Here is a 115,343-nt window from a genome sequence, read left to right as displayed (position 1 = left end):
GCAAGTTTATTATTCGATAAAGTCATTGTTGGCATCTTTACAAATACGACAAAACAGCCACTGTTTACAGCTGAAGAGAAAAAGGAACTTGCTATTAAAGCAACAGAGCATCTAGATAATGTTGAGATTTTAAGCCAATCTGAAGGATTAACAGTTACGATTGCTAAAGAACTGGGAGCTAACTTTTTAGTTCGTGGTGTTAGAAATAGCCAAGACTATGAATATGAAAAAAATATAGCTTCCATGAATAAACAAATGGATGAAACAATTGATACAGTCTTTTTATTAGCTGATGAAAAATACAGTAATATCAGCTCAAGTATGATTAAAGAAATTGCGAAATTTCAAGGAGATGTCTCACCTTTTGTTCCTGATTGTGTGAATGAAGCTCTAATAAAAAAATTAAGGTAGGATTTTCCTTATGAAAAAAATAAATACAAAAGTCATTCTTTTAACTGTTATTTTTTCATTAATCTTTTTCTGGACACCACTGCCTTATTTTATTGAAATGCCTGGAACTTCTGAAGACTTGAGAGATCATGTGATAGTTAATGGGAAAAAAGACGACTATAAAGGTTCATTTATGTTAACGACTGTTGCAGTTAGACAAGCAACTCCATTTACTTTTCTTACAAGTTTTTTTAACTCTAAACAAGAATTAGTTAGTAAAAAAGAGATGATGGGTAATAGTAACTCTAAAGAGTATGATCAGATGCAAAATTACTACATGAAAAATTCTCAAAATATGGCTAGTAAAGTGGCTCTAGATTTATTAGATAAACCATATGAGATGGAATATAAAGGCGTTTACGTTATGTCTATTAGTGATAATTCTGATTTTAAAAACAAATTAACTATTGGTAGTACTATTTCTCATATCGACGGTAAAAAAATTGAATCCTCTGAAGAATTAATCAATTCAGTTCAATCTAAAAAAGTTGGTGAGTCTGTTACACTAACAGTTGAAGAAGATAATGAAACAAAAGAAGTGACTGGTAAGTTAATTGAGTTAGACAGTACTAAAAAAACAGGTGTTGGTATTTCTTTAATTGATCACACTGAACTTGTTTCTTCTGAAAATATCAAGTTTACGACTCATGATATCGGAGGCCCCTCAGCTGGTCTAATGTTTACCTTAGAGTTATATAGCTTATTAAGTCAAAAAGATATTCGTCATGGTCTTGAAATTGCTGGAACAGGAACCATGAACTCAGCTGGTGAAGTTGGTAGAATTGGTGGTATTGATAAAAAAGTTATTGCAGCAGAATATGCCGGGGCAGATGTCTTCTTTGCTCCAGATGATCCGATATCAGATGAATTAAAAGAAAAATACCCAGATATTAAAACGAATTACGAAGAAGCAGTAGTAGCTGTAAAAGCTAATAAATTAAACATTGAAGTAATACCAATAAAGACAGTAAATGATGCTGTTAAATATTTAGAAAATAAAAAGTAAAAGATGACAAACATCTTTTACTTTTTTTCTTATATTTGAAGTGAGGGGAGGATTTCATGGAAAGTATAAGAAAACATGTTACAAAAGAAAAAATCATAATATCTGTGGTCATTTTAGTAATTAGCATAATTGGTTTAAAATTATTCCTTTCAAAAAATGCAGCAAAAGTTGATCAGTTTGAAGAAGTTGTATTAACTGATACAACTGATTTAATAGCTGAGACTGAAAAAGAGAATAATGACGTGGTTAAAATGTATGTAGACATCAAAGGTGCTGTCAAACTTCCAGGTATGTATGAAGTAACATCTGATATGAGAGTGTTAAATGTAATTGATATGGCTGGTGGTTTAAAGGAGACAGCAGATGATAGCCAAGTTAATTTTTCACAACGAATTGAAGATCAAATGGTTATCTATATTCCTGTGGAAGGAGAAGAACTATCTGAAACAGCGATTGCTGGGACAAATTCCAATACTGCTAACATTAGTAAAGATGAAGATGGGAAAGTTAACTTAAATCAAGCAACAAAAGAAGAATTAATGACTTTAAGTGGTGTAGGCGAGAAAAAGGCAGAAAAAATAATTGAATACCGTGAAGAAAATGGTTCTTTTAAAACAATAGAGGATTTGAAAAATGTGAACGGTTTTGGCGAAAAATCATTTGAAAGTTTGGAAAAGTATATTAGTATATAGATAAGACTAATCAGAAAGTAGTGACGTTATGGAATTTGAAAGAATACCTTGGGACCAATATTTTATGGGTCAAAGTTTATTATTATCTCTTAGAAGTACTTGTACGCGTTTAGCAGTTGGTGCAACAATTGTTAGAGATAAACGAATTATTGCAGGAGGTTATAACGGCTCTGTAAGTGGAGATGTTCATTGTATAGATGAAGGTTGTTATCTTGTAGATGGACACTGTGTGAGAACTATTCATGCTGAGATGAATGCTATTTTACAGTGTGCTAAGTTTGGTGTTGGGACAGATAACGCTGAAATTTATGTTACTCACTTTCCATGCTTACAATGTACTAAAATGATTTTACAAGCAGGCATTAAAAAAATTCATTATTTAAAAGATTATCGTAATGATGAATATGCTATTAAATTAATCGAACAAGCAGGTGCTTCAGTGCATCAAGTCAAACTATCAAAACAATATTTTTCAAGTCTTCAGTTTGGAGAAGATGCTGAATACCTTTCTGAATAATATCAGAGGTTTTTATTTCTTCCCAATTATTATTTTTAGCCTAAGTTTATTAATCTTAAAAGAGTCTAACATATTTTTATTTTTATGCCTCTTTTTTGTTTTGCTTCGTGTTTTGTTTTTAAAAAATAAGGAAATCATTTTTCTTAGTGTTTTAGGTTTATTCTTATCTTTTGCTATCCATATTTATTATAATCAAGAGTCAAACTTACCTTTAATGGAAGATGAGGAACTAAGTTTAGTTTTAATTCCTGATACCATACAAGTAGATGGAGATTTAGCCAAATTTGAAGCATTAGAAAAGAAAACAAAAGAAAAAGTGATTGTTAATTATAAACTACAAAGTAAAGAAGAAAAAGATATTTTTCTTCAATTAACTAAGACCTATCAACTGACTGGAAAAGCAACAACTCAACCAATCGAAGTTGTTAGAAATTTGAATGGATTTGATTACAAAAGATATTTAGATTTAAATGGAGTTAGTCAAAAAATAAAGTTAACAGAAATAACTTCTTTTGAGATAGAAAAAGTAAGTATCTTTCAGCCAATAAAGAAAATAAAAGAAATCAGAAGATGTGCTATTGTTTATACAAATTATAGATTTCCAACAAACATAGGAAGCTATATGAATGCTTTACTCTTTGGATATAAGGAAAACACACCAGAGTCTTTTCAAGGCGTTTGGCAAAAATTAGGTGTGGCTCATTTATTTAGTTTATCAGGTATGCATATCTACTTTTTTATCTTCATTTTTGAATGGCTATTTTTAGTAGCAGGTTTGACTAAAGAAAAACTATATTATCTAAGTATTATTTTTGTTTTCATCTTAGTTGTGATGACAGGTCTTGGAACAGGTATGGTTAGAGCTGGTATCCAGTGGTTAATTAAACAGATGAATGATAAATATAAATGGCATTTAAGTTTACTAGATTGTTGGTCTATAGCTTTATTTATAAATTGTCTAATTGATCCTTATCTACTGTTTACAGCAGGCGGACAACTTACTTATTATCTAACCTTCATGATTATTATGATTAATCCTCTCGTTAATCAAGTAAATAGAGATTATTTAAAACCTTGGCTGTTTAGCTTTATTATCTCTTGGTTATCTTTACCGTTAATTTGGTTTCATTTTTATGAGTGGAACTGGCTTAATTTTATTTTAACTATTGTGTTAGGTCCTGTTTTATTTATGGGGTTACTACCGATATTACTTATTTCATTTATTTTAAGCTTTATTATACCTTCTTTAAGCTTTAACCTTATTGAAAGGTGCTTTATATTATTTCAAGGTAAAGGAGAAGTAGCAGCTAGTTGGAATGCATTTAGACAAGTAACAGGGAAATTGCCAGCTGTAATAATTATGGTAGCAATTATCTGTCAGTGGGTTTGGTTAATTGAGTGGGAAAATAAAAAAAGTTGTTCATCAATGAAAATGAATTTATTAGTACTTTTAACATTCTTAATCCCATTTTGGAAGTTTGTAAATCCAAGAGGGATGATAGCTTTTGTAGATGTCGGACAAGGGGACTCTATTTTTCTACAACTACCTTTTCACCGAGGTAATTATTTATTAGATACAGGTGGTAGATTAAATTACGAAAGAGAAGAATGGCAACAGTTTACAGACAAAAGAGGTGCGGATTACACAGTAATTCCTTTTATGAAAAGTAAAGGTGTCAAAGAATTAGATGCTGTTTATATTTCTCATGCTCATGAAGATCATTTTGGTGATTTAGATAGAATTAGTGACAACATTAAAGTTAAAAAACTTTTGTTTGGTGAAGGTAGCTATGAGCAAAAAAACTTTAAGAAAATGCTAACTTACAAACAGATAAAACAAACTAAAAAAGAAGTTATTTCGTCAAAAAATAATTGGCAAAGAGATGGGATTATAGCTGATTGTTTATATCCTTTAACAAAAGGTGATGGACAAAATAATGATTCTGTTGTTTTGAAATTACAAATTAAAGATCAGTCTATTTTACTGATGGGAGATTTGGAAAAAGAAGGAGAAAATGAGTTATTGAAATACTCTCCAGGCTTACTTCAAGCAGACATTTTAAAAGCAGGGCACCACGGAAGTAATACTTCTAGCCAAGAAAATTTTTTAGATATTGTTAAGCCAACTGAAGCAATTATTTCGTGTGGTCAAAATAATCACTACAATCATCCTTCAAAAGAAACTTTAGAGCATTTTGAGGATAGAAATATTCATGAGTTTCGAACAGATGAACAGGGAATGATTTACTATACTTGGTCTATGTTTTCTAAAAAGTTATCTAAGGGAAAATACATTAAAGACTAAGTATGCTATTATGTAAGAAGGAAAAAGCGAATGAACAGGTGATAAAAAATGACATTACAACGAGTACTAACAAGTATTAGAAAAAAAGAGTACCAACCCGTATATACTTTAATGGGAACAGAAAATTACTTAATTGAAACTTTTAAAAACACATTAAAGACAAGTGCATCATTAGAAGATGTAGATGATTTAAATATCATTAGTTTTGATATGGCTGAAACAGAATTAGGATTAGCTGTTCAAGAAGCAGAAACAATTCCTTTTTTTGGTGATTATAAATTAATTTTTATTGATAATCCCTATTTTTTAACAGCTGAGAAAAAGAAAAACGAGTTAGTTCATGACACAAAAATTCTAGAAGAGTATCTAAAAAATCCTTTAGAAACAAGTATTTTAATTTTTACTACCAATGTTGAAAAACTAGATGAACGTAAAAAAATAGTGAAGTTATTAAAAAAAGAAAGTCAGCTTGTTGATGTGAATCAAATGACTGAGAAAGAATTAATTCCTTATGTGTCTCACTATATTGAAAGTGAAGGTTACCACATTGAAAAAAATGCTTTTAAGCAATTAACTTATTTAACTGATATGAATTTAAGTCGAGTGATGAATGAGTTGAATAAGCTATTTTTATATAAAAGCGATACAAAAGAGATTACGTTAAAAGATGTTGATTTACTAATTCCAAAATCATTAGAACATAATATTTTTGCTTTAAGTCAATATGTTTTAGATAATAAAAGAGATGAGGCTATTGAGTTATATCAAGACTTACTGATTTCTGGGGAAGAGACAATTAAAATTATTTCTATTTTAATTGGCCAAGTCAGACTACTACTTCAAGTTAAATTATTAGTAGATATGAACTATCAGCAAAGTAATATGACAGATACGCTAAAGATTCATCCTTACAGAATTAAGTTAGCTGTTCAGCAAAGTAGAGCTTTTGAGAAGCGGTTACTAGGGGAGATGTTTAGTGAATTAGTTGATCTTGATCACAAAATTAAAACAGGTCAGGTAGATAAAGAATTAGGTTTTGAATTATTTTTATTAAAATCTAGATAAACAAAAAAACTTGCTTGGATGATTATCAAAAGATAGTCACACCAGCAAGTTTTTTATTATGCTAATTTTTTTGCTAAGCGAGATTTTTCGCGGTTAGCTTTATTTTGATGGATTAGTCCTTTTGCAGAGACTACATCAATTTCTCTAGTAGCAGCAACTAATAATTCTTGTTTATTATCAGCGTCAGCTTCTACAGCTTTTTCAAATTTTTTCACAGCAGTACGCATTTTGCTTAATTTAGCTGAGTTAGCTTCATTAGATTTTTCACTTGTGCGAACGCGTTTGATAGCAGATTCGATGTTTGGCATTTAAATTCACCTCCGGCATAGAGTTTATATTTGTAAAACAAATATAATCAACATTCTCATTATACAGAATGGGTACTTGGTTTGCAATAAATATTCTAAAAACTTTCTTAGGAAATCGGAATAATTGCGATTCCGATAATACCAGGACCCGAATGAACACCAAGAACTGGGCTTACATCTCCTGAATAAAGGTAACGATAATTAGGTAGGGCTTCCTTTAGTTTCACCGTTAGTTTTTTTGCTTCCTCAACATCCATTCCATATGAAATAGCCAAATCATAGGACTGTAATCCAGAAGCAACTTTCTCGATTTGTTCTAAAATTTTGTTTAAACTTTTCGTTCTTCCACGAGCTTTGCTAACTGTATAATAAATGCCATCCTCATTACAAGAGATAATCGGATTTAAGTTTAAAGCAGTTCCAATAAAGGAAGAAACTAAGCCAATTCGGCCACCTTTTTTCAAATACTCAAGAGTTGGAATACTAAAGTAAATATCAGTTGTTTGAGCTATTTTTTCAGCAATTGTTTTCAACTCAGTAAAAGAAGTCCCATTGTCAATTTCTTTTTTTAGATAAGCCGCTTGAATACCAGCACCCATACCAATATTTTTAGTGTCTACAATAAAACTTTCAATTTCTGGATGATCTTCTAAAATTAATCTAAGTGCATTATGTGTACCACTTAATCCGCTAGAAATCGTTAAACAAGCAATTTTGTCATATCCTTGAGTTTTAATATCTGAAATTAGATCTTCTACATAAGGAAGCGTTGGTAAAGAAGTCGTTGGGATTTCGATTTCCAAATGATTATAAACTTCCATTGGAGTAATTTCTACTCTGTCTAAAAAGGTTTCATTTTTATAAATGATATTTAAGGGAGCAATAAAAATGCCACCTTTATCAAGTATCTCTTTAGGTGTATCCATTGCTGAATCAACTAATAAGGCAATCTTTTCGGCCAATTATTTTTCCTCCGCTGTGGTTTTAGAAACTAAATCTCTAAGGTTATTTTCTGTAATTAATTTAGCGATAAACGTTGTACACGCCATTTGAACTGGGGCATAGCCATCTTTAATTTTATCAATGTTAATATCTTCTTTGTTTTCATTAATGAAGTATTTAATGGTCATTTCTAAATGATGACAGAAAAAGTCATAAGCATCTTTTGGATCAGTGGAATGAATTTGATAAACGATTCCATTTCTAATATCAGGTATTTCGAATGCTTGCTTTAAAACTGTAATCACAATAATTCTTGCTAAATGATTTTTAGAATATTTCTTTTTATATGGTTTTGGAACTAATTTTAATTTAACGTAATTATTAATCATAGAAGGAGTTAGTTTTTTTGTATGTTCTAGTTGTAAACCATAAGTGTATTTATCAACATACTTAACTAATTGATCCATATAAATATCCATATCAGGTAACTCGTCCCAACGAGGTAAGGTTACTTGAAGAAGATCAGTCTCCCAATTTTTAGTTAGTTTTTCTGTACTCAAAATAAATCTCCTTTTCGTGCAATTAAATCATTATTTGATTGGTAAAACACCAATTCCAATTACTCCAGGACCAGTGTGAGCACCTAAAACAGGGCTAACTTCACCAAAGTAGAAGTGACGATAATTACTAAATTTTTCTTTCATGGCAGCCATTAGTTTTTCAGCTTCTTCTTTATCATCACCGTAAGTTACTGATAAATCATATTCATCGTAACCTGCAATTGTTTTTTCAACACAATCCATTAATTTAGCTAAGCTTTTTTTACGACCACGAGCTTTATTGACAGTGTAGTAAATACCATCTTCATTACAAGAAATAATTGGATTTAAGTTTAATGCTGTCCCAATAATAGATGAAACTAAGCCGATTCGTCCACCTTTTTTTAAGTATTCTAGAGTTGGAATACTAAAGAAAACGCCACCTTTAATTGGTAGTTCACTAGCCACTTTTTTTAATTCATCAAAAGAAATACCATTATCAATTTCTCGTTTAATGAAAGCTGCTTGAATCCCGCCGCCAATACCAATACTCTTAGTATCAACCATAAAGCTTTCGATTTCTTCATGTTCCTCTAAGGTTAAGCGTAGCGCATTGTGTGTTCCGCTTAAACCACTTGAAATCGTAATACAAAGAATTTTGTTATAGCCTTGATTTTTAATATCTTCAATTAATGTTTGAACGTATGAAATAGAAGGTAGGGATGTTTTAGGAACTTCTTCATCTAAACGTGCATAAATTTCAGCAGCTGAGATTTCAATTTTATCCATATAAGTTTTATCTGTATACATAATGTTAAGTGGTGCAACAAAGACACCGCCTTTTTCGATTAATTCAGGTGGCATATCCATTCCAGAATCTACAAGCATTGCAATTTTGTCAGTCAATTTTATTTCCCCCATAAGATGTTGTTTTCATTTGCTCCTTCTTAATAAATTGTTTCTATCTAATTTCATTAAAAAGGGCATCTAGTATTCAAAACTATATCATAAGATGTTCGTAATTACAATTAGGCGTAAAAAAACCTTGGATTAACCAAGGTTTTATAAAACTATTTTTCTATTGGTAGTTTTCTTAACATTCTTAAACCATTAAGGATAACTAAAATCGTGCTTCCTTCGTGGCCGATTACACCCAGAGGTAGATTAATAACTTTGAAAAAGTTTGAAATTATTAGTAATGCGATAACTGAAAGAGAGAAGACGATGTTTTGAGTAATGATTCGTTTTAATTTTAGCGATAGTTGGTGACTAAGAGCTAATTTTTCTAAGTCATCTTTCATTAATACGATATCAGCAACATCAATCGCAATATCAGTTCCTTGTCCCATTGCGACACCAATTGAAGCGTTAGCAAGAGCAGGAGCATCATTCACTCCATCACCAATCATAGCATTAACACCGATTTCTTCTTTTTGTTTTTTTATAAATTCAGTTTTATCTTCTGGTAAACAATCAGCGATTACATGATCAATGCCAATCATTTTGGCTACTGCATCTGCTGTATGTGAATGATCTCCAGTTAACATAGTAGTTGAGATACCTTGTTTATTAAAATATTGAATGGTTTTAATCGCATCTTCCTTGGGCACATCCAAGAGCCCGAAGAAAGCTAGAATCTTATTATTTTTTGAAAGGTAAATAACTGTTTTACCTTCACTTTGAAGTTTTTCAGTTTTAGAAATAATGTCATCAGTTAAAGGAAGAGTAGTTACAAAATCAACGTTACCAACTTTCCATTCATCTGTGTCTGCTAAAGCAAGCATACCAGAACCTGTTACATCTTTTACATCTAAATTTAGTTTTTGAGAGGCTTCTTTTGAAAATTTAGTCGTAATAGCATTTGCTAATGGGTGAGTAGATGCTGTTTCAATAGCGACTAAGGTGTTGATAGCTAATTCTTTTTCATCAGTTAAGAAAAATTCGTCAGTTACAATTGGAAATCCTTTTGTTAATGTTCCTGTTTTATCAAATGTAATAGCTTTTAAATCTGCTAAAGCTTCAAGATAAATACCACCTTTAAAGAGAACTCCATTTTTAGCTCCGTGAGAAATTGCTGCTAATGTTGCCGGTGTTGCTGAGGCAACAAGAGCACAGGGGGAAGCAACAACTAATAAAACCATACCGCGGTAAAAACTTTCATTCCATGTCCATCCAAGAAGGAAGTAAGGAATTAAAATAGCTAGTGGAACAATAATTAAAACCGCTTTTACATAAATATTTTCAAAGTTACTTAAAAAGCTAGCAGTTTTCGATGGCGTATTTTGAGCTTCATCTACTAATTGAATGATTTTACTAAATAGGGTATCTTTTGATTCTTTTGTTACTTCCATTTTTAAAGAGTTACCAATATTAATTGTTCCGGCAAATAAGTTATCTTGATTTGTTTTCTCATTTGGAATAGATTCACCAGTAATCGCTGCCTCATCAATAGAAGCATGATCAGTTAATAAAATACCATCAATTGGGACACTAGTTCCTTTTGGTACCATTAATAAGTCTCCGATTTTTAATATTTTAACAGGAACTTCAGTTGTTTGTCCATTCTCATTTAGTAAAAAAGCATTCTCAGGTTGAATTTCCATTAAACCTTCAATTTCTTTTTTACTTTTATTAGTTGTAAATTCTTCTAGTGAGCCACTTAGTGAGAAAATAAACGTTAACATAATACCTTCGAAGTAATACGAAATCGTACAGGCTCCAATTGCAGCTAGAGCCATCAGTAAATCGACGTTTAAATGCTTTTCTTCAATGGTATCAATAATACCTTCTTTTGTTTGGTTGAAACCTCCGATAATCATCCCAATAATAAAGATATAGGGAAAAAGAGTTCCTCCTGTGTTTTGGTTAATTAAGCCTGTGACCATTAACACACCACAAATAATTGTAGCGATCATACTACTTCTTTCTTTTATAAATGTCATGTTCATTCCTCCTACATTTAAAGCATAACACATAAACTTTCAGATTGGAATGATTATAATCTATATAGTAATGATAGTCATTATCAATGAGAATGACTATAAATTAGAATAAAAAAATCTCTCCTAAAAATAGGAGAGATAAGTTGATTATTTAAAAATTAACCAGTAGGCAATAATAGTTGATCCAAGAATAATTCGGTACCAACCAAAAGCCTTAAAGTCATTTTTCTTAATGTAATTCATTAAGAATTTAATAACAATGATTGAAACAACGAAAGCTACGATACATCCAACTAATAACATAGCTGTTTGTGTTAAATCAAAAGAGTTTCCATTTTTCAAGAATTTTAATATTTTAAGTCCACTAGCACCAAACATAACAGGAATTCCTAAAAAGAAAGTGAATTCTGCTGCTACATAACGAGAACAACCAAAGATAATAGCTCCAATAATTGTAGCTCCAGAACGAGATGTTCCAGGAACCATTGCGAGAACTTGGAATAAACCGATAATGATAGCAGTTTGATAACTTAAACTACCTAATGTTAAAGTTGTTGGTTCTTTGTCCTTGTTTCTATTCTCAATTACAATAAATAGAATCCCGTAGATAATTAACATCAATGCAACTGGTAAAAAGCTATGAAAATGTTCCTCTAAGAAATCATCAATAAAGGGCCCAATTAAAGCGGCAGGTACTGAAGCTGCTGCAACTTTAAACCAAAGTGTCCAAGTTGCCTTTTTTTGACCAGCAGTTTTCGTAGATGAGAATGGGTTTAATTTACTAAAATAAAGAACAACAACGGCTAAAATTGCTCCTAGCTGGATAACGACATTAAACATTTCCATAAAAGCAGGAGATGCGTCTAGTTTGATAAATTCATCTACTAAGATTAAATGTCCAGTACTACTAATCGGAAGCCATTCAGTAATACCTTCTACAATTCCTAAGAAGATTACTTTTAACATATTTAAAAAATCCATTTTGACAATCCCTTCATAAATAATTGTTACCAATGTTTATAGTTTAGTTTAAATGAAGTAATAAAACCAGTAAAATTTTCTAACAGTTTTGTTAGATGATGCTTATAAAGAAAAAAACTATGATAATAAGTTGTGACTTACATCATAGTTCATAGATAGATAATTGCTTTTTTAGTTAAAAAATGGATTAGTTTCTTTTTCTCTTCTAATAGTTGTTTGAGGTCCGTGACCTGGGTAAGCTCGGTAAGTTTCAGGTAAAGTAAATAATTCTTTTTTAATACCATCTAATAATTGAGCGCCATCTCCCATAGGTAAGTCTGAGCGACCAACACTACCTCTAAAAAGAGCATCTCCTGTAACAACAAAGTCATCAAAAATAAAACTAACACTTCCTGGTGAATGACCAGGAGTAGGAACGACTTTAAAAGTCATGTCTCCAAGAGTATAAGAATCATAGTTAGTGAATTCAAATTCTGCTGGGCGACAAACAACATTAGCTATGTCATCATGTCTGCCTAAACCAGATAAATTTAGCATTGGATCTGTTAACCAATCTTGCTCAATTGGACTAATATATACTGGAATATTGTACTCAGAACGAATTTCTTCTAAAGCTCCAATGTGGTCATAGTGGGCGTGAGTAATTAAAACCGCAACAGGGATTACTCCTAAAGTAGCTACATGCTCCTTAATCACATGAGCATCAGCACCAGGATCGACAATTAAAGCATACTGATCATTATATATTAAGTAACAATTCTCCTGTATTGGTCCAGTAATTATTTGTTTAACTTTTAACATAAAAAATACCTCCTTGGTTATAAAAATATTATAACTGATAAGGAGGTATTAAACCAAACATCATGTTTATTTAGCATAGAAATAAACAATGTCTCTTAGTTTTTGAGTTGTACCTGTTTCAACTTTTTCATCATAGTAGGCTGTAAAACGAGGATCAGCAAGATACATATCAACTAAAGAAAGATGAATCTCAGGTGTTAAATCAAGAGAGTATGACAACCATTCTTTATGTAAGTTATAAATAGTAAATGCTTCTTCAGAAGGGCACTCAATATTATTTCTTAATAAAGCAAACATCTTTTCCTCAATCTCTTTCATATTTACCGTTAAATCTTCTTTTGATAAAGCACTGAATTTCTTTTCAGAATCTTTCACAGCTTGCTCACCATATTTACTGATAATCTCTTCACCATATTTTTCTCTGTTATCTTTAATTTGTTTATTTTTAAAGGCTTCAAAACGTTCTGTATCTGTCATAATAAGTTTTCCTTTCTCTTCATCAATTGTTTTTCCAATTAATTTAATGACATTTTCTAAATGATTTTGTTTTTCTAGCAAAGCCTTGTGTTGCTCAGTAAAAAAAGTTAGTCGATTATTGTTTTCACTTAACATAAGTTCTTTAGTTTCTTCTAAAGTAAAGCTTAGTTCTTTTAAAAAAAGAATTTGTTGTAAGTCTTTGACTTCTTTTTGACTATAAAATCTGTGACCAGATTCATTGATACTGTGTGGAATTAATAGACCAATTTGATGATAATATCTTAAGGTACGTGCTGTAACGCCAGCTAAATCGGCTAATTCTTTAATTTGATACATATAAATCACCCCATAAATAGATTATATTAGTTGACGCGCACGTCATGTCAACAAAAAAGATGTTTTTATTTAATTAAAACAAGTATAATGAATTTAAAATGCTAAGGAGGGTACTATGAACGACCAAAGGAAGAAACTGTTACTTTCCCTTCGATTTATTCCTTTTGTATTAACGAATGGAATGAACCTTTTTCCAGTGCTAATTTTGGCACAAGTTTATTTAAAATATCGAGATATAGATAAATATGTTTTACCTTTAATTTTATATTTTAGTTTTAAAACAACCATTTTATTTTTAGTCAGGCTAAAACCGATTACTGTGAATCACTTATTACAATTTTCAATTGTTATTGGAATCATTGCCTCCTTTATGGGAAGTTTTTATGAAACTAATTTATACTTTGGTTTACTTTCAGGAGCTCTGCTTGGGATTTGTTCAGGTCTTTTATATCCCAGTTTTTTAACAGTTCAGTTTCATGAAAAAACCTACAATGATTTTGGCTCAGGTAAAAAAGATCAACTTTATTCCATTTGTTTTGCTTTTGTATTTTCAGTGATTTTATTTTTTTTAATCAAACATTCTATTTCAGCAACTTTTATTTATTTAGGTATTTGGTTAATTATCTTATTATTTATTATTCGTGCCTATCCAGCTTATGAAATTACTGATGATAAAAAAGAGGTTAGTTATCCACTCTTTGAAACTCTGTTCTTATTTGTTACTGGTTTTTTTGTCATCTTTATTATTAAAGCCGATAAAAAATTAGGAATGACTAATTCTTTACCAATTTTCTTTGTTTTTTTAGCAACATTAATTGTGCTTTATTTCTTTTTTGTTAAACGAGTTAAACCTGAGAGAAGACTAGATTCTGAATTAAGGCACATCTTAATTTACAAAGGGATGATAACGAATTTTATTTTAGTTTTTTGTACGTTCTATCAATTAATTTTTGAAGGTGGTATGGCAATTAATAAGATTTATATTACTTATTTAGTAGCTATTACTTTAGCACCGATGATTTATGCGAGGCTTTTGAAGAAGTTTTTAGAAACTAAAATAGTTGATGTTATTATTTTGGGAATTGCTTTAGGGTTTTTCTTGATTTTATGGAGTCCAACCTTTTATATTGGTGTTTTAATACTTAGCTTATTTACCTCACAACTTAATTTGAGATTAAATCAATTGGTTTATAATGAAGCAAATTTACCAAAAGACCATCGATTACTTGCTAAGTACCGATTAACAAATGTGGGAAGTATTTTACATCAATTAATAATGATGTTTATCATGTATTTAGTGACTTTAGGTGTCAAGACCGTGACAATTGATGAATTACTCCAAGCTTACACATATAAACATGTTGATGAGGCGGCTTTTTTAACCTTAAATATCACTAAATGGTTAATTATTTTAGGCTTTTTAATCACTTTATATGTTATTCAAAATAATTACAAAAAAAGCAGGCTAGCTTAGACTAGTCTGCTTTCTTTTTTTAATAAAAATAAGTTAATACAAGATAAAGCAAGGAAACTTGCTAATGTAATAGCAGGTCCGTAAATATCTGTTCTTAAAGTTGCGATATGACAAATAGCTGCAACTGAGATAAATCCATAAAAAATGAAGAATGGATTGTATTTATGACGCTTGCCAAGTTTATTTTTTATGATATAGATCATATAAGGAATAGAATCAATAATCATCCACAGTGCTGTTAGCACTAATAGGAAAGTTTCACTTGTAATAAGGTTTAAAATAAGAATTAAACCAATGACAATATTGATTAAAGCAACTAAAATAAAAGATTTAGGGCTTTTTCTTTTTCCAGATAAATCCAGTGATAAAAAAATATTAAAATTTAGGAATCCTTTTAATATAGCTAGTAAACCAACAATAATCATTAATTCAAAAGAACTAGTTGAATGATTAATAAAAAGACTAATGCTGACTATTGCCATAATTAATATACTAGCTGAATCGATCCATTCATAATTATCTAAAAACACGATAACTGATTTGACTTTATTTGACACTGAATATCTCACTCCTTAACATCAAAGCAACTGTTTCATTCTATCATGAAAGGAGGGCAATTTAAATAACTAATTTTTAATTTAAATGATTAGTATCATTCCATTTAGTAATAGTAAATTCTTGGTTGTTATTAGAGTTTTCCACAATAGTAATACTTGTATTATCTAACAAACGGCCACTTCTAATATCAGCAATTGATGAGCCGTCTAAGTGCTTCAAAATAGATTGTAAAGTTAATCCGTGTGAAACGATTAAAATAGTTTCATCTGGGTGTTTTTCACTAAGTGAGTTAAAAACATTTAAAGTTCTTTCAATTAAATTTTCAAAAGTTTCCCCACCAAAAGAAGAAGGATCATAAAGATGAGGTCTATGAACTAAATTTTGAAATTCTTCATAATGATGAAAGTCAGCTTCTGGTTTTCCGTCCCATGAACCAAACTCCATCTCACGTAGGTCTGTTACTGTTGTAATTTCTTTTGGTTTGTTAAGGCCTAGTAAAATATTTTCCGCTGTATCTTGAGCTCTTTTTTGAGGACTGACATAAATGCCATCAAAAGAGATATCAGCTAAATAGTTACCGACTTTTTTCGCATTTTCAATTCCTTCAGGAAGAAGAGGAGAGTCAGCTAATCCACCTTGAAACGTTTTATTTAAATTAAATTCTGTTTTTCCATGTCTAACACAATAAAAAGTTGTCATTATTTCTTAATCACTCCTTTGTTTAATACTATTAGTATAGTAGAAAGAAGAATCAAAGTAAAAAAATAAAAGAGATGAAAGATTATAGTTGAAATATATTTGTAATTAGGTTATATTAATAAAGGTGCTAAAAGCACTAATCCACATCGACTGTGATTTTAATAGTGGTGCTGAAATTATTTTTTAGTTCTATTAAGAGAGGATACAGTTGAGAGGGAAATACAAAAACCAATTGGAGGAAACACAACATGGCAGTAATCTCAATGAAACAGTTACTTGAAGCTGGTGTACACTTTGGTCACCAAACTCGTCGCTGGAACCCAAAAATGAAGAAATATATCTTCACAGAAAGAAACGGAATCTACATTATCGACTTACAAAAAACAGTTCGTTTAGTAGATGACGCTTATAACTACATGAGAAATGTAGCAGAAGAAGGCGGAATCGCTTTATTCGTAGGTACTAAAAAACAAGCTCAAGAAGCTATTAAAGATGAAGCTATCCGCTCTGGTCAATACTATGTAAACCACAGATGGTTAGGTGGAACTTTAACTAACTGGGATACAATTCAAAAACGTATCGCTCGTTTAAAACAAATCAACAAAATGGAAGAAGAAGGAACATTCGAATTACTTCCTAAAAAAGAAGTTGCTGGTTTAAACAAAGAACGTGAACGCTTAGAAAAATTCTTAGGTGGTATCGCTGATATGCCTAGAATTCCTGATGTAATGTTCATCGTTGACCCTCGTAAAGAACGTATTGCTGTTCAAGAGGCTCATAAATTAAATATTCCAATCGTGGCTATGGTTGATACTAACTGTGACCCAGATGAAATTGATGTAGTTATTCCATCAAACGATGACGCTATCCGCGCCGTTAAATTAATCTCAGCTAAAATGGCTGACGCATTCATCGAAGGCCGTCAAGGTGAAGATGAAGTGAACGAAGAAACTTTCTCAGCTGAAGAAACAACTGAAGCAACTTCAATCGAAGAAATCGTTGAAGCTGTTGAAGGAAACAATGCTGAATAATCATTAATAAATTGGCTGTCTTAGGCTGCGGGGTCAAGGTGAACAAAGTAGCCTAGTGTTACTCACGTCTAAGGCAGTTTTTTAATAAGTAAATTCAAAATTAAAAGAATAAACAATCGGAGGAATAATACATGTCTACTAAAATTACAGCCGCTATGGTAAAAGAATTACGTGACTTAACTGGTGTTGGTATGATGGATGCTAAACGTGCGTTAGTTGAAGTTGAAGGACACTTACAAAATGCTATTGATTTATTAAGAGAAAAAGGTATGGCTAAAGCTGGTAAGAAAAATGACCGTATCGCTGCAGAAGGATTAGCTAACGTTGCTGTTAATGGAAACACTGCTGCAATCGTTGAAATCAACTCTGAAACTGACTTCGTTGCTAAAAACGAATTATTCCAAAACTTAGTTAAAGAAGTTGCAGAATTAATCGCAGCTAACAAACCAGCTACTATGGAAGAAGCAGTTGCTATTAAAACTGAAAAAGGAACAATTGAAACTGACTTAATCGAAGCTCAAACAGTTATCGGTGAAAAAATCAGCTTCCGTCGTTTTGAAGTAGTAGAAAAAGGTGACAACGATGCATTCGGTGGTTACTTACATATGGGCGGTAAAATCGCTGTATTAACAACTTTAGAAGGAACTACTGACGAAGAAGCAGCTAAAGACGTTGCTATGCACGTTGCGGCTATCAACCCTCGTTACGTAACTAAAGACGAAGTTTCTGCAGAAGAGTTAGAACATGAGAAAAAAGTTTTAACTGAACAAGCATTAAACGAAGGTAAACCAGCTAATATCGTTGAAAAAATGGTTATGGGACGTATGAGCAAGTTCTTAGCAGAAGTTTGTTTAGTTGATCAACCATTCGTTAAAGATCCAGATATGACTGTTGAAAAATTTGTTGCTTCTAAAGGTGGAACTGTTAAAGGTTTCGTACGTTTTGAAGTTGGTGAAGGAATCGAGAAACGCGAAGAAGATTTCGCTGCTGAAGTTGCTAGCCAAATGAAATAACAGTAAGTTAATAGGAACGCATTTATTATCAATATGATATTTGCGCTCCTTTTTTTTAGGGAAAAATGATAAATTTATCAGTTAAATATGATAAAATTAGTTATGGATACTAAACGGAGGGAATAATAATGACAGAACCAAAATATCGCAGAGTATTACTTAAAGTTAGTGGAGAAGCACTAGCGGGAGAGAAAGGCTTTGGTATAAACCCACCAATCGTAAATGAATTGATTAAAGAAATTAAAGAAGTTCATAGTTTAGGTGTAGAAGTTGCTATCGTAGTGGGTGGCGGTAATATTTGGCGTGGAAACATTGGTGCTGAAATGGGCATGGAAAGAGCACAAGCTGACTACATGGGAATGCTTGCAACTGTTATGAATGGTTTAGCTCTACAAGATACACTTGAAAATCACGGTGTACCAACTCGTGTTCAAACTTCAATTGAAATGCGTCAAATAGCAGAACCTTATATTAGACGTCGTGCTGTTAGACATTTAGAAAAAGGTCGTGTCGTTATTTTTGCTGGTGGAACTGGTAATCCATATTTTACAACAGATACAACTGCAGCTTTAAGAGCAGTTGAAATTAACGCTGACGTTATCTTGATGGCTAAAAATAATGTTGATGGGGTTTATTCTGCGGATCCAAAATTAGATGCTACAGCAACTAAATTTGAAGAATTAACACATTTAGATGTTATTTCAAAAGGTTTATCAGTAATGGATTCTACAGCAAGTAGTTTAAGTATGGATAATGATATTCCATTAGTTGTGTTTAATATCAATGAACCAGGAAATATCAAACGCGTTTGTTTAGGTGAACAAATCGGAACAACGGTAAGGGGGAAATAATATGCAAAACATCGTATTAAATGAAGCTAAAGAAAAAATGACTAAGTCAGAAGAAAGCTTAACTCGTGAGTTAGGACAAATTAGAGCAGGACGTGCTAACGCAAGTCTTTTAGACCGTATTCAAGTAGAATACTACGGCGTACCAACACCATTAAACCAAATCGCTGGAATCTCTATTCCAGAAGCTCGTGTTTTAATGATTACACCATTTGATAAAAGTGCTTTAGAAAATATTGAAAAAGCAATTTTAGCAAGTGATATTGGTATCAGCCCAACAAATGATGGATCAATTATCCGTCTTGTGATTCCTCAATTAACAGAAGAACGTCGTAAAGAATTAGCGAAAGAAGTAAGTAAATATGGCGAAAATGCTAAAGTTGCTGTTCGTAACATTCGTCGTGATGCGATTGATGAATTAAAAAAATTAGAAAAATCTAAAGACATCTCTGAAGATGAGTTACATACATTAGAAAAAGATGTTCAAGATATTACTGATGCTAGTACAAAAAATATTGATGCGATTGTATCAAGTAAAGAAGAAGAATTACTAGAAGTTTAATACTAAAAGTCGTGGAATTGCTATTTTTAGATTTCCACGACTTTTTATTTTGATTATGTTTTTCTTAAATAACAGGATATTTATCTTTTTATATAGGCTTTTTTAAAAGCATTTGCTACAATAGAAAAGGTAGTTTAAGTAATTTTAGTCTTTTAGGGGGCTTTATAATGTTCAACTTTTTAAAAAATAATAACAATGAAAAAGCATTAGAGGTTTTTGATGCTGATAAAAACATACCCAAGCATATTGCCATTATAATGGATGGTAATGGTAGATGGGCTCAAAAAAGATTCCTACCACGTATTGCTGGACATAAGGAAGGTATGAATAATGTTAAGTTAATTACAAAACACGCTAGCAAATTAGGCGTTAAAGTCTTAACACTTTATGCTTTTTCAACAGAAAATTGGAAACGTCCAACAGAAGAAGTGGATTTCTTAATGAAACTTCCTGTCGACTTTTTTGATGTGTTTGTTCCAGAGTTAATCGCGGAAAATGTTCAAGTTCAAGTGATGGGGTATAAAGAAAGTTTACCAGCTCACACAAAAAAAGCAGTGGAAAATGCAATTGAACAAACAAAGAATAACACAGGAATGATTTTAAATTTCGCTTTGAATTATGGAAGTCGAGCAGAAATGCTAACGGCTGTTAATAGTTTAGTAGAATCAGCTAAAGATGGTGAACTAACAGGCGAAGTGACAGAAGAAATGTTTTCTGAGAAGTTAATGACAGGAGTTCTTGGTAAAGAGTTAAGAGATCCTGATTTACTTATTAGAACAAGTGGTGAAGAGCGAATTAGTAATTTCTTACTATGGCAAATAGCCTATAGTGAGCTATTTTTTACTGATAAATTCTGGCCAGATTTTACAACTGATAATTTAGAAGAAGCAATTGGCTCATTCCAAAGTAGAAATCGTCGTTTTGGCGATGTGAAGGCGAAAAAATAAAGGAGTAGAATCAAATGAAACAACGAATTATTACTGCTGTTGTTGCGCTAATCTTTTTTATTCCATTAGTCGCAATTGGAGGCATGCCATTACAAGTTTTAGCTGCAGCTATGGCTGGTGTTGGCGTTTATGAATTATTTAATATGAAAGGTCTTGAAATTAAAAGCCTAGAAGGAATTCTAAGTATACTAGCAGCTGTTCTACTAGTTTTACCAAAAGCTCAGTGGTTTAATTTCTTACCTGAATCAGTAACTAATTTCACTTTATTTTATTTAATTGTGATGTTTATTTTAATGGTTCCTGTTTTTTCAAAAAACAGTTATACATTTGATGATGTGGCGTTTCCAGTTTTAGTTAGTTTATATGTCGGTTTTGGTTTCCAAAACTTTACATTAGCAAGAGAATCTGGTGTACCTGTTTTAATGTTTGCCTTATTAGTTGTTTGGTCGACAGATATTGGAGCTTATTTTTGCGGAATGAAATTTGGTAAAAATAAGTTAGCACCTCATATTTCTCCTAATAAAACAATTGAAGGAGCAATCGGTGGTATTATCTGTGCTGTTATTGTAGCGGCTATTTACTTACTAGTATGGCCGATGAACTACAGTTTGCTAGTTATGTTACCATTAACAGCTATCTTTTCAGTTGTCGGTCAAATGGGAGATTTGGTACAATCAGCATACAAACGCCATTACGGTGTTAAAGACTCAGGGAATATATTACCTGGTCATGGTGGTATCTTAGACCGCTTTGATAGTTTATTATTTGTATTTCCATTAATGCATTTAGTAGGCGTTTTTTAATAAAATTCCCATAGAAAGGATTTTAACTATATGATAAGTACTATAGTCACATTTATTTTTGTTTTCGGGATTATTGTCCTAGTTCATGAATTTGGACATTTTATCTTCGCAAAACGTGGTGGTATTTTAGTTAGGGAATTTGCCATAGGTATGGGTCCAAAACTTTTTCATCATCGTAAAAATGAAACAACTTATACAATTCGAATGTTGCCAATTGGAGGGTATGTTCGAATGGCTGGTGAAGGGGAGGAAGAAGTAGAACTTGCACCGGGGATGCCTGTTTCTTTAGTGTTAGATGAAAATGGGGTTGTCGTTAAGATTAACCCGAATAAAAAAGTTCAATTACCTAACAGTATTCCTGTTGAAGTAATTAAACATGATTTAGTAGATGACTTGTATATTACGGGGTTTGAAAATGGTGATGATTCATTAGAAAAACGATTCACTGTTGCTCATGATGCGACAATTATTGAAGAGGATGGTCTTGAAACACAGATTGCACCAAGAGATGTTCAGTTCCAATCAGCCTCTTTAGGCCGTAGAATGATGACTAACTTTGCAGGTCCAATGAATAACTTTATTTTGTCATTTATATTATTCACAATCGTTGCTTTTATGCTAGGTGGAAGCTATAAACCTGATAATTCAAGTACCATTGGTGGAGTAGTCCAAGATGGAGTCGCTCAAAAAGCTGGTATTAAGGCTGGCGAAAAAATTATTGAAGCAAATGGTAAAAAAATTGAAACATTTAACGAGCTATCAGAAGTTATCACACCAAATGTTGGTAAAAAAGTAACTTTAGTTGTAGAAGATAGTAACAAGAAGACAAGGAATGTTGATGTAACACCTGTTGAAAGTGCAGAGGGTACTAAACAAGGTATTATCGGTATCCAAAGTGGCACCGTCCTTACTGAGTTATCATTCTTTGAGAAGATTAAATACGGTATTACGGAAACTTTCGCTAATTCATTAATGATTTTTAAAGCTCTAGGTAATTTAGTGACAGATTTTAGCTTAAATAAATTAGGTGGACCAGTCATGATTTTTAAAGCCTCAGAAGCAGTTTCTAATAGTGGCTTTATTGCTATTTTATCGTTCACTGCTATGTTATCTGTCAACTTAGGAATTATGAACTTAATACCTATTCCAGGGTTAGACGGAGGAAAATTAGCTTTAAATATTTTTGAAGGTGTCCGTGGAAAACCTCTAAGTCAAGAAAAAGAAGTAATGATCACAATGATAGGTGTTGGTATCCTATTATTATTAATGATTGCAGTGACTTGGAATGATATTCAAAGGTTCTTTATTCGTTAATTGATAATGAAAGAAAAAGGGGTTTGTTTAAATGAAACAGTCAAAATTTTTTATGCCTACACTTAGGGAAGTTCCAAGTGATGCAGAAGTTATTAGTCATAAGATGTTGTTAAGGGGCGGCTATATTCGTCAAGTATCAAGTGGTTATTATAGTTATTTACCACTTGCTTACCGAGTAATTAGAAAACTTGAAGACATTATGCGCGAAGAGTTTGATAAAATTGGTGCCAATGAAATGCTTCTTCCAGCAGTTGTTCCTGCTGATTTATGGAAAGAGTCAGGTAGATACGCAACTTATGGAGATGCGTTATTAAAATTACAAGATTCAAATGGAAAAGATTTTATTTTAGGCCCAACTCATGAAGAGACTTTTACTGATTTAGTTAGAAATGATATTGCCTCATATAAAAAATTACCAATGTCGCTATATCAAATCCAAGCAAAATACAGAGATGAAAAACGACCTCGTTTTGGTCTTTTAAGAGGCCGTGAGTTTATTATGAAAGATGCCTATTCATTCCATAGTACAAAAGAAAGTTTAGATGAAGGATTCAGAGACTTTGAACAAGCTTACATCAATATTTTTGAGAGATGCGGATTAGATTTTCGGATTATCATTGGTGATGGTGGCGCTATGGGAAGTAATGACTCTAAAGAGTTTATGGGAATTTCTGAAATTGGAGAAGATACAGTTGTTTATTCTGATGGTAGTGACTATTCTGCTAACTTAGAAATGGCTACTAGCCTTTATACAGGTAAAAAATCTCATGAGCCATTACTTGAGCAGGAAAAAATTGAAACACCAAATGTTACTACAATTCTTGAACTGGCTGACTTTTTAGATTGCTCACCAGAAAAAACAATCAAGTCGTTATTTTTTATGGCTGATGAAAAACCTGTGATGGTTCTTATTCGTGGTGATCATGAATTAAATGAAGTAAAACTTAAAAACTATTTAGGTGCTGACTTTTTAGAACCAGCAACAGAAGACGAAGCTAAAAACTATTTAGGAGCTAATTTTGGTTCATTAGGCCCAGTTAACTTATCTGAAGAAATTAAATTAGTAGCTGATACATATATTCAAGAGATGACTAATAGTGCTGTTGGTGCTAATGAAGATGGATATCATTTTGTTAATGTTACTCCAGGTCGTGATTTTGAAGTCGAAGCTTATGAAGATTTTAGATTAGTAGCTGAGGGAGAAACCTCTCCTGATGGTCAAGGAGTTTTAAAATTTGCTAAAGGGATTGAATTAGGTCATATCTTTAAATTAGGTACATTCTATAGTGAAAAAATGGGTGCTACTGTTTTAGATGAAAATGGTCGTTCAATTCCAGTCCAAATGGGATGTTATGGTATTGGTGTTAGTCGTATGTTAGCAGCTATTGCTGAACAAAATGCTGACGAAACTGGTATTAATTGGCCTAAAGGAATTGCACCATTCGATGTTCATATTATTCCAATTAATCCAAATGATGATATTCAGTGGCAACTAGCTTTAGAAATTGAAGAAGAAATGAAATCAAGAGGTATTGATTGTTTACTTGATGATCGTAAAGAGCGTCCTGGTGTTAAATTTAAAGATGCTGATTTAGTTGGAGCACCTTTTAGAATTACAATAGGTAAGAAAGCTGAAGAAGGTATTGTTGAAGTTAAGATTAAAAAGACTGAAGACATGCTTGAAGTTAGACGTGAAGAACTTCATGATACACTAAGTATTTTAAATAATTAAATGAAAAAGGATCTTTGGCAAATAATTAGACTTTTGCTAAGGTCTTTTTTCATGTAGAATAGATGGGAAAGTGAGGCGAGAATGAATGGCAATGAATTCAAAAGAATTATTTTCTCAATTACTGAATCAAATTGGTTTAGAAAAAACAGCTGAGAATACTCAGATCCTTGAATCAGGAGAAATTAAAGAAGTTACAGTACATAAAAAAAGTAAATTATGGGAGTTCCATATCCTATTTTCAGATATATTACCCTTTACACTCTACAAAGAATTCTATAACTGCTTGACAGTTGCCTTCCAGTCAATCGCAAATATTAAGTTAACCATTCAAAGTAACAATCCTAAATTTGATAATCAAATTCTTCAAGATTATTGGTTAGAGGTTTTAAAAGATGAAAGCTGTGGGACACCAGTTGTTAAACAACGACTTTCTAATCAAATGCCTTTTATAGATGACCAACAAGTAGTTCTCTTAGTTGAAAATGAAGGAATGATTGACTATATAAGTCAGCAATACGCACCAATTATTGTAGATAGCTATCAAAAGTTTGGTTTCCCAAAATTTAAATTTCAACCAAGAATGGATGAACAAAAGGCAGCAGAAATTAAAAAAGCTTTTGATGAAAGACAAAGAGAGCAAACGGAACAAATGATGAAACAAGCTGCTCAAGCTATTGAAAAAAATGAGCAACAACAAAAACAAAAGGCTGAAGTCGCACCTTTGTCTGGTCCAATTCAACTTGGTCGCTCCATTCCAGCTGATGAAGTCATTACTTCAATGGGCCATATTACAGAAGAAGAAAGACGTGTTACCATTGAAGGTTATGTCTTTTCAAAAGAAGTAAGGGATTTAAGATCAGGTCGAAAAATTTTAATTATTAAAATGACAGACTATACATCTTCTTTCTCAGTCAAAAAATTCTCAAATAATGATAAAGATGTAGCTGTTTTTGAAGCAATTAAAGAAGGGTCTTGGCTAAAGGTTAGAGGAAGTATTCAAGAAGATACTTTCATGCGTGATTTAGTTATGAATTGTCAAGATTTAATCGAAGTGAAACATGCTGAAAGAAAAGATACAGCCCCAGAAGATCAAAAACGTGTTGAACTTCACGCTCATACTAATATGAGTACTATGGATGCTGTAAGTAGTGCCACAGCTTTAGTTACTCAAGCTGCCAAATGGGGAATGCCAGCTATTGCTATAACAGATCATGCTGGAGCTCAAGCTTTCCCAGATGCTTATCACGCAGGTCAAAAAAACGGTGTGAAAGTATTATTTGGTTTAGAAGCTAACGTAGTTGATGACGGGGTACCAATTGCCTATCAACCTAAACATGTCTTATTAACAGATGCCACTTACATTGTATTTGACGTTGAGACAACTGGTCTGTCTGCTGTTTATGATACAATCATCGAACTTGCAGCTGTTAGAATGCATAAAGGAAATGTGATTGATACCTTTGAACAATTTATTGACCCTGGTCATCCTTTATCTCAAACAACCATTAACTTAACAGGTATTACAGATGAAATGGTAAGAGGTTCTAAATCTGAAAAAGAAGTTTTAACAATGTTTAGAGAGTTTTGTGGCGAAGATATTTTGGTAGCCCATAATGCTAGTTTTGATATGGGATTCTTAAATACAAGTTATGAAAAATATGATATGCCAGAAGCTCCTAACCCAGTTATTGATACGTTAGAGTTATCACGTTTACTTCATCCAGAGATGAAATCCCATCGTTTAAATACCTTATCTAAAAAATATAATATTAATTTAGAACAACACCATAGAGCGGTTTATGACTCTGAGGCAACAGGACACCTGTGCTGGATATTTGTAAAAAAAGCTAAAGAAGATTTTGGTGTTGAATATCATGATGAGTTTAATCAACATATTGGTGAAGGAGATGCTTATAAACGAGCAAGACCTTTCCATGTTACTATTTTAGCTAAAACTCAAGATGGGTTAAAAAACTTATTTAAATTGATTTCAATGTCTAATGTGAATTATTACTACCGAGTACCACGAATTCCGCGCTCTAAGTTAAATGAGTTACGAGAAGGTTTACTGATTGGTTCTGCTTGTAGCAGTGGTGAAATTTTTGAAGCAATGATGCAAAAAGGGGTAGACGAAGCTAAAAAACGAGCTAAGTTTTATGATTACATTGAAATCATGCCAAAACCTGTTTATGCACCTTTAATATCTGCAGAATTAGTAAAAAACAATGAAGACATGGAAGATATTATTCAAAACTTAGTCCAAATTGGAGAAGATTTGAATAAGCCAGTTGTGGCAACAGGTAATGTTCACTATATCAACGAAGAGGAAAGTATTTACCGAAAAATATTAATTAATTCAATGGGTGGAGCTAATCCTTTAAACAGACATCCACTACCAGATGTTAAATTTAGAACAACAAATGAGATGCTAGAAGAATTTGCCTTTTTAGGTAAAGAAGTAGCTCAAAAAGTGGTTGTTGATAACACTCATTTAATTGCTGAGATGTGTGAAGAAGTAGTGCCGGTGAAAAAAGATTTATATACACCAAAAATTGAAGGTTCTGAAGATGAGATTACTAACTTAAGTTACTCAGAAGCTCATAGGCTATACGGTGAGGAGTTACCGGAAATTGTCGTTAAACGTATTGAGAAAGAATTAAAAAGTATTAACGGAAATGGTTTCTCAGTTATTTACTTAATTTCTCAGAAGTTAGTACATAAAAGTCTTCAAGATGGTTATTTAGTAGGTTCTCGTGGTTCCGTTGGTTCTAGTTTTGTTGCAACAATGACTGGGATTACAGAGGTTAATCCTTTACCTCCTCATTATAGATGTCCAGAGTGTAAATACTCAGAATTCTTTGAAGATGGTTCGTATGGTTCTGGTTTTGATTTACCTGAGAAGGAATGTCCAACTTGTGGTGCTCGCTTGTTTAAAGACGGCCACGATATTCCCTTTGAAACGTTCCTAGGTTTCCACGGGGATAAAGTTCCCGATATCGATTTAAACTTCTCTGGTGTGTATCAATCCACTGCCCATAACTACACAAAAGTATTATTTGGAGAAGACTATGTTTATAAAGCAGGAACAATAGGTACTGTGGCTGATAAAACAGCTTATGGTTTTGTTAAAGGTTATGAAAGAGATAATAATTATAACTTTAGAGCAGCAGAAATTGATCGCTTAGCTAAAGGCTCTACTGGGGTGAAACGAACAACTGGTCAGCATCCGGGAGGGATTATTGTTATTCCAGATTATATGGATGTTTATGATTTTACGCCAATTCAGTATCCAGCAGATGATCAAACAGCAGAATGGCGAACAACCCATTTTGATTTCCATTCGATCCATGATAATGTCTTGAAACTTGATATTCTAGGACATGATGATCCGACTGTTATTAGGATGCTTCAAGATTTATCTGGTATTGATCCAAAAACAATTCCTACAGATGATCCTGAAGTGATGAAAATTTTTGCAGGCCCTCAAGTTTTGGGGGTTGAACCAGATCAAATTTTTTCTAAAACTGGTACTCTGGGTATTCCAGAATTTGGTACAAAATTTGTACGTGGGATGCTTGAGCAGACTCATCCAACAACCTTCTCAGAGTTACTTCAAATTTCTGGATTATCTCACGGGACTGACGTTTGGTTAGGAAATGCGGATGAGTTAATTAAACGCGGTGAAGCAACCTTAGCTAAAGTAATTGGTTGTCGTGATGATATCATGGTTTACTTGATGCATGCTGGTCTTGAAGACGGAATCGCTTTTAAAATTATGGAGAGTGTACGTAAAGGTAAAGGAATTCCAGATGATTGGCAAAAAGAGATGCGAGATAATAATGTACCGGAGTGGTATATTGACTCTTGTTTAAAAATCAAATACATGTTCCCGAAAGCCCATGCCGCAGCTTATGTATTAATGGCTCTACGAGTAGCGTATTTTAAAGTTCATTTCCCTATTATTTATTACGCAGCTTACTTTAGTGTTCGTGCGGACGATTTTGATATTGCCGCTATGTCCCAAGGTAAGGAAGCAACTAAAGCTGCGATGAAAGAAATTATGGATAAAGGAATGGATGCTTCAACAAAAGAAAAAAACTTACTAACTGTTCTTGAGTTGGCTAATGAGATGTTAGAACGTGGTTTTAAATTTGGAATGATTGATTTATATAAATCAGATGCTGAAAACTTTATTATTGATGGAGATACTTTAATTGCTCCGTTTCGTTCAGTCCCAAGTTTAGGTGCCAACGTAGCTAAACAAATTGTAATCGCTCGTAATGAAAGTAAGTTTTTATCAAAAGAAGATTTGGCTAATCGTGGTAAAGTATCTAAGACCATCATTGAGTACATGACTGAAAATGGTGTGTTAAAAGATTTACCAGATGAAAACCAATTATCATTATTTGATATGTTATAAAATAAGGGAGTGCGACAACATTAAGTCGCACTCCCTTATTTTTATTTAGTTGAAAAAGTAGCAAAAATTAAATGCGGATAGTTGTTAATTCGACTTGGGAAAGAACTATTTGCTAAACCACGGCTAACAATTAATTGGTTTTTCTCATACTGATAAACCCCATCTGTATATTCAGGAAGAAATCCTTGATTAGGTGACAATACACCCCCAACTAAAGGTAAGACGATTTGACCACCATGAGCATGTCCACTAAATACAGTGAAATTAAAAGGTGCTAATTCTTTACTGTATTCATCTATTTTTTCAGGATGGTGAGCGAGAACAAAAGTTTCTAATTTGGGATTTAACTTATCTTTCTCACTAGTTGAAATGGATGTTGAGCTCTCCTTTAAGCCGATAATATTAACCATTTGATTATTGACTTTGACTTCAAGAGCTTCATTTTCTAAATAAGTAGCGTTACTTTGTTTAACAATAGCTAACCACTTTTTGTAGTCTGGATGGGAGGTTTCATGATTTCCAGAAACCACATACGTCGGTGCAATTTCAGTTAATTTTTTCAAAAATAAAGGGAATTCTGATTTAGTAATATCTTCCGTTCGGTCAATCGTATCACCTGTAAAGAAAATTAAATCAGGTTTTTCATTAGTTAAAGCATTTAAGATTTTATTTTTCTCGACACGTAATCTTGGAAATTGTGTGTCTGAGATATGAGCAATTTTAATATCTTCTTTTTGTTTTGTCGCATTTAATGAGTTGATTTCATAATAAGATTTATCTAGCTGTCTATTTTCACGGTAACCCTCAAGAAAAAGAGCAGAACCAAGAAGTAGACTAGCAACAGTAATAGTTTTAAAAATTTTCATTATTTCACCTCTTTGAACTTAAAAATTACTTTATCAAAAAAAGATTAAGGAATGTTAAAAAATAACAGTCTTAATAAAACTTTAATCACTCTTGGCCTGTCATTTGTTTTTTAATAAAAAACGTGATAGAATGTCTTTGTAAGATATTTGTGAGGAGTGAGCGTGCAGACGCTCACTCTTTTTGATGAATAGCATAAAACTTTAAAGGAGGCGACTATTAATTGGCAAGCGTTGTTGAAATAGTGACAGACTTAGTAACTCCCATTTTAGATGAATTAACATTTGAATTAGTAGATATTGAGTATGTAAAAGAAGGTAAAAATTGGTTTCTGAGAGTGTTTATTGATAAAACAGGGGGCATTGATATCAATGAGTGTGCTCTTGTAAGTGAAAAACTAGGTGAAAAACTTGATACGATTGATCCAGATCCAATCCCACAAGCATATTTCCTTGAAGTTTCCTCTCCAGGAGCAGAGCGTCCTTTAAAGAAAGAAGAAGACTATGAACAAGCTTTAGGTAACTACATTAATGTTTCCTTTTATCAAACTGTTGAAGGTGAAAAACAGTTCCAAGGCTTCTTAGAAAGCTTCGATAAAGACGAGTTAACTCTCCGTGTGAAAATAAAAACACAAGAAAAAATAATGACATTTGAACGTAAAAATATAGCTAAAGCGAGATTAGCTATCCAATTCTAATAATGGAGGTCAAGAAAGAATCATGAACAAGGAAATGTTAGGCGCATTAGACGCTTTAGAAACCGAAAAAGGAATTTCCAAAGCAATTGTTATCGAAGCTCTTGAAGCTGCGATGATTTCTGCTTATAAACGTCACTATGGACAAGCACAAAACGTTGAAGTTGAATTCGACGAAAAGAAAGGTGATGTACATATTTTTTCAGTGAAAGAAGTAACTGAAGAAGTAATGGACTCACAACTTGAAGTTAGTTTAGAAGAAGCGACTAAAATTAACCCAGCATACGAAATTGGAGATACGATTCGTTTTGAAGTAACTCCTAAAGATTTCGGACGTATTGCAGCTCAAACAGCAAAACAAGTTATCTTACAACGTGTGAGAGAAGCAGAACGTTCAATTATTTATAATGAATTTAGTGAATACGAAAATGAAATCATGCAAGGAATCGTAGAAAGACAAGATAGTCGTTACATCTACGTTAACTTAGGTAAAATCGAAGCAGTTTTATCTAAACATGATCAAATTCCAAACGAAATCTATCAACCATTTGATAGAATCAAAGTTTACATTCATAAAGTAGAAAATACATCAAAAGGTCCTCAAGTATATGTAAGTCGTAGTCATCCAGATTTATTAAAACGTCTATTTGAGCAAGAAATTCCAGAAGTTTATGATGGAGAAGTTGAAATCGTAAGCATCGCTCGTGAAGCAGGAGACCGTGCGAAGGTTGCTGTTAAATCAGATAACCCAGATATCGACCCAGTTGGAACTTGTGTTGGACCAAAAGGACAACGTGTTCAAGCGATCGTTAATGAGCTTAAGGGTGAGAATATGGATATCGTTGAATGGAACGAAGACCCAGCAATCTTTATCTCAAACGCATTAAATCCAGCTCAAGTTGTTGATGTTGTATTTGATGAAACTCAAAGAGCTTGTACAGTTGTTGTACCAGACTTCCAATTATCATTAGCAATTGGTAAACGAGGACAAAATGCTCGTTTAGCTGCTAAATTAACTGGATTTAAAATTGATATTAAACCTGAATCAGAATGGGAAGCTTTAAAAGTTGAAGCGCCTGTCACTGAAGCAGAAGAAATTGAAGAAGTAGAAGAAACTGAAGAGTAATTTAAAGGAGGCGAAATAGATGAAACAACGAAAAATTCCAATGAGAAAATGTGTCGTATCTCAAGAAATGAAACCAAAAAAAGATATGATTCGTGTTGTTCGTTCTAAAGAAGGAGAAATATCTATGGATCCAACAGGTAAACTATCTGGAAGAGGGGCGTATCTTTCTATGGAGCCAGATGTTGTTCAACTAGGTTGGGACAATAGAACTTTAGATCGTGTTTTAGAGACAAAATTAACAGATGAATTTTATCAAGAATTACTTGATTATGTGACACACCAAAAAGCAAGAAGAGAGCTGTTTGGTCATGACAAATAAAGACAAATTCTTGAATCTTTTGGGATTAGCTACTAAAGCAGGTAAGCTAATCTCAGGAGATGAGACAACCTTAAAAGGTGTAAGGAGTGGCAAACCAAAACTTGTGATTGTCGCAACTGATGCCAGTGAAGCAACGATAAAAAAATTTAGAGATAAATGTGACTATTATGAAACACCAATTCTTGTGACTTGTACAAAAGCTGAGTTAAGCTATGCTATTGGTAAGAGTCGCGCTATTATTGGCGTTTGTGATAATGGTTTTTCTAGGAAGATGAGTGAACTAATGAAAGAAGAATAGGATGGTGATGAAATGAGTAAACAACGTGTATACGAACTTGCTAAAGAACTAGAGCTATCAAGTAAACATATTGTAGATAAAGCTCATTCGATGGGAATCGATGTGAAAAATCATATGAGTACCTTAGCCGATTCTGAGATTAAATCAATCAAGAATGCTCTAGCTAAGAAAGAAACCAAACTAGATGTGAAAAAAGCGCCTAAACAGGAAGCTAAAAAAGAAGTGAAAAATTCTACACCTGTAGAAAATAAATCAAACAGTAAGGAAATGCGTGTGAATAAACAAGAACAAAATCGCCCAAATAACAATCAAAACAAACCTCAACAAAAATCAGGAACAAACAATACTCAACCACATTCTAACCAAAAGAATGACCAAAACAAAACTCAAGGTAACAGCAACTACAAAGGTAACAATAACAACAATAAAGGTCGTGGAACTGGATTCCAAAACCCAAATAACCGTTATAACAAAAGAGGTAAAAAAGGTAAAAAGAAATATCCAACTTCTAATAAACCAGCTGTACCTGCACGTAAATTTAAAGAGTTACCAGAAGTCTTAATTTATACAGAAGGTATGAATGTGGCTGATATCGCTAAAAAAATCTACCGTGAACCAGCAGAAATTATCAAAAAATTATTTATGCTTGGTGTAATGGTTAACCAAAACCAACCTTTAGATAAAGATACAATTGAAATCTTAGCAGCTGATTACGGCATTAATGCTGAAGAAAAAGTTCAAGAAGACGTGGCAGATATCGATAAATTCTTCGAAGGTGATGCTGTTAATGAAGACAACTTAGTTAACCGTCCACCTGTTGTAACAATTATGGGTCACGTTGACCACGGTAAAACAACTCTTCTAGATACATTAAGAAATACAAAAGTTTCTTTAGGTGAAGCTGGTGGGATTACTCAGCATATTGGTGCTTACCAAATTGAAGCAAGTGGAAAAACAATTACTTTCTTAGATACACCGGGACATGCGGCCTTCACTAGTATGCGTGCTCGTGGAGCAAGTATTACAGATATTACTATCTTGGTAGTAGCAGCAGATGATGGAGTTATGCCTCAAACTGTTGAAGCAATTAACCATGCTAAAGCAGCTGGTTTACCAATTATTGTTGCGGTTAACAAAATTGATAAACCAACAGCTAATCCGGACCGTGTAATGCAAGAATTATCTGAACATGGTTTAATTCCTGAAGCTTGGGGTGGAGATACAATCTTCGTACCAATCTCAGCTAAATTCGGTGATAACATCGATGAATTATTAGAAATGGTTCTTCTTGTTTCTGAGGTTGAAGACTTAAAAGCAGATCCAACTCAAAGAGCAATTGGTACAGTTATTGAAGCACGTTTAGATAAGAGCAAAGGACCTATCGTTACATTACTTGTTCAACAAGGTACTCTTCATGTAGGAGATCCTATTGTTGTAGGTAACACACATGGACGTGTACGTGTCATGACAAATGATATTGGTCGTCGTGATAAAGAAGCAGGTCCTGCAGCACCAGTAGAAATCACTGGTCTAAATGATGTACCTCAAGCTGGAGATCGTTTTGTAACCTTCGAAGACGAAAAAACAGCTCGTGCAGCTGGTGAAGAAAGAGCAAAACGTGCTTTATTAGAGCAACGTTCAGTTTCTCAACGTGTAACTTTAGACAACTTATTTGAAAGTCTAAAAGACGGAGAAATGAAAGAAGTTAATGTAATTATTAAAGCAGACGTTCAAGGTTCTGCAGAAGCATTAGCAGCAAGTTTAAATAAAATTGATGTAGAAGGCGTACGCGTTAAGATTGTTCACTCTGCAGTAGGAGCAATTAACGAAAGTGATATTACTTTAGCTTCAGCAAGTAATGCTATTATTGTTGGATTTAACGTAAGACCTACACCTCAAGCAAGACAACAAGCAGAACAAGAAAGTGTAGATATTCGTTTACATAGAATTATCTATAAAGTAATTGAAGAAATCGAAACAGCAATGCAAGGGATGCTTGATCCTGAGTTTGTTGAAAAAATTACAGGACAAATGGTTATCCGTGAAACTTATAACGTTTCTAAAGTTGGAACAATCGCTGGTTGTTATGTAACTGAAGGATTCATTCGTCGTGAAAGTGGCGTTCGTTTAATTCGTGATGGCATTGTTATTCATGAAGGTGAATTAGCGAGCTTGAAACGTTTCAAAGATGATGCTAAAGAAGTTAAATTAGGCTTTGAATGTGGAGCTATGATTGCAAACTACAACGATGTTAAAGTTGATGATGTAATTGAAGGCTTCATCATGGAAGAAGTTAAAAGAAAATAAGCTAACATATAGGAGGAAGTACGATGGCAAATTATCGTGACCGCCGAGTGGCTCAAGAAATTTTAAGAGAAGTAAATGATATCTTAAAGAAAAAAGTAAGAGATCCTCGTGTTGCTGACATAACTATTACAGAAGTGAGAGTAACTGGAGATTTACAACAAGCTAATATTTACTATAGTTCTTTAGGTGATAAAGCTTCTGAAAGAGAAAAAGTTCAGCAAGGGTTAGAAAAAGCAAGTGGATTAATTCGTCGTGAGTTAGGACACCGCCTAAGTATCTACAAAACACCAGAGCTTATCTTCGAATTAGATAGTTCAGTCCAATATGGAAATCATATTGATGATTTACTTAGAAACTTAAATAAAAGTGAGTACTAGATAAGCAAAGAGGTTGATTTTAAATAATCAACCTCTTGTTTTTTTATTAGGTATTGTATGTTAAAATTAGAAAACAATGAGGAGGTAGATTATGGTACAAGGTATTGGAATTGTAGGAACGGGAGATATTGCAGCTCAGTTTGCTGCACAAATTGATAAAAATAAATATAAAATTATTTCAGTGTATAACCACAGAGAAGCTTCTTTAAAGAAATTTGTTGAAAAACATCATATAGAAAATTCAACAACTAATTATGAAGAATTTTTAGCAACTGATGGATTAGAGGTTGTTTATATTGCAACACCAAATCAAACTCACTATGAATTTGCTAAAGAAGCTTTAATGAAGAAAAAACATGTTCTATGTGAGAAAGTTATGGTGATGGAAGGTAGTGAAGCTAAAGAATTATTTGATTTAGCGAAATCTAACCAAGTCGTATTACTCGAAGGTGTCACCCTTTTTTATATGCCAATGTTTGAAACAGTTAGAGAAGAATTAGTTACTGGTAAAATTGGGAAAGTTAGCAATATGAGTGTTTTATTTGGAAGTTGTAAAGAGTATGATCCAAATAATCGCTTTTTCTCAAAAGAGCTAGGTGGTGGAGCTTTATTTGATATTGGAACATACGCTTTATCTGCTGCCGTTTATTTTTTAGGAACAGATTTAAAATTACTTGGAACAGATGTTGAATTTGCCCCAACTGGTGTAGATGAAAAATCAATGACTCTATTAAAAAATCCTCAAGGCGAGCAGGCTAGTGTGATGATTTCATTTAGAGGGAAAATGCCTAAACAAATCATTATTACGGGAGATAATGGATTTGTAGAAATAGAAGATTTTCCAAGAGCAGAAAAAGCAGTTTTTCATTTTAATGACGGGACGACATCAACTATTGATTTAGGCCATGGTGAGGAAGTTTTCACTTATGAGTTAGATACTTTAAATACTTATATTAATGAAGAAAATCAAAACAATGACTTAAGAGAAACAACCATGCATGTTATAAATTTAATGGATCAAATGAGAGATTCGTGGAATAGAAAATAATTAAAAGAGAAGGTTATTACGTATGAAAAAAAATGAAGCGATTAATAATATAAAAGGTTTATCTAATTTACCAGGTATCTCAGGTTTTGAGGATGAAGTCGTTAATTATGTTAGAAAAAATTGGGATAAAATAGGGAAAACTGATACAGATGGGATTAAAAATCTTTATTTAGAAGACTTTTCGGGAAGTCAATCTGGATTAACTGTTCAATTAGATGCTCACAGTGATGAGGTTGGTTTTATTGTTCAAGCGATAAAACCAAATGGCTTGTTGCAATTTTTAACAGTAGGTGGCTGGGTGCCAAGTAATATTGCTGCTCAAAAAGTTAAAGTTAGAAATACAATGGGGAACTACATTCAAGGAATAGTCACGAGCAAACCACCTCACTTTATGAGTGATGAAGAAAAAGCAAAAGGATTAACGATTTCTTCTCTATCCATTGATATTGGGGCAAAATCTAAGGAAGATGCTGAAAAACGTTTCGGTGTCAGAATTGGTTCACCTGTTGTTCCTGATGTTTTGTGTGATTACAATGAAGACACTAATTTGTTTTTAGGTAAAGGTTTTGATTGTCGTATAGGTGTGGCTTGTATGATGGATGTTTTTGATGAATTAAAAGAAAAAAAACTGCCATTTAATTTAGTAGGAACTTTAACTTCTCAAGAAGAAGTTGGTTTAAGAGGAGCACAAGTTGCTGCTAAAAAGGTACAAGCAGACTTGGCTATTGTTTTTGAAGGATGTCCTGCAGATGACACGTCATCTGAAGAATATATGATTCAATCAGCTTTAGGTAAGGGACCAATGTTACGTTACTTTGATGTTTCAATGATTACTAATCCAGAGTTTCAAGAAAAGATAGTTGAATTAGCTGAAAGTAAAAATATTCCAGTTCAAGTATCTGTTAGAAGTGGTGGAGGGACAAATGGAGCGCCTATTAACCTATACAACGGTGCACCTGCTATTGTTGTTGGAATTCCTGTTCGTTACGCTCATACTCATCACTGTTACGTTGACTTTCATGACTATGAAGCAGCTAAAAATTTAGTTGTTGAATTTCTATCTACATTAACAAAAGAAGAATTATCAGTACTTGCTAAACCATTAGGATAAAAATAAAAGAAGATTTCTCTTTGGAGGGTCTTCTTTTTTGTTAACAATAATTCTATCAAGTCATAAGTATGTTATAATATCAAGGTATATTCGAAGTTAAGGAGTCAGATAATGGAAGGAATTATTCCCGTTTGGAAACCTCGTGGCATGACAAGTCATGATGTTGTCTTTAAATTAAGAAAGATTTTAAAAATAAAAAAAGTTGGACACAGTGGTACTCTAGATCCTGATGTAGATGGAGTATTGCCAATTTGTGTTGGAAAAGCAACGAAAGTAATAGAATACATTCAAGATTCAAATAAAATTTATCAAGGTGAAGTCACTTTAGGCTATTCTACAGAAACAGAAGATATTAGTGGTGAAATAGTGGAAAGAACTCCAGTTTTAGCCCCACTTTCAACAACTGAGATTGATGAAGCAATGAAGAGCCTAGTTGGTGAAATTACTCAAATTCCACCTATGTACTCGGCTGTTAAAGTTAATGGTAGAAGACTCTATGAATACGCCCGAGCTGGTGAAACAGTTGAGCGTCCTAAAAGAAAAGCTATCATTTATAGTTACGAGAGAACAAGTGAGCCAGAGTTTGTTGAAGAACTTCAAAAATGGCGTTTTACAGTTGATTGTGGCAAAGGAACTTATGTAAGAACTTTAGCTGTTGATACTGGTAAAAAATTAGGTTTTGCAGCTCATATGTCTGATTTAACTAGAACTAAAAGTGGAGGTTTCTCAAAAGAGGAATGTTTTACCCTTGAGGAAATAGCTTTATTAATGGATTTAGAAAGAAGTTCAGAATTTTTATATCCTCTTGAAAGAGGGATTGAAGATTTTAATACTCTTGTATTAACAGATGCTGATTATCAAGTTGTTAAAAACGGCTCTGTTTTACCAGAAACTTTTTTTGGAAAAAAAGACTTTAGCGAGCCAATTGCTTTGTTTTATCAAGAAAAAGTTGTTAGTATTTATGGGGAGCATCCTACGAAAAAGGGATTGTTAAAACCGATAAAAGTACTTAGAAATGATTAAAGGGGAAAAATAATGGAAGTAATAAATATTCACCACCCATATAAAAATACTGAAATACCTAAAGATGATGTTGTGTTAGTATTAGGTTTTTTTGACGGCGTTCATTTAGGACATCAAAAAGTAATTGAAACAGCAAGAGAAGAAGCTGACCGTAAAAATGTTAAGTTAGCTGTTATGACATTTAATCATCATCCTTCAGTTGTTTTTCAAAAAATTGATCATAAAAAAATGAAATATATTACAACAGTCGAGCAAAAAGTAAAACGCATGGAAGAAGCTAATGTAGATATTCTTTATATTGTTGAATTCACTTCTGCTTTTGCTGGTTTAAAACCACAAGATTTTGTAGATCAATATATCGTAGGATTACATGCAGTTACTGCTGTTGCAGGTTTTGATTATACGTACGGAAAAGCTGAAATAGCTGGTATGTCACACTTACCTGGTTACGCTAAGGAACGTTTTGATATTATTGAAGTACCAAAACAAACTCAGGGCGAAGATAAAATTAGCTCAACTAATATTAGAAAAATGATGGCAGAAGGTAACATGGAGGGGGCTAATGCTTTCCTTGGCTATACTTATGAATTATCAGGGATGGTAGTTCATGGGGATAAGAGAGGCCGTACATTAGGTTTTCCAACGGCTAATATCAAAATACCACAAAAATCTTTACTACCTTTAGGTGGTGTTTATGCAGTTAAAATTCAAGTAGCAAATAATTGGTACATGGGAATGGCTCAAATTGGTTATAATATTACTTTCGAAAAAGACCGTCCAATGACTATTGAAGTCAATATTTTGGACTTTGATGAAGATATTTATGGTGAACAAGTTTCTGTTCAGTGGTGTCATTTCCTAAGAAAAGAAATGAAATTTGACGGAGTTGAAGGATTAATTACTCAACTTAAAATTGATGAAGAAGATACAAGAAAGTATTTTACTTATAAAGGAGTAATGTAATGACTTCAGCTTATATTCATATCCCATTTTGTGAGCATATTTGTTTTTATTGTGACTTTAATAAAGTGTTTATTGAAGGGCAACCAGTGGATGAATATATTGAAAGTTTGATTAAAGAAATCCGTTTAACAAGAGAAAAGTATCCAAGTGATAAAACTGAAACAATTTACATAGGTGGAGGGACACCAACGTCTCTTTCAGCAAGTCAGTTAGATGCCTTATTAAAGGGTGTCAGAGAAGAGTTACCTTTTACTGACGGAGATGAATTTACAGTGGAAGCAAATCCTGGGGATTTAACCCTTGAAAAATTACAAGTATTGCAAAATTACGGAGTAAATCGTCTTTCCATGGGTGTCCAATCTTTTAATGATCGTCTATTAAAAAAAATAGGTCGAAAACATACAGCACAAGATGTTTATGACACCATGAAAATTTTTGAAGCTGCTGATTTTAGAAATGTGAGTATTGATTTAATCTTTGCTTTGCCCAATCAAACGATTGAAGATTTTGAAGATACTCTTAATCAAGCCTTGTCTTTAGACTTACCACATTATTCAATGTATTCATTAATATTAGAAAATAAAACAATGTTCTATAATTGGGCTAGACAAGGAAGACTTCACTTGCCAGGCATTGATGTTGAAGGTGATATGTTTGAACTAGCTATTGAAAGAATGACTAAAGCTGGTCGTCATCAATATGAGGTTAGTAATTTTTGTATCCCTGGAAAAGAAAGTCAGCATAACTTAGTTTACTGGAATAATGAACATTATTACGGTTTAGGAGCAGGGGCTAGTGGGTATTTAGGAAATGTACGCTATAAAAACCACGGACCAATCCAACATTATTTAAAACCTTTAAAAGAAAATCAGTTACCTACTATTACAGTAGATACATTAACAAAAGAAAACCAAATGGAAGAAGAGATGTTTCTTGGTTTAAGAAAAATCGAAGGAGTTTCGATTAATCATTTCGAAGAAAAGTTTGAAAAGAAATTAGATACTGTTTATGGAAGTACTATTGAACGTTTGATTTCAGAAGATATGCTAAAAGTAACTGGAGATTTATTATCCTTAACTGATAAAGGATTAATTTTAGGTAATGAAGTATTTAAGGAATTCTTATTAAAATAAATAGTAGAAAAGACTGAACAAACCTTATGGTTAAAGGGTTCAGTCTTTTTGTTTAGCACTCGAATAGTTAGAGTGCTAAAAATTAGATGTTTTCTGTTGACAATATTTTAGGAACTTGTTATATTAGTAAATGTAGTTAGCACTTAAGAAATAAGAGTGCTAAAAAAAGAAGGTGATGATAATTTTAAGTGAAAGACAACTGAAAACTTTGCATTTACTCGTAAAGATTTATACTGAAACCGGTGTGCCAGTTGGATCTAAAACCTTGATGAATCAGGGAATAAAAGCAAGTTCTGCGACAATTCGTAATGACTTAGCTAAATTAGAAGAACTTGAACTTATTCAAAAAACTCATTCATCTTCTGGAAGGATACCTTCCATTAAAGGTTATCGTTATTATGTGGATCATCTGATGCAGCCTGCTGAGATTTCTAGTAATGAAATCGTTCATATTCGCCAGTTGCTTAATAAACGTTATCATGCAACAAATGAAATCATTGAGCAATCAGCAAAAATTTTATCAGATTTAACAAGTTACACAGCCTTTTCTTTAGGTCCAGAAGTGAAAGAAAGAAAGCTAACGGGATTTAGAATTGTGCCACTTAATAGGAGCCAGTTAATTGCGATTATCGTAACTGACCAAGGTTATGTTGAGAGCCAAGTTTTTTCTATTCCTGAAAGTATTACTTCTGAGGATATTGAGAAAATGATTCGAATCATTAATGATCGATTAGTAGGTGAGAATTTGTTAACGGTCTATCATAAGTTAAGAACAGAGATACCTTTAGTTCTTCAAAAGTATTTTACAAATTCAGCGAATGTCTTGTATTTATTTGAAGAAGTGTTCAATCAAGCTTTTGATGATCAAGTTTATATTAGTGGTGGTATGAATTTACTTAATTCAGAGAACTTAACTGATATAGCTGAGTTTAAGTCAATTTATTCATTGATTAGTGACTCAGAACAATTAACAGATTTACTTTTACCAGATAAAACAGGGATTGAGATAAAAATCGGACATGAAATAGAAAACGACTTATTATTAAATATGAGTTTGATTACTGCCGGTTATGAAGTTCCTAATCATGGTAAAGGTGTGATAGCTTTACTTGGTCCAACAAACATGTCTTATTCTAAATTACATGGTTTGGTTAAAGTGATGACAACTGAGTTATCAGGTCATTTAGATTCATATTATCGAAGCTTAAATGATTCAATTGGTCAATAAAGAAGTAAAGGAGAGGCATTAATTGAAAAAAGATAAAACAGAAGAAATTGAAAAAGAAGAAGAAGCAGTAGAAACAACAGAAGAGGAAATCGTTGAAGTATCTGCTGAAGACACTTTAAAACAAGAATTAAGTGAGATGGAAGATAAATTCCTAAGAGCTCAAGCTGAAATTGTTAATATGAGAAATCGTCATAACAAAGAACGTGAAGATGCTGCGAAGTATCGTGCTCAAAATTTAGCTAAAGACTTACTAACTGCTTTAGATAATTTAGACCGTGCACTTGAAATTGAAACAAATGATGAGCACGGAGAAGCAATGAAAAAAGGTATCGAGATGGTTCGTGAGGGAATGATTCATGCCTTGAAAGAATCAGGAGTTGAAGAAATTGATTCTTTAGGACAAATCTTTGATCCAAATAAACATCAAGCAGTACAAACTCTACCTTTACAAGAAGGGCAACAACCTGATGAAATTATTCAGGTACTTCAAAAAGGTTATATCTTACATGATCGCGTTTTACGACCAGCAATGGTTATTGTTGCACAATAAAATTAAAATTAATTAATTAAAGGAGAATACAATTATGAGTAAAATTATCGGTATTGACTTAGGAACAACAAACTCTGCAGTTTCAGTTTTAGAAGGCGGAGAAGCAAAAATTATTACTAATCCAGAAGGTAACAGAACAACACCATCTGTTGTATCATTTAAAAATGGAGAAATCCAAGTAGGTGAAGTTGCTAAACGTCAAGCAGTAACTAACCCTAACACAATTGCTTCTATCAAACGTCACGTAGGTGAAGTTGGATACAAAGAAGAAATCGAAGGAAAAACATATACTCCTCAAGAAATCTCAGCAATGATTTTACAATACTTAAAAGGTTTCGCTGAAGATTACTTAGGTGAAAAAGTAGAAAAGGCTGTTATTACAGTACCAGCTTACTTCAACGATGCGCAACGTCAAGCAACAAAAGATGCTGGTAAAATCGCTGGTTTAGAAGTTGAACGTATTGTTAACGAACCAACTGCTGCAGCTTTAGCTTATGGTTTAGATAAAACAGATAAAGAAGAAAAAGTATTAGTATTTGACCTTGGTGGTGGTACATTTGACGTATCAATCCTTGAATTAGGTGACGGTGTATTTGATGTATTATCTACTGCTGGAGATAACAACTTAGGTGGGGATGACTTTGATGAAAAAATCATCGCTTACTTAGTAGAAGAATTCAAAAAAGAAAATGGTATTGATTTATCACAAGATAAAATGGCAGTTCAACGTCTAAAAGATGCTGCTGAAAAAGCTAAAAAAGATTTATCAGGTGTAACAAGCACTCAAATCAGCTTACCATTTATTACTGCTGGAGAAGCTGGACCTCTTCACTTAGAAATGAACTTATCTCGTGCTAAATTTGATGAATTAACATCTGAATTAGTAGAAAGAACTAAAATTCCTGTACGTCAAGCAATTAAAGATGCTGGAATCTCAGTTTCTGAAATTGATGAAGTTATCTTAGTAGGTGGATCAACTCGTATTCCTGCAGTTGTTGAAGCTGTTCGTAAAGAAACTAACAAAGAACCTAACAAATCAGTTAACCCTGATGAAGTAGTAGCAATGGGTGCTGCGATTCAAGGTGGAGTTATTACTGGTGATGTTAAAGATGTTGTTCTTTTAGACGTAACACCTTTATCATTAGGTATTGAAACAATGGGATCAGTGTTTACTAAATTAATTGACCGTAACACAACTATTCCAACAAGTAAATCACAAGTCTTCTCAACAGCAGCAGACAACCAACCAGCTGTAGATATTCACGTATTACAAGGTGAGCGTCCAATGGCAAGTGATAACAAAACTTTAGGAAGATTCCAATTAACAGATATTCCTGCAGCACCACGTGGTATCCCACAAATCGAAGTAACATTTGATATTGATAAAAACGGTATTGTTAACGTAAGTGCTAAAGACTTAGGAACTCAAAAAGAGCAAACTATTACAATTAAATCATCTTCAGGTTTAACAGATGAAGAAATTGAAAAAATGGTGAAAGATGCTGAAGCTAATGCTGAAGCAGATAAAGCTCGTAAAGAAGAAGTTGACTTAAGAAACGACATCGATGCTTTATTATTCTCAGTTGATAAAACATTAGGAGAATTAGAAGGTAAAGTTGACGCAGACGAAGTTAAAAAGGCAGAAGCAGTTCGTGATGAATTAAAAGCAGCTGTTGAAGCAAACAACCTAGAAGACATGAAAGCTAAACGTGATGAATTAAACGAAATCGTTCAAGCTCTAACAGTTAAATTATACGAACAAGCAGCTCAACAAGCGCAAGCAGAAAACCCAGAAGCAGCTGATGCAGCTCAAGGTGGAGCAGATGATATCGTTGATGCTGATTTTGAAGAAATCAACGACGACGAAAAATAATTAAAGACTTAAATTGAAAGAGCCAAAGCGTTGCGCTTTTGGCTTTTTCTCTTCATAATAATAATAATTAAGTATCAGTCGTATTTAATTTGTGTTATGATTTAATGGATTAGCATGTAGAAAATGGAGGATTAGATAGCATGGCGAAAAGAGATTATTATGAAGTCTTAGGTGTTGCTAAAACAGCTACAGATGATGAATTAAAAAAAGCCTATCGAAAATTATCTAAAAAATACCATCCAGATATTAACAAAGAGCCAGATGCAGAAGATAAGTTTAAAGAAATCACAGAAGCTTTTGAAGTCTTAAGTGATTCTCAAAAAAGAGCAGCGTATGATCAATATGGTCATGCAAGCACTGATCCAAACTTTGGTGCTGGTGGTTTTGGTGATTTCGGTGGCGGTGGATTCGGAGGATTTGAAGATATCTTCGAATCATTCTTTGGTGGCGGAGGCAGAACAAGTAATCCTAATGCCCCAAGACAAGGCTCTGATTTACAATATACTTTAGATTTAACGTTTAATGAAGCGATTTTTGGTTTAGAAAAAAATATTCGTTACAATAGAGAAGATGATTGTACGACTTGTGGTGGTTCAGGCGCTAAACCTGGAACTCAACCAGAAACATGTAGTAAATGTTCAGGATCAGGTCGTATTAATGTTGAAAGACAAACACCACTTGGTCGCATGATGAGTCAACAAACCTGTGATGAGTGTCATGGAACAGGAAAAACAATCAAAGATAAATGTACAACATGTAACGGTGCAGGCCGTATGGTTAAATCACATTCAGTTAAAGTTAATGTACCAGCTGGTGTTGAAGATGGCCAACAAATGCGTCTTTCTGGACAAGGTGAAGCTGGATTTAACGGTGGACCTTACGGAGATTTATATGTTGTCTTTAGAGTTGAAGATAGTCCAATTTTTGAACGTGATGGTTCAGAGATTTTCTATGAACAAACAATTTCATTTGCTCAAGCAGCTTTAGGTGATGAAATTGAAGTACCAACTGTTCACGGAAGAGTGAAACTTAAAATTCCAGCAGGAACTCAAACCGGTACATCTTTCCGTCTGAAAGGTAAAGGAGCACCAAAATTACGCGGAAGTGGAAATGGAGACCAACGTGTAACTGTTCTTGTTGAAACGCCAACTGATTTAAACGAAGCTCAAAAGAAAGCTTTAAGAGAGTTCTTAGTAGCTAGTGGAGATAAGGCGGTTATCGAGCAAGAAGAAGGTTTTTTCGATAAAATGAAAGATGCTTTTTCTTCTAGCGGTAAAAAAAAACGTAAATAATCAAAATAAGATTGTGACTTAAGTTAAATAACTTATGTTGCAATCTTTTTTTAGTTAAATGTCTTGCAATTTTCATTTAAAAAAGATAAAATCTAAACAGTAACGATTACGTTTTGAAGGAGAGCATAATGAAAGATATATTAAAAATTGCATCACTTCTTTTACTACTAGTTGGAATTTCTGCTTGTGGTAAACAAGAAGCTGAAAAAGAGGATGGAAAATTAGAAATAGTGACTAGTTTTTATCCAATGTATGATTTTACGAAAAATGTAGCAAAAGATAAAGCCAATGTCTCTATGTTAATTGATGGAGGTGTAGAATCTCACGATTATGAACCAAGTGCAAAAGATATGGCAAAAATTCAAAATGCGGATGTATTTGTTTATAACTCAAACGAGATGGAAACATGGGTAGAGACAGTTTTAGACAATATTGATACATCAAAAGTAAAAGTCATTGAAGCAAGCAAGGGAATTGAGTTACTAAAAGGTAATGAGTCCCATGATGAGGAAGATCATGATGAACATGCTGATGAAGAAGAGCATGAAGGACACGAACTTGACCACGGACACTCACATGCTTTTGATCCACATGTTTGGTTAGATCCATTATTAGTAAAAAAAGAAGTAAGAACTATTTCTGACGCTTTAATTGAGATAGATAGTAAAAATAAAGACTATTATGAAAAAAATACAACAGAGTATTTAAGTAAATTAGATAAACTTAATGATGATTATGTAGCAGCTTTTGAAGGAGCTAAATCAAGAAAATTTATTACACAACATACAGCCTTTTCTTATTTAGCTAATCAATATGGTTTAGAGCAAGTTGCTATTTCTGGTTTATCACCTGACCAAGAACCAACACCAAAAGAATTAAAAGGAATTCAAGATTTAGTTAAAAAAGAAAATATCAATGTGATTTACACTGAAAGTTCAGCTTCTGAAAAAATTGCTAAAACAATTGCTGATGCAACAGGTGCAGAACTTGCTGTTTTAAATCCAATGGAAAGTGTTTCTAAAAAAGACCGTGAAAATGGTGCAGACTATCTGTCTATCATGGCTGAAAATTTAGAAGCGTTAAAATTATCGATTAAATAAGATGAGAAAAGAGGTTCCTAAATTTTAGGAAACCTCTTTTTTTACGAAAATTAGATATATTTTGTGGTATTTTTAGGTACAGCTCTATATAATAAATTCTATTAGTCAGGAGGAGTGAAATGAACAAAGTTGAAAATAAAACAAAAGGGATTACACTAGCCATAGTAGGTGCGATTTTTTGGGGTGGTTCTGGAGTTTGTGCAGAATATTTAATGATACATAAAGGAATTACTAGTGTTTGGTTAGTAAGTGTCAGAATGCTTTTTGCTGGGATTGTTATCTTAAGTTCTCTTTTTTTAAAAGAGAAAAAGAAAACTTTTGATTTACTTAAAAAGCCTAAAAATCAATTAAGTATTTTAATTTTTAGTATTGTTGGTATTATCTTTTTACAATTATCCTTTTTTAAGGCCATCGAATCGAGTAATGCTGCGACAGCAACTATATTACAATATCTATCACCAATTTTTATTGTCTTTTTCTTTATCTTAGAATCAAAAAAAATTCCTAATAAAATGAGTGTTTTTAGTATTATTTTATCCTTATTAGGAACAGCACTCTTAGTAACAAAGGGAGATTTAAGTTCTCTTTCAATTTCTCCAGAAGGTTTATTTTGGGGACTGATGGCAGGTGTTTTAGGAGCAGCTTACATTATTCAACCTAGAAGAATTATGGCAGAATTTGGTACTATGGCTGTTACAGGTTGGGGCATGTTTTTTGGAGGATTGCTATTTCAGTTTTATCATCCCTTTTGGAAAGACTTACCAAAGTTGGATGGGACAACTATTTTACTGATTAGCTATATTATTTTATTTGGTACAGTGTTTTCTTATCTCTGTTTATTAACAAGTACGAGATTTATTCCAGCACAATTTTCAAGTTTATTAACATCTTTTGAACCGTTAAGTTCAGCTCTTTTTTCAGCTTTATTTTTAGGATTTGTTATTAAACCAATTGAACTAATCAGCATGTTGATTATTATTTGTGCCGTTTTTCTTTTATCAAAATACGGAGAAATTGAATAAAGGTAAAATTTATTTTAATTTTTTTTGAAATAGGCTATAATGAAGGGGATTAAAAATTGTCAAAAATTTTGGCAATGTATTATTAGGAGGTATTTTCATGTCAAAACAACAAATTGGTGTTGTCGGAATGGCGGTAATGGGTAAAAACCTAGCATTAAATATTGAAAGTCGAGGATATTCAGTTTCTATTTTCAATAGAACAGCATCTAAAACTGAAGAAGTAGCTAAAGAGCACGCAGATAAAAAATTAGTGCCTACTTATACAATCGAAGAGTTTGTGGAATCATTAGAAAAACCTCGCCGTATTATGTTAATGGTACAAGCAGGTAAAGCAACTGATTTAACAATCCAAAGTTTATTACCTCATTTAGACAAAGGGGATATTTTAATAGATGGCGGAAATACATTCTTCCAAGATACAATTCGTCGTAACGAAGAATTAGCTAACTCAGGAATTAACTTTATCGGTACTGGTGTATCTGGTGGAGAAGAGGGAGCTCTTAAAGGCCCTTCAATGATGCCTGGTGGACAAAAAGAAGCTTATGAATTAGTTAGACCAATCTTTGAACAAATTGCTGCTAAGGCAAAAGATGGTGAACCGTGTGTGACATATATTGGACCAAATGGTGCAGGACACTATGTAAAAATGGTTCATAATGGAATCGAATATGGTGACATGCAGTTAATCGCAGAAAGCTATGACATTTTAACACGTGTTTTAGGACTTTCAGTAGATGAAGTAGCTGAAATTTTTACTGAGTGGAATAAAGGTGAATTAGATAGTTACTTAATGGAAATTACTTCTGATTTATTAACAAGAAAAGATGATTTAGGAACTGGTAAACCAATTGTTGATCTTATTTTAGATGCAGCTGGTAACAAAGGAACTGGTAAATGGACAAGTCAAAATGCTCTTGATTTAGGTACTCCGCTACCATTAATTACTGAATCAGTTTTTGCTAGATATATTTCAGCATTAAAAGAAGAACGTGTAGAAGCAAGTAAAATTATTCCTGCACCTCAAACTGTTGCCTTTACAGGTGACAAAGAAGAAGTTATTGAAAAAATTCGCCAAGCTTTATACTTTAGTAAAATCATGAGTTATGCTCAAGGCTTTGCTCAGTATAGAATGGCTAGTGAAGAATATGGTTGGGATTTACAATATGGCGAGATTGCTAAAATTTTCCGTGAAGGATGTATTATCCGTGCTCGTTTCTTACAAGAAATCACTGATGCCTATGACCGAAATCCAGAACTTAAAAACTTATTATTAGATGAATATTTCTTAGATATTACTGATAAATACCAACAATCAGTTAGAGATATTGTCTCATTAGCAGTTCAATCTGGTGTACCATCACCAACATTCTCATCAGCTATTGCATACTTTGATTCATATCGTACAGCTGATTTACCAGCTAATATTATCCAAGCCCAACGTGACTACTTTGGAGCTCATACTTACTTACGTAAAGACCGTGAAGGAGTATTCCATTACGATTGGTACGGAGAAGAAAATAAATAATCTACTAAAAAGAAGTTGACTTAACTGTCAGCTTCTTTTTTCTCAACTGTTAGTTGATTGTCTATAAAATTTTATCCTGTTATGATAATAAAGTAGAAAGAGATAAGATGTTTTTTATTGAATAACATTTTGTCACTTTTTTTAGGAAAATCGGGCTTTATTTGTTGCAAAAGAACACTTATTCGTATATCATTGAGTTCTGACTTATTTTTAGAAAGAGGGGTAATATATGGCATTATTATTACAAAAAGTTAAAGGTCATGGTCGTCTAGTATTCGTCTCATTTTTGATGACATGTTTGATGGTTATTTCTCAACTATGGCAACCAAAATTATTACAAAAAGTAATGACAGCAATTATGAATGAAGATAACCAAGAACTAAAAAATGTGGGAATTATTCTAATAATAGTAGCAGTCGTTGGTTTAGTAGCAGGTATTTTAAATACTATTTTAGCAGCGAAGGTATCTCAAGAAGTCGCTTCTGAGATTAGAGCAGACGGATTTAAAAAGATCCAAACTTTCTCTTTTGCTGATATTGAAAAATTTTCAACGAGTAATTTAGTGGTTCGTTTAACAAATGATGTTAACCAAATCCAAATGATCGTGATGATGACACTACAAACTATTTTAAGAATCCCAATTTTATTTATTGGAAGTTTTATTTTAGCCATGATGACTTTACCAAAATTATGGTGGGTAATTATTTTACTAGTTGTTTTAGTCTTTGTGACAGTTATGTCTTTATTTGGACTAATGGGTAAACATTTCACCAAAATTCAAGGTTATATTGAAAAAGTAAATACAATTGCTAAAGAAAATTTAACTGGTATTCGTGTTGTAAAATCTTTTGTTCAAGAAGAAAATGAAACGAAAAAATTTACAAAAGTATCTGATAAATTAGCAAAACACACGATTACAGTAGGGAATCTATTTTCTATTATGATTCCAACGTTCATGTTAATCTCAAGTTTAGCTATTGTTGTTTCTATTTATTTTGCAGCAGATTTAGCAAAAACAGATATTGAAGTGATTGGTGCTATTGTGTCATTTATGAACTATTTAATGCAAATCATGATGAGTATAATCATTGGTGGAATGATGATGATGATGGCTTCTCGTGGTATGGTTTCATTAAAACGATTAAACGAAGTGTTAGAAACTGAACCAACATTAGTTTATAAAAAAGAAAGTACACAACCAATTACAACTGGTGAAGTAGTATTTGACCATGTAAGTTTTACTTATAATGGGGATGATCATCCAACTCTAAAAGATATCTCTTTCTCTACAAAAGCTGGAGAATCTGTTGGTGTTGTTGGGGCAACTGGTGCGGGTAAATCAACGTTAGCACAAATGATTGCTAGAATGTATGACCCAACAGAAGGAAATATTTATGTTGGAGAAGCGAATCTTAAAGATGTAGCAAAGACAGATTTACGTGAAAATGTAGCTTTAGTTCTACAAAAAGCGATTCTGTTTTCTGGAACAATTGCTGATAATATTCGCCAAGGTGATAAAAAAGCAAATGAAGAAAAAATGGAAAAAGCTTCTCGTATTGCCCAAGCTAAAGAATTTATTGAGCGTCAAGCAGACGGCTTTATGAGTCCTGTCGAAGAAAGAGGAGCGAACTTCTCTGGTGGACAAAAGCAACGTCTCTCTATTTCACGTGGAGTTATTGGTGATCCTAAAGTCTTAGTTTTAGATGATAGCACAAGTGCTTTAGACGCTAGATCTGAAAAATTAGTTAAGGAAGCATTGGCTAATGAATTAGACGGCACAACAACTTTCATTATTGCTCAAAAGATATCGTCAGTCGTTCAAGCGGATAATATTTTAGTCCTTGATGAAGGTCGTTTAGTAGCTCAAGGAACACATAAAGAGTTACTTAAAACAAGTGATGTTTATAAAGAAATCTATGAAACTCAAAAAGCAAAGGAGGTTGAATAAATAATGGCTAAACAAACTAAAAAGAAAAACAGTGTAACTAGTTTCTTTTGGTACTATTTAAAGGGCTATAAATGGCAGTTAAGTATTATCACTATTGCAATTGTTTTTTCAACTTACCTTCAAGTAAAAGCACCAGAATATACAGGAAAAGCCATAGAAGAATTAGCTAAATATGCAGGAACATATATGGCGATGGGTTCAGCAGATAAGAGTCCTTTTGTTAGTATCATTAAATTACTTGTTGGACTATATCTATTAAACTGGATTGCCATGTTCATTCAAAATATTTTAATGTCACTGGTAACTGGTAAATCAACGAACCATATGCGTATTAATTTATTTAAAAAGTTAGAAAAAATGACGATTTCATATTTTGATACTCATAAAGATGGTGAAATTTTAAGTCGTTTTACAAGTGATTTAGATAATATTTCAAATACGATGAACCAAGCTTTAATTCAAGTATTAACGAATATTTCTATGATGATTGGTGTTTTAATCATGATGTTTAGAGCTAACGTTCAAATGACTTGGGCGACACTTGCAGCAGCGCCTTTTGCGATTATCATTGCAGCTTTTATTATTAAACAAGCTGAAAAAAGTGTGGCTGTTCAACAAGAAAATGTCGGTAAATTAAATGGTTACATTAATGAAAAAATCTCTGGTCAAAAAGTAATCATAACAAATGGTTTAGAAGACGAAACAATTGATGGATTTGAAGTCTTAAACCAAGAAGTTAAACAAGCAACATTTAAAGGACAAGTTTATTCAGGTCTTTTATTTCCAACAATGCAAGGTATTTCTTTATTAAATACAGCAATCGTTATTTTCTTTGGTGGTTGGTTAGTTCTTAATGGTGACATGGATAAAGCAGCAGGACTTGGTTTGATTGTTATGTTTATTCAGTACTCACAACAATTTTACATGCCATTAACTCAAATTTCATCACAATTTAGTATGCTACAACTTGCCTTTACAGGTGCAAGAAGATTAAATGAAATCTTTGATGTAGATGATGAGTTTGAACGTGAAAATACAATTGATATTAATGGCATTCACCAAGAAGTTGCTTTAGAAAATGTTGATTTCTCTTATGAGAAAGAAAAACCAATCTTAAAACAAGTTAACTTAAAAGCTAAAAAAGGTGAGATGGTTGCTTTAGTTGGTCCAACAGGCTCAGGTAAAACAACAGTTATGAACCTTCTAAATCGTTTCTACAATGTAGATAATGGTAGCATTAAAATTGATGGTGTTGATATTCGAGACATTTCTTTATCAAGTCTACGCTCTAATATTGGGATTGTTCTTCAAGAGTCAGTACTATTTTCTGGTACAATTCGTGAGAACATCGTCTTTGGTAACGAACTTGCAACTGAAGAAGAAATGATATCTGCTGCTAAACAAGCTAATATTCATGATTTCATCATGTCCCTTGAAAAAGGATATGACACAGAAATTAACGATGAAAATAGTATCTTTAGTGTAGGACAAAAACAATTAATGAGTATTGCTAGAACAATCTTAACAGAACCTTCATTACTAATTTTAGATGAGGCAACAAGTAACGTAGATACTGTTACTGAAAGTCGTATTCAAAAAGCTATGGAAAATATTATTCAAGGTCGAACAAGTTTTGTGATTGCTCACCGCTTGAAAACTATTTTAAATGCAGACTACATCGTTGTTTTAAATCAAGGTGAAGTTATTGAAGAAGGAACTCATGAAGAATTATTAGAGGCTCGTGGCTTCTATGCAGAACTTTATGAAAATCAATTTGTTTTTGAATAGAAAGATGAAAGATATTCTAATTTTTTAGAATATCTTTTTTTATAAGCTTCATTAAATGAAAAAAAAGGCTTACACAATAGATTTTTTTATTGTTTATAGTTATAATGATTATGATATAAGAAAAAGATTATAGGCAACTTAGAAAGGCATGTGTTAATTATGTCAAATAGAATATTAATTGTTGAGGATGAAAAGAACTTAGCTCGCTTTGTAGAATTAGAATTAAAGCATGAAGGATATGAAACAGAAGTCCATTATAATGGAAGAACAGGCTTAGAAGCTGCTCTTTCAGGAGATTGGGATGCCATTCTTTTAGACTTAATGTTACCAGAATTAAATGGTCTTGAAGTTTGTCGTAGAATTAGACAATCTAAAAACACACCAATAATTATGATGACAGCTAGAGACTCAGTTATTGACCGTGTTTCAGGATTAGACCACGGGGCAGATGATTACATTGTTAAGCCATTTGCAATTGAAGAATTATTAGCTAGATTACGCGCTTTATTACGTCGTATTGATATTGAAGGCGACAAAAACATTACGAAACAAACAACTATTAATTATCGCGATTTAACGATTGAAAAAGAAAACCGTGTTGTTCGTCGTGGAGAAGAAATTATTGAATTAACAAAACGTGAATATGAGCTATTATTAATTTTAATGGAAAATATTAATGTTGTTTTATCTCGCGATGTCCTACTGAATAAAGTCTGGGGCTATGAAATCGAAGTTGAAACAAATGTAGTGGATGTATATATCCGCTACCTAAGAAATAAAATTGATGTATCTGGTGAGGATAGCTACATTCAAACTGTCCGTGGAACTGGATATGTAATGAGATCTTAAAAATGAAATTGTTTAAATGGATAGAGCTGCCAACTAAGTTTTCTTGGCGCTCTATTACTTTTAAGTGGACTATTTTAACTGCCCTAGCAATTTCCACTTTATTTACTATCTTTGCTTTTATGACTTATCAAACAAGTACTCAGATTATGATTGAACAAGAAAGAAGTGAGTTCAATCAAACAATGGATGAAGTTCAGAACCGTCTATCGCGTTCTGAGTATCCCTTAACTCTAAATAGCACCGTTTTTTATTTAAAAGAATCAGCAGGTAATTTTGATCGTAATAAGTATTATGACCGTGAAACTTTAGAAGCAAGTCTGATGCAATTAAATAGCTTTATTTCTGAGTTATCGCAACCAGAATTAAACGCTAAAGTTTATGGGGTAGATCATAGATTACTATTTGAAACGAAAAATGCTTACTTACCATTTGATGAGGAAGTACAACAAGAAACTAACATTCAAACTGTTAATAGTTTATCTGGCTTGATTCTAACAAAACCTGTTTATTCTAATGTTACAGGCGAGTTAGTAGGTTATGCTCAAGGCTTTTTTGAATTAAGTAGTTATATTGATGTTAGTAATAAATTACTTGAAACTTTGATATTCTTAGAAATTATAGGAGTTATCTTAAGTTTAGTACTTGGCTTTTTATTATCTAGTTACTTTACAAGTCCTCTTAGAAAGATGTCTAAAGTATTATACAGTATTGAAGAAGCTCATAAAACTGGAGAGAGAATGCCTGTCCCAAGAAGACAAGATGAAATCTCTGATTTAGCTAATGCTTTTAATGACATGCTTGAGCGGATGCAGAAATTTATTTTACAGCAGCAACAATTTGTAGAAGATGTTTCTCATGAGCTTAGGACGCCAGTAGCTGTGATTGAAGGACATATTAGCCTGTTAAATAGATGGGGGAAAGATGATCCAGAAGTTTTAGCAGAATCTCTTGAGGCTTCACTACAAGAAATCACACGTATGAAAAGTTTAGTTCAAGAAATGCTTGATTTATCAAGGGCTGAACAATCTGAACTCTATTATTCTGATAAAACAACAATGGCTAAAGAAGTTGTTCATACCAATGTGAGTAATTTCCAAATGTTGTATCCAGAATTTACCTTTAATTTAGATGATGACTTAATGAAAGACGTTGAGATTAAGATTTACCGAAATCATCTAGAACAAATTTTAATTATTTTACTAGATAATGCGGTTAAATATTCGACAGATAGAAAAGAAGTTTTGATTTCTCTTTCGAAATCTCATGAGTCAGTTGATATTATGGTTCAAGATTTTGGTGAGGGAATCTCTAAAGACAACTTAGATAAAATCTTTGATAGATTCTATCGTGTAGATAAAGCACGTGCTAGAAACACTGGTGGAAATGGATTAGGACTCTCCATTGCCTATCAATTAGTTGATAACTATCATGGTAAAATCAGTGTGAAAAGTGTTGAAGGGCAAGGCTCAGCATTTACTTTTTCACTACCCTTAGTATTAGAAGAGGTAAAGACTGAAACTGAAAACAAGAAAAATTAAGGAGGATGGCTGATAAGTCACCTCTTTTTTCAATTATTTTAGTAAAATTTAGGATACGATTATGTTATACTATTGAAGTAATTAAAAGGAGGGGAAATAAATGGAAATAGAAAAAACGAATCGAATGAATGCTCTGTTTGAATTTTATTCAACCCTTTTAACAGAAAAGCAAATGAATTATATTGAACTTTATTACGGTGATGACTTATCTCTAGGAGAAATTTCTGAAGAATATGGTGTTAGTAGACAAGCCGTTTACGACAATATTAAAAGAACAGAAAAGTTACTAGAAACTTATGAGAAAAAATTACATCTTTATTCAAATTACATTGTTCGTGAAGAAATCATTGAAGAAATCAAAAATGAAATGATAAACAGTGACTTTAATAATCAAAAAATAAACGAATTATTAGAAAACATTCAAGAAATTGAAGAAGAGTAGGAGAGAATTAATTTGGCATTTGAGAGTTTAACAGATCGCTTACAGGTAGCGATGAGTAAATTAAAGAAAAAAGGTACGGTGAAAGAAGAAGACGTAAAAGAAATGATGCGCGAGATACGTCTTGCTCTTTTAGAAGCCGACGTTAACTTACAAGTTGTTCGTGGTTTTACCAAACGTGTTGGAGAAAGATCTATTGGTGTTGAGATTTTAGAATCTTTAAACCCAACCCAACAAATCGTAAAAATTGTTGATGAAGAGTTAACAAAAGTTTTAGGTTCAGAAGCTGTTGCTTTAAATAAATCACCAAAAATCCCAACAATTGTCATGATGGTTGGTTTACAAGGTGCGGGTAAAACTACTTTTGTAGGAAAATTATCTAACTTTTTAAAGAAAAATGAAAATGCTAGACCTTTATTAATCGCAGGAGACGTGTACCGTCCTGCTGCCATTGACCAGTTAAAAGTAATTGGTCAGCAACTTGATATTCCTATATTTGATATGGGAACAGATACAGACCCAGTTGAAATTGTGCGCCGTGGTTTAGAACAAGCAAAAGAAAATAAAAACGATTATGTATTTATTGATACGGCGGGTCGCTTGCATATTGACGAGCACTTAATGGATGAATTAAAACGCATTAAAGAATTTGCACAGCCTAATGAAATTCTTTTAACAGTTGATGCTATGACTGGGCAAGATGCTGTTACAGTTGCTCAAAGCTTTGATGAGCAATTAGATGTAACAGGGGTTGTTTTAACTAAATTAGATGGTGATACTCGTGGTGGTGCGGCTCTATCAATTCGTGCCATTACAGGAAAACCAATTAAATTTATCGGTACAGGTGAAAAATTAACTGATGTAGAGGTATTCCATCCAGATCGTATGTCTTCTCGTATTTTAGGTATGGGAGATATGTTAACTTTAATCGAAAAAGCTCAACAAGAGTACGATGAAGAAAAAGCAGAAGAATTAGCACAAAAAATGCGCGAAAATTCCTTTGACTTCAATGACTTTATAGAGCAACTTGATCAAGTTATGGGAATGGGACCTTTAGAGGATTTATTAAAAATGATCCCTGGAATGAATAATATGCCAGGTCTTGATCAAATTAATATTGATCCAAAAGATGTGGCTCGTAAAAAAGCGATTGTCTTTTCAATGACACCACAAGAACGTGAAAATCCAGAATTATTAAACCCTAGTCGTCGTCGTCGTATTGCTGCTGGTTCTGGAAATTCAGTTGTAGAAGTGAATCGTATGATTAAACAATTTAACGAATCACGTAAAATGATGCAACAAATGAGTAAAGGAAATATGCCAGCTGGTATGGAAAATCTTATGGGTAATGGCGTTCAAGGAAAACTTGGGAAAATGGCCATGAATAAGATGATTAAGAAAAATAAGAAAAAAATGAATAAGAATAAAAAGAAAAATAAAAAGAAAAAATAAATAAGAAAAGGTTGGCTTATTAAATAGTCAACCTTTTCTTATTTATCGTAGGGTTACTGTAAAAAAGAGTCATATCCCTTGTTATTTATAAAAAAAATTGTTTAGATAGAGGCATAGACATTAGGAGGTTTTTTTATGATTAAGGATGCAACATATATTGCTAATTTAATAAAGAATAAAGAGATGTCTCCAATTGAGGCATTGGAAGAAATGCAAAGAAACGCAAATGAAAATCAAGATTTAAACGCATTTGTCGAACTTGATATTGAAAAAGCAAAAAAAGAGTTAAAAAACAAGAAAAAAAGTGATATAGAGCATCTTCCTTTTTACGGTGTGCCTTTTCCTTTAAAGGATGTTGGCCAAAGTAAAAAAGGTTTCGCTCAAACATTTGGTTCAAAGTTATTTGAAAAAAATAAAGCGAACCAAACGAATGACTATACAAGAAAAATTGAAGAAGCAGGATTTATTCCTTTTGGTGTAACAACCTCACCAGAATTTGCTTTTAAAAATGTAACAGATGCGCAAATTTATGGTCCAACACTTAACCCACTTGATAAAGAAAGATTTTCAGGTGGTAGTAGTGGCGGAGCAGCATCTGTTGTTGCTAGTGGTATTTCGCCAATTGCTGGTGCTAGTGATGGTGGTGGTTCAATTAGAATTCCTGCAAGTTTTACTGGCTTAATTGGTTTAAAACCTAGTCGAGGCATGATTATAACAGGTCCAGATGATTACCGTAGTTGGCAAGGGGCGTCAGTGAATTTTGCTTTAAGTATTTCCATTCGAGATACCCAAAAAATGTTAAATGTTTTAAAACCAGATAACCAGTATTCCCCGTACAATAGACCAAATGCTATGCTACCTGTTGTTAACAGACCTTTAAAGATAGCCGTTTGCTTTACGTCACCTGTTGGTAATCCTGTTAGTGATGAGGCTATTGAAGCGGTTATGGAAGCTGCAAAATTTATTGAAAAATTAGGACATCGAGTAGAGATGATTGATTATCCTGTTAATGGAGATGAGTTGATTAGAAGTTATTACAAAATGAATGGCGGCGAAACGGCAGCTATGTTTGAAGAGATGGAAGAAGCTTTTAATCGTGAAATGACTATTGATGACATGGAGTTAATGACTTGGACGATTTACCAATACGGTAAAAGACTCTCAGCTAGTGAATACTCTAAAACCTTCTCAAGTTGGGATCAGGCCGGTGTTACCATGGAGAAATTATTTGAAACTTATGATTTATTTTTATCACCAACAGCTACAACGATTGCTCCTAAAATTACTGATGATCTTCAAAGTGACGAAATTAGAGAAAAAATGCTTCAAGCAGAACATTTAAATAAAGCTGAACTAGAAGAATTAGTTTATGATATGTTTGAAAAAAGTTTATGGATTACACCATACACACAATTAGCCAATCTTACTGGCCAACCAGCTATTAGTCTACCAACTTATGTGACTAAAAATGAAGGCTTGCCAATAGGTGTTCAATTAATGGCTAACAGAGGAAATGACCGTTTATTATTAGAAGTTGGCCAATGGTTTGAAGATTTAAAAAAATTAATGATTCCAAGTATTTATAAAAGATATTAACATTTTATGAAAAGGAGGAGAACTCATGACACAAAAAGAAAAACAAGTTATTTATTTATTATTAACTGTGTTGCTTTTAGTTGTAGTGAGTGTCTCTTCTTTTTTAGCTGTAAAGATCGTTAAAAATAAAGAGTCAAGTCTTGCAGAGAAAGAAGAAGTGATACTAAAACCGAATGAAACCAATTTAGACCAAGCGAATGAATTAGTTTCTGGTTACTATTACGACAAAGCTTTAGAGTTATTAGAAACGGACAGCTCAGAAAAAGCAACGGAATTAAAAGCGAGAATTAATGAATTGATTAAAACAAGTGTCCACTGGGATGATCCAGGGAAAATCCCCCATTTGTTTTTTCATAGTTTAATCAAAGATTCTAAAAAAGCTTTCGGTTCAGCTCAAAATGGACAAGGTTATAAAGATTACATGGTAACCATTGAAGAGTTTAATCATTCAATTGAAGAATTATATAAAAATGGTTATGTGTTAGTTAGTTTAGAAAAACTCGTTCAAAAGAATAGTAATAATGAGCTAGAATTTGTAGGTGTTAATTTACCTCAAAATAAAAAGCCTTTAGTGCTATCTCAAGATGATGTTAGCTATTATGAATATATGACTGGGGAGGGATTTCCTGATAAGTTAGTTTTAGATACTAATCAAGAGGTTAAAAATCTCTATTCAGATAATGGCAATCAAGAAATTGGAGATTTTGATATGATCCCATTGATTGACAGTTTCGTAAAAGAGCATCCAGATTTTTCTTATCAAGGAGCTAAGGGAATGATAGCTTTAACAGGCTATAATGGTGTACTAGGTTATAGAACCTCACCATCAGTTTATGGTGATAATGAAAAAACTAAGGAAGAAAAAGAAGAAGCTATAAAAGTAGCCGAGAAAATGAAAGCTACAGGTTGGACGTTTGCTTCCCATTCCTGGGGACACATTGATATGGGTAAATCAACTTTAGAAGATATTCAAAGAGACAATCAGTTATGGCAAGAGGAAGTTGCACCGATTGTTGGAAAAACCTCAGTCTTTGTTTATCCTTTTGGAGCAGACATTAATGATTGGTTACCATATGAAGAAGATGAAAATAAAAAATTTGCGTATTTAAAAGAGCAAGGTTTTGATATCTATTGTAATGTTGATGCTACTCAAAGTTCTTGGGGGCAATTTGATAATGAATTTTATCGTAACTCACGAATTAATGTAGATGGTATTCGATTTGAATCTGAATTAACAGGTGAAAACACAGTCTTAAATGCTTTTTTTAATACAAAAGATGTTATAGATGAGAAAGCGAGAGAATAAAAAATCAAGAAGTCTACTAAAATGTAGGCTTCTTTTTTGTCCTATTTTTCTTAACACTATCTTTATACCGATTTTGCTATACTTCATTTACTCATTAAAAGGGAGGAATTATTGTGATTATTATCATTGCTATGATTGCGGTTATAACGTTAGCTTATTTATTTTATGAATTGTTTTTGGGGGATAAAAAATGATGTCCTTTACATGGATTATGCTTTTATTTTTTAGTTTTCTATTATTAACATCAATACCGATACTCGGATTGATACACAGAAGATGGAAGTTAGAAAATCAGAGGAAGTATTAGATGATATTTTATCAGCAGCTGTTTCAAGAATTAAAAAATATTATCCTGAGATTAATCTTAAAGTTGAATTACCGAAGGATTTAGTTCTTGTTCAAGTAGATGCCATTTTAATGGAGCAAGTTATCTTTAACTTACTTGAAAACAGTGTCAGATATGGGGATAAAAATCAGATGATTCAATTAAAAGTTGAAGAAAAAAATCAAATGACACGGATTCATGTGATTAACAAAGGAAGCGGGGAAGATGTTAAATTACTTCACTCCTTATTTGAAAACAAAGAAAAAGACGAAGTAATTGACTCTAAAAAAGGGTTAGGAATCGGTCTTTCAATCGTTAAAACAATTATTACAGCTCACAATGGCTTGATTTATGTTGCAGAAACACATGATGATGAAATTGATGTGGTTATTGAATTAAGAAGAAGGAGAGGATAAACTTGTTAATTTTATTAGTTGAGGATGATGAGCGTATCCTCGAATTTTTAAAGCCACTTCTAAAGAGTGAAAACTATGAATTACTTCATGCAGCAACGGTAGAATCAGCAGAGATGATGCTTAGAACATATCCTGTAGAATTAATTTTACTTGATTTAGGATTACCAGATAAAGACGGGTTAATTTTTTTAGAAACCTTTAGAAAAACTAGTGATGTCCCAATTATTGTTATCTCAGCAAGATCTGATGAAGAGACTAAAATTAAAGCTCTAGATTTAGATGCAGATGATTATCTAACAAAACCCTTTGGTAGTGGTGAGCTTCTAACAAGAATTAGAACAACAACTAGACATTTTAAACGAGGTCAACAAAAAAATGAGAGTACTACACTTATTAATGGAAATTTAAGTCTGGATATAGATAAGAGAGAAGTTAAACTTAATAATGAGTCGATTCATCTAACTAAAAATGAATACCTTTTAATGAAAATTTTAATGGAAAACAAAGGTAAAGTGTTAACCCATGATTTTTTATCAAAAGCAGTGTGGGGAATGGGAAGTATGAATCCACTGACTTTACGAGTGAATATGTCTAACTTACGAAAAAAAATAGAAAAAAATCCCGTAGAACCTGAATATATTCAGACTGAAATTGGTGTTGGCTACCGAATGAGTGAAAAAGACTAAAATAAGTACGTTTTTGTGCTTATTTTTTTTATTTTGTTTAAAGAATTATTAATATTTGATAAGATACAAAGGAGAGAGTTCCAAGAATTGGGGGAGTTATGATGAAAGAGGAGTTTAGAAGAGCTGTCAAAAGACCGCTTAATATTCTTTTTATGCTCTTAGGTTGTTTGCTAATGTCAGTATTATTTACTTATGTTCACACTGATAAGTATCAAACCTTTGAATTGAAAAATAAAAGTGAAGCCTTACAAGTTACAGCTAGTCTGTTGTCTTTCCAAGTTGTTAATAGTGATGAGGGAACACCAGTCTATCAAAATTTATTATTACAAAAATCAATTTTAGCAAGACAATTAAACAGTGTTTTATTTGAACAACCAAAAAAATATATAGAAACAGGTCAAGAATTAAATCAGTTAAGACTGGAAATTAGAAAAGAAAAAGACTTTACAGATTCTATTAAAATTTTACAACCAAATATAACAGAAACACTTAAAGAAGAAGCTTTTTATAATCATTTAATTGATAATGAGCAAGAAGTTATTTTAAAACCAGAAACTTTTGGGAGTTTAACTTTATTATTCCTAACCATTTTAGGTGTTGTTTGGTTTCCAATCTGTGCCTTTTTAACAGCGAATGTCTTAGAGGATGAGTATGAGCATAGCTCCCTTATCAAAGGTCAACCTAAGACTTTTATGAAGCGTATGCTAACTAAAATTAGTGTGTTATATATATTCTTTGTCATTAGTTTTACCTCCACTTTAGGAGTTAGCTTTTTATTGACACAAATTTTAGGTAATCCGATGAATGATTTGAATCAAGTTAATGTGATTCAGCTAGTTAATTTTTCCATTCTAGCTAATTGGAAAATTATAGGACTGTACTTTGTCTATTTATCTATTTTATTTCTATTTGTTTTTATTTTGTCAGTTTTCTTAAATATTATCGTAAAAAATTTCTACTTAACTTTAATTATTGAACTAATCATTTATGCTTTAACAATTTTATTGCCTGGATTTATTAGCCAAGCACCTTGGTATTTAGGCTCGTTTATTATTCCAAGTTACTTATTTAATGGTCATTACTTAACAGATACAACAACCTTATTGAATCCAGTATTTGGAGCAGTTTATTTAGTAGTTGCTAGTGTTATTTTAGGTTTTCTGACTTCCTTAATTAGTAAACGTGGTTTGAAAGGAGTGAGAGGCTAATGACAGCATATTTTAAATGGGAATGCCGAGAATTTTTTACAAATCGTAAAAACTTAGCTATTTATTTGCTATTACTTTTCTTTTCTTTATTTTATTGGATTCAAATAGATAATAATTATCAAGCAATTGAAACAGTGTCTAAAGAAAAATTACAAGCAAGTGTTGATACAAAGGATGACTTTTTAGCAAATGTTAACTTAGAAGGAGAAACTCATCCTGATACTTTAGGGGCAGTAGCCTTGTTCACACCACTTGTAGAAAATGAGCACGCACAATTAAATGCTCTTGAGAAAAAAGATTATCGTGAATTAGCTAAGATTAGAAGTGAGTGGTATTATTTTGGTACAGATTTTAGCCCACTATATTTTAAGGATGGCAACATCTATGCTAGTGAAGAAGGATTTTACGAAAGAATGGCAACCAGCCATAAGTTGTTAGGTTATTCTGAAGGTAAAAGAGAGATTGATTTATCTTTGATCAATGAAAAAACAGCAGCTCATGCTTTAGTTAGAGCCCTTAATTATTTATTACCTGTGATGTTTATTATTTTAGGGTTAGTTTTTTCTATGGATATGATAGCAAAAGATCGAGGGCACAAAAGTTTGTTAAAAGGGATGCCTTTAAGTGATGGCAAAAAAATAATGGTGAAGTTTTTAGTTGCTTCACTTGGTGTTTTTGTCAGTTTAATTCCTCTAAGTGTTGGCTTTATTGGTATTGGTTTAAGTAATGGATTTGGACGTTTAAATATACCAATTCCTGTTAGTTATTATAAAGAGCATATGCCTCTTATTACCGACTTAATGTTTAAAAACATCCATCTTGGGACTTATTTATTACAAGCCTTTATTTTAATTACTTTACTAGTAGCTGTTGCTATTTGTATTAATTTAATTTTAGGAATTTGGATAAAAAATGCTTATTTTTTATTAATTTTAACAGTCAGTTTACCATTTTTAGAGTTACTTTATAATCGTTTTGGTTACGGAGACATTCATACCATAACGTATTTTCCAACTAGTTACGTTAGAGTGGGAGATGTCTTAACAGGTCATAAAGGATTTTTCTGGGCCGATGTTAATTTGAATTTTCAGTCTGGAGTTATGACTGTCAGTGTTTGTCTACTTGTCTTGGTTATTATTTTAGCCTTACATAGCCGATTCAAAAAGTTACTGTAAAAGGAGAAAAAAGATGATTGAATTAAAAAATATCAACGTGAGCTTTGGTAAACATCATGTACTAAGAAATTTGAATGAAACTTTTGAATCAGGAGAAGTTATCGGTTTAGTTGCTCCAAATGGAACAGGAAAAAGCACCTTACTAAATGTGATGATGAATTATTTAAAACCACAATCAGGGGAAGTAGTGATTGAAGGGAGTAAAAAATACAAAGGTCCAAAAGAAAATAGCCGTATTTACCAAGACATATCCATGATGCCAGATCAAAATGATTTATACCCTCATTTATCAGGTTATGATCATTTGAAAATGTATCAAGATATGTATAAACGAAAAAATATATCTGTAGATGATGTGATTAAAGAACTCGAAATGGGTCATTATGTTAAGAAAAAAGTATCTGATTATTCTTTAGGAATGAAACAACGATTATGTTTTGCCATGCAGATGGTGAGTGATACGAAAATTATGCTAATGGATGAAGTGATGAATGGACTCGATCCAAATAATGTAGAATTGATCTCAAAAGTTATTATCAAAAAACGAGATGAGGGGAAAACAATAGTAATTGCTTCCCATCTTTTAGAAAATTTAGAAAAATATTCAAATCGAATCTTTTTTCTTTTTGGTGGTGTACTAGAGTTATTTCTTGATAAAAAGCAAGGCTATGCAGATGAGTCCACATATATCAGATTAAAGGGTATTTCTTTAGAAGAGGCAACAGAGTTATTTCCAGATAAATACCTTGTTTCTTTAAACGAACATGGCTTAGTTGTTAGAGTAGAAGAAAAAGAACAGATAACAAAAGCTTTAGAAAAATTAATAGCAGCTGATATGTTAGAGTTTTCAGTGGGACATTTGAGCTTAACAGATAGCTATCAATTGAAATTTTAATAAAATTTAAGCTGTAAAGAAAAAACACTTTACAACCTCAAAAAAAACTGTTATGATATCTCTTGTGATTAAGAAATATATCTGGAGGTGCCAATAAATGGCAGTTAAAATTCGTTTAAAACGCATGGGTTCTAAAAAGAAACCTTTTTACAGAATGGTAGTAGCAGATTCTCGTTCACCACGTGATGGACGTTACATCGAAGTTGTGGGAACATACAACCCATTAACTAACCCTGCTCAAGTTACAGTAAAAGAAGAAGAAATCTTAAACTGGTTATCACAAGGTGCTCAACCTTCTGACACAGTTCGTAACATTTTATCTCGTGAAGGAATTATGCAAAAACATCACGAAGCTAAATACACTAAAAAGTAAGGTGGGACTCTGAATGACTGATGTTAAAGATTTGGTATTAACCATTGTCCGTCCGTTAGTTAGTCAACCTGAAAATGTCCATTTAGAGATTACTGAAGGTGATCAATTCATGGAATACAACTTAACAGTTGCCCCTGAGGATATAGGACGTATTATCGGTAAGCAAGGTAGAGTAGCAAAAGCAATTCGAACAATTGTCTACAGTGTACGTACAAAAGAACCAAAAAAAGTTCGTTTGAATATTTTAGATGGGAATTAAAACACATAGTTTTTATACTATGTGTTTTTTTATTAAATAACTTTAGTTTTCATTTACGAAAAGAAAAAATTCGTTTAGAATTGAATTATAATAAAAAGAAAATAGGTGAAAGTTATGAAAAAAAGATTATTAGTAACGAGCATAGTACTATTAAGCTTAACTTTAGCTGCATGTGGAAACAAAAAAAAAGATGGAACGAGTGAGTCTACAGCTGAATCATCTAAAACAGTAGAGACTAAAAGTTCAACTAAAGAAGCTCAAGCTGAGGGTGAAACTGCTACATTTAAAGGTAAAATAGGTGAAATTCCTGTTTTAGATGAAGAAACAGTTAGTCTACACTTTGCTACTGTCGAAGCAATCGAAGATCCTGATAAATTAATCGATACATTTAATGCAAGTGGTGTGACGTTAATGGTAGATGTTGAAACATTAAAAGATTTTGATCCTGAAGATTTAGAAGTTGGGGATGAACTTGAATTTGTCATCAACACACCAGCTCAAATGACATTCTCAATTCCACCACAAATTTCTGGTAGTTCAATTAGAAGTATTAAACCGATAAACTAATTTTTTAAGAATCATAAAATTTCGATTTTATGGTTCTTTTTTATGTTAAAAGTAACTAGATTTGTAGTAATTTAAATGACACTTTTTCGGTTCAATGATACAATGAGAAAGACATTTTAGATGAAGAGGAGATTATTTAAGTGACAGAATATTTAAATGTAGGAAAAATTGTAAATACCCAAGGAATTAAAGGTGAAGTTAGAGTTATCTCTAAAACAGACTTTTCAAATGAACGATACAAAAAAGGAAATGAATTATTTTTATTCCAAGAAAATAAAAAGCCAATATCATTAATTATTAAAAGTCATCGTAAGCATAAAAACTTTGATATCGTTAGTTTTGAAGGTCATCCTAATATTAATGATGTTGAAAAATATCGTGATGGTATTTTAAAAATTTCAAAAGAAGAGATTGGCGAGTTAGAAGAAAATGCTTTTTATTATCATGAAATTATTGGTTTAGAAGTTTATGATGAAGAGGGACAATTACTTGGTACGATTAAAGAAATCCTTTCACCAGGAGCAAATGACGTATGGGTAATTGGTCAAAATAAAAAGGGTGCTAAAGACATTTTAATCCCTTATATTGAATCAGTGGTTAAATCTGTAGATGTAGAGAATAATCGTGTTGACGTTGAAATACCTGAAGGGTTGATTGACTAATGAGAATTGATGTATTAACACTATTCCCAAGAATGTTTGAAGGTCCATTAACAGAGTCTATTTTAGGGAAAGCCATTGATAAAGGGTTACTTGAAGTTAAAGTGAGTAATTTTAGAGATTTTTCTACTAATAAACATAAGCAAGTGGATGATTATCCTTACGGTGGAGGGGCTGGGATGTTACTAAAAGTCCAACCAATTCATGATGGGTTAAAAGCGATTCAAGAAGAAGTAGCTCATGCAAATCAACGTGTGATTTTACTTGATCCAGCTGGCAAACCTTTTAATCAAAAAATGGCTGAAGAATTTTCTGAAGAAGAGCATTTGGTCTTTATTTGTGGTCATTATGAAGGCTATGATGAGCGAATTAGAAGTCTAGTTACTGATGAAGTGTCATTAGGAGATTATGTTTTAACTGGTGGTGAATTAGGTGCTATGACAATGATTGATGCCACAGTACGTTTATTACCAGAAGTTTTAGGCAATAATGAATCTGCAATTGGAGATTCTCATTCAACAGGTCTCTTAGAACATCCCCAATATACAAGGCCAGCTGATTATGAAGGCATGGAAGTTCCTCATGTATTAACCAATGGTAATCATAAACTGATTGAAGAGTGGCAACTAAAAGAATCTCTAAGAAGAACCTTACTTAGACGACCAGATATGTTAGAAAAATTAGAGATGACAGATGAGATGACTCGCTTATTAGCAGAAGTTAAAAAAGAAGAAGGAATGTAAAGAAAAAGAGCTTTACACCTGATTTTTTATGTGTTAAACTATTTCAGTGAGTGAATATCACTCAACTATTACGACATTCCGCTATGTGATATTCATATGAGTGTTTTGGAAATAAGGAGAATGTGGAAATGAATCCATTAATCGAATCAATTACAAACGAACAATTACGTTCTGATATCCCAGCTTTCAGACCTGGTGATACTGTACGTGTTCACGCAAAAGTTGTGGAAGGTACTCGCGAGCGTATCCAGTTATTTGAAGGTGTTGTAATCAAGCGCCGTGGAGCTGGAATCAGCGAAACTTACACAGTACGTAAAATCTCTGGTGGAGTTGGAGTTGAACGTACATTCCCAATTCACACACCACGTGTTGCACAAATCGAAGTATTACGCTATGGTAAAGTACGTCGTGCTAAACTTTATTACCTACGCGCACTTCAAGGTAAAAAAGCTAGAATTAAAGAAATCCGTCGTTAATAATTCGTTATTAATAGGTAAAAACCTCTTGAGAAATCAAGAGGTTTTTTGTTTGTTTATTTCAATAAGTTCAAAAAGAAAGGTAACTATTCTTATAATACAAAGGCTAATATCGTATCTGTAAAATTCAAATATTTGAAAATAAAACAACTTTTATATAGAATTGAGTTATAGATAGGAGGAATGGATATGTCAAAAAAGATGTCAATTTCAACTGTAGTTAATAGTGGTGGTCGCGAAGGTGTTAGTAAATCAGTAAATGGTTTTCTTGATTTAAAAACAAGTGGTCAAAAAAAAGAAGGCTACACTAACCCCGAAGAATTGTTCGCAGCAGGAATTTCTGCATGCTTTAATGGTGCATTAGAATTTCCTTTAAAACGTGATGGACTAGCAGATCGTAATCGAGAAATTAGAGCGGAAGTAACTTTATTAGGTAATTTACCAGACGAACATAGTTTACACCTTGAAGTAGCTTTAATTGGCAAAATAGATGGGCTATCAAAAGATGATACAATGAAATATTTGAAGGAAACTGAATCGATCTGTCCTTATACAAAAGCAATCAAAGGAAATGTAAATATTACATTAAACGCTGAGTAAATAATAAGTGAGTTATTAAAATTCTGGATAAGTTCATTAAGTGATTTATAACTCTATTTTATCTGTAAATTTAAACCTTGATTATTTTTATCGAGGTTTTTATTGTAGATTTTCAAAAAAACAAAGTTGCGGAATTTGTTAATAAAAAATTTATGTTAAGTTTTTTGAACTTGATATTAATTTACCAAGGAAATATATAGAAAACATTATTTTTGTTTTATTAAGATAACTAAAAAACTTGCAGGATAAAAAAATATATGTTAGTATTCGCTTACAACTAAATACGCTTTTGGCGTGTTACTGAACAAGACTCAGGCAAGACCAAGACAAATTATATCGACACTTTATTGTGACGTTTGGTTTGCCTTGGTCTTTTTTTGCGTCTTAAAAAGGAGAATGGAAATGGATTATAAGAAATTAGGTCAGGAAATACTTGAGTTAGTAGGAGGAAAAGAGAATGTTAATAGCTTGACTCACTGTGCAACAAGATTACGTTTTGACTTAAAAGATAAGTCAAAAGCAGAAACAACTAAATTAGAAACCACACCAGGTATCATCAGTGTTGTTGATAGTGGTGGACAGTATCAAGTGATTGTAGGGAATGAAGTTCAGACATCATTTAAGGAAATTAAAAAAAGTATTGGAGATGCTCCGTCTAATAAAGAAGGGAAAACAACTACAGATGAATCTTTAGTATCTAGATTTATCAGTGTCATCTCAACAACTTTTACACCGATGATTCCAGCTATTACAGGAGCAGGGATGGTCAAAGCAATCTTAGCTATTCTAACTTTGACAAATGTGTTAGAAGATACATCACAAACCTATTTGATTTTGAATACGATTGCAGATAGTGCGTTTTATTTTATGCCGATTTTATTAGCATATGGTGCATCGATTAAATTTGAAGTTAGCCCGATACTTGCTATCACAACAGCTGGAATTTTATTACATCCAAATATTGGTCAGCTATTTTCTACAGGAGATCCAGTTAGCTTTTTAGGTATTCCTGTTTTAGCAGCAGACTATGCAGGTTCTGTATTACCGATTATTTTTACCGTTTGGATTATGTCTTATGTAGAACCTTTTGCTGATAGAATTTCTCCATCTTTCATTAAATTTTTTACTAAACCAATGTTAGTCTTTTTAATTATTGGTCCACTGGCTTTAATAGTAATTGGTCCTTTTGGTACTTTATTAAATGACTTAGTAGCATACGGTGCAGAGTGGATTAATGGAAAAGCTTCTTGGTTAATTCCTTTCTTAATGGGTGGTTTACAACCTTTATTAGTCGTCACTGGAACAGCATGGGCCATGACACCTATTGCAACTATGCAATTAACTAAAAATGGATCAGAAATGATTAATGGGCCAGGAATGCTTGCTTCTAATATTGCTCAATCAGGAGCTACATTTGCAGTAGCAGCAAAAACTAAAAACAGTGAATTACGTCAATTATCAATTTCAACAGGTATCACAGCTTTAATGGGAATCACCGAACCTTCTCTTTACGGGGTGACATTAAAACTAAAAAGACCTTTAATTGCTTCAATGATTGGTGGTTCTCTAGCAGGGCTTTATGCAGGTCTTAGTGGGCTAGTCAGATATGCTTTTGTATCACCAGGATTAGCAGCTTTACCTGCTTTTATTGGAGAAAATCCATTTAATATTGTTCATGCAATTATCACTTGTCTAATCGCATTTGTAGCGACCTTTATTATTGCTTATATGTTAGGATTTGAAGACGCTGAATCACCAAATGAAAAAACTAATGATAAAAAAGAATCTAATAAAACAGCTTCAAGTGAATTAATAGAAATTATGAGTCCAGCAAAAGGAAACGCTTATTCGATTACTGAAGTAGATGATGCTGTTTTTTCAAAAGAATTACTTGGCAAAGGCGTTGCAGTTAAAGCAGAAGACTCAAAAGTTTTCTCTCCTGTTACAGGTGAAATTGTTACCGTACTAGATAGTAAACACGCTATTGGTATTAGAACTGATGAAGGTGTAGAACTTTTAATTCATGTGGGGATTGATACTGTCACACTAAAAGGAGAACCTTTTGAGGTGTTGGTAGAAGAAGGGCAAAAAGTCTATGCTGGAGACGAGCTAATGACAGTTAATTTTGATTTGATTAAGGAAAAAGAATTAGAAGATGCCATTCTTTTGGTCGTTACTAATAGTGATGATTATGAAAAAATTGAACTTTACACAGGTGAAGTTGATAAGACAGTACCAGTTATATTGATTAAGTAAAAGGAGAACTAAATTATGCAGTATAAATCTAAAAAAAACTTTCCAAAGAACTTTTTATGGGGAGCGTCAATAAGTGCTTACCAAGCTGAAGGCGCTAGTTCGAAAGATGGAAAATTAGCTTCAATTATTGATAAATATCAACATCCAGAAGAGGTTGCTAATTTTGAAGTTGCTTCGGATTTTTATCATCATTATAAGGAGGATATTAAATTATTAGCTGAATTAGGGTTAAAATCATTTCGTTTTTCTATTGCCTGGACAAGAATTGTCAAAGAAGATTTGTTAACACCAAATCAAAAAGGGATAGATTTTTATCATAATGTAATTAATGAATGTATAAAATATAAGATTGAACCAATTGTGACGATGTATCATTTTGACTTACCTTATTCATTAGATAAAAAAGGTGGTTGGAAAAATCGAGAGACTATCACCTTCTTTTTAGAATATGTTAAAATAATATTTAAAGAATACGGGAATAAAGTTAATTATTGGTTGACTATTAACGAACAAAATACCATGATTTTACATCCAGGAGCTATTGGTATTCCAGAAAGTGGTTATCTACCAACTAAAAAAGAACTATATCAGATGAATCACCATCTCTTACTTGCTCAAGCTCAAGTATTTAAGTTATATCAAGATTTAAAATTACCTGGAAAAATCGGACCAGCTGTTAACCTTACAGCTATGTATCAAGGTACAGCTCATCCAGAAGACGCCATAGCTGCTCATAACTGGGAAACTTTAAGAGGTTGGTCATTTTTAGATGTCGCAGTTAGAGGAAAATATAATTATTTATTTGAAACGTATCTTCACGATAGAGACTGGTATCCAGAATGTTTACCAGAAGATGAACTAATTTTAAAAGCTGCTAAACCAGATTTTATAGCAATTAATTATTATTCAACAGCCACTATTACTGCAAGTAAAAATGATGGTACTGATGTTTCCGCAAGAGCTGGGGACCAACAGATTATGGTAGGTGAAGAAGGCGTTTATCGTGCTTACGATAATCCTTATGTAGACAAAACACCTTACGGATGGGTAGTAGATCCAGTAGGTTTACGGTTAACACTAAGAAAACTTTATGACCGTTATCAGTTGCCGATATTAATTACAGAAAATGGATATGGTTCTCCAGATGAATTAGATGAAGAGGGACGTATCAATGATATCGAGAGAATTGACTATTTAAAAAGACATATAGAAGCTATTCAAGATGCGATAACTGATGGTGTTGATGTGTTTGGGTACCAACCTTGGTCAGCAATAGATGTTGTTAGTACACATCAAGGATTTAATAAGAGATACGGCTTTATTTATATAGATCGAACAGATCAAGATTTGAAAGAATTAAAACGAATAAAAAAAGAAAGTTTTTATTGGTATCAAGATGTGATTAAACATAACGGAGTGAACTAGAAAGGAATGGTAAGTCTATTGAAAGTTATAAAATCTCTAAACAATAGTCTACTACTGTGCCTCAATGAAGAAGGGGAAGAAGTCATCCTAATGGGGAAAGGAATTGGATTTCAGTTAAAAAAAGGAGATATCGTTCCCCTAAATCAAGTTCAAAAAATCTTTAGATTAGATACGTTATCTGATACATTAAAAAAAGATTACATGACACTTTTCGAACATGTGTCTGATGAGTTGATTGTAAGTGTTAAAAAGATTGTTGATTATGCCAATGTAAAATATGACAATCAATTAAACAAAAATTTGTTTTTCACTTTAGTAGATCACTTAAATTATGCGGTTGAAAGAAGTAGAAAAGGAATAGAGTTACAAAATAGGCTATTACTTGAAATACAGAGGTACTATCCTAAAGAGTACTCAATTGGTGAGTACGGAGTCGAATTGTTAAATAAAAATTTGCAAGTTAATTTATCTGAGTCAGAGGCTGCTAATATAGCTTTTCACATTGTGAATGCTTCTGAGAGTCAAAGCAATATGGAAGAAACTGTTTTATCAGTAAAAATGTTAAAAGACATATTAGGGATGATAGGCTATCTTTTTCCAGATAAAAAAATAGATAAAGAGTCTTTATTTTATCAACGTTTTGTGACGCATATTCAATTTTTTATTATGAGAATGATTAAAAATGAGAAGTTAGAAAATACAGATGAATTTCTTTTGGAGTCAGTTAAAGAAAAATTCCCAAAAGAATATAAAGTCGCACTGAAAATCAGAAATTATGTTGAGGAAGAATTATCAATAGATGTAGCAGAAGGGGAACTATTATATTTAACCTTACATTTATCTAGAATTTTTAGTTAAACTAAAATTTAAAGCAGCTAAAATCATTTTTTGACTTGATTTTGGCTGCTTTTAAATTTTAAAATCTGATGTTAAACTTTGACAGTCAAAAATAAAGATGATATATTGTTTTTAACAAATTAACTATATTAAGGAAACGAGTGAACTTTTTGAGTGCGAAAGCTATCTAAGACAAAACAATTGAACAATGAATTTAGCAATATACTGTAGAATAGTATGCTTATTTGTTGTACTCATTATTTTAGTTTGAGATATCTGTTAAAATTGCACTTAAAATATGACTTATTTTACTTAAGGTTAATTTTTTTCTAACCTTTATTTAAGGTCGCTAATTTTGAAGTCAATTTAAGAATATTAAACAACAAGTTCTGGGAATATTATTTTCTCAGAGCTTTTTTATTTTTTTAGTTAATTTGTTAAAGATACGGATATCTCTTTTATTTAAGAAAGAGAGAGATAAAAAAATGAAGAAACAAGCAATAGAACAAACACAGTTTAATGAAATTAAAGAACTAATTAGTAACTATGCGATTAGTGACACAGTTAAACAAACAATTATAAATTTAGAGCCAGAAAACAAGTTAGAAATAGTTCTGGAATATCAAAAAGAAACTGGTGAAGCTTTAGCTATTCTAGAAACAAAACAGAGTATTCCATTTATGGCAAGCGAGCAAATAGATCGTCTATTTCAAAAGATAGAGAAAGGGTATATTTTAGAGCCAAAAGAATTACTAGAAGTATCAGAGTTTTTAAGAACCATTCGTAAACTGAAAGACTTTTTCAACAAAAACAATGAACTAGCACCAACCCTAGCAGGTTATGCGAGTAAGCTACAATCATTTAGATCAATTGAAGAAACAATTAATATTTCAATCAAACATAACCAAGTTAGTTCTGAGGCTTCAAGAGACTTGAAAAAAGCTAGACAAAGTATTCAGAAACATAAATCAGATATTAACGACAGAATTCATAAATTCATCAATAATGCTAGTAACAAATCTAAAATTCAAGAGTTTATGCCAGTTGATAGAAATGGAACCTTAACAGTACCAGTTAAAAGTTCGTTCAAACATAGTATTAAAGGACGGATTGTATCAGAATCTGGTAAGGGTTCGACAGTATATATCGAATTAGATAATACAAGAGAATTAAATCAAAAACTACAAATCTCTCAAGCAGAAGAAATGACCATTGTTTACCAAATTTTAGCTAACTTAACCGAAGAAATTGGTAAAGAGCTAGTTGTTATGGAAAAAACAATGACTATTATCTTTTCACTAGAGCTGATTGTCGCAAAAGCTAAATACAGTGAAGAAATAGAAGGAAATAAAGTTAAAATAAATGAAACTGGTTATATTAATTTAATCAATGCGAAACATCCGTTGTTAGGTAAATCAGCTGTACCTCTTTCAATCGAATTAGGAAAAACAGAAAGAGGATTGGTTATTACAGGCTCAAATTCTGGAGGTAAAACAGTTGTCTTGAAAACAGTTGGCTTACTAACCTTAATGACGATGATAGGTCTATATATTCCAGCAGATTCAACAAGCAATATTAGTATTTTCGATCATATTTTAGTAGATATTGGTGACTATCAAGATTTTGATAATGCATTGAGTACATTCTCAGGTCACATTAATAATATGAGAGAAATATTATCTATCGCAGATGAAAAATCATTAATTCTTGTAGACGAAATCGGTAGTGGGACTGAACCAACTGAAGGAGCAGCACTGGCTACAGCGATGCTTGAGAGTTTAGTTAATAGACAAGCAGTTGTACTGGCATCTACACATTACGGAGAAATAAAAGACTTTGCCGTTAAAGATAGAAATTTCATTACAGCAGCAATGGCATTCGATAAAGAAACACTGAATCCCCTATATCAATTACTTATGAACGAAGTGGGCGCAAGTAATGGCTTTTGGTTAGCTAAAAAAATGAATATTGGAGAAGATATTTTAGAAAGAGCAACTTTCCATTTAACTAAAACCTCTTTACAAAAATTTATTAGCTAACAGAAGAAAGGCGGAAAAATGTTTTGAATGTATTAGAAAAAATAAAAAATGACATAGGAATAAACCAATCAATAGAATGTTTAGAAATTGGCTTAGTTTATAGCTATTTATATAAAACAATTGCAACTAAGGAGCTGGCAAAAAAAATGTCAGTTCCAGTTCCAATTGCCACAGCTTTTAAAAAAGAACTGGTAAAAAATGGCTGGATGAAACGAGAAAGTTTTTACTTTCTAACAGAAAAAGGGCAGGCTTTTGTTGACTCACAATTGAATTATAAGCAATTAGATAAAGAAATGTATAAAACTATTTTGAAAGACTTAAATTTTTAGAACAAGTAGCTGACTCATTGAAACAAATTTTTGAAGAAAGACCAGCTGTTAAAAGAGAACTCGATCAAGTCCATGCAACTATGGAAACTGTCATAAAACGAGTAGAGATGATGTTAGTGGATCCATTGATATTTTCTAAAAAAATAGCTTTTGTTGGGGATGATGATTTAGTTTCCTTGTTTTTATCAGTGACGTTAGAAAAAATAGGTTTCAAGAATACAGATTTTTTAACTGTCTATGATATTGATACTGAGCTATTAGCTTTTATTGAAGAAAAGCAGTCAAAAGAAGTACCAATTAGATGTGTAAAAAAAGATTTTAGAAATGAAAAAACAACAGACTTGATTAAAGTTGATGTTGTGTTTACAGATCCACCCTACACACCAGACGGAATATTAACTTTTATAGATTTTGGTGAGAAATTACTAAGTAAGTATGGCAAGATGTATGTCTCTTTTAATCATAAAACACCAGAAATCCAAAGTTTTTTACAAAAGGAAATTAACTTAAAAGGACTTAACTTTATTGAAATTACACCTAATTTTAATACTTATTTAGGTGGTTCAATTATTGGGAATGTTAGCAATTTGTATGTCTTACAAAAAAGTGAAATGACCGAAACCATGAAGTCATCAGAAAATATTTATACCAAAAGCTTAAAGAAAAATAAGACAAGTAAACGTCTAGGATTTCATAGTTTATATGATTTAAAAGAATGTAATAGTGAAGTACTAACAAGTGTTGATAATGTGAGGGATAAAATGAACCACATGTCACAACTATTCAACCTAAATGTTGTAGAAGAAAAATTTCATCAATTTAAACCCTACGGAGTGAGTGGCGTTATGGTATTAAAAGAATCACATTTTACTATTCACACATGGCCAGAACACAATTATGCAGCAGTTGATTTGTTTATTTGTGAGGAAACAGTTGATGAATCAAAATTTATGGAAGAACTACAAAATATTTTTGGTTCGAAACGTTGTGAATTAAAGAAAATATATCGTGTTAGTTAAATTATAGAATAGGAGTAAGATGAATGATTGAGTTTAGAGAAATTACGAGAGAAAATTTTGATGAGTGTTTGTTCTTAGAAGTGGCTGAAGAAAAGGAAGATTTTGTCGCGTCAACAACATTCTCTTTAGCAGAAGCTAAAATTTTTACAGAGAATACTCCCTTAGCTATTTACGACCAAGATACAATGGTAGGTTTCATTATGTATGGTCTTGATCCTGAAGATAATGAATATTGGATTAGTCGTTTACTAATTGATGAAAAATTCCAAAAACGTGGCTATGGTAAACAAGCTATGGAACAAATTTTAATACTAATAAATGAGACATATCAACCTCAAAAACTATTATTAAGCTTTGAACCAGAAAACGTTGTAGCAGAAAAACTATATGTATCACTTGGATTTAAACATACAGGTCGAATGATTGATGATGAGCTTGTTTTAGAATATTATTTTTAAATAATACGGAAAGGAAGAGTGGAATGACTGTTAAAATTGAGGATTATTATCCAACTTAAACCGATATCGAGAAAGAAAAACTCCAAGAAATGAGCAATTTGATAGAAAGAGTAGCAGAAAAACTCTCTGTAGTGATTAAAGCTGAAAGAAAATGGGGGCAATTATCTCTTTCTTCAACTATAGGAACATCTATTAGAATTGCTCGCTTTGATGAGAATCATGTAGCTTTTTTCGTCCATTGCCAAACAACTTTAGTAGAACAATGGAGAGAGATGTTTACAGACTCATTAGAATTTTCAAAAACTAGAGCTATTCTTTTAAAAAACCACGAAGAATTACCAATTAATGAGTTAGAAATCTGTATTCAAATGGCATTAACTTACCGAAAAAAGTAGACATTTTTGTCTACTCTTTTTTTATTTGTTTAAACTATTACCTAAATAGCCGATATAATATATAGAATACAGAATTAGGTGATAGAAATGATTAAAGAAAAAACTAGAATAATACCATATAGCGTTAACAAACAAAAAGTATATTTTTCGACAGTGATGGACGAACATAATTTTTCGAGAGAAATTATTTATTCGTCTGGAGAGAAAGAGTGCGATATAAAAGAATATTTCAAAAAATCAATCATTAGTATTAAGTCTCTACAATTGGCTAAAACTGAGAAGTGCTTATGTTTTGTAAACCCTGATAGACCAACTGAGTTTTGGGAAAATAGTAATAAAATTGATGAGCACTGGATTGATGGGAAAACATATTTAATTGAGTATAAAAAAGATACTGAAAAACATTGTCTAGTAGTTGTATTAGACTATACCTTAGAAAAGGAAGTTATTATAGACTATTTAGAACATAATTTATTAATAAATGAAATATTATTTATGGATGAACTTAGTAATTGTTGGATAAAAAAAATAAATTCAAATGAAAAAGTATCATAATAGTATAGGAAAAAATTACATTGGGTTCATTAATATGTAATAAACAAAAAAGCCTCTTTTTTAGAGGCTTTTTTGTTATAAATAAAACTCCCAGTTTTTAAAGACTGATTTTTTCTGTTCAGTTAGATTTCTGATTTCATTGGCAATAATAGAGATACCTTGGTAGATATCTTTTTGTTTAATTTTAGCAATGCTTAAACGAATTATCTCTGTAGATTTGTCATGGAATAAATACATATTAGAGACATCTTCAACGAGAACATTTTTTAACTTAAGCGTAGTTTTTAAATCACTTGAGGAGATGTAGTCAGGTAATTTAATTGAAAAATAAAAGCCTGTCTCTGGAGTAGTAAATGTAATCCCTTGTGGTAAAAGTTCTTTACAACATTTTAAAGTATAAGTCATTTTTTCGGCATAATAAGGTTTAATTTGTTTTATATGGTTTTCAAACATTCCATTTTCTATATATGTAGCTAAAATTTCTTGAGAAAAGACAGGCGTTGCTATGTCTCTTGCAAATTTAAATGAAATAAAAGTAGCATGTAATGATTTTGGCAAACAGACAGCCCCAATTCTTAAACCAGGTAGAAAAATCTTAGAAAAACTTTTTAAATAAATGACTTTGTCATGTGTATCGTAGGAAAAAAGAGGGTCTGCTTTCGGATTTAAATCTAGTTCGCCTAAATAATCATCCTCTAAAATATAAACATCATACTTATAAGCAAGCTCAACAATTCTTTTTTTTGTTTCTATTGAATAAGAAGACCCAAGAGGATTGTGAAATCTAGGGACTGTATAAAAAAGTTTGATGTTGTTATTTTTAAACATATACTCTAATTGATTCAAATCAATTTCACCGTTTTTTATAGTAATACCTAATACATCTTTTCCAGATAGTTTTGCAGAATTAAGAGCACCTAAGTAAGTTGGTTGTTCTATTAATATATTTTCTTTTTTATTGGAAAAGGGCATATTAAATAAAATATCAATACTTTGTTGCGAACCAGTTGTAATAACAATATTTTCTTTATTAGTAAAGACTTGGTTATTTTGAAAATATGGAACTAACTGTTCTCTTAGTTTGTCTAGTCCGTTTTGAGAACCATAAGGAAGTAGAACATTTTTTAAATCATGACTAATTTTTTCACTACAGCTAAGTAGGTTTTTAGTATTGAGTGTTTCTATATTGGGTTCAGCTGATAAAAAATCAAAAGTAATAGTCTTTTCATTTTCAATGTCTGGACCTTGAGTAACAAAGTAACCTTGTTTTTGTATAGCATAAATCAGTCCAGTTTCCTCTAAATTTTTTAAAGCAGAAATAATGGTGTTTTTACTGCATTCGAAATGATTAGTCAGGTTACGAATCGAAGGGAGTTTATCACCTGGTTTTAAATTTTCGTTTAGGATGTATTTTTTTAGTTGCTCAGCAATTTGTTTGTATAACATAAGAACCTCCATTTTTCTGTATGGGTACAGAGTGCTAAAAAAAGAATTTACAAGTAACCGTATTATAGCTATTATCATCTTATCTGTACAGTATAACTTACCTAAAAAAAGGGTACAGATGATATCTGTATCTATAATGAAAAATGAGAGGAAGTTTTATATGAAATTATCTACATTAGAATTAGAAGTCTTAAATTTATTGGAAACAAATTATGGTATTTCAGTTGAAGCAATTTCGAAAATTACAAATAAATCAGTTGAAACTATAATGGAAATGATGAATGGTTTGATAGAAAAAGAGGTTTTGTTTAAAGGCAGTTTTACAATTGATTGGGATAAAATTGATAATGAAGAACGGGTAATGGCGCGTATTGACTTGAAAGTTACGCCTAAAAATGGGTTTGGATTTGATGAGCTTGCTCAACGAATTAGTGAGTACGAAGAAGTTGATTCAGTCTACTTAATTTCAGGAACTTATGACCTATCTTTAGTTGTTAAAGGCAAATCAATGAATGATATTTCGAAATTTGTGTCAGGTCAATTAGCTAGCTTGGATTCTATTCAAGAAACAGCAACTAATTTTATTATGAAGAAATATAAACATGATCGTAATATTTTAGTTGACGGAAAGAAAGATCAACGTTTAGTGAAGGTGACTTTATGAGAGATCAATTATCTGACATAGGAAAAAATATTGAATCATCAGGTATTAGGCGCTTTTTTTCTTTAGCAAATGAGATGGATGATGTCGTTTCACTAGGTGTAGGAGAACCTGATTTTAAAACAGCTCAAAGTGTTCGTGATGAAGCAATCTCAAAATTAAGGGCAGGAGCTACTTCTTATACACCAAATGCTGGGCTACTTGAGCTAAGAGAATTATTATCAGGTTACTTACTTCAAAAAAATAATGTTTTATATCAACCAGAATCTGAAATAATTGTTACAGCAGGTTCAAGTCACGCTTTAGATATTGCTTTACGAAGTATTGTTAATTTTGAGGACGAAGTTATTATCATTGAACCAACTTATGTGGCGTATAAACCTCTGATCGAGTTAGCTGGTGGAAAAGCAGTGGTTGTTCCAGCTGATAAAGAAACCTTAAGAATTAATTTAGTAGCTCTTGAGAAAGCTATTACAGATAAAACGAAAGCTATTTTAATTTGTACACCTAATAACCCAACAGGAGTGACGTTAAATAAGGAAGAGTTACAGTCATTAGCAAATATAATTGAAACTCATGATTTAGTGGCAATCCTAGATGAAATTTATTCAGAATTAGTTTATGAGGGGGATTTTATTTCTTTAGCAGGCCTGGAAAATATGAAAAACAGGAGCATAGTTATTTCAGGCTTTTCTAAAGGATTCTCAATGACAGGTTGGCGACTAGGTTATGTCTGTGCCCCTAAAGAATTTTTAGAAGTAATGATTAAAATTCAGCAGTATACGATGATGAGTGCTCCAACTATTGCTCAGTATGCAGCTATTGAAGCGCTAAAAAACACTCAACCTTATGTAGAATTTATGAAAGAAAAATACATGCAACGTCGAGATTACTTAGTTAAATCTCTAAATGAATTAGGTCTTATGTGTCAAAAACCAGAAGGGGCTTTTTATGCTTTTCCTTCTATTAAATCAACTGGAAAAACATCAGAAGTTTTTTGTGAGGAATTACTAATGGGAAATAGATTGGCTGTAGTACCTGGAAGTGCTTTTGGAGTTAGTGGAGAAGGGTTCATTCGTTGTTCCTATGCCTACTCTATTAATGATTTGGAAAAAGCATTAGATCGATTAGATAAATTTTTAAATAAGTAGGAGGTTTATAAATGATAAAACCTAATTCTTTGAAAAAAGGCGATAGAATAGCGGCACTATCTCTTTCAAGTGGCATGGCGGGAGATAAAGATATTTTATGGCGTTACGAACAAGGAAAAAAACAATTAGAAGAGATAGGCTTTAAAGTTGTCGAATATCCTTTGACATTGGCTGGTTCAGATATTGTTTATCATAACCCTAAAAAAGCGCTGATGATTTACATCAAGCTTTACTAGACAAAAGGATTAAAGGGATTATTGCGACTATTGGAGGCATTGAGAGTTATCGTTTATTTGAGTTCGTTGATTTAGAAGTGATTAAGAATAACCCGAAAATCTTTATTGGTTATTCAGATGCTACCTCTGTTCACCAGATGTTTCAACAGGCAGGAGTTGTTTCGTTTTATGGACCAGCAATTTTAACTGATTTTGCTGAAAATGGTGGTGTTTTTGATTTTACTCGCGAAGTTTTTGAGGAAGTACTAATAAAAAATAATGCCAATTATACATATCCTCATAGAAAAGAATGGACTAGTGAATTTTTAGCCTGGGATTTTTCGAATAAAGATAAACGCAGAAAATTACAAGTCAATGAGGAACTTATTGTGCTTCAAGGTAGTCAAAAGATTTCAGGAAAACTAATGGGTGGTTGTTTAGAGGTTTTATCAATGCTAAGAGGTACAGAACTATATCCAAAAAAAGAATTATTTCAAGAAGCCATCCTTTTATTAGAAACTTCGGAATTAACACCTGAACCAAGTTTTGTTGAAATAGAACTTAGAACCATGGGTGTTATGGGGAATTTACAATTAATAAATGGGATTGTCTTTGGTAAACCAATGGATAATAAGTACTTTGACGAGTATCAAGAAGTGATTTTAAAAGTATTAAAAGAGTTTAATTTGAAGAATTTACCAGTATTTTATAGTGCTAGTTTTGGTCATACAGAACCTAAATGGACATTACCTTTAGGAGTACTGGCAGAAATGGATTTAGAAAATAAAACACTAAAAATATTAGAAAAAGCAACAAAAAATTAATAGATTAAAATATTGATTTATTAGGTTTTAATAGTTTTATAAAAGACCATTAAATAAAAAATGTTTTTTATAAGGTTGACAATTTTAACTTATGTGGTTAAGATGAATTTATTATTAATAATAGTTTCATGTGACTAGATAATACTAGGCATGGAAGAATTTTGGTGGGATAAGTGCATCCTATTAAGATTGTTCCATGCTTTTTTGTTGTTTAAAGCATGAAACCCTTCTTAAGAAGAGGAGTCGTTATGAAAATTATAAAAGTATTAAATCAAAATGCTGTTCTAGTTCTTGACGAAGAACAAGAAAAAGTAGCTGTTGGAAAAGGTATTGGTTTTAACAAGAAGAAAAATGATTTAATTTTTCAAAAACAAGTTGAGCGTTTATTTGTAATGGAAGCAGAAGGGCAACAAAAATTGCAAACTTTGCTAAGTCAAATAGAAGAAAAATTCTTTTTCGCAGCTGAGGAAATAATTGATTATGCAGAAACAGTCCTAATGGAAAAATTAAGTGATCACCTATTAATAGCTTTATCAGATCATTTATCTTTTTCTGCTGAAAACATTTCAAATGGAATTTTAATAAGAAATAAATTACTTAGAGAAATTGAGGTCTTGTACAATGAGGAATTTGCCATTGCTCAGTGGGCGGTAGAGTATTTGAATAATTCTCTTAATGTACCTTATACCTATGATGAAGCTGGATATATTGCGATTCATATTCATAGTTCGAGAAGTGGTCATTCGAATAATAATAAAAGTATTCGTGAAGTTACAATTGTCTCAGCCATCATTCAATTAATCGAGAATGAACTGGGAGTGAATATTCACTCAAAAGAGATGTTATTAAACTATTCAAGATTAGCTAATCATTTAAGATTATTACTTCATCGTTTTGAGAGTAATCAATATGCAGTACTTGATGAAGAAATTCTTGAAATGGTAAAAGGAAAATATCCTGAGAGTTATAACATTGCTAAAAAAATTAGAGTTTTGCTGATGAAGACTTATCAATTGTCTATTACAGGTGAAGAGCTAGGTTATTTGGCCATTCACATTGAAAGATTAAGATTAGCTTCGGAGCATATGGAAAAGGGAGAATAACACATGAAAGCATATATGCAAAGAATGGGACGCTCTTTAATGTTGCCAGTAGCAACATTACCAGTAGCGGCTTTGTTTATGGGAATTGGTTACTGGATCGACCCAAGTGGATGGGGCGGAAATAGTATTTTTGCAGCCTTCTTAATTAAAGCAGGAGCAACTATTTTAGATAATTTAGGTATTTTATTTGCAGTTGGTTTAGCTTTAGGGATGTCAAAAGACAAAGATGGTTCATCAGCTTTAGCAGGTTTGATTGCCTTTTTAGTACCAATGCAATTATTAGCACCAGCTACAGTAGCGATGTTTACAAAAGTTGATGTTGAAAATGTTAATATTGCTTTCCAAGCAATTAATAACAAAAACGTATTTATCGGTATTTTAGCAGGTTTAATTGCTGCTGAGATGTATAACCGTTTTAACAATGTAAAATTACCAATGGCGTTGTCATTCTTTAGTGGTAAACGTTCAGTTCCGATTGTAACAGCGGCAGTTATGCTTGTTGTATCAGCAGGTTTAATCTTTGTGTGGCCTCCAGTTTATAATGCTTTAGTAGCATTTGGCGAAAGTATTTCTGGTTTAGGTGCACTTGGAGCTGGTCTTTACGGATTCTTTAACCGTTTATTAATTCCTACAGGTTTACACCACGCACTAAATAACGTATTTTGGTTTAATATTGCTGGAATTGATGATATTGGTAAATTCTGGGCAAGTGAGGGTGTTAAAGGTGTAACTGGTATGTATCAAGCTGGTTTCTTCCCAGTAATGATGTTTGGTTTACCAGCAGGAGCTTTAGCAATTTATCAATGTGCTCGTCCTGAAAATAAAAAAGCAACAGCTTCATTAATGATGGCTGCAGCTTTCGCTTCATTTTTTACAGGTGTAACAGAACCTTTAGAATTTTCATTTATGTTTGTGGCTTGGCCATTATATGTTGTTCATGCAGCTTTAACAGGTATTTCAATGTTTGTTGCAGCAACATTCCATTGGACAGCAGGATTTAACTTTAGTGCAGGATTTATTGATTTTATTTTAAGTTTACGTGTGCCAATCGCTAACAAACCATACATGTTATTATTATTTGGTTTAGTAATGGCAGTTGTTTATTATGTAACGTTTATGTTTGTGATTAAGAAATTTAATTTAATGACACCAGGACGTGAAGAAGTTAGTCTTGAAGATGTAGCTGATGTTTCAGGTAGTGGCTCTGATAAATTTGCAGTGTTAGCAGCTAAGTTATATGAAAACTTAGGTGGTGCAGCCAACTTACAAACTGTTGATAATTGTACAACTCGTTTACGTTTAGCAGTTAATGACACAAGTCGTATTGATACAAACAAAATTAAAGCAACGGGAGTTCCAGGCGTTAAAGTAATTGATGGTAAGAATATTCAAATTATTGTTGGAACTGAAGTTCAATTTGTGGCAGATGAATTAAGTAAAATTCATCAAGCTGGTGGATTAACTGCAAGTGATAACAAAGAAAATACAATTTATGCAGTAGCAACTGGGAAAATTATTCCGATTACAGAAGTATCAGATGATGTATTCTCAGCAAAAATGATGGGTGATGGTTTTGCAATAATTCCTGAAACTGGTGATATTTATTCACCAGTTGATGGTGTTGTAACAAGTATCTTCCCAACAAAACATGCTTATGGTATTAAAACTGTTCATGGGCTTGAAGTCTTAGTTCATGTTGGTATTGATACAGTTAACTTAAAAGGTGAACCTTTTGAAGTATTTGTCAATGAAGGGGATAAAGTTTCTAAAGGAACAAAACTTTGTCACGTTGATTTAAAAGCTTTAGAAGGAGCCAATAAACAAAGTGATGTTATTGTTGTCTTCACAAATCAAGATAAAGTAGCTGACATGTCTCTTAATATGCAATCAAATGTGAATGCTAATGATTTGATAGGTCAAGTTAAAACAAAATAGTTAAAAGAAAAGAGGTTGACTAAAAGTCGACCTCTTTTTGATTTGCTGCGACAACCTCTGTTTTCATTATGATAAGTGTGTTCCTTTATCTACATAAATTAAATCACCAGTAATACCAGTTGATAAATCACTCATTAAGAAGGCAACTGTGTTACCAACTTCTTCAATCGTTACTTGTTTACCAGCAGGTGTTCTAGTTGCAGCATCATCTAGAAGTTCACGGAACCCTTTAATCCCAGATGAAGCAAGTGTTTTAATAGCACCTGAAGAAACAGCATTCACACGAATATCTTGCTCAGCTAAATCATGTGCTAAATAACGAACTGAAGCTTCTAATGAAGCTTTTGCTAATCCCATAATATTATAATTGCTAACGGCACGACTTGAGCCAATATAAGTTAAAGTTGTAATGCTACTTCCTGGATTTAAAATTTTACGAGCTTCACGAGCTACTGCGATTAATGAAAATGAGCTAATTTCATGAGCAATACTAAAACTTTCGCGAGGGGCATCTGTAATATCTCCTTCAAGTGCTTCTTTTGGTGCAAAAGCAATTGAGTGGATAACGCCATCAATGTTACCAAATCGTTCTTTGATTTCAATAAATGCTTTTTCTATATTATCATCAGCGGCAACGTCACATTCTACTGTGGCATCATTTTCGTCGATTAATCGATCTAATTGTTTTTTGACACGATCATTTTGATATGTGTAGATAACTTCTGCTCCACATTTTTTAAGTGCTAGGGCACATCCCCATGCAATACTTGATTTATTGACAACACCCATTAAAACAATTTTTTTACCTTTTAATAATGTATTCACTATATCACTCTCCTAAATTATGACTAAATCTATTATATATTTTTTTTGTGAAAATTAACAGAGAAATAGTTTGAATATCAAACTATTTTTTCATTTAGTGCTTACGTTAGCTTTACATTAACTTCATATTGGATTGGTAGATTACTCATATCAAGTAATTAGGAGGAACAAACTCATGAATTTTATTAAAAGAGGCTGGCTAAGTCTCACTAGAAGAAAAGGCAAAGCAATCATTTTATTTACGGTTATTTTTATTTTAGGAAATGTTATGGCAGGAGCTGTTTCAATTAGACAGGCAAGTAGTAATGTAGAAAAAGTGATTAAGCATCAACTAGGAAGTAAAGCAACAATCGATTTAGATTTTAAAAAAGTAGAAAAAGAATTTCAAAAAGATGATAAGTATCGAGTAAAAGGATTAGATACTGAACTTATTAATAAAATTGGAAATTCTGAATATGTTAAATATTACGATTATAATTTGTCAGTCATGATGGGAAAAGGAGATCTAAAACCCTTTGTATCTGAAAAAGAAGGAAATGCTGTAATGAGCTCAGTTGCAGGTGGTGGCAGTGGCGGTTCAGATTTTACGTTAAAAGGTGTTCAATATAATGAAGTACTTGATTTTAATGAAAAAAAAGCACAATTGATTGATGGCCGAGTATTTACTAATGAAGAGATTGAAAAAGGAAATAAAGTAACAATAATTTCTAAAAAAGTAGCAGATGAAAACAATCTTAAAGTTGGAGATAAAATAGTTTTACCTAATGAAATTTACGATTATTCTAGTGGCTATTCAGAAAATAGTGAACCAAACACGTCAAGAGATTTAGTATTAGAAGTTATTGGAATCTTTGAACCTACAAATGTTGAGCCAAAAGAAGGAGAAAAAGATGAAGATGGCAATATGCAAATGGATTTCTTTAATACCATGTATCAAAATACCATGTATGTCCCCAATCTAGTTGCTAAAGGTGAAACTGATTTTCAAAATACAGAGTTCTCAAAAATATTACCTGAAGAAATGCAAGGTAACCAAGATGAAATGTATAGTCCAGTTTATATATTAAAAAATCCTGAAATGAGTGACTCTTTCAAAAGTGAAATAGAAAAATTAATCCCAAGTCCGTATAAGTTAAATAGTTCTACAGACGAATACGATTCGATTGCCGCTCCAATAAAATCAATGGAAAAATTATCAACTTATGTGTTGATTGCTGCAATAGGTGCTTCTTTATTAATTGTAAGTCTAGTTGTTTTGCTGTTTCTACGTGATAGAAAACATGAATTTGGTGTTTATCTGTCCTTAGGTGAAAAAAGAGCACGTGTTATCGGACAAATTATTTTCGAAGTAATTACTATAGCTATTTTAGCTTTGGGGTTATCTGTTTTTAGTGGGAATATGTTGGCAAGTAGTTTGTCAAACTCAATGGTTCAAAGCCAAATAGAGGCGCAAATGGAGAAAGAGTCAAATGAAATGGGAACAATGTTTTTAAGTGACCCAGGAGAAAAAACTAAAGTAACAGAAGAAGATGTTTCAGAAGCTTATAAGGTTAATTTAACACCAAGTTACTTAATGACATTTTTCTCTTTAGGAATCGGAACAATTCTAGGGGCAACTATTGTGCCTATGGGCTACTTAATGCGACTTAATCCTAAAAAAATAATGTTATAGAAAGAAGGAAGCTAATAATGGCTATTTTAAAAACAAACGACTTAGATTATTACTATCAAGATGGGGATCGTAGAAGGATGATTCTAAAAGAAATTGATAGTACTTTTGAAAAAGGAAAATTTTATACAATCATTGGAGAATCAGGCTCTGGTAAAACAACTTATCTCTCTCTTATTAGTGCCTTAGATGAACCGAAAAAGGGACAAGTTCTTTTTGAAAATGAAGATATAAAGCGAATTGGTTATGAAGAATATAGACGAAATAAGATTGGTATTATTTTTCAAAGTTATAATCTAATTCCTTACATGACTGCAGTGGAGAACGTATTACTCCCAATGTCAATTACAGATAATAAACTACCAAAAGATAAAAAATCAGTAGCTTATAACTTGCTTGATTATATTGGAATTGTTAAAGGTAAGGCAGACCGAATTGTAACACATCTATCTGGTGGAGAACAACAACGGGTAGCAATCGCAAGAGCTTTAGCAACGAATGTTGATATTATTTTAGCAGATGAGCCAACAGGTAACTTAGATGAGGGAATGGCTGGAGAGATAGTTTCTATTTTTAAAGAGTTAGCTCATATTCATCAAAAATGTGTCATTGTTGTCACGCATTCTCAAGAAGTAGCTGCTCTTTCAGATGAAATATTTTATTTAAAAGAAGGGAAATTAGCTAGTTATGAGTGATTTTTTATCTAATTTTGATTCAAATAAAATGGAAAAAAATTCTGATAATGTTGTAGAAGAAAAACAGAGAAGAGTCTCGCAGAATAAAAAGTATGAAAATGAAGAAACAGAACTAGACCCAGAATACCTTAAGAAAAAGAAACGACAGAAACTGATTTTAATTTTACTGACTATTGTTCTATTAGCTGTTAGTGGACTAACCTATTATCAAGTTAGCTATGTAACAATGCCTAATTTTAAAGGGAAGAGTTTGAGTGACGCTCAAAAATGGGCGACTCAGTATAAAATAAAAGTGAGTACAGAGGATGAGTTTAATGAAAAAATAGAAGTTAATAGTATTATTAAACAATCTAAAAAAGAGAAGAAAAAAATAAAAAAAGGGAGTAGTGTAACTTTTTTTGTTAGTAAAGGGGCTAATCCAGATGATAAAATCACCTTACCTAATTTTAAAGAGATGAAACAATCAGATGTAGAAAAATGGATTAAGAAAGAGCAATTAGAAAGTATGGTTGTTGTTGATGAATATAGCGAAACAGCTCCTAAAGGTTCATTTCTTAGAGAAGAGCTTTCAGAAGGTGTAGACCGAGAAAATTTTAGCCGTAAAGATAGCGGGAAATTAATATTTTCAAAAGGGAAAGAAGTTTATCAAAAAGATATATCTGTTCCAGATTTCAAAGGGAAAACTCAATTAGAAATAGAAAACTGGGCTAAAAAAAATGAAGTAGAACTTGAAATAAAAAAAGTTAGTTCAGAGTCAATTCCGCTTGGTCAAGTTGTTGAACAATCCATTAAAGAGAAAGAGAAAATAGCTAAAAAAACAAAACTAACTGTTAATATTTCAGCTGGAAAAGGAGTCAAAGTACCTAATTTTGCTAATTTAACGAAAGAAAATGCTATGACTCAAGGAAAGTTGCAAGTCACAGTAGAAGAAAGATTTAATTTAGATATTCCTTATGGTGAACTACTTAGCCAATCTTTAGAAGCTGAAACAGAATTAACTGAAGAAGATGACTTAAGTATTAAAGTCATGTACTCTGCGGGAAAACCTTATTTAAAAGATTTATCAGGGCAAAATGAGGGAGAATTACAAAAATACTTTTATGATAAATTTAGATCAAAAGGAGCTAATATTTATTATGTTGTAAATTATGTGAATTCTGATGCTCCAAAAGGCGAGATAGTTAGTATGGATACATCAAATACGTTCCTACCTTTAGAGTACACAGTGACAGTAAATGTTAGTTTAGGTTATTAAAAGCATATCAAACAATGGTATAATAAATGAAATATATAGTGTAAGTAGGGAGTTTTCTTATGGATTATCAAATATTATTAATAGAAGATGAGAAAGTAATTGCTCAAGCCATGACAAATTTTTTAATTAGAGAAGGCTATGGTGTTACCTCTGTTTTAAGTGGTGAAGAAGGATTAGAAGCATTCAAGAATAGTGAGTTTCATTTGATATTACTAGACATGATGCTACCGGGTATAAACGGCGAGCAAGTTTTAAAAAAAATAAGACAAACCTCGGATATTCCTATATTAATTATTAGTGCCTTAGATGATGAGTTGATTCAACTGGATGCCTTTGAACAAAGTGTTGATGATTATGTTGTAAAACCATTTTCTATGAATATTTTAGTTCATAAGATTGCTTCACTTCTTAGACGTGTTTACGGTGAGCAAAAAGAAAAGATAGAATATCTTCAAATAAAATTAGTTCTTAATAATTACGAAGTCTTTTTTGATAACGAAATAGTTGAATTAACTGCTAAAGAATTTGAGATTTTACAAACAATGCTATTAAATCCAGGAAAAGTATACTCTAGAGAAGAATTATTAACTCTTATATGGGGATATGATTATTTTGGAGATAGTCGAAATATAGATGTCCACATAAAAAATATCAGAAAGAAAATTCCAATTGATTTTATTAAAACGATTAAAGGAATTGGATATAAGGTAGAGCGTTTATGAGTCAAAAACTATATATCAAAATAAAAAAACAAATTCAAAGCCTACCTTTGTATTGGAAAACTTGGTTTATTACAACCTTAACTTTGATAGCTACATTAATTATTTTCTTTTTAGTCTATTCAACTTTTGCTACTAAATTTTTAGAAAATAACCAACAAAAGAAATTTGATAAAACGGTTAATCAAATTGTTGAAGAAATTGAGAAAAACGGAATTAATGAAGAAAAATTAAATCAATATTCGCTTGAGGGATATTCGATTTTTATTTCATCTAATAACGAACTAATTTACCCCAATTATTCGAATGCTTTATCAACAACAGCTACAGAAAGTTCTACGCTGAGTAATGTGATTCAAATTGGTCCAGCAACCTCAATTAATAGTTTTGAAAATGGAAATTCTAGTTTAAGTACAAGCAAAAGAATCCTTTATAAAAATATATGGTTATCTCTAGATGTGTATTATCCTGTTGTGGTTAATTCAAAAGAAATAAAAAGTATTTTAATAGATACAACACCTTATTTTGTGTTAATCGGGATTATCGTTTCTTTTGGTATCTCATGGATTTATTCTAGGTATTTTGTCGCTAAAATTAATAAATTAAACTTACTTGTACACGAGATGTCTACAAGCTCCGTCAGTAAAGAGTACGTAAGTCAACCAGGTGATGAGATTCAAGAATTAAAAAATAATGTTTACTTTATGTATCAAGAATTACAACAAACAATGGCACAACTTAATATTGAAATGAATCGAGTTAAAAAATTAGAAGAAGACCGACAAATTTTTATGAGAGGAGCAACCCATGAACTTAAAACACCTATTATGGCTATGATGACAACTCTCTCAGGTATGATAGAAAATATTGAAGGTTATGAAGATCAAGTCTATCATTTAAGTCTTTGTTACAATCGGCTTCAAAGTATGAGTCGATTAGTAAATGAAATGTTAGAAGTATCAAGACTTGAGGAAACAGTTTTTTCAGGAGAAACTGATATTAATAAACTAACCCTTGATGTCTTAGAAGTTTATGAGTATATGATTCAAGATAAGGAAATAGAATTGGTAGTAAGTCAAGGTAAAGAACAAAAGGTAAAAATTCCAGAAAGAGCTCTCCAAAAAATTATTTCTAATTTAATTGGTAATAGTGTAAAGTACAGTCCACCTAAAAAGAAAATTTCTATATTAAGTAACAATCATGTTTGGCAAATTAGTAACCATGTAAACCATATTGAGAAAATGGATTTAAAATCAATTGCAGATCCTTTTATTTCTTATGATGTAGAGGAGGAGGAATATGCTAAAAGTCATGGTTTAGGTTTATATATTGTTGTTTCTTTATTAGAGCAATATCAATATCCGTACCATTTTGATTTAGATAATGAAACTAAAGAATTTGTATTTCAGATTAAGATGAAATAAAGAGAAGGGAATATGACTTGTTTTTGTCACATTTCCTTCTCTTTTTATCTTTTAATAAACTGGCAAGCTAATTTTTCATGGCCTGTATTGTGATGTAATAAATGAGTAACTGACTGTCTACCAATCTCTCTTAAATTAAAATCAACGGTGTTAATACCTAGAGTAAGACCGATTAATTGATTATCCTCACCAATTAAGTAGTAGTCTTGGTTTAGAGTAAAACCATTTTCTTTAGCAGCTTGGAAAATACCAGCTGCAATTTCATCACCGTTACAGTAAATCACCATTTTTTCTTGATACGTATTAAATAGTTTTTTTGCCAAATTATAACCGTCCGTATAGTTAAAAATATAAGGAATTAATGTTTCTTCAATTTTTTGATTTGGAAAATAAGATTTAAAAATTGAGGTTTTAATTTTTGTACTTAAACTAGTTTCTTCTGTTCGGTTAACTGTCATAAAAATATGTGTCACATCTTTTAAGTTAGAAATATGAGAAAAGACTTCGTGATACATGGATTCTCTATCAGGATAAACAGCTGGAATACTATCAACCGTCGTCTTCTCAGTCGTAACAATTGGTCCGTACTGACTAAGATCCTTTAGGAAATTGTCATCATGAGTTTTGGAAGTCACAATTATACCATCAACTGTTTTATCCCGAAGTAATGTATAGTAATCTTTTTCAAGTTCTTTATTGAAATAAGTAGGAAGCATCAAAATTTTTTTATCTTGTTTAGTTGCTTCTTCTAAAACACCTTCAACTAATTGGTCGTAACAAGAGTTTCTCGTATAGGGAACAACAAGACCAATTATATTACTTTCTCCATTACTTAAATTTACTGCGTTTCGATTTGGCGTATAATCTATTTTTTCCATAACATCTAAAACTCGTTGTCTTAGTTCTTCAGAGACGTAAGGATGATTATTAATAACCCTTGAAACAGTTGTTGTTGAAACCTGAGCTTCTTTTGCGATCTTTCTAATACTCATTTGAAAATTCTCCTTTAATTAACTAATGCTAACATATTTCTTTCTAGTAGTTTACCAAAAAGAGTGATTGTTTGATTACCATACTCTACAAATTTGTAACTTACATCTTGATAATTAAATGAAATTTCTTCAGTTGAAAAAACTGTGTGGGTTCTAAAATCTTCCATTTCAGATAAAGGAATCATCATATTCAAAGGTTTCTTTCCATTGGTACGATCTTTCAAATATAAAACTTGTTCCTCTAATTCAATAGTAACAAAATAAAATGCTAAATCCAGTCCGCGGCTTACCTCTACTAATCCATAAATGTCTGTCATGTGAATCTCTCCTTCTTGTTTTGTTTAATGTAGCTGCATCATAAAGTATGAAACGCGTACCATAGCAAGAGAAAAGATTTTTTATTTTAAAAAATAAAAGAGGCTGACGTTTTGGTCAGCCTCTGAAATTAACTCATTGTTAAAGCAAGTGTATATATTTTTCTTCTTTTTTCATCTGCACTAATATTTAAAACTAAACCAATTAATATGGATAGCGTTAATAAGTTTGAACCTCCGTAACTCATAAATGGAAAAGGTACACCTGTCATTGGAATAAATCCTAAAATCCCACCTAAGTTAACAAAGACTTGAATTAAAATCGCTGAACCAGTACCAATGGCAATTAAAGAATTAAAACTTGAAGATGCTTGAATACCAATAGCAAATATTCTTAAAATTAGAAATAATAAAAGTCCTAAGATAAGAAATGATCTTAATAAACCAAGTTCTTCGATAGTTACAGAGAAAATAAAGTCTGTTTCTGCAACTGGTAAAAAGCCTTTTTTCTGAATACTTTGGCCAAGACCTAACCCAAGCCAACCACCATTATAAATGGCATAATATGAATTAACTAACTGGAAGCCATTTCCTAGTTGGTCTGAGAAAGGATCTTTAACAACAGAAAAACGGTCATAAACGTGAGCAAATTTACCAGGGATTAGCCAACCATCTTTAAACATGACTAATTGAGTCATGATAAAGGCAAAGAATCCAGTGATAATCCCTCCAACCACCATGTATAAATAAGGAATTCCACTTGAAAGTAAAATGACTAAAAAAATCATTGTTAAGATAGCTGCACCACCAACGTTGGGTTGAATAAAAACTAATAAAATTAAGACTCCTACAATAATACTAGGTGCTAAGACTGTTTCCTTAAAGTGAGTTCCAATTCGATTTTGCCGGATAGAAAAAATATAGGAAGAGTAAATAATAATAGTAACCATTATAAACTCTGAAGGTTGAATTCGAATTGGTCCAATATCAATCCATCTCTGGGCACCACCAATTGTTTCACCAAGACCAAGAACTGAGGTTGCAATTAAGATAGTCGCAGAAGCTCCGATTATCATTTTGTTAAAGAACGAGGTTTGATATATTTTTAAGTTTGTTCTGTAAATGATAGTTATCATAATAATTGAAACCACAAAGAAAAATAATTGTTTTGATGCTATCGAAATAGAACTCATACCTTTTTGATCAAGATTATATGAACTAGCACTAAAAATCATAATAATACCAGTGATATTAAGAATTATATAGGGAATTAAAATTTTAAAATCAATTAATTTAAATTTATTTATCATGTAATTAAAAACACTCCTTTTAAATCAAGTTTAAGTTTAACATAACAATCATTAAGTGACGAGTGTTTCCAAGAGATACTTTTTTTAAAATGTATATTTTTAATAAAAATTAATCTTTTTCAAATTTATTAAGAAAACCTCCTTTTTTTCTTAACATAATGCGCCAAAAGAAGATGCGTATCTAAAATGATTATGGTAAAGTTGATTTGACTGTTTTACGAAATAAAAATTAACTATTATAAATTTCTGAATGAGAAAGTTGGCCTAGTATGTCGCAAAAAGTTAGTAAAATTACGCCTTATGCTGTTTTATCTATTTCATTAATCTTAACTAGTGGGATGGCAATCAATGGAACATTGCCTTTTATTAAAGAACAATTATCTTTGACACAAACGCAAAGTGAGTTATTAGGAACGATACCTAGTCTAACTGTATTTTTATTTGTACTTTTTTCAAATGTATTAATCAAAAAAATGGGGATGAAACGACTAGTTTTATTCGGTTTAGTTCTAGTAGCAATAGGCGGAACATTGCCTGTTATTGCTTCAAATAATTACTATTTGATTTTATTCAGCCGATTAATTTTAGGGGCTGGTTTAGGTTGCTACAATTCTTCATCGGTTAATTACATCAATGAATTATTTACTGGTAAACAGCGAATGAATCTACTTGGAATGAGAAATTCAATGGAGAGTATTGGCCAGATGCTTTTAACCTTTTTATCAGGATTTCTACTAACTTTTGGTTGGTCTTATTCTTATTTGATTTATCTATTTGCTTTACCAATAGCGCTATTATTTTATTTTGTGGTCCCTGAGGTAGAAAACGAGGAAGAAGAGGTTAAGGAAAAAATTCGCCCTAGTTTATTATCTATTGGTTCTGTTTTATTTGCATCAGTCATGGTAATGAATAGCATTGCCATTGCAGTAAGATTTCCAGGACTTGCAGTAGATATTAAGGGATTAGATTATAACGCATCTTTTTATCTAGGCTTAATGCCAGTTCTAGGTATTTTGTCAGGATTTTTATTCCAGCAAATTACTTCAAGAATAGAGCACCGTATTCTATATGTAGCAGTATTTATTAATATGTTAGCTAATTTATTAATTGCAGTAGGTCGCATGTCTTTTATCTTATTAGTTGTAGGTTTACTGATTTCAAGTATACCTGTGGCATGGGTATTGCCTTTTCTGTTTAATCATATTGAGCAAATTGCAAAAGGAATCAGTACAAGAATGTTAACTTCATTCATTTTCTTAGGTTGTAACATTGGCGTTTTAATTGCACCAGTGTTGATGAGTATCATTTCTAAAATAGGTGGCTCATCAGATTTGTATTTTCCTTTTTATGTCTTTACTGTTTTTTTCCTAATTTTACTCATAGGTTTAATCTTAGGTTTTAAAAAATATACTAAAAAAGCATCTCATTAAGAGTTGCTTTTTTTAATTAAAATAACATGAGAATAAGGAAATCTCTATTTGTTCAAAAAACATAAGCATGCTAAAATTAAAATAGAAAGCGTTTTCTTAAAGCTTTTCTATAAGGAGGAATTCAAATGGATTTATTTAAAGAAATGGAACTTTATAATTACGAACAAGTTATTTTTTGTCAGGATAAAGAATCTGGTTTGAAAGGAATTATTGCGATTCACGATACAACCCTAGGACCTGCTTTAGGCGGTTGTAGAATGTGGCCTTATGAAACAGAAGAAGAAGCGCTTAGAGATGTATTAAGACTATCTAAAGGAATGACTTATAAAAATGCTGCAGCTGGATTAAACATCGGTGGAGGGAAATCTGTTATTATTGGAGACCCTAAAAAAGATAAAAGTGAAGCGTTGTTTAGAGCAATGGGACGTTACGTTGAAAGTCTAAACGGTCGCTACATTATTGCTGAGGATGTTGGAACAACAGAAGAAGATATGAACTATATGTACTTAGAAACAGATTATGTAACTGGAAGTACAGCAAGTGCCGGAGCATCTGGTAATCCAAGCCCTAAAACGGCACTTGGTATTTATTATTCTATGAAAAGAACTGCCAAAGAAGTTTTTGGAACAGATTCTTTAGAAGGGTTAACAATAAGTGTCCAAGGTGTTGGTAATGTAGCTTATGAATTATGTCGTTTAATCCATGAAGAAGGTGGAAAATTAATTGTAACTGATATTAATCAGGAAGCTGTTAATCGAGTTGTTAATGATTTTGGTGCTCAGAGTGTTGGAGTAAATGAAATTTATGAAGTTGAAGCAGATATCTTCTCACCGTGTGCATTGGGAGCTATTTTAAATGATGACACGATTCCTAAATTAAAGGTTAAAGCAATTTGCGGCTCAGCAAACAACCAATTAGCTGAGGGTAAAAAACACGGTAAAATGCTAGATGAACTTGGTATTCTTTATGCACCTGATTTTATAGTTAATAGCGGTGGAGTTATTAATGTAGCAGATGAACTAGGTGGTTACAATGAAGAACGAGCAATAAAAAAAGTGAAAAATATTTATGAACAAATGGGACGAATCTTTACTATTGCTAAAGAACAACAAATTACAACAATGGAAGCAGCGAATCATTTAGCAGAAGAAAGAATTTCTCAAATGTTAAACATTAGAAGTACTTTTTTAAGTAGTGAAAAATCATCTATTTCAAAAAGATAAGAAAAAGCTCTAAAGCAAAAATAGTTGCTTTAGAGCTTTTTAACTTTAGATAAGACTTAGAATAGCTGATGGAACTTCCGTTTGAGTGATGTAAGTAGCATTTTTGATATCTGAAACTAAATTTCCAACAACAAAATTAGTTTCAGCTACTTCAAACATTGGTAAGTCATTCGTATCATTACCAAACATGGTAAAACTTCCTGGTATATTTAAACTTTCAAAAGCAGATCGTTTTGAAATATTGGTAGGTGATAAGTCGATTAACTCCTCAGCACCATGAAAATTAACAGCGATATCGGCTTTTTCTAGTTTTTTAATAACTTCACTATCTGTTGTAAACAAAACGGCTTTAACTAAACAATCAAGTTCTGAGATATGAACATTATTTGCTGTTTTGAGAGGGTCTATGCCTAAATAAAGTGGATGAGTTGTGTCTCCTTGATATGAGTAATCCCACTGACTATCTAACATATAGCTTAGATCATAAGTTTTGATGATATTTGTAATTAAATCAACCTGCTCTTTATTAAATTCTGTTGTTTTAATCAAATCTTTTTGTCTAGTGAAAGCACCATTTCCACCGACTAAATCAAATGAATGAAATTGAGTAGGCAATACAGGTAGCATATCACGAATCGGTCTTGCAGAAGCGAAGACAACTTGACGAGACTTGCTTAATGTTTCTATAGCATGAGTGACCTCAGCAGTCATTTTCTTACCTTTAAAGATGGTTGTGCCATCTAAATCAAATACGACAGTCATATAAAAACTCCTTTTTAGTTGAATAGTGTTATCCTACATAAAAAAATGACTAAATGCAATGGAGTAATTAAACCTAAAACGTTATACTAGACATATTAAATGAGCAAAGTGGGGATTCTATGGCAAATCATCATGCGTTATCAGTTAAACTAATGGAAATTAATTCGTTATATATTAATGAAAATGATCGTAATGCATTTAGCATTTTTTTTGCCATTAAAGGAAACTTTTTGTGTAAAAAAATAAATGAAGAGTTTGTGTTAATGGAACATGATTTTATAATAAATAACAGCTCTGAGTCTATGATTTTTTATAAGCAGTCTCATCAAAACTCCTTATTACAGTTAAAATTTTATTTTTCTGAAGTTGAAAAAATTATTGGGGAAGATTGGCGGCCGTATTTTAGTGATGATCGTTTAATTTATATTAATGAAGATGAGAAGACGATTTTAACTGAAAATATTTTTAGATTAGTTTTAGATTATTCTGAATACGGAATTAAAGACCAACCTTTTGCGACTATGAATCGATTATTTAGCTTTTTAGAACAGCTTAATAAGATCGTTTTAATTGAAAAACAAAGTGACCAAATGACTCATTTTTTAGTTAGTGAACATCCAAAAGTGATGTCAGTTATCCGCTATGTGGAAGAATTTTATAATCGAAGAATAAGTCTTAATGAAATTGCCAAAAGAGAATTTTTGTCTGAAGCTTATTTATCGAGGTTGTTTAAAGAAGAAACAGGCATTAACTTTTCTGAGTATGTTGATTCTGTTCGTTTACAGCATGCTGTTGATGAACTAAGAACATCTAAATTACCGATTTTAACGATTGCTTTAAATAATGGATTCTCTACGGCAAAGCGTTTTTCCACTCTTTTTAAAGAAAAATATGAAATGACACCTAATCAGTACCGGAAGCAAGCTGTTAGAGAAGAAAATAAAGTTATTGCTAGGGAAGAAAAAAGAGAAGACTACGAAGTTATACCAGAAGATGAGATGCTTCAAATTATTGCTCAGTATATGTTAAATGAAAATATAAAGAATGAATCTGATGAACTGCCAACTCAATATAATTTATCAGTTGGTAGTGAACCATCGAAAACCTTAATAAAGCCAGAAAAAATTATTAATATTGGTTATGCAGAAAAAGGTATTTCAGAGGATGTTAGAGAGCAAATTAGATTACTTCAAGAGAAGATTTCTTTTGAATACATTCGCTTTTTCGGTTTATGTGAAGAGGTTGCTAATCAGCATCATATTATTATGGATAAATTTGTAAACAATCATCGTTTATTTACTTTTATCCACGAAATGCGTCTAAAACCAATTATTGTCTTAGAAGTAAAATCAAATACAACACCAGAAAGCTGGGAAAAAGAACTTCGTAATTTACGAAAAATTATTCAAGGATACGTTCATTTTGAAGCGAGCTTTAAGTTTGGATGGTATCTTGAAATTAGGTTACCAGAAGACTCTGAAACATCAGAAAACATGATGTACTATCATTTTGCTTCTAAGTTTTTAAAAAATAATTTCACTACTGGATTTATTGGACTGACGGTTTCTTATAAAGAACAAGATTCTTTCAAAGAAATCTATGAATGGTCTGTAAAACATGGTCATCAGCCTGATTTTATCTCCTTTAATTACCGAGATTACGCAGTGAAGAGTAAACGTCATGAAACAGAATATATGGCCTTTATTGAAGAATTAGATGAATTGAAAATCTGGTTAGAAAAAATTGAGAGTAGACGAGTACCAGATATTATGGTGACTGAATGGAATATTATTGCCAGTGATAAACAAGTTTTAACTGGCTCCTTCTTTAGATCAGGCATTGTGATGAAATCTTTAGTGCAACTATCAACACGAGTTAGAAGTGTTGGTTTTTGGTTAAATTTAGAAAGTGAAAATAATGTAAGCGAAAATAAAAAAGGTTCTAACTTATCTATCTTTTTACACGGTTCATTAAGAAGACCTTTATTTTTTGTATTGACTCTTTTTGAGCGAGTAGGAGACCAAATTATTTTAGAAACAGATAATTTCTTATTAACTAAGAAATTTAATTCCTGCTATTTACTTTTCTACAATTATTATTATTTGAATCCAGCTGATACGGCCTATCAAAATCTTTGGAAAACATCCCAAAGAGAGGCTATTTTTTCTTTCAGTGATTTAAAGAAAGGGAAATACTTAGTGAAACGCTTTTTACTAGATAGCAATCATGGAGGTATTTATAATCAGTGGCTAAAAGCTGGTGGCATAATAGAGATGGATACAGATATTCAAGAGTATTTATTTCAATCTGTTGTCCCGGATTTTCAAGTGAAAGAGATTGAAATTGAAGATGGGCGTTTAGAAGAAAAAACGTATTTAGAAATAAACGCCTGTTATTTGTTGATAATAAATCGGATCACTTAGGATAAACTATGTGAAATATCAAAAAAAGACCTAAGTATTTTGATTTGTGATTGGGTTAGCTAGGTAAGTAGTAGATTTGAACCATGAAATTAATAAAATAGAACACGACAGAGGTCATAAGAAAGCTTATGATTAATGTGTGGAAACGTATAAAGAGGTGCGCAAGTGAAAAAAGTTTTAGTATTACACACAGGTGGAACAATTTCAATGACTCAAGAAAAAGATGGTGCTGTCGGTTTGTCAGCAAGTCATCCTTTAAAGGAGAGTATGGATTTAATACCTGATAATGTAGAAGTTGTGGTAGAAGAAATATTTAACCTTCCTTCTCCTCATATTACACCAAAGGAAATGCTTTTATTAAAGAAAAGAATTGAGAAAGCTCAAACTCAAAATTTTGACGGAGTTGTAATAACTCATGGTACGGATACTTTAGAAGAAACAGCTTATTTCTTAGATATTTCATTTAAAAAAGAAATAGCAGTTGTTTTAACTGGAGCAATGCGCTCAAGTAATGAGTTAGGTTCTGACGGCCTTTATAACTATGTTCAAGCAATTATTACAGCCTCAGATGACAAATCAAAGGATCAAGGTGTTTTAGTCGTGATGAATGATGAAATTCACGCTGGACGATTTGTGACAAAAACTCATACAACAAGTGTAGATACCTTTAGAACGCCGACATTTGGACCGATTGGTATTTTATCAAAACGCCAAGTTATTTTCTTAAAAGAAGTAGTTGAGCATCATGCATTAAATATTGAATCAGTAGATGGTAAAGTTATTTTATTAAAAGCTTATGCTGGTATGGATGCAATGTTGTTTGATGTGTTAAAAGAATCTCGAGTAGATGGTGTTGTGATTGAGGCATTAGGAGCAGGAAATCTGCCACCACAAGTCATTACAAGTTTAAAAGAATTAATTGACTCAGGAATTCCAGTTTCATTAGTATCACGCTGTTCAAATGGAATTGCAGAAGATATTTATGATTATGAAGGTGGTGGAATTCCACTTAGAAAAATGGGAGTTATGTTTGTGAAAGGTCTGACAGGACCAAAAGCGAGATTGCGCATGCTCGTTGGAATCAATGCACGTTTATCACATCATGAATTACGTCAGTTTATGACAGAATAAGATAAATAAAGGGGATAATTCACATGATGTATCGTATAGAAAAAGACAGTGTAGGAGAACTTGAAATACCAGCGGATAGTTATTACGGGGTCCATTCTCTACGCGCAAAAATCAATTTTCCAATTACTAATCAAACTTTAGACAAAGACTTTATTATTAGTTTAGCTCAAGTAAAAAAATCAATGGCCTTAGCAAACCAAGAATTAGAATTATTATCTGATGAAAAGGCTAATGCGATTATTAAAGCCAGTGATGAAATAATTAACGGTAAGCTTCATGATCAATTTATTGTTGATCCGATTCAAGGTGGAGCAGGAACAAGTAGTAATATGAACGTTAATGAAGTTATTACAAATAGAGCAATCGAACTTTTAGAAGGTGTCAAAGGTGATTTTTCTATTGTACATCCAAATGATGATGTGAATAAAGGTCAATCAACAAATGATGTGTATCCAACAGCAGGTAAATTAACTTTACTTAAAAAGATTCCATTATTAATGGAAGAGTTAGAAAGATTAGCAGAAGTATTTGAGTTAAAATCAATTGAATTTAAAGATATTCAAAAACTTGGTAGAACACAACTAAGTGATGCTGTGCCAATGACTTTAGGTCAAGAATTTCATGCTTATTATTCAGTAACTAAACGAAATATGAAACGCTTGTCTCATGTAAGACAAGAGTTATTAGATATAAATTTAGGTGGAACGGCAATTGGAACAGGTATTACTGCTCATAAAGATTTATCAGAGACAGTTTTACCTTATCTAAATACTATCACCGATGAAGAATTAGAGATTGCAGATGATTTAGTTGATGGAACTCAAAATATTGAGCAATACGTCGCCTTATCAGATACACTAAAAGTTATTGCTATTAGCTTATCAAAAATTGCTAATGATATTCGTTTACTTTCATCTGGACCAAATTCTGGTTTAGGTGAAATTATGATTCCGGCAAGACAAAACGGATCGTCTATTATGCCTGGGAAAATTAACCCAGTTATTCCTGAAGTCTTAACACAATGTGCTTTTGTTGTTATGGGAAATAATACAATTATTGGATCAGCTGCTGAAGCTGGGCAATTAGAGTTAAATGCTTTTGAACCAGTTGTTTTTCATAAACTATTGGAGTCATTTCAAGTATTAACAAATGGAATCGGTACATTTATCGATCACTGTGTAACTGGTATTGAAGCGAACGAAGAAAGATGTTACGACAACCTTGAACGTAGTACTTACTTAGCAACTGTTTTATCTGAAATAATTGGATATACAAAAGCTGCTGAAATTGCTAAAGAAAGTTTAGCTACAGGCCAAACAATTAGAGAAATTGCTGAGGAACAAGGAATTTCCATTGATGGAAAAAATGTAGTAACAGTTAAATAGAGAAAAAATTGGGAGAGTTGACATTTGGACGTAAAACAACAAGCATTAGAGGCTCACGAAAAAAATCGTGGAAAATTAGAAATCAGAAGTAAAATGAAGGTAACTAATAATGAAGAACTAGCTTTAGCTTATACACCAGGAGTAGCTGAACCATGTAAAAAAATTGCAGAAAATCCAGAAGATAGTTACAAATATACATCTAGGGGAAATATGGTAGCTGTCATTTCTGATGGCACAGCTGTACTAGGTTTAGGTGATATTGGTCCAATAGCTTCCATGCCAGTTATGGAAGGAAAATCAATTTTATTTAAAGAATTTGCAGATATTGATTCTTTCCCATTAGTGATTAAAGAAACCGATCCAGAAAAAATGGTTGAGATCATTGCTTCATTAGAATATAGCTTTGGTGGTATAAACTTAGAAGATATTTCAGCACCTCGTTGTTTTGAAGTGGAAGAAAAGTTAAAAGAAAGACTTGAAATTCCCGTTTTTCACGATGATCAACATGGGACTGCTATTGTAACTGTTTCAGGTATTATTAATAGTTTAAAACTTGTTAACAAAGAGTTTGCTGATTTAAAAGTAGTGTTAAATGGACCAGGTGCTGCAGGAACTGCCATTATTAAATTACTCCAAGAATTTGGTGTTAAAGATATTATTGCGTGTGACCGTGAAGGCGCACTTTACCCAGAGCGTGAAGGATTAATTGATTTGCATAAAATGGATTTAGCTAACACAACTAACCCAAGACATATTAAAGGGGATTTAGCTGAAGCGATTAAAGGCGCGGATTGTTTTATCGGCGTATCTGTTGCGGGAGCTTTAAAAAAAGAAATGGTTAAAACAATGGGCGAAAATCCAATTGTATTTGCTATGGCTAACCCTGTTCCTGAGATTATGTACGATGAGGCAATCGAATCAGGTGTAAAAATTATGGGAACAGGTCGATCAGATTTTCCAAATCAAATTAATAATGTCTTAGCATTCCCAGGTATTTTTAAGGGAGCGTTAAGTGTTCGCGCTAATCAAATCAATGAAGAAATGAAAAAAGCAGCAGCCCTTGCAATTGCTGATTTAATTACAGAAGAGGAGTTAACAACTGAATATGTGATTCCAAACCCATTTGATAAGAGAGTAGCTCAAGCTGTGGCTGATGCTGTGGCTAAAGCCGCTATTAATTCAGGTGTTTCAAAAGGAGGTTTATAGATTGAGTTATCGAATTGAAAAAGATTCAATTGGAGAAGTAAAAGTCCCTCTTGAACATAAATGGGGCGCTCAAACAGAAAGAAGCCGCCAAAATTTTAAAATTGGTAACCACCGTATGCCTCTTGAAGTCGTTTATGGTTTAGTTGAAATTAAACGAGCAGCTGCAATTGTGAATTATAACTTTGATAAATTATCAAAAGAAAAATCAGAAGTTATTGTTTCTGTTTGTGATGATATTTTAGCTGGGAAATGGGATGATGAGTTTCCTTTAAAAGTTTTTCAAACAGGAAGTGGTACTCAAAGTAATATGAATACAAATGAAGTAATTGCTCATTTGTGTGAAGAAAAAGGAACCTTGATTCATCCAAACGATGATGTTAATATGTCTCAAAGTTCTAATGATACTTTCCCAACAGCGATGCATATTGCTGCGCTACAAAGCTTACAACCTTTAAAAGCTGAGCTGGATAATTGGATTACGCTACTTTCTTCATTAGAGGAAGCTAATAAAGATATTATTAAAATTGGTCGTACTCACTTGCAAGATGCGACACCTTTAACATTTGGTCAAGAAATTAGTGGTTGGAAAACGATGATTATGAAAGCTAAAGAATTTATTGAAGCAAGTAGTGAACCGCTTAATCATCTAACAATTGGTGGGACAGCAGTTGGAACTGGACTTAATGCACCAGCTGGTTTTGATATTCAAATGGCAGCAGAAATTGCCAAAAATACTAACTTACCATTTGAAACAGAAGCTAATAAATTTTACGGCTTAACAAGTTACTCTGGTATTTCATTTGCTCACGGTGCTATTCGTGCATTAGCCAGTGATTTAATGAAAATAGCTAATGATATTCGCTGGTTAGCCAGTGGTCCAAGAGCTGGACTTGGTGAAATTACAATTCCAGAAAACGAACCAGGTAGTTCAATTATGCCTGGAAAAGTTAATCCGACACAAGCAGAGGCTTTAACAATGGCCGTTTGTCATGTGTTAGGGAATGATACAACTATTCAGTTTGCTAGTAGCCAAGGTAACTTCGAACTAAATGTCTATAAGCCAGTTATTATTTTTAACTTCTTAGAAAGTGTTAATCTAATATTAGATGCAATGACTTCATTTAGAGTAAATTGTTTAGTGGGGGTAAAAGCTAATGTTGAAGCTATGACATTAGGAGTTGAGCGTTCGTTAATGCTGGTAACAGCCTTGAGTCCTTATATCGGATACGAAAAATGTGCGATTGTAGCTAAGTTAGCTCATCAAGAGAATCTTTCGTTAGAAGAAGCCGTTTTAAAACTAGAATTTGCCACTAAAGAAGAATTTAACAACTGGGTTAGACCAGAAACGATGATTTAATAAATAATTAATGAGGTACCAAAATATTTTCTGATTGAAAATATTTTGGTGCTTTTTGCTTATTATTAAATAATGTATACTAAAAGAAAGAAGTTACTTAGGAGATCAATAATGAAAATTTTATTAATTGAAGACGATACAAAATTACGAGAACTAACTAAAATACATTTAGAAAAATATGGGTTTGTAGTTTTTGCTATAACTAATTTTGATTCTATAGTTGATACATTTAAAGAAGTAGAACCGCATCTAGTTTTAATGGATATTAATTTGCCGATTTATGATGGTTTTTACTGGACAAGACAACTAAGAAAAGTAACTAAATGTCCAATTATTTTTCTTTCAGCAAGAGATAGCCAAATGGACCAAGTAATGGCTTTAGAGTATGGCGGGGATGATTATTTAGTAAAGCCTTTCTCCTACGATATTTTGCTAGCTAAAATAAAAAGTCATTTACGTAGATCTTACGGCGAATACTCTGATTTAAAAGAAGAAAGAACAATAAAAAAAGAACAACTTATTTTTTATCCAGAAAGACTAGAAGTTCATGTTCTAGAAAAGCAAGAACTTCTCTCACAAAAAGAAGGTCAACTACTGGAAATTTTAATGGAATCTTACCCTGAAGTGGTATCAAGACAAGATTTATTAAGTCAAATTTGGGATGATGAACATTTTGTAGATGACAACACCTTATCCGTTAATATGACAAGATTAAGGCGTAAGTTAGAACAATTAGGATTAGCTGATAGCATTCTAACAGTCAGAGGAAGAGGGTACCGATTATTATTATGAGATATACAAAAAGCCTTCTTTTTTTCATTAAAAATCAACGGATATACTTAATTAGTTTTTTTGTTAGTACTTTGTTTATCCTTGGCATCATTTGGTTAGATGGATATAGAAATAGCTGGTTGCTTGTCTATGCAGTCGTTCTTAATATCATCATAAGCATTGTTTTTCTATTAGTTACTTTTTATAGACAAAGAAGTTTGTACCAAGTTTTACAAAATGAAAGGAAAAAAGTTCCTTTTGAAGTAATCCAAGAAGATGAAAGCCGCCTTTCTAAACAAGTTTTTAAGCAAATGAATCAGCAATATACAAATTATCATGAGGAAATATCAACTCATAAAGATTCCTTAGCAGATCATCAAACTTTTATGTATCAGTGGGTTCATCAGATGAAAACGCCAATTGCCGTATTAGAGTTAATGGCAGAAGGCAATCATCTTGAAAAAAATAGCGTTCTTGAGGAGACTGATCGCTTAAAGGAGGGATTAGACCTAGCTCTTAATATGGCTCGTCTAGAGTCCTTTAATCAAGATTTTGTTATTAATCAAGTGGATTTAAAAAAAGTAGTGACTAAAGTTATTAATGAGCAAAAAAGAAATCTCATCAGACATCAAATTTACCCTAAAATTACGATTAATGAAGACTTAAAAATTGAATCAGATGAAAAGTGGCTTAGTTTTTGTTTAACTCAAATCTTATTAAATAGTGTTAAATATACTGAGTTAGAAGAAACTAGATTGTTTATTGAAGTTGAAGAAACTAGAGATGTGATTAGTCTGACGGTTACTGATTTTGGTATGGGGATTACTCAAGAGGATTTACCAAAAATATTTCAGCCTTTCTTCACAGGTAAAAGAGGAAGAAAATCGAGAGAAGCGACAGGGATGGGACTGTATCTAGTCAAAAAAGCTTTAGATAAATTAGATCATGATATTACAATTACCTCAGTTGTTGGAGAGGGTACAGTTGTCAAAATTAGTTTTGACAAGTAAGGAGAAAAAATGAAACCATTTCAATTAATTCCTGAACCGGATAATAAAATACCTATGGAAAATTATATGAAAAACAACTTTATTTTTTTAGGTGTGAAATCTCCGTCTAGAAAAGAACAAAGTAAAGATTTGATTAAACAAAGTCGTTATATGACAAGTAAGGAACGCTTTATTTTAGTTAAGGATTTATACTCAAAAACGGAACGAGAATATCAATATATCGCAATTGATATTTGCCAAGTTAATGCTTCGAAAATGAATTATGACGAACTAATTGCGTATTTACCATTAATTGAAGAAAAAGCTTGGTGGGATTCAGTAGATGCTTGGCGTAAGGTGTTTGGTGATTACATCAAAAAACACCCTGATGAGAAAGAGAAAGTCTTTGAGTTATTTTTCAAGCATTCTAATTTTTGGATGAGACGAATTTCAATTATTTTACAATTAACAGAAAAAGAAAAAACAGATAAAACGATGTTAACAAAAGAAATTCTTTTTGATTTAGAGACAGATGAATTTTTTATTCAAAAAGCTATCGGTTGGTCCTTAAGACAATATAGTAAAGTTAATCCAAAGTGGGTTAAATCATTTGTGATTGAGCATAATTTGAGCGCATTAGCCGAAAGAGAAGCACTTAAACAAATACGAAAAGGTGAGGTTGTGATATAAGTAGGTCACAACCTCATCCTTTTATAGTTCTTTTATAAAAAAATGTTCTGTTCCAGTTAGTGGATAATTTTCTAAGACTAAAACTTCTTGGTAACCGAATTTTGGATAGTAATCTTTTCCCTGAAAACCAAATGTCGAAATGAAAATATAGCGACATTTTTCTTTTAAAGCAAGTGATTCAACCTGTTGAAGTAATTGTTTGCCATAGCCGTGGCTGCGATAGTTCTCTTCAACTGCGAGATAGTCAACTTCCATCCAATTTCCAAATATTTCTCCGCTGATACCTGCAACTAATTGATTGTCATCATTTTTGATAGATAATAAAAACTCTTTTTGTTCTTTAGTTTCAAAATGTTGTTGATTGTATTTAACTAAAATATCCCGTAATTCTTTAATATCTTCTTTTTTTGGTGCTAATGATTCTTCAAATTTCATGAAACCAACCTCCTTTAGTTATTATAACTATTTTTTTAAGATTGACTATTAAATTTATCTTAATTAGATTGCAAAGACTTTGTGAATGTTTTATAGTGATAAAGTGTACAATCAGGAGAAAGTAGGAGTCAGTATGAAACCATCAATTTATGGGTTAACACAAACGGAATTAACCGATTGGCTTGTTAATCAAGGAGAAAAAAAGTTTAGAGCAACACAAATTTGGGATTGGTTGTATCAAAAACGGGTATTAAATTTTAGTGAAATGAAAAACTTATCTAAGAGTTTATTAGAAAAATTAGAAGAAAATTTTATTTTAAACCCTTTAAAAGAGATTGTAGTTCAAGAGTCTGCAGATGGAACAGTTAAATACTTATTTGAATTAGAAGATAAGCATATGATTGAAACAGTCTTAATGAGACAAAAATACGGACTTTCAGTTTGTGTAACAACTCAAATTGGCTGCAATATTGGTTGCTCATTCTGTGCCAGTGGTTTATTAAAAAAACAAAGAAATTTAACAGCTGGAGAAATTGTTGCTCAAATTATGCAGGTTCAACATTATTTTGATGAGCGTAATGAAGGTGAACGAGTTAGTCATATTGTTGTTATGGGAATTGGAGAACCATTTGATAATTATCATAATGTGATGAGTTTCTTAACTATTATGAATGACTCAAAAGGACTTAATATTGGTGCAAGACACATGACAGTCTCGACAAGTGGACTAGTACCAAAGATTAAACAGTTTGCAAAAGAGCCAATGCAGGTTAACTTAGCAATATCTTTACATGCACCAAATAATGATGTGCGAACTAAAATGATGGTCATTAATAAAGCTTATCCTCTAGAAAGACTAATGGATGCCGTTGATTTTTATTTAGCTGAAACTAACAGAAGAATTACTTTTGAATACATTATGTTATCAGGAGTTAACGATTTGCCAGAACATGCTGAACAATTAGCAGAGCTACTTAAAAATAAGAAAAAACTATCTTACGTGAATTTAATTCCTTATAATTCAGTGAGTGAACATGACACGTATCAAAGAAGTACTAAAAAAGACATTATTGCTTTTTATGAGATTCTTAAAAAGAATGGAATTAATGCTGTTATGCGACAAGAATTTGGTACAGATATTGATGCAGCGTGTGGTCAGTTAAGAAGTAAGCAAATGAAAAATAAGACAAAAAAAGCAATCTAATCTCTTAGGTTGTTTTTTTATTGATTTAATTTGTTGACTTATTGTAAGCAATTTGATAAGATTTTTCCCAATACATTAAAGATAGATTAAATTTTTTCATCTAGACTTTAGTGATAACTTACAAAGGGGTGGTTTTTAATGAATAAAGAGACACAAGTATTTTTTGTTAGTCGTGTTTATTTGAAATGGCAGGATAGTGCTGCCAGTGATTGTGAAGGCTACCAGTGTTGTTGTCGCTAGATTATTAATTAATAATATTTGAAAATTAAATAGATGAGGAAGATTTGATGACAAAACCGATTATAGGTATTTCTTTAAATGAGACAGAAGATTCAGGAGCAAAATTACATAATTTGCCAATTAATTATTTACCAGCAGGTTATGTAAGAGGTGTGCAACAAGTAGGAGGACTACCTATTCTTTTACCTGTGTCTTCAAAAGAAGATGCAAAAAGCTATGTGACACAAATAGATAAATTAGTTTTAACTGGGGGACAAAATGTTAACCCTAAATTTTATAATGAAAAACGTCTTTTTGATGAATCACTAATGTTAACGCCTCGTGATGAGTTTGAGTTAGCATTAATTCATGAAGCCATTCGTCAAGAAAAACCAATCTTTGCTGTTTGTAGAGGTCTACAATTACTAAATGTTGCTTTAGGAGGGACTCTTCATCAAGATTTAAGTAAAAGAGATATTGAACCTGTTAAACACATGCAAGATCCAACACCAAGAGAAATTCCAACTCATAGTGTCACAATTAAAGAGGATAGCTTGATTAGTCAAGTTTACGGAAATGAAACTAAGGTTAATTCTTTCCACTTCCAAGCTATTAAAGATGTAGCTAAAGAACTTGTTGTCACAGCAACTAGTGAGGATGGCATTGTTGAAGCTGTTGAGAGTTTAGATGAGAAAAATCGTTGGATAGGTCTTCAGTGGCACCCTGATTTTTACTTTGAAGAATTTGAAAAAGAACGTCAAATGTTTGATTTCGTTGTCAACGAGTTGTAATGGAGGGACTTAGAAAATGAAAAAGAAATTTAGTGGCTTATTGTTAGTGACTGCTCTTGTCTTATCGGCTTGTGGAACAGGAAAAAATACTGATTCAGTGAAAGATGAAAAAAGGGAAGTTAAACAGGAAATTAATGTGGTTTCAACTGGAGAGTTATCAACTTTAGACAGTGCACTTTATTCAGATGTTAACAGCTCTGACATGATTGGGCAAGGAATGGAAGGATTATATCGTTTAAACAAAGATGGCTTACCTGAACTTGCTATGGCCAAAGAAGAACCTAAAGTTAGTGAAGATGGTTTGGTCTACACTTTTACAATTAAAGATGAGGCTAAGTGGTCAAATGGAGACGCTGTTAAAGCAGAAGATTTTGTTTATTCTTTTAAAAATGTGATTGACCCAAATTACGGTTCAACAAGTAGTAACCAAATGGATATTTTTAAAAATGGTCGAGCTATTCGTGAGTCCAAAAGTGAACTAGATTCTTTTGGTGTTAAAGCATTAAATGATAAGACTTTAGAATTAACTCTAGAGTATCCAATTCCATATTTAGACCAAGTTTTAATTGGAACACCTTTTATGCCAAAAAATGCTAAATTTGCTGCTGAGAAAAAAGAAGCATATGGAACAAGTTCAGATGATTTTGTAGGGAATGGACCTTTCTTAGTTCAAGGCTGGAGCGGTGCCAATGATACATGGGAACTTGTTAAAAATGACCAATATTGGGATAAAGATAATGTCAAACTTGATAAAATAAATGTTCAAGTTGTTAAAGAGGTTGCAACTGGTGTTCAAATGTTTGAAGCAGGTGAAGTGGATTATACAACCTTAAGTGATACGTATGCTCAAGAATATAAAAATTCAGAGCAAGCAACTTTTGTACCAAAAGCAATGGTTGGTTATCTAAGTCCTAATCAAAAACGTGAAGTTACAGGAAATGTTAATGTTCGTAAAGCCATTTTACAAGGTATAGACAAAGAACAATTTGCTAATGAAATTTTAGGTGACGGCTCCCTTGCATTAAATGGATTTGTCCCAGAAAATTTTGCAAAAGATCCAGTTAATCATGAAGATTTTAGAAAAGAAAATGGTGACTTATTACCTTATGATTTAAAAGAAGCTCAAAAGAGTTGGGACTTAGCTAAGAAAGAATTAGGTAAAGACACAATTGAACTTGAATTAATGTCAGCTGATTCAGGGACTGCTAAGAAAACAATCGAATATGTTCAAGGTCAGCTAGAACAAAATTTACCAGGACTAAAAATTAATTTAAAATCAATGCCTCTACAAAATAGATTAGATTTCCAAAATAAAGGAGAATTTGATTTAGTTTTCGGAACTTGGACACCGGATTATTCAGACCCAATTAACTTTTTAGAATTTTATGATTCAAAAGGTGGATTAAATACGGCTAAGTACGAAAACCCTGATTACGATAAAGGGTTAAGTGAAGCAAGATTTGATTTAGCTAAAACACCTGAAAAACGTTGGGAAAAACTATTAGATTTAGAAAAAATCTTAATTGAAAAAGATGCAGGTGTGCTTCCTTTATACCAAGGCTCAGTAGGTTATTTAAAATCTGATCGTTTACATGATATTCAAGTTTTTCCTTTTGGACGAACTGTTTCTTATCGTTTAGCTTACGTTAAATAATCTTTAAAGCAAAAAAAACTTTTATTACTTGACATTGATTTATTCATCTTTTAAAATAAAGATATATAAATCGTACAGATAACACAAAATTAGTTTTGTGTCGAGAGAGAGGCGAAATTTATCATTTTGATGAATTTCGGCTCTCTTTTTCTGTGGTAATGAGGGAGAGAATTATGGAACAAAAAAAATTTCATGTTAATTTAGCAGTCCTTGCGACTGGTATGATGTCTTTTGCAGGTGTATTAATTGAAACGGCGATGAATGTAACTTTTCCAACCTTGATTAAAGAATTTGGAATCACTACAAGTCAAGTTCAATGGGTAACGACTATCTATTTATTGATGATCTCAATTGTTGTGCCATTGTCATCTTATTTAATTAAAAATTACAGTAAAAGACAATTGTTTTTAGCATCAAGTCTCTTTTTTGTAGCTGGAGTAGTGATTGATGCTTTTGCTTTTTCATTCAGTATGTTGCTGATAGGTAGACTTTTACAAGGTGTGGCTACAGGGATTGCTTTACCCTTAATGTTTAATATTATCCTAACTAAAGTTCCCCTTGAAAAAAGAGGAATGATGATTGGTATTGGTAATTTAACGACATCTATTGCTCCAGCCATGGGACCGACATATGGTGGTATTTTAACAACTCAACTAGATTGGAAATATATTTATATTTTATTATTACCCATTCTAGCTATTTCAACTTTAATTGGTTTATATGCAATTCCAAAAGAAGAACAAAGTAAAACAGATTCAATCAATATGAAAGCAGCTATTTATTTATCAGTTATGTTTACAGGGCTTTTATTCTTCTTTAGTTATCTACAATCAGTCTTTGGTTTTATTTCTCTAGCAATTGGTATTGTAGCGGCTATTTTATTTTATAAAGCAAATCAAGAAAAAACATTACTTAATTTAAACGTCTTTTCAAACAAAATGTTTTCAATTTATTTGGCTTCATTTTTAATTTATCAAGTCTTACTTTTAGGTGTATCATTTGTGTTACCAAACTACATTCAAATTGTTTCTGAAGTACCAGCTTCAAGAGCTGGCGTAATGATGTTTCCAGGTGCATTAGTTGGCGCATTATTTGCTCCATTATCAGGCCAAATGCTGGATAAATTAGGCTTTAAAAAACCTATTGGAATCGGTATTTTAACGGCAATTGTTGGTTGGTTAGGTTTAATTTTTGTGATTCAAACAGGTAACATGCTCTTAATTACAACTTGTCACGTTATATTTATGATAGGTGTTGGTCTTTCTTATAGTAATGTTATGACAGTTGGTTTATCAGCAATTGACACGACTTTACAGGACGATGGTAATGCAGTTTTTAGTACATTACAACAATTTATGGGGGCTATATCAACTTCTTTTGTAGCAATTATACTTGATGTGTTTCAACGTTCAAATAGTGATTACAAAGTTGGAACTCAGATTGGTGCTAAGGTGGCTTTGATTAGTTTGTTCATTTTATTAATTATTACAAGTGTTTTTGTTTTTAAAACGTTTTCAAAAAACAACGAAAAAAGTACTATTTAATAATACAGAAGGTTAATCGTTCTTATTTAAGGATGATTAACCTTTATTTTTTTTATTTGTAGATAAAATATAAAATAAAAACGAACATTAAAGAAATATCGGTTTGCTCTTTTTTCTTGCATAAAATATGGTATGATTTATTTATAAAAGATTTTTAAAGCGTTACTATTTGAATAGAGAGGGGAAGTATTTAATGAACAAAAGAACACCACTTTATCAAAATCATGTTGATTTAAAAGGGAAAATCGTACCTTTCGGAGGATATGAGCTACCTGTTCAATATGGGGCAACGGGATTAGTTAAGGAGCATATGGCAGTACGTGAGTCTGTTGGACTCTTTGATGTATCACATATGGGAGAAATTTTTATTGAAGGAAAAGACGCATTAGCGAACATTCAGGAAATTTTTACCAATGATTTTAAAGATATGGCAGATGGCCAAATAAAATATACATTAATGTGTAATGAAAAGGGCGGTATTATTGATGATTTGATTTTGTATAAATACAATAATCAAAAATACATGGCCGTGGTGAATGCTTCGAATAAAGAAAAGGACTTCGAATGGATTTCTTCACATATTACTGGAGAAGCAGAGGCTATAGACCGAAGTGAGGCAACTGGTTTAGTAGCACTTCAAGGCCCAAAAGCCAAAGCAACTCTTGAAAAACTAATCAAAGCAGAAGATTTCCCAGCTAAATACTACACCTTTAAAGAAGGAGTAGTGTTAGATGGTATGATTGTTGACGTTTCTGAAACTGGCTACACTGGCGAGAATGGCTATGAACTTTATACAAAATCAGAAGATGTGGTTAAAGTTTGGGAGCTACTTCTTGAAGCAGGAGAAGAATTTAATATTGTACCTTGTGGTTTAGGTGCAAGAGATACTCTACGTCTTGAAGCAGGTATGCCATTATACGGTCATGAGATGAGTGAAGAAATTAATCCCTTACAAGTAGGGTTAAGATTTGCAGTTAAATTAAAAAAAGAAAGTTTTATCGGTAAAGGAGCTTTACTTAACAATGATGCGAAAAAAATAAGAGTAGGTTTGAAGATTACTGGAAAAGGCATAGTTAGAGAAGAAGCACCGATTTTTGTTAAGGATAAAGAAATTGGTATCTCAACATCTGGAACTCACGCTCCTTTTTTAGGCTATGCTATAGCAATGGCACTAGTTGATAAAGATTACGCTGAAATTGGGCAAGAAGTAGAAGTAGAAGTACGTAAAAGACGCATTAAGGCAGAAGTTGTACCGATGCCTTTTTATAAAAAATAAGAAACTTTTAGGAGGAATTTAGTATGTCAAGACCAACAGAAATAAACTATTTAGCAACTCACGAGTGGGTTAAATTTATTGATGAAACAACTGCAGTAGTAGGAATTACTGATTTTGCTCAAGAACAATTAGGAGATATTGTTTTTGTGGAACTTCCTGAAGTAGATCAAGAAGTGACAAAAGGAGAGCAAATTGCAGAAGTTGAATCAGTTAAAACTGTTTCTGATATTTATACACCATTTACTGGTGTTATTTCAAAAATTAATACTGAGTTAGAAGACGCACCTGAAAGTGTTAACGAAGCTCCTTTTGAAAATTGGTTATTCGAAGTAAGTAACATTACAGATAAAGAAGAATTATTAAATCTTGAAGCATACAATGAAGTGGTTGAAGAGGAGGCTTAACATTAATGGGGAACTATAACTACATTCCATCTAGTCAAACAGAGCAAGATGAATTAGTGAAGATACTAGGACTAAATAGTGTGGATGATTTATTTAAAGAAATACCAGAATCTTTACGAATTAAAGAATTAAATATTCCAAGTGGCAAATCGGAAGTAGAAGTTCGTCGTATTATGGAAGGAATAGCTCAAAAAAACCAAGTATTTCATTCGATTTTTAGAGGTGCTGGTTCTTATTATCATTATATTCCTTCGATTGTTAAGCAAATTACATCAAAAGAAGAATTTTTAACAGCATATACACCTTACCAAGCTGAGATTAGCCAAGGTATTCTACAATCTATTTTTGAATTCCAAACAATGGTTTCAGAAATGACAGGTTTACCAATTGCTAATGCATCTGTTTATGATGGTTCTAGTGCAGCAGCTGAAGGTGTTAATATGTGTATTGATCGTCGTCGTAATAAAGCACTTGTTTCTGCAACAACCCATCCAATGACCATTCAAACAATTAAAACTTATTGTCACGCTATGGGGACAGAAGTTGTGATTGTACCTGAAAAAAATGGTGTTACAGATCAAGAAGCTCTTGCCTCTTTATTGGATGAAACAACGGCTTGTCTTTATGTAGAACAACCTAACTACTACGGTATCATTGAATCATGCGAAGAGTTAGCAGAAATAGT

At 32.2% G+C, this 115,343-nt stretch carries 108 protein-coding genes and 2 pseudogenes (2 of these 110 running past the window's edge); 92 read left to right on the top strand and 18 right to left on the bottom strand.

What is annotated here, in order from left to right; genetic code table 11:
- The 6 genes from coaD to holA form a co-directional block, all read left to right on the top strand.
- On the top strand, positions 1-411 hold the 3' portion of the coding sequence (gene coaD, locus DFR54_RS01365) for a pantetheine-phosphate adenylyltransferase (protein ID WP_114288579.1). 78 nt of this gene lie to the left of the window's left edge; only the last 411 of its 489 coding nucleotides appear in the window; its start codon lies beyond the left edge, outside the window; the stop codon is at positions 409-411.
- Between the two features lie 10 nt (positions 412-421).
- Positions 422-1,456, top strand: coding sequence for a SepM family pheromone-processing serine protease (locus DFR54_RS01360; protein WP_114288578.1), 1,035 nt, complete (start codon positions 422-424; stop codon positions 1,454-1,456).
- Positions 1,457-1,512: 56 nt separating this feature from the next.
- Positions 1,513-2,148 carry a helix-hairpin-helix domain-containing protein gene (locus DFR54_RS01355; protein ID WP_114288577.1) on the top strand — a complete coding sequence of 212 codons (636 nt, stop codon included), beginning with the start codon at positions 1,513-1,515 and terminating at the stop codon, positions 2,146-2,148.
- 28 nt (positions 2,149-2,176) lie between these two features.
- Positions 2,177-2,665, top strand: a complete 489-nt coding sequence (locus DFR54_RS01350; protein ID WP_086342898.1) for a ComE operon protein 2 — start codon at positions 2,177-2,179, stop codon at positions 2,663-2,665.
- Between the two features lie 214 nt (positions 2,666-2,879).
- Positions 2,880-4,970 carry a DNA internalization-related competence protein ComEC/Rec2 gene (locus DFR54_RS01345; RefSeq protein WP_170126897.1) on the top strand — a complete coding sequence of 697 codons (2,091 nt, stop codon included), beginning with the start codon at positions 2,880-2,882 and terminating at the stop codon, positions 4,968-4,970.
- Positions 4,971-5,018: 48 nt separating this feature from the next.
- Entirely contained in the window at positions 5,019-6,035 is a 1,017-nt protein-coding gene (holA, locus tag DFR54_RS01340; RefSeq protein WP_114288575.1) for a DNA polymerase III subunit delta, read from the top strand.
- A 56-nt stretch (positions 6,036-6,091) separates the two neighbouring features.
- On the opposite strand, the gene rpsT is transcribed toward holA, so the two are convergent.
- The 8 genes from rpsT to DFR54_RS01300 form a co-directional block, all read right to left on the bottom strand.
- Entirely contained in the window at positions 6,092-6,343 is a 252-nt protein-coding gene (gene rpsT, locus DFR54_RS01335) for a 30S ribosomal protein S20 (protein WP_086342901.1), read from the bottom strand.
- A 107-nt stretch (positions 6,344-6,450) separates the two neighbouring features.
- Positions 6,451-7,305 (bottom strand): DegV family protein, encoded by an 855-nt coding sequence (locus tag DFR54_RS01330; RefSeq protein ID WP_227258613.1) that lies wholly within the window; start codon positions 7,303-7,305, stop codon positions 6,451-6,453.
- Entirely contained in the window at positions 7,306-7,845 is a 540-nt protein-coding gene (locus DFR54_RS01325) for a DUF1836 domain-containing protein (protein WP_086342902.1), read from the bottom strand.
- A 30-nt stretch (positions 7,846-7,875) separates the two neighbouring features.
- Positions 7,876-8,745 (bottom strand): DegV family protein, encoded by an 870-nt coding sequence (locus tag DFR54_RS01320; protein WP_114288574.1) that lies wholly within the window; start codon positions 8,743-8,745, stop codon positions 7,876-7,878.
- Between the two features lie 149 nt (positions 8,746-8,894).
- Positions 8,895-10,766, bottom strand: coding sequence for a heavy metal translocating P-type ATPase (locus tag DFR54_RS01315; protein WP_114288573.1), 1,872 nt, complete (start codon positions 10,764-10,766; stop codon positions 8,895-8,897).
- Positions 10,767-10,913: 147 nt separating this feature from the next.
- Positions 10,914-11,747 (bottom strand): undecaprenyl-diphosphate phosphatase, encoded by an 834-nt coding sequence (locus DFR54_RS01310; protein WP_114288572.1) that lies wholly within the window; start codon positions 11,745-11,747, stop codon positions 10,914-10,916.
- A 171-nt stretch (positions 11,748-11,918) separates the two neighbouring features.
- Positions 11,919-12,548 carry an MBL fold metallo-hydrolase gene (locus tag DFR54_RS01305; protein ID WP_114288571.1) on the bottom strand — a complete coding sequence of 210 codons (630 nt, stop codon included), beginning with the start codon at positions 12,546-12,548 and terminating at the stop codon, positions 11,919-11,921.
- Positions 12,549-12,614: 66 nt separating this feature from the next.
- On the bottom strand, positions 12,615-13,361 hold the full coding sequence (locus DFR54_RS01300; protein ID WP_114288570.1) for a MerR family transcriptional regulator: 747 nt from the start codon (positions 13,359-13,361) through the stop codon (positions 12,615-12,617).
- A gap of 115 nt (positions 13,362-13,476) precedes the next feature.
- Here DFR54_RS01300 and DFR54_RS01295 point away from each other — a divergent pair, with 115 nt between their 5' ends.
- Positions 13,477-14,835 (top strand): hypothetical protein, encoded by a 1,359-nt coding sequence (locus DFR54_RS01295; protein WP_114288569.1) that lies wholly within the window; start codon positions 13,477-13,479, stop codon positions 14,833-14,835.
- On the opposite strand, the gene DFR54_RS01290 is transcribed toward DFR54_RS01295, so the two are convergent.
- Positions 14,832-15,392, bottom strand: coding sequence for a DUF308 domain-containing protein (locus DFR54_RS01290; protein WP_114288568.1), 561 nt, complete (start codon positions 15,390-15,392; stop codon positions 14,832-14,834). The two genes, DFR54_RS01295 and DFR54_RS01290, sit on opposite strands and share 4 nt — an antisense overlap.
- Positions 15,393-15,468: 76 nt before the next feature.
- Positions 15,469-16,092: a histidine phosphatase family protein gene (locus DFR54_RS01285; protein ID WP_114288567.1), complete on the bottom strand. Its 624-nt coding sequence runs from the start codon at positions 16,090-16,092 to the stop codon at positions 15,469-15,471.
- 248 nt (positions 16,093-16,340) lie between these two features.
- Here DFR54_RS01285 and rpsB point away from each other — a divergent pair, with 248 nt between their 5' ends.
- The 9 genes from rpsB to DFR54_RS01240 all read left to right on the top strand — a co-directional run bounded on the left by rpsB (position 16,341) and on the right by DFR54_RS01240 (position 28,762).
- Entirely contained in the window at positions 16,341-17,123 is a 783-nt protein-coding gene (gene rpsB, locus DFR54_RS01280) for a 30S ribosomal protein S2 (protein ID WP_086342919.1), read from the top strand.
- Positions 17,124-17,254: 131 nt separating this feature from the next.
- On the top strand, positions 17,255-18,136 hold the full coding sequence (tsf, locus tag DFR54_RS01275; RefSeq protein WP_086342920.1) for a translation elongation factor Ts: 882 nt from the start codon (positions 17,255-17,257) through the stop codon (positions 18,134-18,136).
- 128 nt (positions 18,137-18,264) lie between these two features.
- Entirely contained in the window at positions 18,265-18,987 is a 723-nt protein-coding gene (pyrH, locus tag DFR54_RS01270; protein ID WP_086342921.1) for a UMP kinase, read from the top strand.
- 1 nt (position 18,988) lies between these two features.
- Positions 18,989-19,546: a ribosome recycling factor gene (frr, locus tag DFR54_RS01265; RefSeq protein WP_086342922.1), complete on the top strand. Its 558-nt coding sequence runs from the start codon at positions 18,989-18,991 to the stop codon at positions 19,544-19,546.
- Positions 19,547-19,713: 167 nt separating this feature from the next.
- A complete protein-coding gene (gene uppS, locus DFR54_RS01260) occupies positions 19,714-20,493 on the top strand; it encodes an undecaprenyl pyrophosphate synthase (protein WP_114288566.1) in 780 nt (259 codons plus the stop codon).
- A gap of 14 nt (positions 20,494-20,507) precedes the next feature.
- Entirely contained in the window at positions 20,508-21,296 is a 789-nt protein-coding gene (locus DFR54_RS01255; protein WP_114288565.1) for a phosphatidate cytidylyltransferase, read from the top strand.
- A 33-nt stretch (positions 21,297-21,329) separates the two neighbouring features.
- A complete protein-coding gene (gene rseP / locus DFR54_RS01250; RefSeq protein ID WP_114288651.1) occupies positions 21,330-22,610 on the top strand; it encodes an RIP metalloprotease RseP in 1,281 nt (426 codons plus the stop codon).
- A 31-nt stretch (positions 22,611-22,641) separates the two neighbouring features.
- Positions 22,642-24,342, top strand: a complete 1,701-nt coding sequence (locus DFR54_RS01245) for a proline--tRNA ligase (protein ID WP_114288564.1) — start codon at positions 22,642-22,644, stop codon at positions 24,340-24,342.
- Between the two features lie 85 nt (positions 24,343-24,427).
- Positions 24,428-28,762: a PolC-type DNA polymerase III gene (locus tag DFR54_RS01240; RefSeq protein WP_086342926.1), complete on the top strand. Its 4,335-nt coding sequence runs from the start codon at positions 24,428-24,430 to the stop codon at positions 28,760-28,762.
- Between the two features lie 41 nt (positions 28,763-28,803).
- On the opposite strand, the gene DFR54_RS01235 is transcribed toward DFR54_RS01240, so the two are convergent.
- Complete coding sequence (locus DFR54_RS01235) at positions 28,804-29,628, bottom strand: metallophosphoesterase (RefSeq protein WP_114288563.1); 825 nt, start codon at positions 29,626-29,628, stop codon at positions 28,804-28,806.
- 221 nt (positions 29,629-29,849) lie between these two features.
- Here DFR54_RS01235 and rimP point away from each other — a divergent pair, with 221 nt between their 5' ends.
- The 48 genes and pseudogenes from rimP (at position 29,850) to DFR54_RS01000 (ending at position 77,226) form a co-directional block, all read left to right on the top strand.
- Entirely contained in the window at positions 29,850-30,323 is a 474-nt protein-coding gene (rimP, locus tag DFR54_RS01230; RefSeq protein ID WP_086342928.1) for a ribosome maturation factor RimP, read from the top strand.
- A gap of 22 nt (positions 30,324-30,345) precedes the next feature.
- Entirely contained in the window at positions 30,346-31,446 is a 1,101-nt protein-coding gene (nusA, locus tag DFR54_RS01225; protein WP_086342929.1) for a transcription termination factor NusA, read from the top strand.
- Positions 31,447-31,465: 19 nt separating this feature from the next.
- Complete coding sequence (gene rnpM, locus DFR54_RS01220) at positions 31,466-31,765, top strand: RNase P modulator RnpM (RefSeq protein ID WP_086342930.1); 300 nt, start codon at positions 31,466-31,468, stop codon at positions 31,763-31,765.
- Positions 31,755-32,063, top strand: coding sequence for a L7Ae/L30e/S12e/Gadd45 family ribosomal protein (locus DFR54_RS01215; protein ID WP_114288562.1), 309 nt, complete (start codon positions 31,755-31,757; stop codon positions 32,061-32,063). Before rnpM ends, DFR54_RS01215 begins: the two co-directional genes overlap by 11 nt.
- A 12-nt stretch (positions 32,064-32,075) precedes the next feature.
- Positions 32,076-32,184 (top strand): annotated as a pseudogene (locus tag DFR54_RS13510) (translation initiation factor IF-2 N-terminal domain-containing protein); the annotation flags it as partial.
- Positions 32,185-32,402: 218 nt separating this feature from the next.
- Positions 32,403-34,370, top strand: a pseudogene (gene infB / locus DFR54_RS01210) (translation initiation factor IF-2); the annotation flags it as partial.
- Positions 34,371-34,393: 23 nt separating this feature from the next.
- Positions 34,394-34,747 (top strand): 30S ribosome-binding factor RbfA, encoded by a 354-nt coding sequence (gene rbfA / locus DFR54_RS01205; RefSeq protein ID WP_086342933.1) that lies wholly within the window; start codon positions 34,394-34,396, stop codon positions 34,745-34,747.
- A gap of 91 nt (positions 34,748-34,838) precedes the next feature.
- Positions 34,839-35,795: a Gfo/Idh/MocA family protein gene (locus DFR54_RS01200; RefSeq protein WP_114288560.1), complete on the top strand. Its 957-nt coding sequence runs from the start codon at positions 34,839-34,841 to the stop codon at positions 35,793-35,795.
- 22 nt (positions 35,796-35,817) lie between these two features.
- Complete coding sequence (locus DFR54_RS01195) at positions 35,818-36,906, top strand: M42 family metallopeptidase (protein WP_086342935.1); 1,089 nt, start codon at positions 35,818-35,820, stop codon at positions 36,904-36,906.
- Positions 36,907-37,017: 111 nt separating this feature from the next.
- Entirely contained in the window at positions 37,018-37,929 is a 912-nt protein-coding gene (truB, locus tag DFR54_RS01190; protein ID WP_114288559.1) for a tRNA pseudouridine(55) synthase TruB, read from the top strand.
- Positions 37,930-37,941: 12 nt separating this feature from the next.
- Positions 37,942-38,892 (top strand): riboflavin biosynthesis protein RibF, encoded by a 951-nt coding sequence (ribF, locus tag DFR54_RS01185; protein ID WP_114288558.1) that lies wholly within the window; start codon positions 37,942-37,944, stop codon positions 38,890-38,892.
- Complete coding sequence (hemW, locus tag DFR54_RS01180; RefSeq protein WP_114288557.1) at positions 38,892-40,025, top strand: radical SAM family heme chaperone HemW; 1,134 nt, start codon at positions 38,892-38,894, stop codon at positions 40,023-40,025. The genes ribF and hemW overlap by 1 nt, the downstream gene beginning before the upstream one ends.
- A gap of 181 nt (positions 40,026-40,206) precedes the next feature.
- Complete coding sequence (hrcA, locus tag DFR54_RS01175) at positions 40,207-41,253, top strand: heat-inducible transcriptional repressor HrcA (RefSeq protein WP_086343288.1); 1,047 nt, start codon at positions 40,207-40,209, stop codon at positions 41,251-41,253.
- Between the two features lie 22 nt (positions 41,254-41,275).
- Positions 41,276-41,803: a nucleotide exchange factor GrpE gene (grpE, locus tag DFR54_RS01170; RefSeq protein WP_114288556.1), complete on the top strand. Its 528-nt coding sequence runs from the start codon at positions 41,276-41,278 to the stop codon at positions 41,801-41,803.
- Between the two features lie 34 nt (positions 41,804-41,837).
- Entirely contained in the window at positions 41,838-43,676 is a 1,839-nt protein-coding gene (gene dnaK, locus DFR54_RS01165) for a molecular chaperone DnaK (RefSeq protein WP_114288555.1), read from the top strand.
- A 140-nt stretch (positions 43,677-43,816) separates the two neighbouring features.
- Complete coding sequence (gene dnaJ / locus DFR54_RS01160; protein WP_114288554.1) at positions 43,817-44,968, top strand: molecular chaperone DnaJ; 1,152 nt, start codon at positions 43,817-43,819, stop codon at positions 44,966-44,968.
- A gap of 128 nt (positions 44,969-45,096) precedes the next feature.
- Complete coding sequence (locus DFR54_RS01155) at positions 45,097-46,068, top strand: metal ABC transporter substrate-binding protein (RefSeq protein ID WP_114288553.1); 972 nt, start codon at positions 45,097-45,099, stop codon at positions 46,066-46,068.
- A 119-nt stretch (positions 46,069-46,187) separates the two neighbouring features.
- Positions 46,188-47,090: a DMT family transporter gene (locus tag DFR54_RS01150; RefSeq protein WP_114288552.1), complete on the top strand. Its 903-nt coding sequence runs from the start codon at positions 46,188-46,190 to the stop codon at positions 47,088-47,090.
- 97 nt (positions 47,091-47,187) lie between these two features.
- A complete protein-coding gene (gene gndA, locus DFR54_RS01145; RefSeq protein WP_114288551.1) occupies positions 47,188-48,615 on the top strand; it encodes an NADP-dependent phosphogluconate dehydrogenase in 1,428 nt (475 codons plus the stop codon).
- Positions 48,616-48,844: 229 nt separating this feature from the next.
- Positions 48,845-50,563: an ABC transporter ATP-binding protein gene (locus tag DFR54_RS01140; RefSeq protein ID WP_114288550.1), complete on the top strand. Its 1,719-nt coding sequence runs from the start codon at positions 48,845-48,847 to the stop codon at positions 50,561-50,563.
- A gap of 3 nt (positions 50,564-50,566) precedes the next feature.
- Complete coding sequence (locus tag DFR54_RS01135) at positions 50,567-52,351, top strand: ABC transporter ATP-binding protein (protein WP_114288549.1); 1,785 nt, start codon at positions 50,567-50,569, stop codon at positions 52,349-52,351.
- Between the two features lie 159 nt (positions 52,352-52,510).
- On the top strand, positions 52,511-53,200 hold the full coding sequence (locus DFR54_RS01130; protein ID WP_086342952.1) for a response regulator transcription factor: 690 nt from the start codon (positions 52,511-52,513) through the stop codon (positions 53,198-53,200).
- A 2-nt stretch (positions 53,201-53,202) separates the two neighbouring features.
- The gene (locus DFR54_RS01125) at positions 53,203-54,738 is read left to right on the top strand and encodes a HAMP domain-containing sensor histidine kinase (protein WP_114288548.1); all 1,536 of its coding nucleotides are present in this window, start codon (positions 53,203-53,205) and stop codon (positions 54,736-54,738) included.
- Between the two features lie 100 nt (positions 54,739-54,838).
- On the top strand, positions 54,839-55,180 hold the full coding sequence (locus tag DFR54_RS01120; RefSeq protein ID WP_114288547.1) for a putative DNA-binding protein: 342 nt from the start codon (positions 54,839-54,841) through the stop codon (positions 55,178-55,180).
- A gap of 12 nt (positions 55,181-55,192) precedes the next feature.
- A complete protein-coding gene (ffh, locus tag DFR54_RS01115) occupies positions 55,193-56,629 on the top strand; it encodes a signal recognition particle protein (protein WP_114288546.1) in 1,437 nt (478 codons plus the stop codon).
- A gap of 135 nt (positions 56,630-56,764) precedes the next feature.
- Entirely contained in the window at positions 56,765-58,225 is a 1,461-nt protein-coding gene (locus DFR54_RS01110; RefSeq protein WP_114288545.1) for an amidase, read from the top strand.
- 25 nt (positions 58,226-58,250) lie between these two features.
- A complete protein-coding gene (locus tag DFR54_RS01105) occupies positions 58,251-59,531 on the top strand; it encodes a polysaccharide deacetylase family protein (RefSeq protein WP_114288544.1) in 1,281 nt (426 codons plus the stop codon).
- A gap of 276 nt (positions 59,532-59,807) precedes the next feature.
- Positions 59,808-60,272, top strand: coding sequence for a sensor histidine kinase (locus DFR54_RS01100; RefSeq protein ID WP_114288543.1), 465 nt, complete (start codon positions 59,808-59,810; stop codon positions 60,270-60,272).
- A gap of 2 nt (positions 60,273-60,274) precedes the next feature.
- On the top strand, positions 60,275-60,958 hold the full coding sequence (locus DFR54_RS01095; RefSeq protein ID WP_346243190.1) for a response regulator transcription factor: 684 nt from the start codon (positions 60,275-60,277) through the stop codon (positions 60,956-60,958).
- Positions 60,959-61,059: 101 nt separating this feature from the next.
- Positions 61,060-62,166: a hypothetical protein gene (locus DFR54_RS01090; protein ID WP_114288541.1), complete on the top strand. Its 1,107-nt coding sequence runs from the start codon at positions 61,060-61,062 to the stop codon at positions 62,164-62,166.
- Positions 62,166-63,341 carry a hypothetical protein gene (locus tag DFR54_RS01085; RefSeq protein WP_114288540.1) on the top strand — a complete coding sequence of 392 codons (1,176 nt, stop codon included), beginning with the start codon at positions 62,166-62,168 and terminating at the stop codon, positions 63,339-63,341. The genes DFR54_RS01090 and DFR54_RS01085 overlap by 1 nt, the downstream gene beginning before the upstream one ends.
- Positions 63,342-63,354: 13 nt before the next feature.
- Positions 63,355-64,236, top strand: coding sequence for an ABC transporter ATP-binding protein (locus DFR54_RS01080; protein WP_114288539.1), 882 nt, complete (start codon positions 63,355-63,357; stop codon positions 64,234-64,236).
- A gap of 97 nt (positions 64,237-64,333) precedes the next feature.
- Positions 64,334-64,609: a 30S ribosomal protein S16 gene (rpsP, locus tag DFR54_RS01075; protein WP_086342965.1), complete on the top strand. Its 276-nt coding sequence runs from the start codon at positions 64,334-64,336 to the stop codon at positions 64,607-64,609.
- A 13-nt stretch (positions 64,610-64,622) separates the two neighbouring features.
- Positions 64,623-64,868, top strand: a complete 246-nt coding sequence (locus tag DFR54_RS01070) for a KH domain-containing protein (protein ID WP_086342966.1) — start codon at positions 64,623-64,625, stop codon at positions 64,866-64,868.
- A gap of 114 nt (positions 64,869-64,982) precedes the next feature.
- Positions 64,983-65,435: an ABC transporter substrate-binding protein gene (locus tag DFR54_RS01065; protein WP_114288538.1), complete on the top strand. Its 453-nt coding sequence runs from the start codon at positions 64,983-64,985 to the stop codon at positions 65,433-65,435.
- Between the two features lie 140 nt (positions 65,436-65,575).
- Positions 65,576-66,097 (top strand): ribosome maturation factor RimM, encoded by a 522-nt coding sequence (rimM, locus tag DFR54_RS01060; RefSeq protein WP_114288537.1) that lies wholly within the window; start codon positions 65,576-65,578, stop codon positions 66,095-66,097.
- Positions 66,097-66,837, top strand: a complete 741-nt coding sequence (trmD, locus tag DFR54_RS01055) for a tRNA (guanosine(37)-N1)-methyltransferase TrmD (RefSeq protein ID WP_114288536.1) — start codon at positions 66,097-66,099, stop codon at positions 66,835-66,837. Before rimM ends, trmD begins: the two co-directional genes overlap by 1 nt.
- 128 nt (positions 66,838-66,965) lie before the next feature.
- Positions 66,966-67,313 carry a 50S ribosomal protein L19 gene (gene rplS, locus DFR54_RS01050; protein ID WP_114288535.1) on the top strand — a complete coding sequence of 116 codons (348 nt, stop codon included), beginning with the start codon at positions 66,966-66,968 and terminating at the stop codon, positions 67,311-67,313.
- A gap of 189 nt (positions 67,314-67,502) precedes the next feature.
- The gene (locus DFR54_RS01045; protein WP_114288534.1) at positions 67,503-67,913 is read left to right on the top strand and encodes an Ohr family peroxiredoxin; all 411 of its coding nucleotides are present in this window, start codon (positions 67,503-67,505) and stop codon (positions 67,911-67,913) included.
- 402 nt (positions 67,914-68,315) lie between these two features.
- Complete coding sequence (locus DFR54_RS01040; RefSeq protein ID WP_114288533.1) at positions 68,316-70,169, top strand: beta-glucoside-specific PTS transporter subunit IIABC; 1,854 nt, start codon at positions 68,316-68,318, stop codon at positions 70,167-70,169.
- A gap of 15 nt (positions 70,170-70,184) precedes the next feature.
- Positions 70,185-71,594, top strand: a complete 1,410-nt coding sequence (locus DFR54_RS01035; RefSeq protein WP_114288532.1) for a glycoside hydrolase family 1 protein — start codon at positions 70,185-70,187, stop codon at positions 71,592-71,594.
- 18 nt (positions 71,595-71,612) lie between these two features.
- A complete protein-coding gene (locus tag DFR54_RS01030) occupies positions 71,613-72,452 on the top strand; it encodes a PRD domain-containing protein (protein ID WP_114288650.1) in 840 nt (279 codons plus the stop codon).
- Positions 72,453-72,916: 464 nt separating this feature from the next.
- Positions 72,917-74,470 carry an endonuclease MutS2 gene (locus DFR54_RS01025; protein ID WP_114288531.1) on the top strand — a complete coding sequence of 518 codons (1,554 nt, stop codon included), beginning with the start codon at positions 72,917-72,919 and terminating at the stop codon, positions 74,468-74,470.
- Positions 74,471-74,493: 23 nt separating this feature from the next.
- Positions 74,494-74,799: a helix-turn-helix domain-containing protein gene (locus DFR54_RS01020; RefSeq protein WP_114288530.1), complete on the top strand. Its 306-nt coding sequence runs from the start codon at positions 74,494-74,496 to the stop codon at positions 74,797-74,799.
- Between the two features lie 17 nt (positions 74,800-74,816).
- Positions 74,817-75,818 carry an adenosylmethionine decarboxylase gene (gene speD, locus DFR54_RS01015; RefSeq protein ID WP_114288529.1) on the top strand — a complete coding sequence of 334 codons (1,002 nt, stop codon included), beginning with the start codon at positions 74,817-74,819 and terminating at the stop codon, positions 75,816-75,818.
- Between the two features lie 23 nt (positions 75,819-75,841).
- Positions 75,842-76,276 carry a GNAT family N-acetyltransferase gene (locus tag DFR54_RS01010; protein WP_114288528.1) on the top strand — a complete coding sequence of 145 codons (435 nt, stop codon included), beginning with the start codon at positions 75,842-75,844 and terminating at the stop codon, positions 76,274-76,276.
- 89 nt (positions 76,277-76,365) lie between these two features.
- Positions 76,366-76,671 (top strand): DUF1801 domain-containing protein, encoded by a 306-nt coding sequence (locus DFR54_RS01005; RefSeq protein WP_126808990.1) that lies wholly within the window; start codon positions 76,366-76,368, stop codon positions 76,669-76,671.
- A gap of 87 nt (positions 76,672-76,758) precedes the next feature.
- Positions 76,759-77,226 (top strand): hypothetical protein, encoded by a 468-nt coding sequence (locus DFR54_RS01000; RefSeq protein WP_114288526.1) that lies wholly within the window; start codon positions 76,759-76,761, stop codon positions 77,224-77,226.
- 75 nt (positions 77,227-77,301) lie between these two features.
- Here the strand turns inward: DFR54_RS01000 and DFR54_RS00995 are convergent, their stop codons facing one another.
- Positions 77,302-78,672 (bottom strand): aminotransferase-like domain-containing protein, encoded by a 1,371-nt coding sequence (locus DFR54_RS00995; RefSeq protein ID WP_170126896.1) that lies wholly within the window; start codon positions 78,670-78,672, stop codon positions 77,302-77,304.
- Positions 78,673-78,832: 160 nt separating this feature from the next.
- Here DFR54_RS00995 and DFR54_RS00990 point away from each other — a divergent pair, with 160 nt between their 5' ends.
- The 6 genes from DFR54_RS00990 to nagE all read left to right on the top strand — a co-directional run bounded on the left by DFR54_RS00990 (position 78,833) and on the right by nagE (position 84,561).
- Positions 78,833-79,336: an Lrp/AsnC family transcriptional regulator gene (locus DFR54_RS00990; RefSeq protein WP_086342978.1), complete on the top strand. Its 504-nt coding sequence runs from the start codon at positions 78,833-78,835 to the stop codon at positions 79,334-79,336.
- Positions 79,333-80,484 carry an aminotransferase class I/II-fold pyridoxal phosphate-dependent enzyme gene (locus DFR54_RS00985; RefSeq protein WP_114288524.1) on the top strand — a complete coding sequence of 384 codons (1,152 nt, stop codon included), beginning with the start codon at positions 79,333-79,335 and terminating at the stop codon, positions 80,482-80,484. Before DFR54_RS00990 ends, DFR54_RS00985 begins: the two co-directional genes overlap by 4 nt.
- Before the next feature lie 11 nt (positions 80,485-80,495).
- Positions 80,496-80,720, top strand: a complete 225-nt coding sequence (locus DFR54_RS13265; protein WP_207027609.1) for a hypothetical protein — start codon at positions 80,496-80,498, stop codon at positions 80,718-80,720.
- A gap of 8 nt (positions 80,721-80,728) precedes the next feature.
- Positions 80,729-81,523: a S66 family peptidase gene (locus DFR54_RS00980; protein WP_311980259.1), complete on the top strand. Its 795-nt coding sequence runs from the start codon at positions 80,729-80,731 to the stop codon at positions 81,521-81,523.
- 248 nt (positions 81,524-81,771) lie between these two features.
- Entirely contained in the window at positions 81,772-82,626 is an 855-nt protein-coding gene (locus DFR54_RS00975) for a PRD domain-containing protein (protein WP_114288523.1), read from the top strand.
- A gap of 3 nt (positions 82,627-82,629) precedes the next feature.
- Positions 82,630-84,561, top strand: a complete 1,932-nt coding sequence (gene nagE, locus DFR54_RS00970; protein ID WP_114288522.1) for an N-acetylglucosamine-specific PTS transporter subunit IIBC — start codon at positions 82,630-82,632, stop codon at positions 84,559-84,561.
- A 66-nt stretch (positions 84,562-84,627) separates the two neighbouring features.
- Here nagE and fabI read toward each other — a convergent pair whose 3' ends face one another.
- Positions 84,628-85,386, bottom strand: coding sequence for an enoyl-ACP reductase FabI (fabI, locus tag DFR54_RS00965; RefSeq protein ID WP_086342992.1), 759 nt, complete (start codon positions 85,384-85,386; stop codon positions 84,628-84,630).
- Positions 85,387-85,561: 175 nt separating this feature from the next.
- Here fabI and DFR54_RS00960 point away from each other — a divergent pair, with 175 nt between their 5' ends.
- From DFR54_RS00960 to DFR54_RS00940, 5 genes are read left to right on the top strand one after another with little or no spacing between them, the layout of a single operon-like run.
- Entirely contained in the window at positions 85,562-87,058 is a 1,497-nt protein-coding gene (locus DFR54_RS00960; RefSeq protein ID WP_114288521.1) for an ABC transporter permease, read from the top strand.
- 17 nt (positions 87,059-87,075) lie between these two features.
- A complete protein-coding gene (locus DFR54_RS00955; protein WP_114288520.1) occupies positions 87,076-87,750 on the top strand; it encodes an ABC transporter ATP-binding protein in 675 nt (224 codons plus the stop codon).
- On the top strand, positions 87,743-89,005 hold the full coding sequence (locus DFR54_RS00950) for a PASTA domain-containing protein (RefSeq protein ID WP_114288519.1): 1,263 nt from the start codon (positions 87,743-87,745) through the stop codon (positions 89,003-89,005). Before DFR54_RS00955 ends, DFR54_RS00950 begins: the two co-directional genes overlap by 8 nt.
- Before the next feature lie 59 nt (positions 89,006-89,064).
- Positions 89,065-89,727, top strand: coding sequence for a response regulator transcription factor (locus tag DFR54_RS00945; protein ID WP_114288518.1), 663 nt, complete (start codon positions 89,065-89,067; stop codon positions 89,725-89,727).
- A complete protein-coding gene (locus DFR54_RS00940) occupies positions 89,724-91,148 on the top strand; it encodes a sensor histidine kinase (RefSeq protein ID WP_114288517.1) in 1,425 nt (474 codons plus the stop codon). The genes DFR54_RS00945 and DFR54_RS00940 overlap by 4 nt, the downstream gene beginning before the upstream one ends.
- A 44-nt stretch (positions 91,149-91,192) precedes the next feature.
- Here the strand turns inward: DFR54_RS00940 and DFR54_RS00935 are convergent, their stop codons facing one another.
- The 3 genes from DFR54_RS00935 to DFR54_RS00925 all read right to left on the bottom strand — a co-directional run bounded on the left by DFR54_RS00935 (position 91,193) and on the right by DFR54_RS00925 (position 93,764).
- Positions 91,193-92,140, bottom strand: coding sequence for a LacI family DNA-binding transcriptional regulator (locus tag DFR54_RS00935; protein ID WP_114288516.1), 948 nt, complete (start codon positions 92,138-92,140; stop codon positions 91,193-91,195).
- Between the two features lie 14 nt (positions 92,141-92,154).
- Entirely contained in the window at positions 92,155-92,457 is a 303-nt protein-coding gene (locus tag DFR54_RS00930) for a hypothetical protein (protein ID WP_086342999.1), read from the bottom strand.
- A gap of 128 nt (positions 92,458-92,585) precedes the next feature.
- A complete protein-coding gene (locus DFR54_RS00925; protein WP_114288515.1) occupies positions 92,586-93,764 on the bottom strand; it encodes an FtsW/RodA/SpoVE family cell cycle protein in 1,179 nt (392 codons plus the stop codon).
- A 269-nt stretch (positions 93,765-94,033) separates the two neighbouring features.
- Here DFR54_RS00925 and DFR54_RS00920 point away from each other — a divergent pair, with 269 nt between their 5' ends.
- Positions 94,034-95,194 (top strand): MFS transporter, encoded by a 1,161-nt coding sequence (locus DFR54_RS00920; RefSeq protein WP_114288514.1) that lies wholly within the window; start codon positions 94,034-94,036, stop codon positions 95,192-95,194.
- A 125-nt stretch (positions 95,195-95,319) separates the two neighbouring features.
- Positions 95,320-96,417 (top strand): Glu/Leu/Phe/Val dehydrogenase dimerization domain-containing protein, encoded by a 1,098-nt coding sequence (locus tag DFR54_RS00915; RefSeq protein WP_086343002.1) that lies wholly within the window; start codon positions 95,320-95,322, stop codon positions 96,415-96,417.
- Positions 96,418-96,462: 45 nt separating this feature from the next.
- Here the strand turns inward: DFR54_RS00915 and DFR54_RS00910 are convergent, their stop codons facing one another.
- Positions 96,463-97,179: an HAD-IIB family hydrolase gene (locus DFR54_RS00910; protein WP_114288513.1), complete on the bottom strand. Its 717-nt coding sequence runs from the start codon at positions 97,177-97,179 to the stop codon at positions 96,463-96,465.
- Between the two features lie 119 nt (positions 97,180-97,298).
- On the opposite strand from DFR54_RS00910, the gene DFR54_RS00905 reads away from it, so the two are divergent.
- From DFR54_RS00905 to DFR54_RS00870, 8 genes are all read left to right on the top strand, one after another.
- Positions 97,299-99,602: a helix-turn-helix domain-containing protein gene (locus DFR54_RS00905; RefSeq protein ID WP_114288512.1), complete on the top strand. Its 2,304-nt coding sequence runs from the start codon at positions 97,299-97,301 to the stop codon at positions 99,600-99,602.
- Positions 99,603-99,767: 165 nt separating this feature from the next.
- A complete protein-coding gene (locus DFR54_RS00900) occupies positions 99,768-100,733 on the top strand; it encodes an asparaginase (RefSeq protein ID WP_114288511.1) in 966 nt (321 codons plus the stop codon).
- Positions 100,734-100,756: 23 nt separating this feature from the next.
- Positions 100,757-102,118 carry an aspartate ammonia-lyase gene (locus DFR54_RS00895; protein ID WP_114288510.1) on the top strand — a complete coding sequence of 454 codons (1,362 nt, stop codon included), beginning with the start codon at positions 100,757-100,759 and terminating at the stop codon, positions 102,116-102,118.
- A gap of 24 nt (positions 102,119-102,142) precedes the next feature.
- Complete coding sequence (locus tag DFR54_RS00890; RefSeq protein ID WP_114288509.1) at positions 102,143-103,324, top strand: NAD(P)-dependent malic enzyme; 1,182 nt, start codon at positions 102,143-102,145, stop codon at positions 103,322-103,324.
- Complete coding sequence (locus DFR54_RS00885) at positions 103,272-104,681, top strand: class II fumarate hydratase (protein ID WP_114288508.1); 1,410 nt, start codon at positions 103,272-103,274, stop codon at positions 104,679-104,681. Before DFR54_RS00890 ends, DFR54_RS00885 begins: the two co-directional genes overlap by 53 nt.
- Before the next feature lie 111 nt (positions 104,682-104,792).
- Positions 104,793-105,473, top strand: a complete 681-nt coding sequence (locus tag DFR54_RS00880; RefSeq protein WP_227288912.1) for a response regulator transcription factor — start codon at positions 104,793-104,795, stop codon at positions 105,471-105,473.
- Positions 105,470-106,462 carry a sensor histidine kinase gene (locus DFR54_RS00875; RefSeq protein ID WP_114288507.1) on the top strand — a complete coding sequence of 331 codons (993 nt, stop codon included), beginning with the start codon at positions 105,470-105,472 and terminating at the stop codon, positions 106,460-106,462. Before DFR54_RS00880 ends, DFR54_RS00875 begins: the two co-directional genes overlap by 4 nt.
- A gap of 9 nt (positions 106,463-106,471) precedes the next feature.
- A complete protein-coding gene (locus DFR54_RS00870; RefSeq protein WP_114288506.1) occupies positions 106,472-107,131 on the top strand; it encodes a DNA alkylation repair protein in 660 nt (219 codons plus the stop codon).
- A 21-nt stretch (positions 107,132-107,152) separates the two neighbouring features.
- Here the strand turns inward: DFR54_RS00870 and DFR54_RS00865 are convergent, their stop codons facing one another.
- On the bottom strand, positions 107,153-107,566 hold the full coding sequence (locus DFR54_RS00865; RefSeq protein ID WP_114288505.1) for a GNAT family N-acetyltransferase: 414 nt from the start codon (positions 107,564-107,566) through the stop codon (positions 107,153-107,155).
- A gap of 133 nt (positions 107,567-107,699) precedes the next feature.
- On the opposite strand from DFR54_RS00865, the gene rlmN reads away from it, so the two are divergent.
- From rlmN to gcvPA, 7 genes are all read left to right on the top strand, one after another.
- Positions 107,700-108,770: a dual-specificity RNA methyltransferase RlmN gene (gene rlmN, locus DFR54_RS00860; RefSeq protein ID WP_114288504.1), complete on the top strand. Its 1,071-nt coding sequence runs from the start codon at positions 107,700-107,702 to the stop codon at positions 108,768-108,770.
- Positions 108,771-109,057: 287 nt separating this feature from the next.
- Positions 109,058-109,780, top strand: coding sequence for a gamma-glutamyl-gamma-aminobutyrate hydrolase family protein (locus tag DFR54_RS00855; RefSeq protein ID WP_114288503.1), 723 nt, complete (start codon positions 109,058-109,060; stop codon positions 109,778-109,780).
- 16 nt (positions 109,781-109,796) lie between these two features.
- Positions 109,797-111,434, top strand: a complete 1,638-nt coding sequence (locus DFR54_RS00850) for a peptide ABC transporter substrate-binding protein (protein ID WP_114288502.1) — start codon at positions 109,797-109,799, stop codon at positions 111,432-111,434.
- 173 nt (positions 111,435-111,607) lie between these two features.
- On the top strand, positions 111,608-112,978 hold the full coding sequence (locus DFR54_RS00845) for an MFS transporter (protein ID WP_114288501.1): 1,371 nt from the start codon (positions 111,608-111,610) through the stop codon (positions 112,976-112,978).
- 193 nt (positions 112,979-113,171) lie between these two features.
- The gene (gcvT, locus tag DFR54_RS00840; RefSeq protein WP_114288500.1) at positions 113,172-114,254 is read left to right on the top strand and encodes a glycine cleavage system aminomethyltransferase GcvT; all 1,083 of its coding nucleotides are present in this window, start codon (positions 113,172-113,174) and stop codon (positions 114,252-114,254) included.
- Between the two features lie 23 nt (positions 114,255-114,277).
- On the top strand, positions 114,278-114,658 hold the full coding sequence (gene gcvH / locus DFR54_RS00835) for a glycine cleavage system protein GcvH (RefSeq protein WP_086343017.1): 381 nt from the start codon (positions 114,278-114,280) through the stop codon (positions 114,656-114,658).
- 5 nt (positions 114,659-114,663) lie between these two features.
- Positions 114,664-115,343 carry the 5' portion of an aminomethyl-transferring glycine dehydrogenase subunit GcvPA gene (gene gcvPA, locus DFR54_RS00830; protein WP_114288499.1) on the top strand. The gene runs 643 nt beyond the window's last position, so 680 of the gene's 1,323 nt are visible here — the first part of the coding sequence; it begins with the start codon at positions 114,664-114,666; the stop codon falls past the right edge of the window.

Source organism: Vagococcus fluvialis (genome assembly GCF_003337315.1).
GTDB classification, from domain to species: Bacteria; Bacillota; Bacilli; order Lactobacillales; family Vagococcaceae; genus Vagococcus; species Vagococcus fluvialis.
Note: the sequence above shows the minus strand (reverse complement) of the source record. Positions and strands in the feature narration are given on the sequence as shown.

Bases quoted from the DNA above. Each gene is read 5' to 3' on its own strand.
- DFR54_RS01320 (WP_114288574.1), bottom strand. From the start codon at position 8,745: ATGGGGGAAATAAAATTGACTGACAAAATTGCAATGCTTGTAGATTCT.
- DFR54_RS01140 (WP_114288550.1), top strand. From the start codon at position 48,845: ATGGCATTATTATTACAAAAAGTTAAAGGTCATGGTCGTCTAGTATTC.
- DFR54_RS00885 (WP_114288508.1), top strand. From the start codon at position 103,272: ATGCTGTGGCTAAAGCCGCTATTAATTCAGGTGTTTCAAAAGGAGGTT.
- rplS (WP_114288535.1), top strand. From the start codon at position 66,966: ATGAATCCATTAATCGAATCAATTACAAACGAACAATTACGTTCTGAT.
- gndA (WP_114288551.1), top strand. From the start codon at position 47,188: ATGTCAAAACAACAAATTGGTGTTGTCGGAATGGCGGTAATGGGTAAA.
- rpsT (WP_086342901.1), bottom strand. From the start codon at position 6,343: ATGCCAAACATCGAATCTGCTATCAAACGCGTTCGCACAAGTGAAAAA.
- DFR54_RS00895 (WP_114288510.1), top strand. From the start codon at position 100,757: ATGATGTATCGTATAGAAAAAGACAGTGTAGGAGAACTTGAAATACCA.
- DFR54_RS01215 (WP_114288562.1), top strand. From the start codon at position 31,755: ATGACAAATAAAGACAAATTCTTGAATCTTTTGGGATTAGCTACTAAA.
- DFR54_RS01135 (WP_114288549.1), top strand. From the start codon at position 50,567: ATGGCTAAACAAACTAAAAAGAAAAACAGTGTAACTAGTTTCTTTTGG.
- DFR54_RS00875 (WP_114288507.1), top strand. From the start codon at position 105,470: ATGAGATATACAAAAAGCCTTCTTTTTTTCATTAAAAATCAACGGATA.
- DFR54_RS01195 (WP_086342935.1), top strand. From the start codon at position 35,818: ATGAAAAAAAATGAAGCGATTAATAATATAAAAGGTTTATCTAATTTA.
- DFR54_RS01360 (WP_114288578.1), top strand. From the start codon at position 422: ATGAAAAAAATAAATACAAAAGTCATTCTTTTAACTGTTATTTTTTCA.
- rlmN (WP_114288504.1), top strand. From the start codon at position 107,700: ATGAAACCATCAATTTATGGGTTAACACAAACGGAATTAACCGATTGG.
- holA (WP_114288575.1), top strand. From the start codon at position 5,019: ATGACATTACAACGAGTACTAACAAGTATTAGAAAAAAAGAGTACCAA.
- DFR54_RS00865 (WP_114288505.1), bottom strand. From the start codon at position 107,566: ATGAAATTTGAAGAATCATTAGCACCAAAAAAAGAAGATATTAAAGAA.
- DFR54_RS00995 (WP_170126896.1), bottom strand. From the start codon at position 78,672: ATGTTATACAAACAAATTGCTGAGCAACTAAAAAAATACATCCTAAAC.
- DFR54_RS01120 (WP_114288547.1), top strand. From the start codon at position 54,839: ATGGAAATAGAAAAAACGAATCGAATGAATGCTCTGTTTGAATTTTAT.
- DFR54_RS01285 (WP_114288567.1), bottom strand. From the start codon at position 16,092: ATGACAACTTTTTATTGTGTTAGACATGGAAAAACAGAATTTAATTTA.
- DFR54_RS01235 (WP_114288563.1), bottom strand. From the start codon at position 29,628: ATGAAAATTTTTAAAACTATTACTGTTGCTAGTCTACTTCTTGGTTCT.
- DFR54_RS01200 (WP_114288560.1), top strand. From the start codon at position 34,839: ATGGTACAAGGTATTGGAATTGTAGGAACGGGAGATATTGCAGCTCAG.
- DFR54_RS01245 (WP_114288564.1), top strand. From the start codon at position 22,642: ATGAAACAGTCAAAATTTTTTATGCCTACACTTAGGGAAGTTCCAAGT.
- nagE (WP_114288522.1), top strand. From the start codon at position 82,630: ATGAAAGCATATATGCAAAGAATGGGACGCTCTTTAATGTTGCCAGTA.
- DFR54_RS00935 (WP_114288516.1), bottom strand. From the start codon at position 92,140: ATGAGTATTAGAAAGATCGCAAAAGAAGCTCAGGTTTCAACAACAACT.
- ribF (WP_114288558.1), top strand. From the start codon at position 37,942: ATGGAAGTAATAAATATTCACCACCCATATAAAAATACTGAAATACCT.
- DFR54_RS00985 (WP_114288524.1), top strand. From the start codon at position 79,333: ATGAGAGATCAATTATCTGACATAGGAAAAAATATTGAATCATCAGGT.
- DFR54_RS01110 (WP_114288545.1), top strand. From the start codon at position 56,765: ATGATTAAGGATGCAACATATATTGCTAATTTAATAAAGAATAAAGAG.
- DFR54_RS01100 (WP_114288543.1), top strand. From the start codon at position 59,808: ATGGAAGTTAGAAAATCAGAGGAAGTATTAGATGATATTTTATCAGCA.
- trmD (WP_114288536.1), top strand. From the start codon at position 66,097: ATGAGAATTGATGTATTAACACTATTCCCAAGAATGTTTGAAGGTCCA.
- DFR54_RS01155 (WP_114288553.1), top strand. From the start codon at position 45,097: ATGAAAGATATATTAAAAATTGCATCACTTCTTTTACTACTAGTTGGA.
- DFR54_RS13265 (WP_207027609.1), top strand. From the start codon at position 80,496: ATGATAAAACCTAATTCTTTGAAAAAAGGCGATAGAATAGCGGCACTA.
- DFR54_RS00940 (WP_114288517.1), top strand. From the start codon at position 89,724: ATGAGTCAAAAACTATATATCAAAATAAAAAAACAAATTCAAAGCCTA.
- DFR54_RS01065 (WP_114288538.1), top strand. From the start codon at position 64,983: ATGAAAAAAAGATTATTAGTAACGAGCATAGTACTATTAAGCTTAACT.
- DFR54_RS00945 (WP_114288518.1), top strand. From the start codon at position 89,065: ATGGATTATCAAATATTATTAATAGAAGATGAGAAAGTAATTGCTCAA.
- hemW (WP_114288557.1), top strand. From the start codon at position 38,892: ATGACTTCAGCTTATATTCATATCCCATTTTGTGAGCATATTTGTTTT.
- DFR54_RS01025 (WP_114288531.1), top strand. From the start codon at position 72,917: ATGAAGAAACAAGCAATAGAACAAACACAGTTTAATGAAATTAAAGAA.
- DFR54_RS00910 (WP_114288513.1), bottom strand. From the start codon at position 97,179: ATGACTGTCGTATTTGATTTAGATGGCACAACCATCTTTAAAGGTAAG.
- DFR54_RS01005 (WP_126808990.1), top strand. From the start codon at position 76,366: ATGAGCAATTTGATAGAAAGAGTAGCAGAAAAACTCTCTGTAGTGATT.
- DFR54_RS01295 (WP_114288569.1), top strand. From the start codon at position 13,477: ATGAACGACCAAAGGAAGAAACTGTTACTTTCCCTTCGATTTATTCCT.
- DFR54_RS00955 (WP_114288520.1), top strand. From the start codon at position 87,076: ATGGCTATTTTAAAAACAAACGACTTAGATTATTACTATCAAGATGGG.
- rnpM (WP_086342930.1), top strand. From the start codon at position 31,466: ATGAAACAACGAAAAATTCCAATGAGAAAATGTGTCGTATCTCAAGAA.
- DFR54_RS01090 (WP_114288541.1), top strand. From the start codon at position 61,060: ATGAAAGAGGAGTTTAGAAGAGCTGTCAAAAGACCGCTTAATATTCTT.
- DFR54_RS01240 (WP_086342926.1), top strand. From the start codon at position 24,428: ATGGCAATGAATTCAAAAGAATTATTTTCTCAATTACTGAATCAAATT.
- DFR54_RS00850 (WP_114288502.1), top strand. From the start codon at position 109,797: ATGAAAAAGAAATTTAGTGGCTTATTGTTAGTGACTGCTCTTGTCTTA.
- DFR54_RS01010 (WP_114288528.1), top strand. From the start codon at position 75,842: ATGATTGAGTTTAGAGAAATTACGAGAGAAAATTTTGATGAGTGTTTG.
- DFR54_RS00915 (WP_086343002.1), top strand. From the start codon at position 95,320: ATGGATTTATTTAAAGAAATGGAACTTTATAATTACGAACAAGTTATT.
- DFR54_RS00855 (WP_114288503.1), top strand. From the start codon at position 109,058: ATGACAAAACCGATTATAGGTATTTCTTTAAATGAGACAGAAGATTCA.
- rbfA (WP_086342933.1), top strand. From the start codon at position 34,394: ATGGCAAATTATCGTGACCGCCGAGTGGCTCAAGAAATTTTAAGAGAA.
- DFR54_RS01345 (WP_170126897.1), top strand. From the start codon at position 2,880: ATGGAAGATGAGGAACTAAGTTTAGTTTTAATTCCTGATACCATACAA.
- DFR54_RS00920 (WP_114288514.1), top strand. From the start codon at position 94,034: ATGTCGCAAAAAGTTAGTAAAATTACGCCTTATGCTGTTTTATCTATT.
- DFR54_RS01350 (WP_086342898.1), top strand. From the start codon at position 2,177: ATGGAATTTGAAAGAATACCTTGGGACCAATATTTTATGGGTCAAAGT.
- DFR54_RS01355 (WP_114288577.1), top strand. From the start codon at position 1,513: ATGGAAAGTATAAGAAAACATGTTACAAAAGAAAAAATCATAATATCT.
- DFR54_RS00845 (WP_114288501.1), top strand. From the start codon at position 111,608: ATGGAACAAAAAAAATTTCATGTTAATTTAGCAGTCCTTGCGACTGGT.
- dnaK (WP_114288555.1), top strand. From the start codon at position 41,838: ATGAGTAAAATTATCGGTATTGACTTAGGAACAACAAACTCTGCAGTT.
- DFR54_RS00930 (WP_086342999.1), bottom strand. From the start codon at position 92,457: ATGACAGACATTTATGGATTAGTAGAGGTAAGCCGCGGACTGGATTTA.
- DFR54_RS01125 (WP_114288548.1), top strand. From the start codon at position 53,203: ATGAAATTGTTTAAATGGATAGAGCTGCCAACTAAGTTTTCTTGGCGC.
- DFR54_RS00905 (WP_114288512.1), top strand. From the start codon at position 97,299: ATGGCAAATCATCATGCGTTATCAGTTAAACTAATGGAAATTAATTCG.
- DFR54_RS01310 (WP_114288572.1), bottom strand. From the start codon at position 11,747: ATGGATTTTTTAAATATGTTAAAAGTAATCTTCTTAGGAATTGTAGAA.
- DFR54_RS00925 (WP_114288515.1), bottom strand. From the start codon at position 93,764: ATGATAAATAAATTTAAATTAATTGATTTTAAAATTTTAATTCCCTAT.
- DFR54_RS00975 (WP_114288523.1), top strand. From the start codon at position 81,772: ATGAAAATTATAAAAGTATTAAATCAAAATGCTGTTCTAGTTCTTGAC.
- DFR54_RS01040 (WP_114288533.1), top strand. From the start codon at position 68,316: ATGGATTATAAGAAATTAGGTCAGGAAATACTTGAGTTAGTAGGAGGA.
- DFR54_RS00880 (WP_227288912.1), top strand. From the start codon at position 104,793: ATGAAAATTTTATTAATTGAAGACGATACAAAATTACGAGAACTAACT.
- DFR54_RS00950 (WP_114288519.1), top strand. From the start codon at position 87,743: ATGAGTGATTTTTTATCTAATTTTGATTCAAATAAAATGGAAAAAAAT.
- DFR54_RS01305 (WP_114288571.1), bottom strand. From the start codon at position 12,548: ATGTTAAAAGTTAAACAAATAATTACTGGACCAATACAGGAGAATTGT.
- DFR54_RS01315 (WP_114288573.1), bottom strand. From the start codon at position 10,766: ATGACATTTATAAAAGAAAGAAGTAGTATGATCGCTACAATTATTTGT.
- DFR54_RS01300 (WP_114288570.1), bottom strand. From the start codon at position 13,361: ATGTATCAAATTAAAGAATTAGCCGATTTAGCTGGCGTTACAGCACGT.
- nusA (WP_086342929.1), top strand. From the start codon at position 30,346: ATGAACAAGGAAATGTTAGGCGCATTAGACGCTTTAGAAACCGAAAAA.
- dnaJ (WP_114288554.1), top strand. From the start codon at position 43,817: ATGGCGAAAAGAGATTATTATGAAGTCTTAGGTGTTGCTAAAACAGCT.
- DFR54_RS01130 (WP_086342952.1), top strand. From the start codon at position 52,511: ATGTCAAATAGAATATTAATTGTTGAGGATGAAAAGAACTTAGCTCGC.
- DFR54_RS01000 (WP_114288526.1), top strand. From the start codon at position 76,759: ATGATTAAAGAAAAAACTAGAATAATACCATATAGCGTTAACAAACAA.
- DFR54_RS00990 (WP_086342978.1), top strand. From the start codon at position 78,833: ATGAAATTATCTACATTAGAATTAGAAGTCTTAAATTTATTGGAAACA.
- gcvT (WP_114288500.1), top strand. From the start codon at position 113,172: ATGAACAAAAGAACACCACTTTATCAAAATCATGTTGATTTAAAAGGG.
- tsf (WP_086342920.1), top strand. From the start codon at position 17,255: ATGTCTACTAAAATTACAGCCGCTATGGTAAAAGAATTACGTGACTTA.
- uppS (WP_114288566.1), top strand. From the start codon at position 19,714: ATGTTCAACTTTTTAAAAAATAATAACAATGAAAAAGCATTAGAGGTT.
- DFR54_RS01070 (WP_086342966.1), top strand. From the start codon at position 64,623: ATGACTGATGTTAAAGATTTGGTATTAACCATTGTCCGTCCGTTAGTT.
- pyrH (WP_086342921.1), top strand. From the start codon at position 18,265: ATGACAGAACCAAAATATCGCAGAGTATTACTTAAAGTTAGTGGAGAA.
- truB (WP_114288559.1), top strand. From the start codon at position 37,018: ATGGAAGGAATTATTCCCGTTTGGAAACCTCGTGGCATGACAAGTCAT.
- DFR54_RS01150 (WP_114288552.1), top strand. From the start codon at position 46,188: ATGAACAAAGTTGAAAATAAAACAAAAGGGATTACACTAGCCATAGTA.
- rpsP (WP_086342965.1), top strand. From the start codon at position 64,334: ATGGCAGTTAAAATTCGTTTAAAACGCATGGGTTCTAAAAAGAAACCT.
- rpsB (WP_086342919.1), top strand. From the start codon at position 16,341: ATGGCAGTAATCTCAATGAAACAGTTACTTGAAGCTGGTGTACACTTT.
- DFR54_RS01035 (WP_114288532.1), top strand. From the start codon at position 70,185: ATGCAGTATAAATCTAAAAAAAACTTTCCAAAGAACTTTTTATGGGGA.
- DFR54_RS01080 (WP_114288539.1), top strand. From the start codon at position 63,355: ATGATTGAATTAAAAAATATCAACGTGAGCTTTGGTAAACATCATGTA.
- DFR54_RS01085 (WP_114288540.1), top strand. From the start codon at position 62,166: ATGACAGCATATTTTAAATGGGAATGCCGAGAATTTTTTACAAATCGT.
- DFR54_RS01105 (WP_114288544.1), top strand. From the start codon at position 58,251: ATGACACAAAAAGAAAAACAAGTTATTTATTTATTATTAACTGTGTTG.
- DFR54_RS00960 (WP_114288521.1), top strand. From the start codon at position 85,562: ATGAATTTTATTAAAAGAGGCTGGCTAAGTCTCACTAGAAGAAAAGGC.
- DFR54_RS00870 (WP_114288506.1), top strand. From the start codon at position 106,472: ATGAAACCATTTCAATTAATTCCTGAACCGGATAATAAAATACCTATG.
- gcvH (WP_086343017.1), top strand. From the start codon at position 114,278: ATGTCAAGACCAACAGAAATAAACTATTTAGCAACTCACGAGTGGGTT.
- frr (WP_086342922.1), top strand. From the start codon at position 18,989: ATGCAAAACATCGTATTAAATGAAGCTAAAGAAAAAATGACTAAGTCA.
- DFR54_RS01045 (WP_114288534.1), top strand. From the start codon at position 67,503: ATGTCAAAAAAGATGTCAATTTCAACTGTAGTTAATAGTGGTGGTCGC.
- DFR54_RS01255 (WP_114288565.1), top strand. From the start codon at position 20,508: ATGAAACAACGAATTATTACTGCTGTTGTTGCGCTAATCTTTTTTATT.